The sequence below is a fragment of the Bradyrhizobium daqingense genome, assembly GCF_021044685.1.
In the GTDB taxonomy this organism is placed as follows: domain Bacteria; phylum Pseudomonadota; class Alphaproteobacteria; order Rhizobiales; family Xanthobacteraceae; genus Bradyrhizobium; species Bradyrhizobium daqingense.
In genome coordinates this window covers 1644655-1757132 of the sequence record NZ_CP088014.1, presented here as the reverse complement: position 1 = coordinate 1757132, position 112478 = coordinate 1644655, and the positions used below count along the sequence as shown (strand labels likewise).

Annotated in this window: 103 protein-coding genes, 1 tRNA gene, 1 other RNA gene and 9 pseudogenes (2 of these 114 only partly in view); 65 read left to right on the top strand and 49 right to left on the bottom strand. The window is 64.0% G+C overall.

Annotated elements, in window-relative coordinates; genetic code table 11:
- Window positions 1-142: the 5' portion of a hypothetical protein gene (locus LPJ38_RS08230; RefSeq protein WP_145640462.1), read on the bottom strand. The gene continues 77 nt to the left of window position 1, outside the view; 142 of the gene's 219 nt are visible here — the first part of the coding sequence; it begins with the start codon at window positions 140-142; its stop codon lies beyond the left edge, outside the window.
- A 104-nt stretch (window positions 143-246) separates the two neighbouring features.
- Window positions 247-402, bottom strand: coding sequence for a hypothetical protein (locus LPJ38_RS08225; protein WP_231088591.1), 156 nt, complete (start codon window positions 400-402; stop codon window positions 247-249).
- Window positions 403-616: 214 nt separating this feature from the next.
- Here LPJ38_RS08225 and LPJ38_RS08220 point away from each other — a divergent pair, with 214 nt between their 5' ends.
- From LPJ38_RS08220 to LPJ38_RS08195, 6 genes are all read left to right on the top strand, one after another.
- Window positions 617-943: a hypothetical protein gene (locus LPJ38_RS08220; RefSeq protein ID WP_145640464.1), complete on the top strand. Its 327-nt coding sequence runs from the start codon at window positions 617-619 to the stop codon at window positions 941-943.
- 232 nt (window positions 944-1175) lie between these two features.
- Entirely contained in the window at window positions 1176-1658 is a 483-nt protein-coding gene (locus tag LPJ38_RS08215; RefSeq protein ID WP_145640467.1) for a GreA/GreB family elongation factor, read from the top strand.
- Between the two features lie 10 nt (window positions 1659-1668).
- Window positions 1669-2082, top strand: a complete 414-nt coding sequence (rnk, locus tag LPJ38_RS08210) for a nucleoside diphosphate kinase regulator (protein WP_167520700.1) — start codon at window positions 1669-1671, stop codon at window positions 2080-2082.
- Window positions 2083-2232: 150 nt separating this feature from the next.
- The gene (locus LPJ38_RS08205; RefSeq protein WP_145640469.1) at window positions 2233-2496 is read left to right on the top strand and encodes a hypothetical protein; all 264 of its coding nucleotides are present in this window, start codon (window positions 2233-2235) and stop codon (window positions 2494-2496) included.
- A gap of 173 nt (window positions 2497-2669) precedes the next feature.
- Window positions 2670-3047 (top strand): BA14K family protein, encoded by a 378-nt coding sequence (locus LPJ38_RS08200; RefSeq protein WP_374991535.1) that lies wholly within the window; start codon window positions 2670-2672, stop codon window positions 3045-3047.
- Between the two features lie 239 nt (window positions 3048-3286).
- On the top strand, window positions 3287-4078 hold the full coding sequence (locus tag LPJ38_RS08195) for a phytanoyl-CoA dioxygenase family protein (RefSeq protein WP_145640471.1): 792 nt from the start codon (window positions 3287-3289) through the stop codon (window positions 4076-4078).
- 48 nt (window positions 4079-4126) lie between these two features.
- On the opposite strand, the gene LPJ38_RS08190 is transcribed toward LPJ38_RS08195, so the two are convergent.
- From LPJ38_RS08190 to LPJ38_RS08180, 3 genes are all read right to left on the bottom strand, one after another.
- Window positions 4127-5161, bottom strand: a complete 1035-nt coding sequence (locus LPJ38_RS08190; protein ID WP_145640473.1) for a tripartite tricarboxylate transporter substrate binding protein — start codon at window positions 5159-5161, stop codon at window positions 4127-4129.
- Window positions 5162-5250: 89 nt separating this feature from the next.
- On the bottom strand, window positions 5251-7344 hold the full coding sequence (locus tag LPJ38_RS08185; RefSeq protein WP_145640475.1) for an acetate--CoA ligase family protein: 2094 nt from the start codon (window positions 7342-7344) through the stop codon (window positions 5251-5253).
- A 3-nt stretch (window positions 7345-7347) separates the two neighbouring features.
- Complete coding sequence (locus LPJ38_RS08180; protein WP_145640477.1) at window positions 7348-8139, bottom strand: enoyl-CoA hydratase/isomerase family protein; 792 nt, start codon at window positions 8137-8139, stop codon at window positions 7348-7350.
- A 198-nt stretch (window positions 8140-8337) separates the two neighbouring features.
- Here LPJ38_RS08180 and LPJ38_RS08175 point away from each other — a divergent pair, with 198 nt between their 5' ends.
- Window positions 8338-9114: an IclR family transcriptional regulator gene (locus LPJ38_RS08175; RefSeq protein ID WP_145640479.1), complete on the top strand. Its 777-nt coding sequence runs from the start codon at window positions 8338-8340 to the stop codon at window positions 9112-9114.
- A gap of 52 nt (window positions 9115-9166) precedes the next feature.
- Here LPJ38_RS08175 and LPJ38_RS08170 read toward each other — a convergent pair whose 3' ends face one another.
- Window positions 9167-10069: a hypothetical protein gene (locus LPJ38_RS08170; RefSeq protein ID WP_145640483.1), complete on the bottom strand. Its 903-nt coding sequence runs from the start codon at window positions 10067-10069 to the stop codon at window positions 9167-9169.
- Between the two features lie 255 nt (window positions 10070-10324).
- On the opposite strand from LPJ38_RS08170, the gene LPJ38_RS08165 reads away from it, so the two are divergent.
- Together LPJ38_RS08165 and LPJ38_RS08160 are read left to right on the top strand one after the other, a co-directional pair.
- Entirely contained in the window at window positions 10325-10531 is a 207-nt protein-coding gene (locus tag LPJ38_RS08165) for a YgaP family membrane protein (protein ID WP_145640486.1), read from the top strand.
- 5 nt (window positions 10532-10536) lie between these two features.
- Window positions 10537-11082 (top strand): RNA polymerase sigma factor, encoded by a 546-nt coding sequence (locus LPJ38_RS08160; protein WP_145640490.1) that lies wholly within the window; start codon window positions 10537-10539, stop codon window positions 11080-11082.
- 201 nt (window positions 11083-11283) lie between these two features.
- Here the strand turns inward: LPJ38_RS08160 and LPJ38_RS08155 are convergent.
- A protein-coding gene (locus LPJ38_RS08155; protein WP_110115998.1) for an IS5 family transposase occupies window positions 11284-12044 on the bottom strand; the annotation gives its coding sequence in 2 pieces (ribosomal slippage) (window positions 11284-11705 and window positions 11705-12044; 762 coding nt in all).
- A gap of 183 nt (window positions 12045-12227) precedes the next feature.
- Here LPJ38_RS08155 and LPJ38_RS08150 point away from each other — a divergent pair.
- Window positions 12228-12749 (top strand): methyltransferase family protein, encoded by a 522-nt coding sequence (locus LPJ38_RS08150; protein ID WP_145641867.1) that lies wholly within the window; start codon window positions 12228-12230, stop codon window positions 12747-12749.
- 48 nt (window positions 12750-12797) lie between these two features.
- On the opposite strand, the gene LPJ38_RS08145 is transcribed toward LPJ38_RS08150, so the two are convergent.
- A tRNA-Arg gene (locus LPJ38_RS08145) sits at window positions 12798-12874 on the bottom strand.
- 291 nt (window positions 12875-13165) lie between these two features.
- The gene (locus LPJ38_RS08140) at window positions 13166-14668 is read right to left on the bottom strand and encodes a sensor histidine kinase (protein WP_145641869.1); all 1503 of its coding nucleotides are present in this window, start codon (window positions 14666-14668) and stop codon (window positions 13166-13168) included.
- Between the two features lie 348 nt (window positions 14669-15016).
- Here LPJ38_RS08140 and rpmH point away from each other — a divergent pair, with 348 nt between their 5' ends.
- From rpmH to dapE, 11 genes and pseudogenes are all read left to right on the top strand, one after another.
- On the top strand, window positions 15017-15151 hold the full coding sequence (gene rpmH, locus LPJ38_RS08135) for a 50S ribosomal protein L34 (protein ID WP_008542748.1): 135 nt from the start codon (window positions 15017-15019) through the stop codon (window positions 15149-15151).
- A gap of 28 nt (window positions 15152-15179) precedes the next feature.
- Window positions 15180-15587, top strand: coding sequence for a ribonuclease P protein component (gene rnpA, locus LPJ38_RS08130; RefSeq protein WP_145641871.1), 408 nt, complete (start codon window positions 15180-15182; stop codon window positions 15585-15587).
- A gap of 16 nt (window positions 15588-15603) precedes the next feature.
- Window positions 15604-17454 (top strand): membrane protein insertase YidC, encoded by a 1851-nt coding sequence (gene yidC / locus LPJ38_RS08125; RefSeq protein ID WP_145641873.1) that lies wholly within the window; start codon window positions 15604-15606, stop codon window positions 17452-17454.
- A 125-nt stretch (window positions 17455-17579) separates the two neighbouring features.
- Window positions 17580-18233, top strand: a complete 654-nt coding sequence (gene yihA / locus LPJ38_RS08120; protein WP_145641875.1) for a ribosome biogenesis GTP-binding protein YihA/YsxC — start codon at window positions 17580-17582, stop codon at window positions 18231-18233.
- Window positions 18233-18598 (top strand): DUF423 domain-containing protein, encoded by a 366-nt coding sequence (locus LPJ38_RS08115; RefSeq protein WP_167520756.1) that lies wholly within the window; start codon window positions 18233-18235, stop codon window positions 18596-18598. The genes yihA and LPJ38_RS08115 overlap by 1 nt, the downstream gene beginning before the upstream one ends.
- Window positions 18599-18737: 139 nt before the next feature.
- Window positions 18738-19625, top strand: a complete 888-nt coding sequence (gene argB / locus LPJ38_RS08110) for an acetylglutamate kinase (RefSeq protein WP_092292759.1) — start codon at window positions 18738-18740, stop codon at window positions 19623-19625.
- A 194-nt stretch (window positions 19626-19819) separates the two neighbouring features.
- Window positions 19820-20806 carry a DUF1036 domain-containing protein gene (locus LPJ38_RS08105; protein ID WP_145641976.1) on the top strand — a complete coding sequence of 329 codons (987 nt, stop codon included), beginning with the start codon at window positions 19820-19822 and terminating at the stop codon, window positions 20804-20806.
- Between the two features lie 193 nt (window positions 20807-20999).
- Window positions 21000-21691 (top strand): annotated as a pseudogene (locus LPJ38_RS08100) (pyrimidine 5'-nucleotidase).
- A gap of 220 nt (window positions 21692-21911) precedes the next feature.
- On the top strand, window positions 21912-22757 hold the full coding sequence (dapD, locus tag LPJ38_RS08095; RefSeq protein WP_145641879.1) for a 2,3,4,5-tetrahydropyridine-2,6-dicarboxylate N-succinyltransferase: 846 nt from the start codon (window positions 21912-21914) through the stop codon (window positions 22755-22757).
- 17 nt (window positions 22758-22774) lie between these two features.
- Window positions 22775-23551 (top strand): DUF805 domain-containing protein, encoded by a 777-nt coding sequence (locus LPJ38_RS08090; protein ID WP_347339045.1) that lies wholly within the window; start codon window positions 22775-22777, stop codon window positions 23549-23551.
- Window positions 23548-24714, top strand: a complete 1167-nt coding sequence (gene dapE, locus LPJ38_RS08085; RefSeq protein WP_145641881.1) for a succinyl-diaminopimelate desuccinylase — start codon at window positions 23548-23550, stop codon at window positions 24712-24714. Before LPJ38_RS08090 ends, dapE begins: the two co-directional genes overlap by 4 nt.
- A gap of 134 nt (window positions 24715-24848) precedes the next feature.
- Here dapE and truA read toward each other — a convergent pair whose 3' ends face one another.
- The 3 genes from truA to def all read right to left on the bottom strand — a co-directional run bounded on the left by truA (window position 24849) and on the right by def (window position 27304).
- Window positions 24849-25586 (bottom strand): tRNA pseudouridine(38-40) synthase TruA, encoded by a 738-nt coding sequence (gene truA, locus LPJ38_RS08080; RefSeq protein WP_145641883.1) that lies wholly within the window; start codon window positions 25584-25586, stop codon window positions 24849-24851.
- Window positions 25587-25705: 119 nt separating this feature from the next.
- Window positions 25706-26641 (bottom strand): methionyl-tRNA formyltransferase, encoded by a 936-nt coding sequence (gene fmt, locus LPJ38_RS08075; RefSeq protein WP_145641885.1) that lies wholly within the window; start codon window positions 26639-26641, stop codon window positions 25706-25708.
- Between the two features lie 138 nt (window positions 26642-26779).
- On the bottom strand, window positions 26780-27304 hold the full coding sequence (gene def, locus LPJ38_RS08070; protein ID WP_145641889.1) for a peptide deformylase: 525 nt from the start codon (window positions 27302-27304) through the stop codon (window positions 26780-26782).
- Window positions 27305-27475: 171 nt separating this feature from the next.
- Here def and LPJ38_RS08065 point away from each other — a divergent pair, with 171 nt between their 5' ends.
- Both LPJ38_RS08065 and LPJ38_RS08060 read left to right on the top strand, forming a co-directional pair.
- Window positions 27476-28684, top strand: coding sequence for a DNA recombination protein RmuC (locus LPJ38_RS08065; protein ID WP_145641890.1), 1209 nt, complete (start codon window positions 27476-27478; stop codon window positions 28682-28684).
- Window positions 28685-28825: 141 nt separating this feature from the next.
- Complete coding sequence (locus LPJ38_RS08060; RefSeq protein WP_145641892.1) at window positions 28826-30187, top strand: AmpG family muropeptide MFS transporter; 1362 nt, start codon at window positions 28826-28828, stop codon at window positions 30185-30187.
- Between the two features lie 49 nt (window positions 30188-30236).
- Here the strand turns inward: LPJ38_RS08060 and LPJ38_RS08055 are convergent, their stop codons facing one another.
- From LPJ38_RS08055 to ffs, 5 genes are all read right to left on the bottom strand, one after another.
- A complete protein-coding gene (locus tag LPJ38_RS08055) occupies window positions 30237-30668 on the bottom strand; it encodes a hypothetical protein (protein ID WP_008542698.1) in 432 nt (143 codons plus the stop codon).
- 88 nt (window positions 30669-30756) lie between these two features.
- A complete protein-coding gene (recR, locus tag LPJ38_RS08050) occupies window positions 30757-31359 on the bottom strand; it encodes a recombination mediator RecR (RefSeq protein WP_061850086.1) in 603 nt (200 codons plus the stop codon).
- 1 nt (window position 31360) lies between these two features.
- On the bottom strand, window positions 31361-31681 hold the full coding sequence (locus LPJ38_RS08045; RefSeq protein WP_145641894.1) for a YbaB/EbfC family nucleoid-associated protein: 321 nt from the start codon (window positions 31679-31681) through the stop codon (window positions 31361-31363).
- 23 nt (window positions 31682-31704) lie between these two features.
- On the bottom strand, window positions 31705-33540 hold the full coding sequence (locus tag LPJ38_RS08040; protein ID WP_145641896.1) for a DNA polymerase III subunit gamma/tau: 1836 nt from the start codon (window positions 33538-33540) through the stop codon (window positions 31705-31707).
- A 95-nt stretch (window positions 33541-33635) separates the two neighbouring features.
- Window positions 33636-33732: signal recognition particle sRNA small type (gene ffs / locus LPJ38_RS08035), an RNA gene on the bottom strand.
- A 184-nt stretch (window positions 33733-33916) separates the two neighbouring features.
- Here ffs and LPJ38_RS08030 point away from each other — a divergent pair.
- From LPJ38_RS08030 to LPJ38_RS07990, 9 genes are all read left to right on the top strand, one after another.
- Window positions 33917-34771 carry a transporter substrate-binding domain-containing protein gene (locus tag LPJ38_RS08030; protein WP_145641898.1) on the top strand — a complete coding sequence of 285 codons (855 nt, stop codon included), beginning with the start codon at window positions 33917-33919 and terminating at the stop codon, window positions 34769-34771.
- 153 nt (window positions 34772-34924) lie between these two features.
- Window positions 34925-35587, top strand: coding sequence for an amino acid ABC transporter permease (locus tag LPJ38_RS08025; protein ID WP_145641899.1), 663 nt, complete (start codon window positions 34925-34927; stop codon window positions 35585-35587).
- Window positions 35584-36378 (top strand): amino acid ABC transporter ATP-binding protein, encoded by a 795-nt coding sequence (locus LPJ38_RS08020; RefSeq protein ID WP_145641901.1) that lies wholly within the window; start codon window positions 35584-35586, stop codon window positions 36376-36378. Before LPJ38_RS08025 ends, LPJ38_RS08020 begins: the two co-directional genes overlap by 4 nt.
- A complete protein-coding gene (locus LPJ38_RS08015; protein WP_145641905.1) occupies window positions 36378-37133 on the top strand; it encodes an SDR family NAD(P)-dependent oxidoreductase in 756 nt (251 codons plus the stop codon). The genes LPJ38_RS08020 and LPJ38_RS08015 overlap by 1 nt, the downstream gene beginning before the upstream one ends.
- Window positions 37130-38257 carry a muconate cycloisomerase family protein gene (locus tag LPJ38_RS08010; RefSeq protein WP_145641907.1) on the top strand — a complete coding sequence of 376 codons (1128 nt, stop codon included), beginning with the start codon at window positions 37130-37132 and terminating at the stop codon, window positions 38255-38257. The genes LPJ38_RS08015 and LPJ38_RS08010 overlap by 4 nt, the downstream gene beginning before the upstream one ends.
- 254 nt (window positions 38258-38511) lie before the next feature.
- Complete coding sequence (locus LPJ38_RS08005; RefSeq protein WP_145641909.1) at window positions 38512-38931, top strand: HIT domain-containing protein; 420 nt, start codon at window positions 38512-38514, stop codon at window positions 38929-38931.
- A gap of 10 nt (window positions 38932-38941) precedes the next feature.
- Complete coding sequence (gene nudC, locus LPJ38_RS08000; protein WP_145641912.1) at window positions 38942-39880, top strand: NAD(+) diphosphatase; 939 nt, start codon at window positions 38942-38944, stop codon at window positions 39878-39880.
- Between the two features lie 6 nt (window positions 39881-39886).
- Window positions 39887-40810: a sugar kinase gene (locus LPJ38_RS07995; protein WP_167520757.1), complete on the top strand. Its 924-nt coding sequence runs from the start codon at window positions 39887-39889 to the stop codon at window positions 40808-40810.
- Window positions 40811-40907: 97 nt separating this feature from the next.
- On the top strand, window positions 40908-41417 hold the full coding sequence (locus tag LPJ38_RS07990) for an Lrp/AsnC family transcriptional regulator (protein ID WP_008542650.1): 510 nt from the start codon (window positions 40908-40910) through the stop codon (window positions 41415-41417).
- A gap of 154 nt (window positions 41418-41571) precedes the next feature.
- Here LPJ38_RS07990 and LPJ38_RS07985 read toward each other — a convergent pair whose 3' ends face one another.
- The 4 genes from LPJ38_RS07985 to LPJ38_RS07970 form a co-directional block, all read right to left on the bottom strand.
- Complete coding sequence (locus LPJ38_RS07985) at window positions 41572-43071, bottom strand: phosphomannomutase/phosphoglucomutase (protein ID WP_145641914.1); 1500 nt, start codon at window positions 43069-43071, stop codon at window positions 41572-41574.
- Window positions 43072-43265: 194 nt separating this feature from the next.
- Window positions 43266-43778, bottom strand: a complete 513-nt coding sequence (locus LPJ38_RS07980) for a TIGR02281 family clan AA aspartic protease (protein WP_167520758.1) — start codon at window positions 43776-43778, stop codon at window positions 43266-43268.
- 126 nt (window positions 43779-43904) lie between these two features.
- Window positions 43905-46370 (bottom strand): ATP-dependent helicase HrpB, encoded by a 2466-nt coding sequence (hrpB, locus tag LPJ38_RS07975; protein ID WP_167520765.1) that lies wholly within the window; start codon window positions 46368-46370, stop codon window positions 43905-43907.
- Between the two features lie 130 nt (window positions 46371-46500).
- Entirely contained in the window at window positions 46501-47817 is a 1317-nt protein-coding gene (locus LPJ38_RS07970; protein WP_145641918.1) for a UDP-glucose dehydrogenase family protein, read from the bottom strand.
- Window positions 47818-48020: 203 nt separating this feature from the next.
- On the opposite strand from LPJ38_RS07970, the gene LPJ38_RS07965 reads away from it, so the two are divergent.
- The 3 genes from LPJ38_RS07965 (at window position 48021) to LPJ38_RS07955 (ending at window position 53113) form a co-directional block, all read left to right on the top strand.
- Window positions 48021-49085: an acyltransferase family protein gene (locus tag LPJ38_RS07965; protein WP_145641920.1), complete on the top strand. Its 1065-nt coding sequence runs from the start codon at window positions 48021-48023 to the stop codon at window positions 49083-49085.
- 187 nt (window positions 49086-49272) lie between these two features.
- Entirely contained in the window at window positions 49273-52362 is a 3090-nt protein-coding gene (polA, locus tag LPJ38_RS07960; protein ID WP_145641921.1) for a DNA polymerase I, read from the top strand.
- Between the two features lie 115 nt (window positions 52363-52477).
- Window positions 52478-53113: a LysE family translocator gene (locus LPJ38_RS07955; RefSeq protein WP_145641923.1), complete on the top strand. Its 636-nt coding sequence runs from the start codon at window positions 52478-52480 to the stop codon at window positions 53111-53113.
- 171 nt (window positions 53114-53284) lie between these two features.
- Here the strand turns inward: LPJ38_RS07955 and LPJ38_RS07950 are convergent, their stop codons facing one another.
- On the bottom strand, window positions 53285-53911 hold the full coding sequence (locus tag LPJ38_RS07950; RefSeq protein WP_145641925.1) for a glutathione S-transferase family protein: 627 nt from the start codon (window positions 53909-53911) through the stop codon (window positions 53285-53287).
- A 175-nt stretch (window positions 53912-54086) separates the two neighbouring features.
- Between LPJ38_RS07950 and pyrE the strand changes: the two genes are divergently transcribed.
- Both pyrE and LPJ38_RS07940 read left to right on the top strand, forming a co-directional pair.
- On the top strand, window positions 54087-54650 hold the full coding sequence (gene pyrE, locus LPJ38_RS07945; protein WP_018647906.1) for an orotate phosphoribosyltransferase: 564 nt from the start codon (window positions 54087-54089) through the stop codon (window positions 54648-54650).
- A gap of 213 nt (window positions 54651-54863) precedes the next feature.
- Window positions 54864-55673, top strand: coding sequence for a DUF2865 domain-containing protein (locus LPJ38_RS07940; protein ID WP_145641984.1), 810 nt, complete (start codon window positions 54864-54866; stop codon window positions 55671-55673).
- A gap of 131 nt (window positions 55674-55804) precedes the next feature.
- Here the strand turns inward: LPJ38_RS07940 and LPJ38_RS07935 are convergent, their stop codons facing one another.
- Together LPJ38_RS07935 and LPJ38_RS07930 are read right to left on the bottom strand one after the other, a co-directional pair.
- Complete coding sequence (locus LPJ38_RS07935) at window positions 55805-56236, bottom strand: hypothetical protein (protein ID WP_145641927.1); 432 nt, start codon at window positions 56234-56236, stop codon at window positions 55805-55807.
- 155 nt (window positions 56237-56391) lie between these two features.
- Window positions 56392-56637: a hypothetical protein gene (locus LPJ38_RS07930; protein ID WP_167520759.1), complete on the bottom strand. Its 246-nt coding sequence runs from the start codon at window positions 56635-56637 to the stop codon at window positions 56392-56394.
- 197 nt (window positions 56638-56834) lie between these two features.
- Between LPJ38_RS07930 and LPJ38_RS07925 the strand changes: the two genes are divergently transcribed.
- Both LPJ38_RS07925 and LPJ38_RS07920 read left to right on the top strand, forming a co-directional pair.
- Window positions 56835-59351, top strand: coding sequence for a glycogen/starch/alpha-glucan phosphorylase (locus LPJ38_RS07925; RefSeq protein ID WP_167520760.1), 2517 nt, complete (start codon window positions 56835-56837; stop codon window positions 59349-59351).
- A 233-nt stretch (window positions 59352-59584) separates the two neighbouring features.
- Window positions 59585-60400, top strand: coding sequence for an acyl-CoA thioesterase (locus LPJ38_RS07920; RefSeq protein ID WP_145641933.1), 816 nt, complete (start codon window positions 59585-59587; stop codon window positions 60398-60400).
- A 174-nt stretch (window positions 60401-60574) separates the two neighbouring features.
- Here the strand turns inward: LPJ38_RS07920 and LPJ38_RS07915 are convergent, their stop codons facing one another.
- The 3 genes from LPJ38_RS07915 to LPJ38_RS07905 all read right to left on the bottom strand — a co-directional run bounded on the left by LPJ38_RS07915 (window position 60575) and on the right by LPJ38_RS07905 (window position 65888).
- On the bottom strand, window positions 60575-62191 hold the full coding sequence (locus tag LPJ38_RS07915; protein ID WP_145641935.1) for a phosphoenolpyruvate carboxykinase: 1617 nt from the start codon (window positions 62189-62191) through the stop codon (window positions 60575-60577).
- A gap of 288 nt (window positions 62192-62479) precedes the next feature.
- Window positions 62480-65074 (bottom strand): CHAT domain-containing tetratricopeptide repeat protein, encoded by a 2595-nt coding sequence (locus LPJ38_RS07910; RefSeq protein ID WP_145641937.1) that lies wholly within the window; start codon window positions 65072-65074, stop codon window positions 62480-62482.
- A gap of 64 nt (window positions 65075-65138) precedes the next feature.
- On the bottom strand, window positions 65139-65888 hold the full coding sequence (locus LPJ38_RS07905) for a HugZ family pyridoxamine 5'-phosphate oxidase (protein ID WP_145641939.1): 750 nt from the start codon (window positions 65886-65888) through the stop codon (window positions 65139-65141).
- A 241-nt stretch (window positions 65889-66129) separates the two neighbouring features.
- Here LPJ38_RS07905 and LPJ38_RS07900 point away from each other — a divergent pair, with 241 nt between their 5' ends.
- The 5 genes from LPJ38_RS07900 to LPJ38_RS07880 all read left to right on the top strand — a co-directional run bounded on the left by LPJ38_RS07900 (window position 66130) and on the right by LPJ38_RS07880 (window position 70114).
- Window positions 66130-66831 (top strand): response regulator transcription factor, encoded by a 702-nt coding sequence (locus LPJ38_RS07900; protein ID WP_008542552.1) that lies wholly within the window; start codon window positions 66130-66132, stop codon window positions 66829-66831.
- 116 nt (window positions 66832-66947) lie between these two features.
- Entirely contained in the window at window positions 66948-68744 is a 1797-nt protein-coding gene (locus LPJ38_RS07895) for a sensor histidine kinase (RefSeq protein ID WP_167520761.1), read from the top strand.
- Between the two features lie 53 nt (window positions 68745-68797).
- On the top strand, window positions 68798-69190 hold the full coding sequence (locus tag LPJ38_RS07890) for an HPr kinase/phosphorylase (protein ID WP_231088590.1): 393 nt from the start codon (window positions 68798-68800) through the stop codon (window positions 69188-69190).
- 208 nt (window positions 69191-69398) lie between these two features.
- Window positions 69399-69800 (top strand): PTS sugar transporter subunit IIA, encoded by a 402-nt coding sequence (locus LPJ38_RS07885; protein ID WP_007597752.1) that lies wholly within the window; start codon window positions 69399-69401, stop codon window positions 69798-69800.
- Window positions 69797-70114, top strand: coding sequence for an HPr family phosphocarrier protein (locus LPJ38_RS07880; RefSeq protein ID WP_008542539.1), 318 nt, complete (start codon window positions 69797-69799; stop codon window positions 70112-70114). The genes LPJ38_RS07885 and LPJ38_RS07880 overlap by 4 nt, the downstream gene beginning before the upstream one ends.
- Window positions 70115-70241: 127 nt before the next feature.
- On the opposite strand, the gene LPJ38_RS07875 is transcribed toward LPJ38_RS07880, so the two are convergent.
- Window positions 70242-71867 (bottom strand): glycosyltransferase family 39 protein, encoded by a 1626-nt coding sequence (locus LPJ38_RS07875; RefSeq protein WP_145641943.1) that lies wholly within the window; start codon window positions 71865-71867, stop codon window positions 70242-70244.
- A 114-nt stretch (window positions 71868-71981) separates the two neighbouring features.
- Between LPJ38_RS07875 and lepA the strand changes: the two genes are divergently transcribed.
- Window positions 71982-73793 carry a translation elongation factor 4 gene (lepA, locus tag LPJ38_RS07870; protein ID WP_145641945.1) on the top strand — a complete coding sequence of 604 codons (1812 nt, stop codon included), beginning with the start codon at window positions 71982-71984 and terminating at the stop codon, window positions 73791-73793.
- A gap of 291 nt (window positions 73794-74084) precedes the next feature.
- On the opposite strand, the gene LPJ38_RS07865 is transcribed toward lepA, so the two are convergent.
- Complete coding sequence (locus tag LPJ38_RS07865) at window positions 74085-75047, bottom strand: tetratricopeptide repeat protein (RefSeq protein ID WP_145641948.1); 963 nt, start codon at window positions 75045-75047, stop codon at window positions 74085-74087.
- Window positions 75048-75315: 268 nt separating this feature from the next.
- Between LPJ38_RS07865 and LPJ38_RS07860 the strand changes: the two genes are divergently transcribed.
- The gene (locus LPJ38_RS07860; RefSeq protein ID WP_145641950.1) at window positions 75316-76284 is read left to right on the top strand and encodes an ABC transporter substrate-binding protein; all 969 of its coding nucleotides are present in this window, start codon (window positions 75316-75318) and stop codon (window positions 76282-76284) included.
- A 145-nt stretch (window positions 76285-76429) separates the two neighbouring features.
- Here LPJ38_RS07860 and LPJ38_RS07855 read toward each other — a convergent pair whose 3' ends face one another.
- The gene (locus tag LPJ38_RS07855; protein WP_145641952.1) at window positions 76430-76843 is read right to left on the bottom strand and encodes an SRPBCC family protein; all 414 of its coding nucleotides are present in this window, start codon (window positions 76841-76843) and stop codon (window positions 76430-76432) included.
- A 161-nt stretch (window positions 76844-77004) separates the two neighbouring features.
- Complete coding sequence (locus tag LPJ38_RS07850; protein ID WP_167520762.1) at window positions 77005-78306, bottom strand: serine hydrolase domain-containing protein; 1302 nt, start codon at window positions 78304-78306, stop codon at window positions 77005-77007.
- A gap of 192 nt (window positions 78307-78498) precedes the next feature.
- Between LPJ38_RS07850 and LPJ38_RS07845 the strand changes: the two genes are divergently transcribed.
- On the top strand, window positions 78499-79719 hold the full coding sequence (locus LPJ38_RS07845) for an MFS transporter (RefSeq protein ID WP_145641954.1): 1221 nt from the start codon (window positions 78499-78501) through the stop codon (window positions 79717-79719).
- A gap of 51 nt (window positions 79720-79770) precedes the next feature.
- On the opposite strand, the gene LPJ38_RS07840 is transcribed toward LPJ38_RS07845, so the two are convergent.
- Together LPJ38_RS07840 and LPJ38_RS07835 are read right to left on the bottom strand one after the other, a co-directional pair.
- Window positions 79771-81933 (bottom strand): putative bifunctional diguanylate cyclase/phosphodiesterase, encoded by a 2163-nt coding sequence (locus LPJ38_RS07840; protein WP_145641956.1) that lies wholly within the window; start codon window positions 81931-81933, stop codon window positions 79771-79773.
- 379 nt (window positions 81934-82312) lie between these two features.
- Window positions 82313-82756, bottom strand: a complete 444-nt coding sequence (locus tag LPJ38_RS07835) for a L,D-transpeptidase (RefSeq protein ID WP_145641958.1) — start codon at window positions 82754-82756, stop codon at window positions 82313-82315.
- Window positions 82757-82887: 131 nt separating this feature from the next.
- On the opposite strand from LPJ38_RS07835, the gene mepA reads away from it, so the two are divergent.
- The 5 genes from mepA to modC all read left to right on the top strand — a co-directional run bounded on the left by mepA (window position 82888) and on the right by modC (window position 86859).
- Window positions 82888-83832, top strand: a complete 945-nt coding sequence (mepA, locus tag LPJ38_RS07830; RefSeq protein ID WP_145641960.1) for a penicillin-insensitive murein endopeptidase — start codon at window positions 82888-82890, stop codon at window positions 83830-83832.
- 180 nt (window positions 83833-84012) lie between these two features.
- A complete protein-coding gene (locus LPJ38_RS07825) occupies window positions 84013-84516 on the top strand; it encodes a hypothetical protein (RefSeq protein WP_167520763.1) in 504 nt (167 codons plus the stop codon).
- A 183-nt stretch (window positions 84517-84699) separates the two neighbouring features.
- The gene (modA, locus tag LPJ38_RS07820) at window positions 84700-85485 is read left to right on the top strand and encodes a molybdate ABC transporter substrate-binding protein (RefSeq protein WP_145641964.1); all 786 of its coding nucleotides are present in this window, start codon (window positions 84700-84702) and stop codon (window positions 85483-85485) included.
- 13 nt (window positions 85486-85498) lie between these two features.
- Window positions 85499-86194: a molybdate ABC transporter permease subunit gene (gene modB, locus LPJ38_RS07815; RefSeq protein WP_145641990.1), complete on the top strand. Its 696-nt coding sequence runs from the start codon at window positions 85499-85501 to the stop codon at window positions 86192-86194.
- Window positions 86195-86196: 2 nt separating this feature from the next.
- A complete protein-coding gene (gene modC / locus LPJ38_RS07810; protein ID WP_145641966.1) occupies window positions 86197-86859 on the top strand; it encodes a molybdenum ABC transporter ATP-binding protein in 663 nt (220 codons plus the stop codon).
- Window positions 86860-86975: 116 nt separating this feature from the next.
- Here the strand turns inward: modC and LPJ38_RS07805 are convergent, their stop codons facing one another.
- Entirely contained in the window at window positions 86976-88769 is a 1794-nt protein-coding gene (locus tag LPJ38_RS07805; RefSeq protein WP_145641968.1) for a potassium/proton antiporter, read from the bottom strand.
- Between the two features lie 211 nt (window positions 88770-88980).
- Between LPJ38_RS07805 and LPJ38_RS07800 the strand changes: the two genes are divergently transcribed.
- The 7 genes from LPJ38_RS07800 to LPJ38_RS07770 all read left to right on the top strand — a co-directional run bounded on the left by LPJ38_RS07800 (window position 88981) and on the right by LPJ38_RS07770 (window position 96842).
- Window positions 88981-90297, top strand: coding sequence for a mechanosensitive ion channel family protein (locus LPJ38_RS07800; RefSeq protein ID WP_061850122.1), 1317 nt, complete (start codon window positions 88981-88983; stop codon window positions 90295-90297).
- 125 nt (window positions 90298-90422) lie between these two features.
- Window positions 90423-91241 (top strand): type I methionyl aminopeptidase, encoded by an 819-nt coding sequence (map, locus tag LPJ38_RS07795; RefSeq protein WP_145641972.1) that lies wholly within the window; start codon window positions 90423-90425, stop codon window positions 91239-91241.
- An 89-nt stretch (window positions 91242-91330) separates the two neighbouring features.
- Window positions 91331-91942 carry a JAB domain-containing protein gene (locus LPJ38_RS07790; protein ID WP_145641974.1) on the top strand — a complete coding sequence of 204 codons (612 nt, stop codon included), beginning with the start codon at window positions 91331-91333 and terminating at the stop codon, window positions 91940-91942.
- Window positions 91943-92099: 157 nt separating this feature from the next.
- Window positions 92100-93341: a tyrosine-type recombinase/integrase gene (locus LPJ38_RS07785; protein ID WP_011090895.1), complete on the top strand. Its 1242-nt coding sequence runs from the start codon at window positions 92100-92102 to the stop codon at window positions 93339-93341.
- Complete coding sequence (locus LPJ38_RS07780) at window positions 93284-93679, top strand: DUF1016 N-terminal domain-containing protein (protein WP_347342121.1); 396 nt, start codon at window positions 93284-93286, stop codon at window positions 93677-93679. Before LPJ38_RS07785 ends, LPJ38_RS07780 begins: the two co-directional genes overlap by 58 nt.
- A 225-nt stretch (window positions 93680-93904) precedes the next feature.
- Window positions 93905-95692, top strand: a complete 1788-nt coding sequence (locus LPJ38_RS07775) for an ATP-binding protein (protein ID WP_014498597.1) — start codon at window positions 93905-93907, stop codon at window positions 95690-95692.
- 40 nt (window positions 95693-95732) lie between these two features.
- The gene (locus LPJ38_RS07770) at window positions 95733-96842 is read left to right on the top strand and encodes an IS630-like element ISBj5 family transposase (RefSeq protein ID WP_011085265.1); all 1110 of its coding nucleotides are present in this window, start codon (window positions 95733-95735) and stop codon (window positions 96840-96842) included.
- Window positions 96843-96852: 10 nt separating this feature from the next.
- Here LPJ38_RS07770 and LPJ38_RS07765 read toward each other — a convergent pair whose 3' ends face one another.
- Window positions 96853-97617: an IS5 family transposase gene (locus LPJ38_RS07765; protein ID WP_014498598.1), complete on the bottom strand. Its 765-nt coding sequence runs from the start codon at window positions 97615-97617 to the stop codon at window positions 96853-96855.
- Between the two features lie 558 nt (window positions 97618-98175).
- Window positions 98176-99078: pseudogene (locus LPJ38_RS07760) on the bottom strand (IS110-like element ISBj4 family transposase); the annotation flags it as partial.
- Here LPJ38_RS07760 and LPJ38_RS07755 point away from each other — a divergent pair.
- Both LPJ38_RS07755 and tnpC read left to right on the top strand, forming a co-directional pair.
- Window positions 99071-99430: pseudogene (locus LPJ38_RS07755) on the top strand (tyrosine-type recombinase/integrase); the annotation flags it as partial. The pseudogenes LPJ38_RS07760 and LPJ38_RS07755 sit on opposite strands and share 8 nt — an antisense overlap.
- Before the next feature lie 103 nt (window positions 99431-99533).
- Window positions 99534-100305: pseudogene (tnpC, locus tag LPJ38_RS07750) on the top strand (IS66 family transposase); the annotation flags it as partial.
- Window positions 100306-100471: 166 nt separating this feature from the next.
- Here tnpC and LPJ38_RS07745 read toward each other — a convergent pair.
- Window positions 100472-100774: a group II intron maturase-specific domain-containing protein gene (locus LPJ38_RS07745; protein ID WP_231088588.1), complete on the bottom strand. Its 303-nt coding sequence runs from the start codon at window positions 100772-100774 to the stop codon at window positions 100472-100474.
- Between the two features lie 296 nt (window positions 100775-101070).
- Window positions 101071-101907, bottom strand: coding sequence for an outer membrane protein (locus LPJ38_RS07740; RefSeq protein WP_011090915.1), 837 nt, complete (start codon window positions 101905-101907; stop codon window positions 101071-101073).
- Between the two features lie 443 nt (window positions 101908-102350).
- Here LPJ38_RS07740 and LPJ38_RS07735 point away from each other — a divergent pair, with 443 nt between their 5' ends.
- Both LPJ38_RS07735 and LPJ38_RS07730 read left to right on the top strand, forming a co-directional pair.
- Entirely contained in the window at window positions 102351-103019 is a 669-nt protein-coding gene (locus tag LPJ38_RS07735; protein ID WP_011090916.1) for a nucleotide-binding protein, read from the top strand.
- A complete protein-coding gene (locus LPJ38_RS07730) occupies window positions 102982-104019 on the top strand; it encodes a hypothetical protein (RefSeq protein WP_011090917.1) in 1038 nt (345 codons plus the stop codon). Before LPJ38_RS07735 ends, LPJ38_RS07730 begins: the two co-directional genes overlap by 38 nt.
- 176 nt (window positions 104020-104195) lie before the next feature.
- Here the strand turns inward: LPJ38_RS07730 and LPJ38_RS07725 are convergent.
- The 6 genes and pseudogenes from LPJ38_RS07725 to LPJ38_RS07700 form a co-directional block, all read right to left on the bottom strand.
- Window positions 104196-104495, bottom strand: a pseudogene (locus LPJ38_RS07725) (ATP-binding protein); the annotation flags it as partial.
- Window positions 104392-105994: pseudogene (gene istA / locus LPJ38_RS07720) on the bottom strand (IS21 family transposase). The pseudogenes LPJ38_RS07725 and istA, both read right to left, overlap by 104 nt.
- A 299-nt stretch (window positions 105995-106293) precedes the next feature.
- Window positions 106294-106833, bottom strand: coding sequence for a GNAT family N-acetyltransferase (locus LPJ38_RS07715; RefSeq protein ID WP_014498653.1), 540 nt, complete (start codon window positions 106831-106833; stop codon window positions 106294-106296).
- 600 nt (window positions 106834-107433) lie between these two features.
- Window positions 107434-107673 (bottom strand): hypothetical protein, encoded by a 240-nt coding sequence (locus LPJ38_RS07710; protein ID WP_018269532.1) that lies wholly within the window; start codon window positions 107671-107673, stop codon window positions 107434-107436.
- Between the two features lie 132 nt (window positions 107674-107805).
- Window positions 107806-108072, bottom strand: coding sequence for a hypothetical protein (locus tag LPJ38_RS07705; protein WP_014498652.1), 267 nt, complete (start codon window positions 108070-108072; stop codon window positions 107806-107808).
- A gap of 235 nt (window positions 108073-108307) precedes the next feature.
- Window positions 108308-108712, bottom strand: a complete 405-nt coding sequence (locus tag LPJ38_RS07700) for a hypothetical protein (protein ID WP_011090921.1) — start codon at window positions 108710-108712, stop codon at window positions 108308-108310.
- Between the two features lie 172 nt (window positions 108713-108884).
- Here LPJ38_RS07700 and LPJ38_RS07695 point away from each other — a divergent pair.
- A pseudogene (locus LPJ38_RS07695) lies at window positions 108885-109094 on the top strand (transposase); the annotation flags it as partial.
- Window positions 109092-109340, top strand: a pseudogene (locus tag LPJ38_RS07690) (IS701 family transposase); the annotation flags it as partial. The pseudogenes LPJ38_RS07695 and LPJ38_RS07690, both read left to right, overlap by 3 nt.
- Window positions 109341-109438: 98 nt before the next feature.
- Here the strand turns inward: LPJ38_RS07690 and LPJ38_RS38110 are convergent.
- The 5 genes and pseudogenes from LPJ38_RS38110 to LPJ38_RS07670 all read right to left on the bottom strand — a co-directional run.
- On the bottom strand, window positions 109439-110197 hold the full coding sequence (locus LPJ38_RS38110) for a reverse transcriptase domain-containing protein (RefSeq protein WP_011090923.1): 759 nt from the start codon (window positions 110195-110197) through the stop codon (window positions 109439-109441).
- Window positions 110158-110430 (bottom strand): RNA-dependent RNA polymerase family protein, encoded by a 273-nt coding sequence (locus tag LPJ38_RS38105; protein ID WP_014498649.1) that lies wholly within the window; start codon window positions 110428-110430, stop codon window positions 110158-110160. The genes LPJ38_RS38110 and LPJ38_RS38105 overlap by 40 nt, the downstream gene beginning before the upstream one ends.
- A gap of 823 nt (window positions 110431-111253) precedes the next feature.
- Window positions 111254-111409 carry an NAD(P)-binding domain-containing protein gene (locus LPJ38_RS38100; protein ID WP_018269530.1) on the bottom strand — a complete coding sequence of 52 codons (156 nt, stop codon included), beginning with the start codon at window positions 111407-111409 and terminating at the stop codon, window positions 111254-111256.
- A gap of 15 nt (window positions 111410-111424) precedes the next feature.
- A pseudogene (locus tag LPJ38_RS07675) lies at window positions 111425-112163 on the bottom strand (IS6 family transposase).
- Window positions 112164-112390: 227 nt separating this feature from the next.
- Window positions 112391-112478, bottom strand: the 3' portion of a protein-coding gene (locus LPJ38_RS07670; protein WP_011090930.1) for an FAD-dependent oxidoreductase. 1046 nt of this gene lie beyond the right edge of the window; only the last 88 of its 1134 coding nucleotides appear in the window; its start codon lies beyond the right edge, outside the window; it ends in the stop codon at window positions 112391-112393.

Genomic DNA, 112478 nt, shown 5'->3' with positions numbered 1-112478 from the left:
CGGTGCGCAGGATGGATTCGGCGAGCGCATTGACATGCGAGGAATGCACCGGCTCCGGCAGCGTGGCGACCGCAGATTCCAGCGCGGCGGTCATCAGCTCGATCACCTCGGGGGAAAACTCGGCGTTGGAAAAGTTCTTCATCGTGCGGACCGGCCGCTTGTGGGGGCCGATGTTCAACGCCGGGAAAAAATGGAAGTTCCTTTGACGCGGCGACGCTTCATGCGGGGCCCGACGCACCCATCCTGTCACAGCAAAGCGGCTTTCAGGGCCTGTCGGTAGATCATCGCGGCCGCGAAGGAGAGCAGCGCGGCCGCTCCCGCGAAGACCATGAGAATCTTCAGGGTTTCGGCGTCGATGTCGGTTCTCGTCGCGCGGGATATTGCCCTTGCCAATGCGGCCATCATCGCCAGCTCCGAACCACCCGCGCGGAGCGCGCGGTCTGATTCGTGTAGCGTCGTTGAGCGCGTTTGCGTGTGAAGCAGATTACAGGTGATCTTGCGTGCTGCGCCTGGAATGGGCGAACCATATCCTGGCGCCTGAAACGGCAAAGCGAAGCACCGCGTTATTGAGGCAGGCGAGTCTGGCCGTGTTCCAGACGCCGCAAGGGAGCTCATCATGCCGACCAAACCGACCATCGCCCGCATCTGGCGCGGCTGCACCCGCCGCGATCTCGCCGACGCCTACCAGGCCTATCTGCAGGCCGAGGGCATTCCACCGCTGCGAAAGACCGCGCTTGGCGTGCAGCAATTGCGCGAGGACCGAGACGATGAGACGTGGTTCACCACCATCTCCTATTGGGCGGACATCGCGGCCATGACGGCCTTCACCAAGGGCGAGCCGACCAAGGTCCATCATCTCGCGCGCGATGCGGAGTTCCTGATCGAGCTGCCCGAGCGCATCGAGATCCACCGCATCCTGATCGACGAGCAGGGCCTGCGGTGACCAGGAAGCGCACTTGCATGACACTCTGCGCGTGGCTGTGCGGTTTCGCCGCAATGTTTCCAGCGGGCTAAATCACTATAGTCAGTGCGTCATGGCATATGTCGTCGACATAGACGCGCGCACCGCGCGTTTTGCTCTTCACGCCGGCCGCCTCCAAGCAGGCGGTTAGCCGGACGGCTGCGCGCCGTCCGGGCTCTTTTCCAGCTTTCGTTACCTCCACCGAGAGGTCGAATTGAAGCAGAAGGAGTGCGCCGTGCTGCCTCTTCCAAAAATCATGCTCACCGCAGCGGATTATCCGCGGCTCGAACAGCTTGCCCGTCTTGCCGCACAAAAAGGCGATCTGGACGGGATCTTCCTTACAGGTGAAATCAACCGCGCCGAGATCGTGCCGGATGCGTCCGACGATCTAAGCTCAGTCGTCACCATGGGATCATGGGTCACGTATTGCACGAATTGGGGCGTTCCGCGTCGCACCGTGCAATTGGTCTGGCCCGAGGCGTGCTGGAATCCGGAAAGCATTTCGGTCCTGACACCTTTGGGGGCGGCATTGATCGGACTGCGGGTCGGCGATCAGATGCCATATTTCGTGGCGGGCTGTCTGAACGTCGTCAGGGTTCAAAGCATCACCCAATCTCGCTCGAACGTCGTGCCGTTCTTCCGGCGGCCGCATCAAAGCAAGCCGTTCGATGACGATCCCGGACCAACTGCCGCGTAGGAGACATCACATGCGCAAGCTCGAAGCAGAGAGTCAGCAAGGGCAGACGATCTTGCCTCCGATCAAAATCACAGAGGATGAATCGCGGCGTCTCAGCTCGCTGGCGAATTCGACCATGGACCTGTTTCCTCGCGTCGCCCAGTTTCTGGCTCGGGAAGTGGAACGCGCAACCATCGCGCAAGCGGACGATTTGCGCGGCGTGGTCAGGATGGGTTCCAAAGTGAGCTACCGCGATGACGGGTCCGGCGCGAGCCGGGAGATCGTGCTCGTCTATCCGCACGAAGCAAACATCGAGCTCAACCGGATCTCGATCCTGACGCCCGTCGGAGCGGCCCTGATCGGCCTTTCGGAGGGACAGCGCATCGAATTCGAGACGCCCGACAAGCGAACAAGAGGGCTGACCGTTCTCGCCGTCTCCGAGTGAGGCTGTACGCCAATCAACTGAGGACAGGAGCGCGCCGGTCAGGCGCGTTCCGCCTGCCGCTCAAACGAGCCACGAAGCTCAGCCTCGTAACAGGAACGCCTCCGCGCTCTCCACGATTGAGTCTCGTCAGGCACAACAACGGGAACCGCCATGAAGAACATCGGTGCCGGTCAGATTGCCCTGTTGGTCGCTCTCGGAGCCATGTTGATCCTCACGGGCGTTTGGGGATTCTCGGTCTGGGGAGCCAGCAGCGGGGTTGAGATGGGCAAGCATGGCTGGATCGCGCTTGGCCTCGGAGCCTTCTTCTCCCTGCTCATCGGCTGCGGGCTGATGGCCCTGATGTTCTTCAGCAGCCGCAGCGGTCACGATGATGTCGCCGATCCCTTCCGCCAGCGGGACGGCGAAGACACATAGCCGCGAGGCGTGCTTGCGTGCTGCATCTCTCCGGCCGCGCACGCCCGTCCTCCTCGGGCCGCATCCTTACGAACAATTCATTTTCTGCGACCCTCTGACGCTCGCCTCGTCATGGAGGAACGGAGCGGGCTACCTGCCGTTGCTCCGGCATCCTCACCAACATGGAGCCCGACATGATAATGCATAGAACTTTCGTCGTCCTCGCGGCCGCCGGAGCAATGCTCTCGACGGCTGCCTCGCCGGTGCTCGCGGCACCGCTGCCGATCGGCAATCCCGGGCCGGACTCAGGCGTGCAGCAGGTGCAGTACCGGCATTGGCACGGACACGGACATCGGCATGGCTATTACGGTCACAGGCATCACCACGGCCATTACGGCACCGGCGCAGCCGTCCTCGGCGGCCTCGCGGCGGGCGCGATCATCGGCGGCGCCATCGCCAACAGCCAGGCTCAAAGCAACGCCGCCTCCTACTGCGCGCAGCGCTTCCGCTCCTACGATCCCGGCTCGGGCACCTATCTCGGCCGCGACGGTCTCCGTCACCCTTGCCCGTGAGGCACGTGTAAAGCTGCGGCAGCCTTCTCGTTCCGCTAGAGGCTGCCGCCACGGGCCTGCGCTCGCGAAGCGGTGAGCGTGTCTTGATTCCGCGCTCCGCCGCGCTATACGTTCCCGCCATGATGTTCACCTCCACATTTTTTCCGCTGATCTGAACGGCAGAACGTCGTTCCGGCGCTCCGGCGCCAACCAGATCAAACGGCTGCGCGCGATGCGCTAGCCGAACGGAGAGATGTGAAATGCCCAAGACCGAACAAACCGGCCTGACGCCTTGTCAGGTTCAGAGCTTCATCGACGACGGCTTCGTCAAACTCGGGAATGCCTTCAGCGCCGACCTTGCAAGGCGATGCAGGGACGAGCTGTGGGCGGATATCGGCCTGTCGCCGGACCAGCCCGAAGATTGGACCCAGCCCGTGATCCGCGTTGGCGCCAAAGCTTCGCCTCCATTCGTTGAAGCGGCGAATACCCGGCTTTTGCACAAGGCGTACGATCAGCTCGTCGGCGAAGGGCGCTGGCTTGCGCCGGCGGGCCTCGGAACCTTTCCGATCCGCTTCCCGTCATCGCAATCGCCAGGCGACGATGGCTGGCATGTCGACATGAGCTTTGGCACGTCCAATGCCGATTTCATGGAGTGGCGCGCCAATGTGACGAGCAGCGGACGTGCGCTGCTGATGCTGTTCCTGCTCTCGGATGTCTGCGACGACGATGCGCCCACGCGGATCCGCAAAGGCTCGCATGCGACCATCGCGCGCGAGCTGCTGCCCTATGGCGAGGCAGGCGCGACGCTGCGGCAACTCGCGGCCGGAGACTGGGCGTCGACGCAGGATTGCGACGTCGAACTTGCAACCGGCGCGGCGGGCAGCGTCTATCTGTGTCACCCGTTCCTGGTTCACGCCGCGCAACCGCATCGGGGAAAGCGGCCCCGCTTCATGGCACAGCCTCCGCTGCTGCCCAAGGGCGAGTTCGATCGGGCGCTGCCGCCCTCGCCGGTCCAGATCGCGATCCGGCGGGCTTGCGGGCTGACGGTGTAGTCGGACGACATCCGGGGACCGCCAAGCGGCCCCGGATGTCAAGCCGGACTATTGCACCTCGATGTTCGCGTCCTTGACCAGCTTGCGCCAGCGTTCCTCTTCCTGGGCGACATAGCGATCGAGCTCCTGGGGAGCGCTACCCACCATGATCAGGCCTTCGTTGGTCGCCAGTTGCTTGAAACCACCGGACTGCACGGCCTTCGCGACCGCCTGATTGAGACGCGCAATCACGGCAGCAGGCGTCTTGGCTGGAGCGTACAATCCGTACCAGGACTCGGCGGCGTAGCCGGGCACTCCAGCCTCGGCGACCGTCGGCAATTGCGGGAACGCGGCCGAACGCTCGGCGGATGTGACAGCCAGCGCACGGAGCTGACCCGCCGCCACCAGCGACGCCGCGCTGGCCACGGTGGTGAACATCACGTCGATCTGCCCGCCCAGGAGATCGCTGATTGCAGGCGCCGCGCCCTTGTAGGGGATCGCCGTCATCTTGACGTTCGCCATGGCGTTGAACAGCTCGCCGGCGAGATGGGCCGAGGTGCCGATGCCGAACGTGCCGAAATTGAGCTTGCCCGGCTTGGCCTTTGCTTCAGCGATCAGATCGGGAATCGAGTTGATCTTGGATGCGGGGTTGACGACGACGACATTGAAGGATCGTGCAATCAGCGAGACCGCCGCGAAATCCTTGTGCGGATCGAACGGCAGCTTGTTGTACAGGCTGGGATTGACCGCGTGCGCGAAGGTCGCCATCAGCAGCGAATAGCCGTCAGGCTCGCTCGTCGCCACCGTCTGGGTTCCGATGATGGTGCCTGCGCCCGGCTTGTTCTCGATGATCACGGGCTTGCCGAGGTCGGTCTGGATTTCCTGGGCGGTCGTTCGCGCGACGATGTCGGTACCGCCACCAGCCGCGAACGGCACCACGATCTTGATGATCTTCTCTGGGTATTCGGCCCGCGCCGGCGCGACGCCCGATCCGACCGCGACCAGCAAAGCTGTCGAGGCGAGGACGGCCCGGCGCGACCAGCGCCACACAGCGACTGCCTTGCCGGGACCGCCGTCTCGCCTGATGATGTTACCGATTGCCATGTGGACCTCCCATTCGGTCTTGGTTCAGATTTTTCAAACAAGGCTCGTCATGTCACGAACGCAGCTTGGCGCGCGTCCGCGATGGGGCGTCATGTGCTGGCGTCGAGAACGACCAACCCGTCGGCCGCCTTCACGCCTTGGCCTGCCGGGAGCACGAAGACCGGATTGATCTCAGCTTCACTGAGGCGCTCGCCCAGCTGCGCAACCATGCGCGAGAAAGCGACGATCGCTGCGGCGAGCGCTTCGACATCGCACCTCGGCCGGCCGCGAAAGCCATCCAGCAACGGCCATGTGACGAGCTCCCGCGCCATCGCGCCAGCTTCGGTCAGCGTCAGGCCGCCTTCCGGCGGAAGCAGACGCAGCGTGGTGTCCTGGAACAGCTCGGCGGCGATGCCGCCCATTCCGAGAAGGATGGCTGTCCCCAGCGAATCGCGATGCATCCCGAGAATGATCTCGACGCCACCTGAAATCATCTCCTGCACCAGAAATCGTTCCGGCCGCTTCCCGGCCTTGGGCGCGACTTCTTCTGCCATCACCGCCAGGCGCTCGCCGATCGTCTCTGCGGTCAGATTGACCGCGACGCCCCCGACGTCGCTCTTGTGCGCAATCTCGCGCGAGAGAATTTTGAGCACGACCTTGCTGCCCAAGTCTCGCGCCGCCTGCTCCGCCTCGCCTGCCGTAGCGACGATCTTCTCCGTCACAACCGGAACGCCAAAGCGAGCGAACAAGGCCTTGGCCTGCGCCTCGTCCAGCGTTCCCACCGGAAAATCGCTGATATCGACCAGTGTCTCCATCGATCCGGATATCTCGACCTGTCCCGGCATTCCCGCCTTGAGAAGTCCATCGAGCGCACGGGCGCAGCTCTCGGCGGAGGTGTAGGCCGGGACGCCGCGCTGCGTGAGAACGGAGACCACGTCGGGCGCGTAGGGGCTCACATAGGCGATCACGGGCTTGTCGCTCAGCGGCAGACAGTCGTGGATGGCGTCCGCCAGCAGCGCCGGCGATCCCACGGCTGAGGAGCCTGCAATGACGGCCAGCGCATCGTAGGAAGGGCTAGCAAGCAGGATATGAATGGCGGCGCGAAGCAGATCCGGCTGCAGGCCGGCCAGGGTCACGTCGATCGGATTGCGATCGAGCATGGCGTGCGATCCCGATTGCAAGGCGCGCAATTGCGCAGCCGAGTCCGCGTCGGGCGCGGGCGTCGCGAAGCCGGCGATCCCCAAACTGTCGGACAGGATCGTGCCGGCGCCGCCGGTCGAGGTGAGGATCGCCACGCGCCTGCCGGACAGCTTCCGTCCCGCGGAAAGAGCTGCGGGAATGTCGAGCAGGTCTTCGAATGTCCGCGCGCGGATCACGCCGAGCTGTCTGAAGAAGGCGTCGTACATGCGATCGGAGCCGGCAAGCGCTCCCGTGTGCGAGACGGCCGCCTTTGCGCCCGCCTCCGACCTCCCGATCTTGAAGGCGACGATGGGTTTGCCGGCGCGCCGCGCCTTGAGCACCGCCGCGCGGAAGCGGGCCGGATTGCGGATCGCCTCGATATAGAGCGCGATGACCCTGGTGGCGCTGTCGTCGGCAAGAAAGTCGATGATATCTGCGAGTTCGAGATCGGCTTCGTTGCTGGTCGACACCAGCTTGGACAGTCCGACCCCGCGCGCCGCAGCGCGCGACAGGACGGCGCCGAGAATGCCCCCGCTTTGCGAGACCAGGCCGATCGAGCCGGCCGGAAAATGGTCCATCGCCAGCGCGCCGGATGCCGACAGCACGATGTTGTCCGTGAGATTGACGAGCCCGATCGTGTTCGGCCCGAGAAGGCGCATGGATCCGGCGGCCTGCATGAGCTGCGTCTGACGTGCGGCGCCTTCCGCCCCCGTCTCGGTGTAGCCGCTGGCGAGAACGATCGCCGCCGCAGTGCCGCGCTCGGACAACTCGCGCACGGCGACATGGGCGCGTTCCGCGCCGAGCAGGACTAGGCCGACGTCCGGCACATCCGGCAGCGAAGCGACGTCGGCATAGCAGCGCAGGCCGCCGATCTCTCCGACCTTGGGATTGACGGGATAGATCGCACCCCCAAAGCCATGCTTCTTGAGATACGCAACAGGCCGCCCCGAGGTCTTGCCCGGGTCGGCGGAGGCGCCGATGACGGCGATGCTGCGCGGGCGGATCAGGCGCTCGATCGCGTTCATCGCTCAACCCTTCGACGAGGATTGCGCGAGGAAAGCCGTCACGGCCTCGCGATGCTCCGCGCTGGTGTAGCAGATGGCCTGCGCCTGGCTGCCGAGATTGAAGATGTCGTGCGCGGAATGCTCGAACGTCTCGTTCAGGATCGTCTTGCTCAGAGCGAGCGCGGTCGGAGAGCCCTGCGCCAGTTCGGCCGCCCAGGCCTGCGCGGCCGACATCAGCTCGGCCGCCGCCACCTTGCGATCCACGATCCCGAGCGCGAGCGCTTCGTCGGCTTCGACGACGCGTCCGGTGAAGATCAGCTCCTTCGCTCTCGCAAGGCCCACTCGGCGCGGCAGGAAATACAGGCCGCCGCCGTCGGGTATCAAGCCGCGCTTGATGTAGGACCAGGTGAATTTCGATCGCTCCGTCGCCATGACGAAGTCGCAGGCCAGCGCGGTGTCGGCACCGAGGCCCGCCGCGGCGCCGTTGACTGCGGCAACGGTCGGCTTCGGCAAGCCCAGCAGCAGCGTCTGCACGTGATGGACGCCCTGCTGACGGCTCCATCCGTTGAATGCGACGTCCCCCTGCGGCGCCTCGAGCCGGCGCCTCATGCCGCTGATGTCGCCGCCGGCGCAGAAGGCATTGCCTCGTCCCGTCAGTACCAGGGCCTTGATCGCCTTGTCGCGGGACACGGTTTCGAGAGCGCCGGTGAACTCGGAACGCATCTCGTCGCTCATGGCGTTGCGCCGATCCGGCCGGTTGAACGCGATGGTCGCAACACCGGCTTCGACGGAAAATTCGATGAGCTGATAGGACATGGCAGACTTTCCGGGTTTGAGTCGGATCGATCAGCGCGGCGCAGATGATGCGCGGGCATCCGAATGCCGTTCAGGCGGAGCCGTTTCCTCGTCGAGCCCTGCACAGCCCAGGCATTCTTCTTGCCTTCGCCTATAGCGGCTTGCACCTTTGCAAACATCCCCTTAATTCCACTAAGTGGAAATGCCGGGAGGCTGGATATGGCGCAGATGCGCAGATATGCGGGCGGCGTCGATGGCAACCGCTCGCTCGAACGGGGTATCGAAATCCTCCGGGCTTTCCGACCCGGCATCGACACGCTCGGCAATGGCGAGATCGCCGAGCGGACCGGCTTGCCGCGCTCGACGGTCAGCCGGCTGACGCGAACGCTGGTCAATTCCGGGATGCTCGATGAGGTCCGCGCCGAGCGGGCCTACCGTCTTGCCGCGTCCGTCATCAGCGTCGGCCACGCGATGCGGACGGGATCACCCGTGCTCAACGCGATCGGCCCGATGATGCGGGCGGAATCGGCCAAGCGCCGGCTGAACGTCGGGCTCGCGACGGCAGATCGCACCATGATGGTCTATCTCGAATCGATCCGCTACAGTCCGCGCGCGGCGCTGCGCAACGTGGTCGCAGGCCAGCAGGTGCCGATGGAGTTGACGTCGCTGGGTCGCGCCTACCTGGCCGGCGTCGCAGAGACCGAGCGCGAGCGATTGCTGAAACTGTTCAAGCGGCGCAGCACTGCGGCCACCAAGGCGCTGCTCGCAGACGTCAGGAGATCGATCAGCGCCGTCGGACGCGAAGGCTATTGTGCGGTGTCGTGGCAGCCCGCCGTTCTCGCCGTCGCAACGCCCATCGTGCTGGCGGGACTTCCCGTCTACGCCCTCAACATGAGCTTGCAGAATGTCGATCGGTCCGACGCGCTGGCGCACCAGATCGGCGCGCACCTCAACGCCTTCGCGGCCAAGTGCAAGGAGGTGCTGGCGGGCGGATGACGGGGGTGGCTCGCGCTGAGCCAATCGGAGCGGAGGCGGTCACACCCCGCCGTTACAATTTCCCATAGACCCGCCCTGCGACCGCCTTCAGGCGCTCGACGGAGCCGGACTGCGGATGCGGTTTGACCGGAGCGAACACGATCGAGGCCTGCTTGCCATTCTTCCAGACATAGATGGTGACGGCGTTGCCGTTACCCTTTGTGCAGGAATGCTCGCCGAAGGCTTCGCTGCCGAGCTCAGGGATCGTCACATGCTTGCACGGGCCTGCGCGCTTCATCATCTGGACGGCGGTGTCGCGCGAGGTCGTGATCACCGCGGTGATCATCGTGTTGGCCTCGCGATCGAACATCATGCAGCTGCCCGCGCCGGTGCGTTGGACCGTCAGCGTTTTCGTGTCGAGAAAACCGTCGGCATCCGCGGCCGTGAGCCACTCGCAATTGCCGAACCGCTCGCTGCTCTTGTCCACATTGCCAACGGCAATGCGCGCAGCCTCGGTGAGCGGTCCGAGCAGCGCATCGTCGGCACGCCGGCCGGTCGGATGGACGGTGATCTGCAGAATGTAGTCGCCGGACAGCGCGACGACCGAGGCCTCCTGGCGCTCGGCGCCGGCCGCGGTCGCTCCGCCCTGGCCTTCCTCGCCGATCCCCGCCACTGCGCTCAGCTTCATGCGTTCACCGAGCGTCTTGACGAAGGTCGCGTACAATTCCCTGGCGCGGTCCTTGTCGGGATTGCGGAACACGGTCAGCATCATCGTGCCGCCGCGCCCGGCCTGGTAGATGCAGCCGCGGCCATCCTGATTGGAAATCAGTGACCATTTGAGCGCCGGCATCGCGCGGGCGAGCTCCTGGGCGCTGATGAATGGGCAGGTTTCGGCCGCGCGCGCGGGAAGCGCAGTGACGGCGGCCATTGCAAGGAACAGGGCGAGACAGGAGAGCAGGCGATCGAGGGTACGCATGGGACGTACTTACTACGCAATGGCGCTCCGCGGCCGATGAAGATGGGCAACTATCGTTTCGCCGTGACGCTATGGTTGATGACCCGTTTCGACAGGCCAGTTTGCGATGGCGGCGCGCCCCGCCGCCCACGCCAGCCTGCGGAAGCTGCGACCCCCGCAAATTTTTTTTCGTGCCGCGACCCCGGCGCCGGGTTTGCGCCCTCCTGTCCAGATGAATGCGCCATACCGGCGTGTCACGAACCGGAGCACAGAACCATGTGGTACAGGAAGAACGTTGGCGGGTGGGAGCGCGCGGCCAGACTGATCGGCGGGGGCTTGATGGTCATCTGCGGCGTGGTTGCGCTGCACGCTTCGCCGCTCGGGCTTTTGCTCAGCGGTGCGGGTGTGGTGACGCTGGCCACTGGCGTGTTCGGCTATTGTCCTGCTTGCGCCGTCGCCGGGCGCGAGCCACTGAAGGGGTGACCGCCTTGGCGCGCGTATCAGACGATCTCGTGCTCGCGGCACAGTCGGGCGACCGGCACGCGCTCACACAGCTCTTGGTGGCGCTGCAGCCGGACATTCGGCGCTACGCTCGGCGCCTTTGCTACCGTGCCTCGGTCATCGAAGATGTGGTGCAAGAAGCGCTCATCGTCGTGTACCGGCGCGTGGGCACGATCCGCAGTCCAGCCGCACTCGCTGGCTGGCTGCTAACGGTCATCGCGCGCCTTTGCATGCTGCCGGCGCTGATGCTGATGCGGGGAGTCGAGGAACTCGCCACCCTGGAAGAGTCACGCGAGCTCGCGAAGGTCCCGCCGGACGAGTTACGCATGGACCTGGTCAATGCGATCGAGTCGCTTTCGCCGTCGCATCGCGAAGTGCTGCTCCTGCGAGATCTCGAAGATCTGACGATTGGGGAAATTGCCGGGCGGCTCGGCGTGACGCGCGAAGCGGTCAAAAGCCGCCTGCGCCGCGCCCGCGCATTGGTGCGCGAATACCTGCTCGGCACAAAGGACAGCGGACGAGAAAGCACATGAGTTACTTTCGTGGAGTCGGCATGTTCGGAAGCGCCTTCCTGGGCGCACACCTGATGCGCGGCGCGGCTGCGGCGGCGCTACTCACTTGGGCCATCGTCCACCAGGCCGCGCACCCCTGGCCATCCCTAGGCGCGGGAATTGCCGCCCTCGTCGCGCTACGCGGATGCCCGATGTGCTGGACTGTGGGCTTAGGGTCCAGACTCAATTGAGCCAATATGCGACGAGAGCGGCGAGATGAACAGCGGCCAAAAAATTACGGGCGAGCTTGTCATATCGCGTGGCGATGCGCCGGAAGTCCTTGAGCCTGCAAAAGCAGCGTTCGATGACATTTCGTCCTTTGTAGGCGCGTTTGTTGAAGCGATGGATGACGACACGGTTAGATTTATTGGGGATTACGGGCTTGGCGCCACGACGAATGATTTCGCCGCGAAGCTTGTCGCCATCATACCCTTTGTCGGCGAGGAGCACGCTCATGGGTGGCGCGAGCGCCAGGACATCGGGAGCCGCAGCGATATCGGCATCCTGGCCTGGAGTCAGATGCAGGACGACCGGCCGGCAGAGCGGATCGCTCAGCGCATGGATTTTTGTCGTGCGGCCTCCGCGCGAGCGGCCGATTGCTTGATTGTGCTCCCCCCTTTTCCGCCGGAGGCACACCGGTGAGCTTTAATCGAGGTCGAGTCGAGCGACAGTACGACGCCGTCTTCGCCAGGCTTGGCCAGCGCTTCGAAGATTGCGCACCATCGTCCTCGCTTGGCCCAGCGATTGAAGCGATTGTAGATCGTCGTGTAAGGGCCGTATTCACGTGGACAATCACGCCATCGTGCACCCGATTGCAGCATGTGAATGATGCCGCTGACGATGCGTCGGTCGTCGTCCCGATCCGGCCCCGTCAGTCCCCTCGGCAGATGCGGTTCGATACGCGCCCATTGCCTGTCGTTCAGCCAAAACAAACCAGCGCGCATTCTCTCGCCCCCGAATCAACACGTAGGCAAGAGAATCACGTGGCGCTATTTAGGTACAGACCCTAGTCGAGACGCTTTCGCAGGGCCGTCGGGATTCATCGATGAGATAGTTGTTTGCGTGCGTGAGCCGGCGCCTCGATGTCGGGGCTGGCGCGCCTCGCGACAGGACGGGAAGGAGGTGCCATGCCGAAAACGATCGCGGTATTGGGCTCTGCCCTCTTCTTCGTCGTCGCGCCCTTGGTGCTGGCGGGGTTCATCCCATGGTGGACCACACATTGGGAATTCCAGCCGGCTTTTTTCGACCTTGAGCTGACCCGCGCCATCGGACTTATGTTGATCATTGCCGGAGTGCCCGGAGTCGTGGATTCGTTTGCGCGATTTGCACTGCAGGGGCTGGGAACGCCAGCCCCGATCGCGCCAACACAGAAGCTGGTGGTCACGGGTCTTTATCGCTACGTGCGAAATCCGATCTACGTCGGGGTCACTGCTGTCATTTCTGGTCAGGCACTTTTATTTGGCGACCAGCGCCTCCTCTGGTATGCCGCGCTGCTCTGGCTGTTTTTCCACGTCTGGGTCCTGTTGTTCGAAGAACCAACGCTCAAGGAGACATTTGGCGCGCAGTACGAGGATTTCCGGGCCAATGTCCCGCGCTGGATTCCGCGGCTCACGCCCTGGCGAGCCGCGGGGCGCCGGAGTCATTCATGATGCGGGCGCCACCACTTGAAGGGCGTGGTCGCGTGCCCTGCCGTAAAATGGCGCGCCCGGAACGATTCGAACGTCCGACCCTCAGATTCGTAGTCTGATGCTCTATCCAGCTGAGCTACGGGCGCGTTTTTCGCAAACAGCGCGGGCTTGGGCCCGCATGCAGCCGCCGGCGGGGCCGGAGGGGTGCGAAAGAGCGCTCTGACTAACCGCTCTTGCCCCTGTTGGCAAGGTCCGGGATGGGGAGATTTTGCAGGGAGATGACGGTTTCCGATGTCATTCCGGGATGCCCCGAAGGGGCAGGCCCGGAATCCATAATCCCGGCTGGTGGTTATGGATTCCGGGCTCGCGCTACGCGCGCCCCGGAATGACGGAGAAGGGTTTTTGGAAAGGAATACCGCCCACTCGCCCGCTGCCGACTACGCCCGCTGCCGCTCGTTGCGGATGGAGAGCAGTTCCACGGGACGGTCCGGGATGACGATGCGGAAGGTGGCGCCGATGGTGCCTTCGACGAGGTGGATGTCGCCGCCATGGGCGCGGACCAGCTCGGCGGCGATGGCAAGGCCAAGGCCGCTGCCGCCGGGGCGGCCGGAGGTCTGGAACGCCTCGAACAGGTGCTCCCGGGTCTTCTGGGGGACGCCGGGACCGGTGTCGGAGACCTCGAGGATCGCGACCGCGCCCTCGCGTTTTCCGGTGATCCGGATCTGCTGCACGCCGCCATCGCCGGACGAGGCATGGGTTTCCAGGGCCTGGGCGGCGTTGCGGACGAGGTTGAGCAGCACGCGGAACAGCTGGTCGGGATCGGCATCGACGGCGAGCCCGCGCTCGATCGCGGCAACCCAGGCGATCGAGGCGTCGGATGCAAGGCCCGCGGTCTCGCGCACCTCCAGGACGACCGGCTCGATCAGGATCATGCGGCGGTCCGGCGCGGCCTCCTGGGCGCGGCCGTAGGACAGTGTCGACTGGCAGAAGGCGATGGCGCGTTCGAGCGAGCGCACCAGCTTCGGCGCGAAGCGCTGCACCCGCGGATCCGGCACGCTGGCGAGCTGGTCCGACAGAAGCTGGGCCGAGGCGAGCAGATTGCGCAGATCGTGGTTGATCTTGGAGACCGCCAGCCCCAGGGCGGCGAGGCGGCTCTTCTGATTCAGCATCGACATCAGGTCGCGCTGCATGTCCGACAATTCGCGTTCGGCAACCCCGATCTCATCGCTGCGCTGGCTCGGCACGATGATGCCGGCCGAGCTTTCGGGATTCTCGTGGAAGCCGACCAGGCTCGCGGTCAGCCGCCGCATCGGGCGCACGAAGAGATAATGGAGCGCGAGATAGACGAGGCCTGCGGTCAGCACCGCGATGATCAGCGCGACCACGACGAGGTTGCGGGAGAAGCGGTACATCTGCTTCCGCAGCGGCAATTCGTCGGTGACGATCTCGATGAACTGGGCATTGCCGACGCCGGGGCCGACGATGCGGATGGCCTGGTTGCCGGTCTCCAGCATCATCCGGAACGAGCCGGTGATCGCCTCCCAGGCCGTCATATCGCGCAGGTCGATGTCGTGCTCGATCGCGGCCGGAATGTTGTCGCTGGCGAGCAGCCGGCGCTGCTGGCCCATCTTGATGGCGACCGCACGGGCGTTGATGCTCTTCAGTATCTGCCGCGACAGCGAATCGGGGACCATGCCGAGCGGCGCCGCATCCAGCACCAGCGCCGCGGTGTTGGCCGCCGCTACGCGATCATTCAGCCGGTTGACCCAGAAATTCGCGATGGCCGGCACATAGAGCAGCACCGCGGCGATCATCACCAAGGGAATGGTGAGCAGCAGCAGCTTGCCGGACAACCCAAGCCCGCGCGATCCACGCGGCCGTATCGCCGGCTGGTCCGGCTGATCCGTATCCTGGATCGGCTGGCGATCGGTGGCTGCCACGAGATTCGCCCCTGTTGGCTTGGCGGATGCAAGATGCGACCCGCCCGGGATGCGGTCAAATTACGGATCGCTAATCTGCCGAGGTGGGATGTAGGCGCTGATAGCGCGAGTCGCCACCTCAAGGGTTAAAAACCCCACGCAAACAGCGATATTCACGAAAATCGAGCGCTTGTGCGGCGTTGACGAAAACAAGGCGCTCCCTTATAAGCCGCGCGAATTGTCCGCGATGACCCGGTGTGACGCCGGGAGCGGCTCTCTTGGGGCCGAAAAGGGCCCGTTTTGGGCCGCATCTTCCGGACTTTACCATCAATTCTACAGGCAAATTGCCCGGTCAGCGGAGAAAAACCCGTGAAGCGGACTTATCAACCCAGCAAACTGGTGCGCAAGCGCCGTCACGGCTTCCGTGCCCGTCTCGCCACTGCCGGCGGCCGCAAGGTTCTCGCCGCCCGCCGCGCCCGCGGCCGCAAGCGTCTGAGCGCCTGAGCCGGACCCCCTTTTCCGGGATTTCATCATGGATCGGCTGAGGCAGCGGGCGGATTTCCTCGCCGTTGCCAATGGCGCGCGGGCGAATAGTCCCGCGTTCGTCCTGCAAAGCCTTGACCGAAAAAGCCTTGGCCGGGACGATTCCGGCCCGATCCGAATCGGCTTCACCGTCACCAAGAAGAACGGCAACGCCCCCGAGCGCAATCGTATCCGGCGCCGGCTTCGCGAACTGGTGAAGCGGCTCGATCCGGTGTCGATGCAACCCCATCATGATTACGTGCTGGTCGGCCGAAGGGACGCGCTCTCGCGCGACTTCGCGACCATGCTCGACGATCTGCGCATGGCATTCACGAAGCCCGCGCGGCATACGCCCAAGGGACCGGCGACGGGACGCGGCGAGAAGCCGGGCCCAGCGACACGCCGCAAACCGGATTGATGACGAGACAATATCGATGACCGACAACCGCAATACGATCCTCGCCATCATTCTGTCCGGCCTCGTGCTGATCGCCTGGCAGTATTTCTACAATGTGCCGCAGATGGAGAAGCAGCGCGCCCAGCAGCAGGCGCAGGCCGAGCTCCAGAAGGGCAGCACGCCGCAGCCCAGCGCGTCCGCGACGCCGGGCAGCGCGCCGCAACCCGGCGCGGCTCAGCCGTCAACGCCGGCAACGAGCCAGGTCCAGCCGGTCGTGTCCCGCGACGCTGCGATTGCAGCCAGCCCGCGCGTGAAGATCGAGACGCCGCGGATCGTCGGCAGCATCTCGCTGAAGGGCGGTCGCATCGACGACATCGCGCTGGTGCAATACCGCGAGACGGTCGATCCGAAATCGCCGCCGATCGTCCTTTATTCGCCCTCGGGCACGGCGGAGCCCTATTACGCCGAGTTCGGCTGGGTGGCGGCGACCGGCGTGACGGCGAAGATGCCGGACGCCCAGACCGTCTGGCAGCAGGAGGGCAGCGGCAGCCTGACGCCGTCGACGCCCGTGGTGCTGAAATGGGACAATGGCGACGGCCTGACCTTCCGCCGCACCATCGCCGTCGACGACCATTATCTCTTCACCGTCAAGGACGAGGTGAGCAATGTCGGCAACGCGCCCGTTACGCTCTATCCGTTCGCGCTGATCTCGCGCCATGGCGCGCCGCATGTCTCGGGCTATTACATCCTGCATGAGGGCCTGATCGGCTATCTCGGTGAACACAGGCTGCAAGAATATGCCTACAGCAAGATCGACGAAGCCAAGCAGGTGAACTTCAAGGCCACCAATGGCTGGCTCGGCATCACCGACAAATACTGGGCTTCCGCGCTGCTGCCGGACACCAATGCCCAGCTCCAGGCGCGTTTCTCGTCGAACCCGGTCGGCAAGGTCCATACCTACCAGACCGACTACCTGCTCGATCCTGTCACCGTCGCGATCGGCGGCACCGCGACGGCGCACGCGCGGCTGTTTGCAGGCGCCAAGGAAGCCGGCGTGGTCGGCATCAATTTCCCGCTCGCAGGCCTCGGCGGCTACAACAAGGCGCTCGGCCTCAACCAGTTCGACCTGTTGATCGACTGGGGCTGGTTCTACTTCCTCACCAAGCCGATGTTCCTCGGCCTCGACTTCTTCTTCCGCTTCTTCGGCAATTTCGGCATCTCGATCCTGCTGGTGACGGTGATCGTGAAGCTGCTGTTCTTCCCACTGGCGAACAAGTCCTACGCCTCGATGGCGAAGATGAAGTCGATCCAGCCGCAGCTGCTGGCGCTGAAGGAGCGTTATCCCGACGACAAGGTGAAGCAGCAGCAGGAGATGATGGAGATCTACCGCAAGGAGAAGATCAACCCGGTCGCCGGCTGTCTTCCCGTGCTGATCCAGATCCCGGTATTCTTCGCGCTATACAAGGTGCTTTTCGTCACCATCGAGATGCGGCACGCGCCGTTCTACGGCTGGATCAAGGACCTCTCGGCGCCGGACCCGACCAATCTGTTCAACCTGTTCGGGCTGCTCCCGTTCGATCCGACCACGATTCCGGTGTTCGGCCATTACCTCGCGCTCGGCATCTGGCCGATCATCATGGGCATCACGATGTGGTTCCAGATGAAGCTGAACCCGACGCCGCCGGATCCGACGCAGCAGCTCATCTTCAACTGGATGCCGCTGATCTTCACCTTCATGCTGGCCGGCTTCCCGGCGGGTCTCGTGATCTACTGGGCCTGGAACAATTTGCTCTCGGTGATCCAGCAGAGCTACATCATGCGCCGCAACGGCGTGAAGGTGGAGCTGTTCGACAATCTCAAGGCGACGTTCGCGCGGAAGGCGACGTAAGCGCCGTCACTACGGGCCGTCATTGCGAGGAGCCAAGCGACGAAGCAATCCAGAATCCCTCCGCGGATGCATTTCTGGATTGCTTCGCTTCGCTCGCAATGACGCGGGGAAACAGCGAGCTTCGCATGACCGACGACAAAGATGCGAGGCTGATCGAAGCCGGACGAAAGCTGTTTGCCAGGGACTGGCAGTTCATCTGGGCCTCGCCGTCGATCGCGACGCTGCCGCCGATGGCGGGGCTGGAGATCGCCTTTGCCGGCCGCTCCAATGTCGGCAAGTCGAGCCTCATCAACGCGCTCACGGGGCGCAACGCGCTGGCCCGCACCTCGCATACGCCGGGCCGCACCCAGGAGCTGATCTTCTTCGAGGTCCCCGGCAAAGGTGACCTGCGCCTCGTCGACATGCCCGGCTACGGATATGCCAAGGCGCCCAAGAGCCAGGTGGCGTCCTGGACCGAGCTGATCCACAAATTCCTGCTGGGACGCGCCTCGCTCGCGCGCGTCTATGTGCTGATCGACGCGCGACACGGGATCAAGGAGGTCGATCTCGAAGTCCTCAAGACGCTCGACCGCTCCGCCGTCAGCTATCAGATCGTGCTGACCAAGGCCGATCAGGTGAAGGCCGCCGAGCTGCAGGCGCGCATCGCCGAGACCGAGGCTGCGCTCGCCAAGCATCCCGCCGCGTTCCCGAACGTGCTCGCAACCTCGTCGCGGAGCTCCACCGGCATGGAGAGCTTGCGCGCCGCGATGGCGAAGCTTCTGGAAGAGCGGGGCTCGTGATGGCGATGCAACGCCTGCTGATCGGGCTCGCCGGCCTGATGGGTGCTGCCGGCGTCGCGCTGGCGGCGGCCTCCGCACATGGCGCCGACGCGAGCCGGCTGGCATCGGCCAGCGCCATGCTGCTGTTTCATGCAACCGCCATACTCGCGACCGTCGCGCTGCTTGCGCGCGGCCTTCTGCACGGCGGAATTGGCCTTGCGGCCGCGTGCGGCCTCGCAGTCGGCGCCCTGCTGTTCGCGGGCGACCTCACCTTGCGGCAATATGCCGGGCACGCGCTGTTTCCGATGGCGGCGCCGACGGGCGGCATGGTGATGATCGCGGGCTGGATCGCCGTGACGCTGGCGGCGGTGGCGGCAAGGAAGTAGGTCTCGTGCCCCGGACGCAGCGCAGCGCGTCAGCGGTGCGCTGCGTCCGGGGCACGAGACCGCATGCCAACCACACTTTGCGCCACGCCCGCCGATCGGATAGAACGCGCACCGACCGACCCGCCAGCGAGACCGTGACATGACCGACATCTCCCCGCTCGACCAGGCCCGCATCCTGTCCGAAGCGCTGCCGCACATGCAGCAATATGACGAGGAAACCATCGTCATCAAGTATGGCGGCCATGCCATGGGCGACGAGGAGACCGCCAAGAACTTCGCCCGCGACATCGTGCTGCTCGAGCAGACCGCAATCAATCCCGTCGTCGTGCACGGCGGCGGCCCGCAGATCGCGACCATGCTCAAGCGGCTCGGCATCGTCTCGGAATTCGCCGCCGGCCTGCGCATCACCGACGCCGCGACCATCGAGATCGTCGAGATGGTGCTGGCCGGCTCCGTCAACAAGCAGATCGTCGGCTACATCAACGAGGCCGGCGGCAAGGCCGTGGGCCTGTCGGGTAAGGACGGCAACATGGTGAAGGCGTCGAAGACGACGCGCACCATCATCGATCCGGATTCGCATATCGAGAAGGCGGTCGATCTCGGCTTCGTCGGCGACCCCGAGAAGGTCGACCTCACCTTGCTCAACCAGTTGATCGGCTACGAGCTGATCCCGGTGCTGGCGCCGCTCGCGACCTCCAAAGAGGGCCAGACGCTGAACATCAACGCGGACACCTTTGCCGGTGCAGTGGCCGGCGCGCTCAAGGCCAAGCGCCTCTTGCTGCTCACCGACGTGCCCGGCGTGCTCGACAAGTCGAAGAAGCTGATCCCGCAATTGTCCGTTAAGGACGCGCGAAAGCTGATCGCCGACGGCACCATTTCCGGCGGCATGATCCCGAAGGTCGAGACCTGCATCTACGCGCTCGAGCAGGGCGTCGAGGGCGTCGTCATCATCGACGGCAAGATGCAGCACGCGGTGCTGCTGGAGCTCTTCACCAACCAGGGCACGGGCACGCTGATCCACAAGTGATGAGCTGGGCGCCTCGACGAAAGAACGTCATGGCCGGGCCTGTCCCGCCTGCGCGGCCGAAGCCGCTTCGGCGCGGCGAAGGCCCGGCCATCCACGATCTTTCTCGCGGCCCAGACGTGGATGGCCGGGTCAAGCCCGGCCATGACGAGCGGAGAGTTCAGCGCCCCCGCCGCTCCCCCCTCGCCCGCTTCCTGATGACGCTGCCCGCCGCAGCCGTCTCGTTCTTCTTCTCCTCCGCGCCTGCGATCGCCGATCTCAAGATCTGCAACCGCATGTCCTATGTCGTCGAGGCCGCGATCGGCATCGACGACAAGGCGGCGACCGCGACGCGCGGCTGGTTCAGGATCGATCCTGCGACCTGCCGCGTGGTGGTGCAGGGCACGCTGACGGCCGACCGCATCCTGCTCAACGCCCGCGCCCTCGGCGTCTATGGCGCCTCCCCGATCCCGCAGAACGGCCGCGACATGCTGTGCGTGGCGCAGGACAATTTCGTCATCGCGGCGGCACGGCAGTGCCGCAGCGGCCAGGTCCAGGCCGCCTTCACGCAGGTGACGCCGACGCAAGCCGCGGACGGCAACCTCATTGCCTATCTCGCCGAGGATTCCGAATATGACGACGAGCAGGCGCGCCTCGCCGGAATCCAGCGGCTGCTGGTGATCGCGGGCTACGACGTCGGCGCGATCGACGGTGTCGACGGGCCGAAAACGCAAGCCGCGCTCACCGCCTTTCTGAAGAGCCGTGGCCTCGCGTCCGACACCGTGTCGTCGCAAACCTTCTTCAAGACCATGGTCGACGCGGTGCAGACGCCGTCGGCGAGCGGCCTCACCTGGTGCAACGACACGCCGCACAAGGTGATGGCGGCGGTCGCGACCGACGACGGCAAGTCGGTGACGAGCCGCGGCTGGTATCGCATCGATCCCAAGACGTGCCTGCACCCTGATGTGTCAGGCCAGCCCAAACAGATCTTCAGCTTCGCCGAAGCGGTCGATGCCGACAACCGCGTCGTCAAGCTGAAGGACCGGCCGCTGAACTGGGGCGGCGACAAGCAGCTCTGCACGCGCGAGACCAAGTTCGAGACCAGCGAGCAGACCGATTGCGGCGCCCGCGGCTTCGCCGCGACGGGATTCGGCGCGGTGGATATGTCGAGCGGCGGCAAGACGCTGCGCTTTGCGGTGCCGTGAGGGGTGGTCATGATCAGCACGCAAGCGTCTACAAACTCCCCTGTCGTCCCCGCGAAGGCGGGGACCCATGACCCCAGGGAGTGGTTGTGGCGCGAAGCTGGTCATCCCGAATCTTCGCCAAATTCCTTCCTGGGGTTATTGGTCCCGGGCTCGCGCTTCGCGCGCCCCGGGACGACGAGCTGAGAATGTCGATATGAAATCTCCCCGCAGCTTCACTCACGTCGACACCTGGGTGTTCGATCTCGACAACACGCTCTATCCGCATCACGTCAATCTGTGGCAACAGGTGGATGCGCGGATCGGGGAGTTCGTCTGCAACTGGCTGAACGTCACGCCGGAGGAAGCGCGCAAGATCCAGAAGGATTATTACCAGCGCTTCGGCACCACCATGCGCGGCATGATGACCCTGCACGGCGTCTCTGCCGACGACTACCTCGCCTATGTGCACAAGATCGACCATTCGCCGCTGGAGCCGAACCCGCAGCTCGGCAAGCCATCGCAAAGCTGCCGGGGCGAAAGCTGATCCTGACCAACGGCTCGGTCGATCATGTCGATGCCGTGCTGGCGCGGCTCGGCTTCGCCTCACACTTCGACGGCGTGTTCGACATCATCGCCGCCGGGTTCGAGCCCAAGCCGGCGGAGCAGACCTACCGGAAATTCCTGAGCGACCATGCGGTCGATCCGACCCGCGCCGCCATGTTCGAGGATCTCGCCCGCAACCTCACCGTCCCGCACGCACTCGGCATGACCACGGTGCTGGTGGTGCCCGACGGCACCAAGGAGGTGGTGCGCGAGGATTGGGAACTGGAGGGCCGGGATGCCGCTCATGTCGACCACGTCACGGATGATCTGACAGGGTTTTTGGGTCAGTTGTCGCCGAAGTAACCGTCGTCGTCCCGGGGCGCGAAGCGAGCCCGGGACCCATAACCACAGGGAGTGGTCGTGGCGCGAGATCGATAACCCCGAGTCCTCACCAAACGGCTGTCTGTGGCTATGGGTCCCGCGCCCGGGACGACGACCGAGTATGCCTTGACTCCGTCCGCCCAAATCCCGAAAAAGCGCTCCAATTCACCACAAATTCCTGTCTGTCCCTGAGGAAATCCCGATGTCCCTTGCAGCCCTCGAATCCACCATCAACAGCGCCTTCGACGCGCGTGACGGCATCTCGATTTCGACCAAGGGCGAGGTGCGCGAGGCCGTGGACCAAGCGCTGGAGACCTTGGACAAGGGCGAGGCGCGCGTGGCCGAACGCGGGGCCGACGGCAAGTGGAAGGTCAATCAATGGCTGAAGAAGGCCGTGCTGCTGTCGTTCCGCCTCAACGACATGGACGTCATTCCCGGCGGTCCGGGCAAGGCGAATTGGTGGGACAAGGTGCCCTCGAAGTTCGAAGGCTGGGGCGAGAACCGCTTTCGCGACGCCGGCTTTCGCGCCGTGCCGGGCGCGGTCGTCCGCCGTTCGGCCTTCATCGCCAAGAACGTCGTGCTGATGCCGTCCTTCGTCAATCTCGGCGCCTATGTCGATGAGAGCACCATGGTCGACACCTGGGCCACCGTCGGTTCCTGCGCCCAGATCGGCAAGCGCGTGCACATCTCCGGCGGCGCCGGCATCGGCGGCGTGCTCGAGCCGCTGCAGGCCGAGCCCGTGATCATCGAGGACGATTGCTTCATCGGCGCGCGCAGCGAGGTCGCCGAGGGCGTGATCGTGCGCAAGGGCGCGGTGCTGGCGATGGGCGTGTTCCTGGGCGCCTCGACCAAGATCGTCGACCGCGAGACCGGCGAGGTCTTCATGGGCGAAGTCCCCGAATATTCGGTGGTGGTGCCGGGCGCGCTGCCCGGCAAGCCGATGAAGAACGGGCAGATCGGCCCGAGCACGGCCTGCGCTGTCATCGTCAAGCGCGTCGACGAGCGCACGCGCTCCAAGACCAGCATCAACGAGCTGCTGCGGGATTGATGTCAGGCGAATAGCGAATGGCCAGTGGCGAATGGGGCCTGGGCCCTACTCGCCATTCGCTATTCACCATTCGCCTCATCGAACCCACCCTCGCTCCATCGCGACCAATTTTCGGGCGGCGCCGCCTGCCCGGAGCCTCTCGCATGGACTGGACCTGGTACCTCTTCCGCTTCGACGGCCGCATGGGCCGCGCCTTGCTGTGGCAGGCGCTGCTGATCGTTGCGCTGCTCACGACCTTGCTGGACGTGATCGGTCAGATCATCCATCTGTCCAATGCCGACGGATCGTTGCAGCTCTCGCTCAAGCTCGATTTCGATTTCGGCCTCGGCGACCTATTCAAGCTGCTGGACCACCGGGTCTACCCCGCGTTGACGTCTGCCGACCGCGGACCCCTGATCCTGAGGACATTCGGCACGGCGCTGTTCCTCTGGATCTTTCTCGCGACAGCGATCAAGCGGCTGCACGATCGCGACAAGAGTGGATGGTGGCTCGTCCCGTTCTTCCTCGTGCCAGGTCTGTTCAATCAGTTTTCGGACTTGGTGCCTGACTCGCACTGGATGCTTCCGGTCCACCTCGGCGCTGGGATGCTTTGGCTGTGGGGTCTCGTCGAGATGTTCTGCGTACCGGGCAGCGTCGGCGACAACCGGTTCGGCCCCGCCCCCCTGGCTCGGATCGAGGATACCGCCGCGCCCAGCGCGACCTCCGCAAAAGTCTGGGACCAGAGCCGCGAGATCGAATTTGTTCCGCCCCGTGCTAGCCCACCCGGCGGCATGCATGTTAAGCGGAGCGCATGACCGATGCTCTCTCCATTGCCCGTGACCTGATCCGCTGCCCCTCGGTGACCCCGGCCGATGCCGGTGCGCTCGGGGTGCTTGAAGAACTCCTCAACGCCGCCGGCTTCACTTGCCACCGCGTGACGTTCAGCGAGGAAGGCACCGCCGACGTCGACAATCTCTATGCGCGGATCGGCAGCGAGGGCCCGCACATCACCTTTGCCGGACACACCGACGTTGTGCCGCCGGGTGACGAGAGCGCCTGGAGCGTTGGTGCGTTCTCCGGTGAGGTGAAGGACGGCGTGCTGCATGGCCGCGGCGCGGTCGACATGAAGGGCGGCATCGCCTGCTCGGTCGCAGCTGTCCTGCAGCATCTCGCCGCCAATGGCGGCAAGCCGCGCAGCGATGGGAAGGGCTCGATCTCTTTCCTGATCACCGGCGACGAGGAAGACGTCTCCATCAACGGCACCATCAAGCTGCTGAAATGGGCCGCCGGGCGCGGCGAGAAGTTCGACCATTGCGTGCTGGGCGAGCCTTCCAATGTCGAGACACTCGGCGACACCATCAAGGTCGGCCGCCGCGGCTCGCAATCGGGCACGCTCTATGTCGAGGGCGTGCAGGGCCACGTCGCCTATCCGCATCGCGCCTCCAATCCGGTGCCGGATATTTCGCGGCTGATCGTGGCGATCTCGGACGAGCCGCTCGATCACGGCAGCGCGCAATTCCAGGCCTCCAACCTCGAATTCACCTCGGTCGACGTCGGCAACAAGGCGAGCAACGTCATTCCCGGCGAGGCCCGCGCGAAATTCAACATCCGCTACAACGACAACCACACGCAAGCGAGCTTGCGTGAGCTGGTCGAGACGCGCCTGGCAAAAGCCTGCGGCAACCGCATCAAGGCCCGCATCGTCTGGGAGCCCTCCAACTCCAACGTGTTCGTGACCAAGCCGGGCCCGTTCACCGATCTCGCAGTGGCCGCGATCGAGGAGATGACCGGCCGCAAGCCGGAGCTGTCGACCTCGGGCGGCACCTCGGACGCGCGCTTCATCTCCAGCTACTGCCCGGTGATCGAGTTCGGCCTGGTCGGCCAGACCATGCACCAGATCGACGAGCGCGTGCCGGTGGCTGATCTGGAAAAGCTGACCAAGGTGTATCGGGGGATTTTGGCACGGTATTTTGCTTAGCCTCGTCATCGCCAAACATTCCGCCGTCATGCCCGGGCTTGTCCCGGGCATCCACGTTCTTTGCCCCGGCTGGTAAGAAAGATCGTGGATGGCCGGGACGAGCCCGGCCATGACGAGGGAGGCGGCATCAGGCTCTAATAATCCACCTTCACCAGATACAGTCCCTCCGGCGGGGCGACGATGCCGCAGGCGGCGCGGTTGCGGGCGGCGAGAGCGGCGGAGAGATCGTCGGGTGTCCAGCGGCCCTCGCCGACCCAGACCAGCGAGCCCACCATCGAGCGCACCTGGCTGTGCAGGAACGAGCGCGCGGAGGTGATGATCGTGATCTCGCGGCCGTCGCGCACAACATCGAGCTGGTCGAGCGTCTTCTCCGGCGATTTGGCCTGGCACTCGGTGTCGCGGAACGTGGTGAAATCGTGCTTGCCGAGCAGACGCTGCGCGGCCGCATGCATCGCGTCGCTGTCGAGCCGTCGCGGCACGCGCCAGGCGTGGCCGACGTCGAGGGCGAGATTGGCGCGGGTGTTGACGATGCGGTAGCGGTAATGGCGCTTGATGGCCGAGAAGCGCGCCTCGAAAGTGTCGGGAACGATCTCGGCCTCGAGCACCGCGACCGGATGCGGGCGCAGATGCGCGTTGAGTCCGTCGCGAAACCGACCCGGCGGAAACGGTTTTGCGATATCGACATGCGCGACCTGGCCGAGCGCATGGACGCCGGCGTCGGTGCGGCCGGCGCCGTGCACGCGCAGATCGGCGCCGGTCATCGCCTTGACCGCGGTTTCCAGTGCACCCTGCACCGAGGGCAGCGTGTCCTGGATCTGCCAGCCGAAGAACGGCGCGCCGTCATATTCGATGGTGAGCTTGTAGCGGGGCATCTCAATCCGGGTGGTGTCATCGCCCGGCTTGACCGGGCGATCCAGTACGCCGAGGCTTATCCGTTAGACCGAGAAGCCTCGGCGTACTGGATACCCCGCCTTCGCGGGGTATGACAGTGTCACGTGAACTTCGCTCCCGCCTTCAGCGGCACGCCGTGCAGGAAGTCCGCGACCTGCATGCGGGCTTTGCCTTCGCGCTGCAGCTCGATGATGCGGATGGCGCCCTCGCCGCAGGCGATGGTAAGGTGGTCGTCGAGCACTTCGCCCGGTGCGCCCGCACCTTTCGCCAGCTCGCAGCGCAGGATTTTCACACGCGCATTCTCGCTGACGCCTGCAAGCTCCGCCCAGGCGCCGGGGAACGGCGACAGGCCGTGGATGTGGCGCAGCACCGCGCGCGCAGGCTTGGTCCAGTCGATCCGCGCCTCGGCCTTGTCGATCTTGGCAGCGTAGGTGACACCCTCCTCGCTCTGCTTCTTGAGCTGGAGCCCGCCGCGATCCAGCGCGGCCATCGCACGCACCATGAGATCGGCGCCCAACCGGGAGAGACGGTCGTGCAGGTCAGCTGCGGTCATATTATCCGTGATCGCAAGACGCTCGGCCATGGCGACGTCGCCGGTATCCAAGCCGACATCCATCTTCATCACCATCACGCCGCTCTCGGCGTCGCCCGCCATGATGGCGCGGTTGATGGGCGCGGCGCCACGCCAGCGCGGCAAGAGCGAAGCGTGCAGATTGTAGCAGCCGAGCCGAGGCGTATCGAGGATCGCCTGCGGCAGGATCATGCCATAGGCGACGACGACGGCCGCATCGGCATCGAACGCACGAAACTCATCCAGCGCTTCCGGCGTCTTCAACGTCTTCGGCGTCAGCACGGGAACGCCGAGCTTTCGCGCGGCGTCCTCGACCGGGGTCGGCTGCAATTGCAGGCCGCGCCGCCCGCCCGGCTTCGGCGCGCGGGTGTAGACGGCTACGATCTCGTGGCCATGCGCGACCAGCTCGAGCAGCGTCGGCACGGAGAAATCGGGCGTGCCCATGAAGATCAGGCGGAGGGGCATGGGGCGAGACAATCCTCGGACGCGAGCAAGGTTACTCGTCATGGCCGGGCTTGTCCCGGCCATCCACGTTCTCCTGCCCGCGGCGCTAGAGAACGTGGATGCCCGGGACAAGCCCGGGCATGACGGCGGAGGATTTGATTACCCCGCGCGCTTGGCGGCCTTCTCGAACTTCTTCATCACCCGGTCGCGCTTGAGCTTCGACAGATAGTCGACGAACAGGACGCCGTTGAGATGGTCGATCTCGTGCTGGATGCAGGTGGCGTAGAGGCCCTCGGCGTCCTCCTCGTGCACCTTGCCGTCGAGGTCGAGGAAACGCACGCGCACCTTCGCGGGACGCTCGACCTCCTCGTAATATTCGGGGATCGACAGGCAGCCTTCCTCGTAAACCGACAGCTCCTCGGAGGAGGCGATGATCTCCGGGTTGATGAAGACGCGCGGCTGGTGCCTGGTCTCGCCGTCCTCGTCGCGCTTGGCGAGGTCCATGGTGATAAGCCGCAGCGGCTGCGCGACCTGGATCGCTGCAAGGCCGATGCCGGGCGCGTCGTACATGGTCTCGAACATGTCGTCGGCAAGCTTGCGGATCTCCGGCGTGACCTTCTCGATCGGCTTGGAGACCAGACGCAGCTGCTTGTCGGGCAGGATGATGATTTCTCTGAGGGCCATGGCCGCGATTTAAGCTGCGCGCCGGATGCGGTCAATCCAGCGAGGAACTCCGTTAACCCTTCGCTAACCATAAATCTTCAGCTTTCATTAACCATAAAAATTAGTGGCTCGTTAACGGTCGCCGTTCCCTCTTCGTTCGCGTTCGCGTGCGAATCGGCTAGAAGGGCACGCATGAACGAGATCATTTTCATGGCTGGCGACTGGCCGGTACGCACGATCGACGCGCTAATCGGCTTCGGCGCGCTCGTTCTCATCCTCCTGGTGGTGATCGCGGTGGTGATCGCGGTGGTGATCGCACGCTCCGGCCGGCGTGGCGCGGAACTCGCGATGGCGCATGCGATCCGGGCTGACGAGCTCGAGGAGCGCCTCAGCGAGGTGCTGCGGGCCCAGAGCGAGTCCTCGGGCCGGGTCGATGCCATGACCCAGGCGTTGGCGGGACGTCAGGCCGAGATGGCGCGCGCGGTCAACGAGCGGCTGGACTCGGTGACGCACCGCGTCGGCCAGTCCATGGAACACTCCACCCGCAACACCATGGAGAGCCTGCGCGCGTTGCATGAGCGGCTCGGCATCATCGACAGCGCGCACAAGAACCTCACCGACCTCACCACGCAGGTGACGACCTTGCGCGACGTGCTCGCCAACAAGCAGTCGCGCGGCGCCTTCGGCCAGGCGCGGATGGAGGCGATCGTCCAGGACGGCCTGCCGAAAGGCTCCTACGAGTTCCAGTTCACGCTCTCGACCGGCAAGCGGCCCGACTGCGTCGTGTTCCTACCGGACCAGCGCCCGCTCTGCATCGACGCGAAGTTTCCGCTGGAAGCGATGACGGCGCTGCACGACGCCCGCACCGACGAGGAGAAGCGCATCGCCACGCAGCGCCTGCGCGGCGACGTGATGAAGCATGTCAGCGACATCGCCGAGAAATATCTCGTCGCCGGCGAGACCCAGGAGATGGCGCTGATGTTCGTGCCGTCGGAATCGGTCTACGCGGAGATCCATGACGGCTTCGACGACGTGATCCAGAAGGCCTATCGCGCCCGCGTCGTGCTGGTGTCGCCCTCGCTCCTGATGCTCGCGATCCAGGTGATGCAGCAGATCATGAAGGACGCGCGCATGCGCGATGCCGCCGACCAGATCCAGACTGAAGTGATCAAGCTCGGCGACGACCTCGGCCGCCTGCGCGACCGCGTATTGAAATTGCAGAAGCACTTTGCCGACGCGAACGAGGACGTCCGCCAGATCCTGATCTCCGCCGACAAGATCGAGAAGCGCGCCGGACGGATAGAAGAACTCGATTTCAGCAAGAGCGATGCGGAAGGCCCGCGCCTGGTGGCGACGGGGGCAGCGGAGCTGTTTCCGCGGAAGCTCCAGGCGGGGGAGTGATTCGGCGCCGTCATGGCCGGGCTCGTCCCGGCCATCCACGTATTGCCACATTGCATCAAGAACGTGGATGCCCGGGACAAGCCCGGGCATGACGAGCTTTGTGGCAGAGGCATCGCGGCCAGAATCTGCTAACACCGCCCCATGACCGCACCCGACGCGACCTCCTCCGCCGTGGCTTCCGCGCCTGCGCCCTCCTGGCGCGATAGCCTTGCCGTGTACCTGCAGCCGCGGGTGCTGATCGTGCTGTTCCTCGGCTTTTCCTCGGGGCTGCCGCTGGCGCTGTCGGGATCGACGCTGCTGGTGTGGATGGCCGAGGCCGGGGTCGATCTCGGAACGATCGGGCTGTTCGCGCTGGTTGGAACGCCGTACACGCTCAAGTTCCTGTGGGCGCCGCTGGTCGACGCGCTGCATGTCCCGTTCTTCACGCATGCCTTCGGACGCCGCCGCGGCTGGCTGGTGTTTTCGCAGCTGCTGCTGATCGGCGCGATTCTGCTGCTGGCGCTGACCGATCCGGCGCGCTCGCCGCTGCTCGTCGCGCTGGGCGCGCTCCTGGTCGCGACGATGTCCTCGACCCAGGACATCGTCGTCGACGCCTTCCGCGTCGAGAGCCTGCCCGAAAGCGAGCAGGCCGCCGGCATGGCCGCCTATGTCGCGGCTTACCGCATCGGCATGTTGGTATCGACTGCGGGCGCCTTGTTCATCGTCACCGGTTTCGAGGCGGTCGTCCCGCGTGGCGCCGCCTGGATGTGGGGCTATGTGGTGATGGCGGCCATGGTGCTGATCGGCACGGTGACTGCACTGGCCGCCACCGAGCCGGCACAATCCGCGCGTGCCGAGGCGGTCACGCGGGACGATGGCGCCCTCACGCGGGTGTTCCATGCCGCGCTGGGCGCGTTCTCAGAGTTCTTGCAGCGAAAGGAAGCATGGACCGCGCTTGCCTTCGTCGTGCTGTTCAAATTCACCGACGCGTTTTCCGGCAACATGACCGTGCCGTTCGTCATCGACATCGGCTTCACGCGCAACGACTACGCCGTGATCGTCAAGGGAGTCGGTATCATCGCGACATTGGCGGGCGGTTTTGCCGGCGGCTTCGTGGCCCGGCGTTATTCGCTGGCCACCAGCCTGTGGATCGGCGGCATCGTGCAGGCGATGTCCAATTTGTCGTTCTCGTGGCTGGCGCTGGTCGGCGTCAACGAATGGGCGCTGACCCTCGCCATCACCTCCGACAATTTCTGCAACGCCATCGGCACCGTGATCTTCGTCGCCTATCTCTCGGCGCTGTGCCAGAACCCGCTGCATACCGCGACTCAGTATGCGCTGCTAACGGCGCTCGCCGCCGTGGGACGGACCTATTTATCGTCGGGCGCGGGGTACCTCGCGAAAGAGACGGGTTGGCCGATGTTCTTCGCGATCTCCGTCCTCGCCGCCATCCCGAGCTTGATGCTGCTGGCGTATTTGCAGAAGCGCGGGCATTTCGAAGCGCTCGGGCCGGTGCGGGTGTGACGCTGCCCTCGTCATTGCCGTGACGGCGAGGCAGCGGAGCGTCGCGCCCCTACTGCTTCTTGATCAGGCTCCACTTCGTGATCACGGCCTCGCTCATCTGGCCGGCGTCGCTGGCGCAGGCGATCTCGTCGACCTTGACCGAGATCTCCTTGCCGACGAAGGATTTCAGCTGCGTGGCCTGCGCGTCGCTGGAGGTGACGAGCTGGAAGGTCTCGGGACCGGTCTCGAGATTGCACAGCCCGTTCGGCGGCGGCAGCCGGCGCGGCTCGGACGTGATCTGATAGGTGGCGACGCGCTTGCCGTTCTTGACGTCGCGCACCTTCATCGCGTTCAGCTCGCCCGACAGGACGTCGCCGGTGTTGATCGGCTTGCCGGGCTTGGACGGCGGGGTCTCGTCGCCCTGCTGCGCGGAAATGGCCGGGGTCACCAGAATCATCATCGTCGCGACCAAAGCCGAGCGTGTGGCGAAAAGTTTCGTCATGTCGTCCGTTCCGTAAAGTCTGGATGGGAATTCTTGTTTTGACGCGTTTTCTTCACGCGAACCGGTATCCACTTCGCTCGAAAACGCTCTAGAACAGGGTGCGCTGCCGCATCGCAGCCGATAGCGTACCTTCATCGAGATAATCAAGCTCGCCGCCGACGGGAACTCCGTGGGCGAGGCGCGTCACCTTCACATTGGCGTCCTGAAGCAGGTCGGTGATGTAGTGCGCCGTGGTCTGGCCGTCCACCGTCGCATTGAGCGCCAGGATGATCTCATGCACCTGCTGGTCATGCGCGCGCGCCACCAGCGCGTCGATGGTGAGGTCCTGCGGGCCGACGCCGTCGAGCGGCGACAATGTCGCGCCCAGCACATGATAGCGCCCCTGGGTGGCATTGGCGCGCTCCAGCGCCCAGAGGTCGGCGACGTCGGCGACGACGACGATGATGGATGGATCGCGCTTCGGATCCGTGCAGACGGTGCAGGGGTTTTGCGTGTCGATGTTGCCGCAGGTCTTGCAGACCTCGACCTTGTCGAGCGCAACCTGGAGCGCCGACGATAGCGGCATCATCAGCGCTTCGCGCTTCTTGATCAGGTGCAGCGCCGCGCGCCGCGCTGAGCGCGGGCCGAGGCCCGGCAGCCGTGCGAGCAGCTGGACCAGCCGCTCGATCTCAGGACCTGCAACCGCGCCCATCTTACTGGCCGAACAACCCCGGCGGCAGGCCGAGCCCGCCCGTGAGCGACTGCATCTTCTCCTGCACCGCCGTTTCCGCCTTGCGGCGGGCATCGGCGAGCGCGGTGACGAGCAGGTCTTCCAGCACCTCGCGCTCTTCAGCCTTCATCAGCAAGGGATCGATATTGATGCTCTTGACGTCCATCTTGGCGGTCATGCGCACGGCGACGAGGCCGCCGCCGGAAATGCCCTCGACCTCGACGCTCGAGAGCTGGTCCTGCATCTCCTGCATCTTGGATTGCAGCTGCGCCGCCTGCTTCATCATGCCGAGAAAATCAGCCATAGCTCGATGTCCTTGAAAGAGGCTCAGAGATCGTCGTCGCCGTCGAAACCGGCCGGCGGATCGTCACTGCCATAGTCGGCGTTAATATTGGTTTCCGGCGTCTCGGGGGCAAGCCTGCGGACCTCGACGACTTTCGCGCCGGGGAAACGCGACAGCACCTCCTGCACGCGCGGATCGGCCTCGGCGGTGCGGGCATGCTCCTGCTTCGCCGCCTGGTTCACCGAGCGCAACGTCGGCTGGCCCTGCTCGTTGGAGACGACCACGGTCCAGCGGCGGCCGGTCCACAGCTCGAATTTCCTCGCAAGCTCCGAGATCATGGTCTTGGAGGCGTTGGGCTCGAGCGCGACTTCCAGCCGCCCCTCCTCGAAACGAACCAGGCGCATGTCGCCTTCGAGCGCGCTCTTGGTCATGATGTCGCGCTTCTGGCCGGCGAGCGCGACGAGCTGGGTGAAGCTCGTGATGCGCAGCTGGGGCGCAGTGCCTTGCGGGGCCGGCGCGGGGGCAGCCATCTGCGGCCGTGCACCACCACCGAACGAAGACGGCGATGACGTCGGCATACGCACGGGCGCAGACGTGACCGGGACCGCCGAAGCCATCGGCGCACCCGGCGCGCTGCGCGCAGCTCCCCCGCCGTTCACGACCGGCGAGCCGCCACCGTTCTGCTCCAGCATCCTGATGGCTTCGTCCGGCGTCGGCAGGTCGGCCACATAGGCGATACGCACCAAAACCATCTCGGCCGCGGCGGCGGGGCGCGTTGCGGCCTGTACCTCGGTGATGCCCTTGAGCAGCATCTGCCACATCCGCGACAGCACCCGCATCGAGATCTTCGAGGCGAAGTCCCGCGCGCGAACCCGCTCGGTCTCGCCATAGGCGACATTGTCGGCCACCGCCGGAATCACCTTCACCCGGGTGACGAAATTGACGAATTCGGCGAGGTCCGAGAGCACCACGACCGGATCGGCGCCCACATCGTACTGGTCGCGGAACTCCTTGAAGGCGGCCGCGATGTCGCCGCGCGCCAGCGACTCGAAAAGGTCGATGACGCGGGTGCGGTCGGCAAGGCCCAGCATCTGCCTGACCGCGTCGGCTTTCACCTGGCCCGCCGCATGCGCGATCGTCTGGTCGAGCAGCGACAGCGAATCGCGCACCGAGCCTTCGGCGGCGCGCGCGATGATGCCGAGCGCCTCCGGTTCGATCTCGACGCTTTCCTTCGCCGCGATGTTGGCGAGGTGCTTCATCAGCACATCGGCCTCGACGCGGCGCAGGTCGAAGCGCTGGCAGCGCGACAGCACGGTGACCGGAACCTTGCGGATCTCGGTCGTGGCGAACACGAATTTGGCGTGCTCCGGCGGCTCCTCCAGCGTCTTCAGGAAGGCGTTGAACGCCGCCGTCGACAGCATGTGGACTTCGTCGATGATGTAGACCTTGTAGCGGGCGCTGGCGGGGGCATAACGCACGCTGTCATTGATCTGGCGGACGTCGTCGACGCCGGTGTGTGAGGCCGCGTCCATCTCCAGCACGTCCATGTGCCGGCTTTCCATGATCGCCTGGCAGTGCACGCCCAGCGAGGGCATGTGGATGGTCGGCCCCTTCACCGAACCATCAGGCATCTCATAGTTGAGTGCACGGGCAAGAATGCGCGCGGTGGTGGTCTTGCCAACACCGCGGACGCCGGTGAGGATCCAGGCCTGCGGGATGCGCCCGGTCTCGAACGCGTTGGAGACGGTGCGGACCACGGCCTCCTGGCCGATCAGATCGTCGAATGAGGAAGGGCGGTATTTGCGCGCCAGAACCCGGTAGGGCGTGTTGCCGGCTTGGCCGGCGCTGTCAGGATTGGGAGGGGCGCCAGCGTCGGTCATCGGTCGATCCGCAATGAAATCTCTCTCGGCCGGCTTTTGCGGAAAGGAGCGCGCTGGCGGGGAGCCCGCCGGCGCTGGTTCGCTCGGAAAAACAGGTAGGAGACTGACGAGCGACCCGATCCGGACCTCGTTAGGGCTGCTTCCTTCCGGACCTGACCCGGTTGGCGAGTGGCTCGTCCACCGCCAATCTCCCGGTGCCTATTTGGGGCCAAAGGAAGCGGAAAGCAAGCGGCTATGCGCGCGAACGACTGGATACTGCCCATCATCCGGGCAATTATCGGTCTGCCCAGCCGATAGGCTGTGCTTTCGCCGCTGGGAGCACCTTGCTAAGAACGCCTGGCGGAACTCCATCCAAGCAGAAGAGCGATTGATCCCAATGCTTACACGTCGTGATGTTGCATCGATTGTCGGATTAGGTGCCCTTGGCGCGGCGGCCGCGGGCACACTGGCCGCCCCGGCGGTGGCGCAGACGGCCGATCCGAACGAATCGACCTTCGCCCGCATCCGCCGGACCAAGAAGATGCGGATCGGCGCCGTCGGCGGCGGCGCGCCGTATTACATGAAGGACCTCTCCTCCGGACAGTGGAAGGGCTTCTACATCGACATCGCCAAGGGGCTCGCCGACGACATGGAGGCCGAGCTCGAGATCACCGAGACCACCTGGGGCAATTCGGTGCTCGATCTGCAGGCCAACAAGATCGACATCTTCTTCGGCCTCAACCCGACCCCGAAGCGTGCGCTGGTGGTCGACTTCTCGGTGCCGGTCTTCAACAACGCCTTCGCGATCCTCTGCAAGAAGGACTTCAAGCCGAAGAGCTGGGCCGAGCTGAACTCGCCCGACATCAAGATCGCGGTCGACCAGGGCTCCTCGCACGACCAGGTCGTCAGCCGCCTGACACCGAAGGCGCAAATCACGCGGCTGAAGACCGCCGACGAGGCCACCGCCGCGCTGCAGACCGGCCGTGTCGACGCGCAATGCCTGATCACCATGCTGTCGCTGACCGTGCTGAAGAAGAACCCATCGCTCGGCCAGCTCGTGCTGCCGACGCCGATCTTCGCCACCACGTCGAATGCCGGCTTCCGCCGCGAGGCCGACAAGACCTGGCGCGACTATGTCAACACCTGGATCGACTTCAACAAGGGCCTCGGCTTCATCCGCAACGCGATCATCACCAACATGGAGCTGGTGGGCGTGACGGAGGCGGACATTCCGCCGGGCGTGTCGTTGTAAGATGTATTGAGCGCCTGAAGCATCCGCACCGTCATGGCCGGGCTTGTCCCGGCCATCCACGTCTTCCCCGCGGCACAGAGAACGTGGATGCCCGGGACAAGCCCGGGCATGACGGCGAGTTTCCGAGCTGACATCGGGTACGAGTTAATACGCATGTATCAGTGGGACTTCGGCATCCTCTGGAGCTATCGCTGGCTCTTTCTCAACGGGCTCGGCGTCACCGTCGGCTTCACTGTGGTCATCGTGGTGTGCGGGCTGCTGTTCGGCCTGCTGGGTGCGTTCGGCAGCCTGTCGCGCTTTCGGGCATTGCGCCTTGCCGCGCTCGCCTTCATCGAGGCGTTCCGCTGCACGCCGATTCTGGTGCAGCTGATCTGGTTCTATTACGCGCTGCCGATCCTCGCCGGTGTCGAGATGACGCCGATCACAGCCTCGGCGCTGGCGCTCTCGCTCTATGGCGGCTCGTTCTATTCCGAGATCATCCGTGGCGGCATCATCTCGATCGACCGCGGCCAGTCCGAAGCCGGCGCCGCGCTCGGCATGACGCCGATCCAGACCATGCGGCGCATCGTGCTGCCGCAGGCGATCAAGCGCATGATCCCGGCGCTGATGAACCAGTCGATCATCCAGTTCAAGAACACCTCGCTGGTCTCTGTGCTGGCGGTGCCCGACCTCGTCTATCAGAGCCAGGTCGCCGCCCATGACAGCTACCGGCCGCTGGAAACCTACACCGCGGTCGCGGTAGCCTATGCGGCGATCCTGATCCCACTCACCATCCTCGTCCGGCGCGGCGAGAAGCGACTGGCGGTGAGCGAATGAGTGAGACGCCGAAAATCGAGATTCGCAGCCTTCGCAAGAGTTTTGGCAGCAACGAGGTCCTGAAGAACATCAATCTCGACGTCGCCAAGGGTGGCGTCGTCGCGCTGATCGGCCCGTCAGGCTCGGGCAAGTCCACCCTGCTCCGCTGCATCAACCTGCTGGTCGTCCCCGACGGCGGCAGCGTCCGCGTCGGCGACACCCGCTTTGCTTTCGGCGATGGCACAAAGCTTCCGGATGTGAAGACGCTGGCAAAATTCCGCGCCACCACCGGCATGGTATTCCAGCACTTCAACCTGTTCCCGCACATGACGACGCTGCAGAACGTCATGGAAGGGCCGGTCACGGTACGGCGCATGGCCAAAGCGGATGCCGAGAAGCTCGCGCGCGCGCAACTCGCCAAGGTCGGCCTTGCTGAGAAGGCCGACCAATATCCGGCGACGCTCTCCGGCGGCCAGAAGCAGCGGGTCGCGATCGCGCGGGCGCTCGCGATGGAGCCTGACGTCATGCTGTTCGACGAGGCGACGTCCGCGCTCGATCCTGAATTGGTCGGCGAGGTCCTGAACGTGATCCAGCAACTGGCCTCCGAAGGCATGACCATGGTGATCGTGACCCATGAGATCGCCTTCGCCCGCGAGGTCGCCGACCGCCTCATCTTCATGCGCGACGGTGTCGTGGTCGAGGAAGGCCCGGCGCGGCAAGTGATCGATAATCCCAAGGAAGCGGCGACGCGCACTTTCCTCAGCCATTTCCATCGCACCGGCGCGCTGTCGCCGGCCACCACGGCATCGTGATGCCTGATCTCGAACGCGTCTATCTCGTCACCGGCGCGGCCAGCGGCATCGGCCGGGCCACTGCAAAACTTCTCGCCGCGCCCGGTATTGGCCTCGTTCTGCATACGCGCTCGAACGAGGACGGACTTAGGGCGACCGCGGCCGACGCCAAAGCGCGCGGTGCGGCCGTTGCAACGTGTCTCGGCGATCTCGCAAATGAAGTAGCTGTGACGCTCGCATGCGCGACCGCGCATCTCGAGTTTAACCGGCTTGACGGATTGATCCTGGTTGGAGGCCACGCCCGCCGAGGTAGTGCGATCGGCACGCCCGGGGATCAATTCGTGCAGGCCATGGACGAGTCCGCTCTCGCCTTCACACGTTTCGTCAAGGTTGCGCTTCCGCAACTGCGCGCCGGCCATGATGCCCGGATCGTCGCGGTGTCGTCTTTCGTCGCGCACGCCATCCGGCCCGAATTCGCGCCCTTCGCGGCGACGGCTGCCAGCCGCTCCGCGCTGGAAGCGCTGGTGCGCCTCACCGCGGTCGAACTCGCGAAAGACGGCATCACCGTCAATGCGGTGTCGCCGGGCCTCATCGTCAAGGACAAGCCGAGCGAGAGCCGGCTCTCGCCCGAGCAGATCGCCGCGACCGAAGCGCTGATCCCGATGCGCCGCCGCGGGCAGCCGGAGGAAGTCGCCGAAATCATCGCCTTCCTGGCATCCCCGAAAGCATCCTACGTCACCGGCCAGGTCTGGCACGTCAATGGAGGCCTGACATGAGCGAAGCGAGCATCGAACGTCTCAGGCTGTTCCTGATCGAGAGCCCGATCAAGATGGCGCGTCTGCAAGGCGTCGGCAACGTCAAGGGCACGGTGAAACGCGTGCTGATCGAGCTCACGTCCAGCGACGGCGTGATCGGCTGGGGCGAGGCCGCGCCGTGGGAAGTGTTCACGGGAACGCCGGAGGCGGCGTTCTCGGCACTCGACATCTACTTGCGTCCCATCGTGCTCGGCAAGCCGGTGCGCCGCATTCGCGCGTTGATGGCCGAGCTCGACCGCGCGCTGGTCGGCCACGCCGAAGCGAAAGTCGCGGTCGAGATGGCGCTGCTCGACATCGTCGGCAAATCGTCGGGGCTCTCGGTCGCCGATCTCCTCGGCGGCCGCGTGCGCGACACCATCCCCCTCTCCTTCTCGATCGCCGATCCGGATTTTGCCGCCGATCTCGAGCGCATGCGGAAAATGGTTTCTGAAGGCAACGTCATCTACAAGGTGAAGACCGGCGTGAAGCCGCATCGCGAGGACCTCGATCATCTCGAAGCAATCCGGAAAGAGTTCGGCGACACGGTGGATCTGCGCATCGACTACAACCAGGCGCTGGCGCCGTTCGGCGCCATCAAGATCCTGCGCGATGTCGAAGAGTTTTCACCGACTTTCATCGAGCAGCCGGTGCCGCGCAAATATCTCGACGTGATGGCGCAGCTCACCGCGGCACTGGAGACGCCCCTGCTCGCCGACGAGAGCTGCTTCGACCGCCGCGACATGATGGAGGTGGTGCGCCGCGAGGCGGCAGACGCGGTCTCGATCAAGCTGATGAAGGCCGGCGGCCTGTTCGAGGCGCAGGCCATCATGGCGATTGCCGACATCGCCGGCCTGCCCGGCTATGGCGGCACCCTATGGGAGGGCGGCATCGGCCTTGCCGCCGGCACGCAGCTGATTGCGGCCACGCCCGGCATCTCGCTCGGCTGCGAATTCTACATGCCGCATCATGTGCTGACCGAGGACGTGCTGGAAGAGCGAATCGCCAATCGCGGAGGTCATGTCGTGGTGCCGGATGGACCCGGCCTCGGCATCCGCGTCAGCGAAGCCTCGATCCGCGCCAATGCAAGGGTGATTGTGGAGGGGTAGTTTCCGTCAGGCCGGGGCGCGCGCAGTGCGAGCCCGGAATCCATAGCCACCGACAGAGGTTGTTGCGCGAGCTGGCAACCACGAGTCTTCGCCACACTTCTCCCTGTGGTTATGGGTCCCGGATCGGCGCTCCGCTTGTCCGGGACGACGACCGTATATGCGGTGACAGCGGGGCCCAATCCTTCCCCTATCGGAATCGGTATCGTATGGTCGGGCCCAACACGCCCGTCCCATCGGGCCATCCGGAAACACCTATGTCTGATCCCGCCTGGTCGCTGCATTCCCGCCTGAAAGAGGACACCATCGACATCGGCGATCTGCCGCTGTCGAAGGTGCTGGTCATCAAGGACGCGCATTATCCCTGGCTGCTGCTGGTGCCGCGGCGGCCCGATGCGGTCGAGATCATCGATCTCGACGAGGTGCAGCAGGCGCAGCTGATGACCGAGATCTCCCGCGTCTCGCGCGCGCTGAAGGAGATCACCAAATGCGACAAGCTCAATGTCGCAGCCCTCGGCAACCTCGTGCCGCAGCTTCACGTTCACATCATCGCGCGCCGCACCAGCGACGCGGCCTGGCCGCGGCCGGTGTGGGGCGTGATGCCGCCGCTGGCCCATGACGCCAACGAAGTGCAGAATTTCATCAGCGCGCTCCGCCGCAAGATCTGGTTGGGTTGAAAGAATCACAATGTCCGCATTCGACGCGTTTCCGCTGGGGCAGCCGGCCTTCGTCACCAACGTCCTCGACCGCGCCGCGCATCTGCGCCGCGATGACGAGAAGCTGTTCGCGATGGAGCAGAAGCCGTCGTCGCGCGCCTATGTGGTCTATCGCGACTCGCTGCTGGTGAAGCACGAGGGCGAGACGGTGCGCGCGCTGCTTTCGATCGACGAAGCGCTGAAATGCGGCGCCAATCCCGGCACGGTGTTCCTCGGGCTTCGCGACGGCGCGGCCGTGTTCGGCATGGGCCTATCGCAGGCCGCCGCCGAGAAGCTGGTCGGCGGCGCCGACTACACCGTGACCGAGCTGCGCGGCATGGCGATGCAGGGCGCGATCCCGCCTGAGGAGCTCTCGGCCGTGGCGATGGCGAAGTCGATGGTGAGCTGGCATCAGCGCCACGGCTATTGCGCCAATTGCGGCACCCGCACCGCAATGAAGGAAGGCGGCTGGAAGCGCGACTGCCCGAGCTGCAAGGCCGAGCATTTTCCGCGCACCGATCCGGTCGTGATCATGCTGGTCGCCTCCGGCGACAAATGCCTGCTCGGGCGCCAGAAGCATTTTCCGCCGGGCATGTATTCCTGCCTCGCCGGCTTCGTCGAGGCCGCCGAGACCATCGAGGATGCGGTCCGCCGCGAGATCTTCGAGGAGTCCGGCATCCGCTGCACCGACGTGCAATATTACATGACCCAGCCCTGGCCCTATCCGTCGTCGCTAATGATCGGTTGCAGCGCGCGGGCCGTGAGCGAGGACGTCGTGGTCGACCATTCCGAGCTGGAGGATGCGCGCTGGTTCACGCGCGAGGAGGCAGCAAAGATGCTGACGCGGACGCATCCGGACGGACTCGCCGGCCCGCATCCCTTCGCCATCGCCCATCATCTGCTCGGCCGCTGGGTGCACGACAAGAGCTGACCGCCGATGGTGCCATCTGGGATCGCGCCGCGCATCCTCTGCATCGGCATTCCCGTGCGCGACCTCACCTTTCGGGTCGAGGCCGTACCCGCGCGTGGCCGCAAGGCGAACGCGAGCCATCTCGCGGAAATCTGCGGCGGCAACGCGCTCAACGCCGCCATCTCCATCGCGCGGCTCGGCGGCCGCGTCGCGTTCGCGGGGCCGATGGGCGACGCGCGGGAGACGTCGAGCGGCTTCATCCTCGAGCGGATGGCGGCTGAAGGCATCGACACCGCGCACATCGTGCGCATGCCTGATGTGACCACGCCGGTCTCGGCGATCATGATCGAGCCCTCCGGCGAACGGACGCTGACGATCTATCGCGATCCCGCCTTGTGGTCCGTGAAGCTTTCTGAATCCGGCGAACTGCTCGCCGATTGCCAAGGGGTGCTCGTCGAAAGCCGCTGCGGCGTGTTCGCGACGTCGCTCTGCACCGAGGCGCGCCGGCGCGGCATTCCCGTCATCGTCGGGGTCGATCGCGCCATGGCATTGCAGGACAGCCTGCTCACGGCCGCCTCGCATCTGCTGTTCGCCAGCGAGCAGGTGCAGGAGACCGTCGGCATCACCGACGACGGCGAAGCCTTGAAGTGCCTGGCCGGTCTGACGCCGGCCTTCCTCGCCGCCACCCGCGGCCCACGTGGCACGATCTGGCTGAACGCCGCGGGCGAACTGGAAGAGACGGCGGCTTTCCCGGTTCAGGCGGTCGACACGCTCGGCGCCGGCGACGTTTTCCACGGCGCCTTCGCCCTTGGTCTCGCCGAGGGTAAGGGGGTGCGGGAGGCGCTGCGATTCGCCGCGGCCGCGGCAGCGCTGAAATGCAGCCGCCATGGCGGCGGCCTGGCTGCGCCGCAACGCGTTGAAGTTGAAGAGCTTTTGCAAGGCAAGCTCTAGAGGGATTCCACTGTTACGCCGAGATTATGGGCTTGCTGTGGAATGATTTTCTCTATATCAGGGAAATCAGCCCTTGAAATGGAACAAAGTTCTTCAAATGACTGACCTTGCCGTTCAGATTCCCGAGACCAGCCGCCGCCTCGATGCCATCGACCGCAAGATCCTGATGGTTCTCCAAGAGGATGCCTCCCTCTCCGTCGCCGAGATCGGCGACCGCGTCGGCCTGTCATCGACCCCCTGCTGGAAGCGCATCCAGCGGCTGGAGGCCGATGGCGTGATCATCAAGCGCGTCGCGCTCGTCGACCAGAACAAGATCGGGCTCGGCATCTCCGTGTTCGTGTCGGTGGAGAGCTCCGACCATTCCGACGCCTGGCTGAAGCGGTTCGCCGAAGCCGTCAGCGCCATGCCGGAGGTGATGGAGTTCTATCGCATGGCCGGCGACGTCGACTACATGCTGCGCGTCGTGGTCGCGGACATGCAGGCCTATGACGTGTTCTACAAGAAGCTGATCAGCGCCGTGCCGCTGAAGAACGTCACCTCGCGCTTTGCGATGGAGAAGATCAAGTCGGTCACCGCGCTGCCGATCCCGGCGGTGGTGGCGGCTTAGGCTCTTCGGCGGAGGGCGACGCTCCTTCGGCAAGCGTCATGGCCGGGCTTGTCCCGGCCATCCACGTCCTTGCGTTCGCGCGTGAGGAGAGGATGCCCGGGACGAGCCCGGGCATGACGTCGGAGATAGCGGCGTCCGGTATCTCTGACACTCCTCAAATCTTCTGATTGTACTCGCCGACTTCGGGATGCGTGCGCAGCACGCTGTTCACCATCTCGAACATGTCGTGCATGCGCTGCTCGGAGACCGGGCTCTCGACCACGACGACGAGTTCGGGCTTGTTGGAGGAGGCGCGCACCAGCCCCCAGCTGCCGTCTTCCACCGTGACGCGCACGCCGTTGACGGTGACGAGATCGCGGATCGCCTGGTCCCCGATCTTGGCACCCTTCGCCTGCAAACCTTCGAAGTGCTTCACTACCTTGTCGATGACGCCGTATTTGGTCTCGTCGGCGCAGTGCGGCGACATGGTCGGCGACGACCAGGTCTTCGGCAGCGCGTTCTTCAGGTCGGCCATCGACTTGCCGGGCGCACGGTCGAGCATGTCACAGATCGCGAGCGCCGAGACCAGGCCGTCGTCATAGCCGCGGCCATAGGGCTTGTTGAAGAAGAAATGGCCGGACTTCTCGAAGCCCGCGAGCGCACCCGTCTCGTTGGTGCGGCGCTTCATGTAGGAGTGGCCGGTCTTCCAATAGGCGGTCTTTGCGCCCTGCTTCTGCAACACGGGATCGGTGACGAACAGACCGGTCGACTTCACGTCGACGATGAACTGCGCGTCCTTGTGGATCGCCGACATGTCGCGCGCCAGCATCACGCCGACCTTGTCGGCAAAGATCTCCTCGCCGGTGTTGTCGACGACGCCGCAGCGGTCGCCGTCGCCGTCGAAGCCGAGGCCGACATCGGCCTTGTGATGCAGCACCGCATCGCGGATCGCGTGCAGCATCTCCATGTCCTCGGGGTTCGGATTGTATTTCGGGAAGGTGTGGTCGAGCTCGGTGTCGAGCGGGATCACCTCGCAGCCGATCGCCTCCAGCACCTGCGGCGCGAACGCGCCGGCGGTGCCGTTGCCGCAGGCCGCCACCACCTTGAGCTTGCGCGTCAGCTTCGGACGAGAGGTGAGATCGGCGATGTAGCGCGCCGGATAGTTCTCGTGGAACTGGTAAGAGCCGCCCGCCTTGTTCTTGAACTCCGCGTTCAGGACGATCTGCTTCAGCCGCGTCATCTCGTCGGGACCGAAGGTCAGCGGACGGTTGGCGCCCATCTTCACGCCGGTCCAGCCATTGTCGTTGTGCGAGGCCGTGACCATGGCAACGCAGGGCACGTCGAGGTCGAACTGCGCGAAATAGGCCATCGGCGTCACCGCAAGGCCGATGTCGTGCACCTTGCATCCCGCCGCCATCAGGCCGGAGATCAGCGCATATTTGATCGAGGCCGAATAGCCGCGGAAATCGTGGCCGGTGACGATCTCCTGGCCGACGCCGAGCTCGGCGATCAGCGCGCCCAGCCCCATGCCGAGCGCCTGCACACCCATCAGGTTGATTTCCTTCTGGAACAACCAGCGCGCGTCATACTCGCGAAAGCCCGTCGGCTTCACCATCGGCTCGGATTCGAAGGCGTAGGTGTTGGGCAACAGTACGGATTTCGGCTTCGGGAACATTGAGGCGGTCTCGTGAAAAGGGGGGCAGGATTTGTTGCAGCCTTAGCGAAAGCCGGGCCGCAACGAAAGGCGGGAATGAAGGCTTATGGCCGATAATTGCGGCAGTTTGGTAACGAAGAAACGTTGCCGCGGAGGCGGTCAGAGCGAAGAGATTATCTTTGAAAATGACAGTCGGACGAACGTGCGGGCCGCGCCTACTGCTCCAGCACCATCTGGCCGTTGGCGTATTCGAAGCGCTTCAGGCGCGACAGGAAGGACAGGCCGAGCAGGTTCTCCGACAGCGCTGCGTCCGGCAGCACCATGGCATCGACGTCGCGCACGATGAGACCGCCGACATCGAGCATGGCGATCCGGGTGCGCGCGGCCTTGATGGTCCCGTTGGCGGTGGAGACGGTGGCGGTGTACTCGCTGCGCGAAGGTCGCAAACCAAAGCGTGCGGCCGAGGTCTCGTTCAGTGCAACGACGGATGCGCCGGTATCGACCATGAAGCCGATGCGCTGGCCGTCGATGCGGCCCTCGGCCTGGAAATGCCCGCGGACGTCGCGAGAGAGAAGCAGGTTGCGGCCGCCGGCCGGCGCGGTGGAGGCGACGGCCACCGTCGTGCGCGACACCGAGGTGGCGGAGGCCGAGCTCATCTTGTCCGCCATCTGGGCCATGAAAGTGCCGAGGCCGATCATGACGGCTGCGAAGATCACAATGTTACGCATCACACCACATCCGAGCCGAAAGCTCGATTTCACCACGCAGCCCGCCCGGCGGCGAGCGCAGCCGCGACTGGGCCGATGCCATTTTGACGAAAAGGATGAGCGGACGGTTAATGCGGTCGCCGCAACTCACGTCCCGCGCGGCTTTGCCCGCCGGGTCGGCAGCGCGCTGGCCGGTTCGTCCGGCCAGGGATGGCGCGGATAGCGGCCGCGCAGGTCGGAGCGCACGGCGGCGTAACTGCCGCGCCAAAAACCCGGGAGATCGCGCGTCACTTGCACCGGGCGCTGGGCCGGCGACAGCAATTCCAGCACCAGCGGCACCTTGCCGGCAGCGATCGCGGGATGGGTGTCGAGGCCGAACAGTTCCTGCAGCCGCACCGTGATGGTCGGGCCCTGCTCGGCCTCGTAGTCGATCGCGAGCATGCTTCCGGTCGGCGCCTCGAAATGCGTCGGCGCCTCGCGGTCGAGCCGCGCGCGCATGTCCCACGGCAACAGCGCCATCAGGGCGTCGGAGAGATCGCCGGCGGAGACGTCCTTGAGCGCGACCTTGTCGTAGAGCGCCGGCATCAGCCAGTCGTCGCGGCGTGCGATCAATCCGTCGTCCGACAGATCGGGCCAGCTGTCGCCCTCGGCCTTGCGCAGGAACATCACGCGATCGCGCCACTGCTTGGCCGCCTTCGACCAGGGCAGCCGGTCGAGGCCGGCAGCGATCAGCCCATCGGCGAAGATGCGCGCGGTGTCCTCAGAGGGCGACACGGCAAGTGTCGCCTCGGACAGCGTGATGGCATGCAGCACACGCTTGCGCCGCGCCCGCAGCGCCATCGCGCCGCGATCGAACGAGACTTCTTCTGTGCTCTCGATATGCTCGGCGAAATGCTGCTCGATCTCCTCCTGGGTGATCTGTGCCGCGAGCAGGATGCGCCCGCTCGCTGCCGTCCCCGTCATCTCGCCGATCGCGATGTAAGGCGCGCGGGCAAGCGAGGAGGTCTGCTCGACGGACGCGCCACGGCCGTTGGCCAGCACGAAGCTGCCATTGCCGCGATTGCGCGCGACGCGGTCCGGAAAGGCATAAGCGAGCATCAAACCGGTCGAGAGCTGCCCCGCCTTCTCGGACGCCGCGACCTGCGCGGCCCAGCGCCGCGCCAGATCGCGCGCGCTGGCCGCGCGCGGTGAGCGGTCGCGGCGAAACTGGTCGCGCCGGTGCTCGAGATCGACGCTGTCGCCACCGAGCCCGCGCTCGGTGATGATAGCTGCGATCTCCGCCGCGGCTTCGCCGCTACCGGCGCGATGCGAATCCACGATCATGCGCGCCAGCCGCGGCGGCAGCGCCAGTGCGCGCAGGCTCTTGCCTTCGGCGGTGATGCGGCCGTCGCCATCGAGCGCGTTGAGCTCCGCGAGCAGGCTTTTCGCCTCCTTCCAGGCCGGCTGCGGCGGCGGATCGAGGAACGACAGCGCCGCGGGATCGACAACGCCCCATTGCGCGAGATCGAGCACCAGGGAGGACAGATCGGCGCTGAGGATTTCCGGCTGGGTGTAGGGCGCGAGCGAGGCGGTCTGGGGCTCATCCCAGAGCCGGTAGCAGACCCCGGGTTCGGTTCGGCCGGCGCGGCCGCGGCGCTGGTCCACTGCCGCGCGCGAGGCGCGCACGGTCTCGAGCCGGGTCAGGCCGATGTCGGGTTCATAGCGCGGCACGCGCGCGAGACCGCAATCGACGACGATGCGCACGCCTTCGATGGTGAGCGAGGTCTCCGCGATCGACGTCGCCAGCACCACCTTGCGCGTCCCCTTCGGCGCCGGCGCAATGGCGCGGTCCTGCACCGCGGCATCGAGCGCCCCGAACAGCGGCACGATCTCGACGGAAGCGTCCTGCACGCGTTCGCCGAGGAAATTCTGGGTGCGGCGGATTTCGGCAGCGCCCGGCAGGAACGCCAGCACTGAGCCGCTGTCGGCGCGCAGCGCGGACGCAATGGCATCCGCCATCTGCCGCTCGATCGGAGCGTCCGCCTTGCGGCCGAGATAGCGCGTCTCGACCGGAAAAGCGCGGCCTTCGCTCTCGACGACGGGGGCATCGCCGAGCAGTTTTGCCACGCGCGCGCCGTCGAGCGTCGCCGACATCACGAGGATGCGCAGGTCCTCACGCAAGCCGGTTTGCGCGTCGCGTGCCAGTGCGAGGCCCATGTCGGCATCGAGCGAGCGCTCGTGGAATTCGTCGAACAGGATGGCAGCGACGCCGGAGAGCTCAGGATCGTCGAGGATCTGGCGGGTGAAGATACCTTCGGTCACGACCTCGATGCGCGTTGCGCGCGATATTTTCGAACCGAAGCGGACGCGGTAGCCGACGGTCTCGCCGGCGCGTTCGCCGAGCGATTTGGCCATGCGGTCGGCGCTGGCGCGCGCGGCGATGCGGCGGGGCTCCAGCACGATGATCTTCTTGCCCTTGGCCCAGGGAGCGTCCAGCAGCGCCAGCGGCACCCGCGTGGTCTTGCCAGCGCCGGGAGGGGCCACCAGCACAGCGGCGTTGCTGGCCTCCAGCGTGCGCGACAAATCGTCGAGCACGACATCGATCGGGAGGGGCGTATCGAAACTGCGGGGCAAGGAATCATCCGTCGTCATGCCCGGCCTCGTGCCGGGCATCCACGTTCTTTCATCCAGCAGTGAACAAGACGTGGATGGCCGGGACAAGCCCGGCCATGACGGCTTGAGGGTTGCCGAAGATGTCTCGCTATCAGCCCTGCCCCGTAGGCCGGCCGACGCTCTCATAGACGAAGCCGGCGGCTTCCATGTCCTCGGGACGGTAGATGTTGCGGAGATCCACGACGACAGGCTTTGCCATGGCCGTCTTCAGCCGATCGAGATCGAGCCCGCGGAACTGCACCCATTCGGTGACGATGACGAGCGCATCGGCATCTTGCGCGCAACTATAGGCGTCCTCGCAATAGGTGATGCTGGGCAACTCGCTTTTCGCCTGCTCCATGCCGACGGGATCGAACGCCTTCACGGTTGCACCCATGTCGATCAGGCCCGTCACCAGCGGGATCGATGGCGCATCACGCATGTCGTCGGTGTCGGGCTTGAAGGTGAGGCCGAGCACCGCGATGGTCTTGCCGCGCAGCGAACCGCCGAGCGCCTGGCTCACCTTGCGCGCCATCGCACGCTTGCGGTTCTCGTTGACCGCCAGCACGGCTTCGACGATGCGCAAGTTCACGTCGTAATCCTGCGCGATCTTGATCAGCGCCTTGGTGTCCTTTGGGAAGCACGAGCCGCCAAAGCCGGGACCGGCATGCAGGAACTTGGTGCCAATGCGGTTGTCCAGGCCAATGCCGCGCGCGACTTCCTGGACGTTGGCGCCGGCCTTTTCGGAGAGATCGGCGATCTCGTTGATGAAGGTGATCTTGGTCGCGAGGAACGCGTTGGCGGCGTATTTGATCATCTCGGCGGTGCGGCGCGCCGTGAACATCAGCGGCGCCTGGTTCAGCGACAGGGGGCGGTAAATATCGCCCATCACCTTGCGGCCGCGCTCGTCGGAGGTGCCGACCACGACGCGATCGGGGAACTTGAAGTCGCGGATCGCGGCGCCCTCGCGCAGGAATTCGGGGTTGGAGGCGACGACAACGTCCGCCTTGGGATTGGCCTCGCGGATGATGCGTTCGACCTCGTCGCCGGTGCCGACCGGCACGGTCGACTTCGTCACGACGACGGTGAAGCCTTGAAGCGATTGCGCGATCTCTTTCGCCGCAGCGTAGACATAGGACAGATCGGCGTGGCCATCGCCGCGGCGCGAGGGCGTCCCGACCGCGATGAACACGGCATCGGCATCCGCCACCGGCTTGGAGAGGTCGGTGGTGAAAGCGAGCCGCTTGGCTTTGACGTTGGTCGCGACCAGCTCTTCCAGCCCGGGCTCGTAGATCGGGATCTCGCCGCGATGGAGCGCCGCGATCTTCTTCTCGTCCTTGTCGACGCAGATGACGTCGTGACCGAAATCCGCAAAGCAGGCCCCGGACACCAGTCCCACATAGCCTGTGCCAATCATCGCAATGCGCATGAAAAATCCCGTTCCAGCATGGTTAACGAAAGCCCAATTCAGCTCAATTCGGTGCGGTGTAGCATTTTCCCGCGGTCATGGAACAGTCCGCATGCAAAAACCGGCCCGCGACTTGTACCGGTAAAGAAGTCGAAACCCCCTCGGCTCCAAACTGCCCCACGGCCACACAGGGAGGGGCGGAAGGCGCCTCGAAAAGGAACACCATGGCACGATCGGGCACAAAGGCCGGCGGCGGGCTCAAGGCCCCTTCTGCCGCGCGTATCGACTGGGTCGATTACGCCAAAGGCATCTGTATCGTCATGGTCGTGATGATGCATTCGGTGCTGGGGGTCGAGCTCGCCGCCGGTCAGACCGGTTTCATGCATGTCGCGGTGGCCTTTGCAAAGCCGTTCCGGATGCCGGACTTCTTCCTGATCTCGGGCCTGTTCCTGTCGCTGGTGATCGATCGGGACTGGCGCACCTATCTTGACCGCAAGGTGGTCCATTTCGCCTATTTCTATGTCGTCTGGGTGACAATCCAATTCGGCTTCAAGGCGCCGGCCTTCGCGGCGGAGACGGGCTGGCCTCGCGTTGGCTTGCTGTATCTGGAATCCTTCATCGAGCCGTTCGGCACGCTGTGGTTCATCTATCTGTTGCCGATCTTCTTTGTCGTCACAAAACTGACACGCAGAGTTCCGCCGCTCGCGATCTGGCTCCTCGCCGCCGCGCTGGAGACCGCGCGCATCACCACCGGCTGGACTGCCATCGACGAGTTCTGCTCGCGCTTCGTCTATTTTTATTCGGGCTATCTGTTCGCGCCTTACGTGTTCGCGCTGTCGGATCGCGCGCGCAACCACCCGGCGCTTGCGCTTGCAGCGCTTGCCACGTGGGCGCTGGTCAATGCCGGCCTCGTCGCCTGGGGCGCCAGCGAATGGGGAATCGTTTCCCTCGTGCTCGGCTTCGCTGGGGCCTGCGCCATCATCACCACGGGCACGCTGCTCGCGCGCGCGCAATGGCTCAACTTCCTCCGCTTCTGCGGTGAGCACTCGATCGTGATCTATCTCGCCTTCTTCCTGCCGATGGCGGCGACGCGCACGTTGCTGCTGCGCACCGGCATCATTGCCGACATCGGCACAGTGTCGCTGATGGTCACCATCGCCGGCGTGCTGGGCGCGCTCGCGATCTGGCAGGTGGCGCTGCGCCTCAACGCACGCTTCCTGTTCGAGCGGCCCGACGCGTTCTGGATCGCGCCGCGGAAGAGCGGGCCGATGTTGCAGGCAGCGGAGTAGTTCGCTGTCGTCGCCCGGCTTGACCGGGCGACCCAGTACGCCGAGACGTCAGTGATTGAGCCGGGAAGCCGCGGTGTACTGGATCCCCCGCTTTCGCGGGGAATGACAGTGGGGATAGTCGCGTAACCAGCCCAAAATTCGCGCCTCGAAGGCTGTCAAAGCCCGCAAAAATTCATACATTGCGGCCATGCCCAAAACCTCCCCGAAGACCACCGCCAAAGCCGACACCAAGGCCGCGCCCAAGGCAGCCGCCGACACCAAGTCTGTTGCCAAAGCCGCGACGACAGCTGCTGCCAAACCGGTTGCAGCGAAGGCGGCCGGCAAGGGCGATCATGTGTTCCTGGTCGACGGTTCCTCCTACATCTTCCGCGCCTATCACGCGCTGCCGCCGCTGAACCGCAAGTCCGACGGCCTCCAGGTCAATGCGGTGCTCGGTTTCTGCAACATGCTGTGGAAGCTGCTCCGCGACATGCCCGAGGACAACCGTCCGACGCATCTCGCCATCATCTTCGACAAGTCGGAGATCACCTTCCGCAACAAGATCTATCCCGACTACAAGGCGCACCGGCCGCCGGCGCCCGATGACCTCATCCCGCAATTCGCGCTGATCCGCGAGGCGGTCCGCGCCTTCGACCTGCCCTGCCTGGAACAGGTGGGATTCGAGGCCGACGATTTGATTGCGACCTATGTGCGGCAGGCTTGCGAGCGTGGCGCCAGCGCGACCATCGTGTCTTCCGACAAGGATTTGATGCAGCTCGTCACCGACTGCGTCACGATGTACGACACTATGAAGGACCGCCGCATCGGCATCCCCGAGGTGATCGAGAAATTCGGCGTGCCGCCGGAGAAGGTGGTCGAGGTGCAGGCGCTCGCGGGCGACTCCACCGACAACGTACCTGGCGTACCCGGCATCGGCATCAAGACCGCGGCGCAGCTGATCACCGAATATGGCGACCTCGATCAGTTGCTATTCCGCGCCGGCGAGATCAAGCAGCCCAAGCGACGCGAGGCGCTGCTGGAGAACGCCGAGAAGGCGCGGATCTCGCGGCAGCTCGTGCTGCTCGACGACAAGGTCGACCTCGAGGTGCCGCTGGACGACCTCGCGGTGCACGAGCCCGACGCGCGCAAGCTGGTCGCCTTCCTCAAGGCGATGGAGTTCACAACGTTGACGCGGCGCGTCGCCGACTATGCGCAGATCGATCCTGCCAATGTCGATGCCGACCCCGGCTATGCCAGCGGCGCCAGCGTGTTCTCGCCGCTGCCGCCCTCGGACGTCGTGCCCACGCCGGGCGACGCCACGCCGGCATCAGCCCGGCCGAACCAGCCCAGCACATCGGCGAGCAAGGAGGACAAGGCCGCAAGCCCGAAAGGCGCGCCGATCTCGCTCGCCGCCGCGCGCGAAGAGGCCTTGCGCAAGCTTCCCGTCGACCGAACCAAGTACCAGGCGATCAATACGCTGAAGGAGCTCGACGCCTTCATCGCGCGCATCCATGATGCCGGCCATGTCGCGATCGAGACGCGAGCGAACTCGATCGATCCGATGCAGGCCGATCTTTGCGGCATCGCGCTGGCGCTGGCGCCGAACGAGGCCTGCTATGTGCCGCTGGCGCACAAGCAGTCTGGCGGCGGCGCCGGCCTGTTCGATACGGGCCTCGTGCCCGATCAGGTCAAGCATGCGGATGCGATCGAAGCGCTGCGGCCGGTGCTGGAATCGACAGGCATTCTCAAGATCGGCTTCGACGTCAAGTTCACCGCCGTGATGCTGGCGCAGCACGGCATCACCCTGCGCAACACCGATGATGCGTTGCTGATCTCCTACGTGCTCGATGCGGGCCGCGGCTCCCACGCGATCGAATCGCTGTCCGAGCGCTGGTTCGGCCATGCCATGCTGAAGGAGAGCGAGCTGCTCGGCAGCGGCAAAGGCAAGATCACCTTCGACCAGCTGCCGATCGACAAGGCCGCGCCGCTGTCGGCGGAAGGCGCCGACATGGCCTTGCGCGTCTGGCGCGTGCTGAAGCCGCGCCTCGTCGCCGAGCACATGACCACGGTGTACGAGACGCTGGAGCGGCCGCTGGTGTCGGTGCTTGCCCGCATGGAGCGGCGCGGCATCTCGATCGACCGCCAGGTGCTGTCGCGCCTCTCCGGCGATTTCGCCCAGACCGCAGCGCGCGTCGAGGCCGAGATCCAGCAGATTGCCGGCGAGCCGGTCAATGTCGGCAGCCCCAAGCAGATCGGCGACATCCTGTTCGGCAAGATGGGACTGCCGGGCGGCACCAAGACGAAGACGGGCGCATGGTCGACCACCGCCCAGGTGCTCGATGAGCTCGCCGAGCAGGGCCACGACTTCCCGAAGAAGATCTTGGAGTGGCGCCAGGTCTCGAAGCTGAAATCGACCTACACCGACGCGCTGCCGACCTACGTCAATCCGCAGACCCATCGCGTCCACACGACTTACGCGCTGGCCGCGACCACTACGGGGCGGCTGTCGTCGAACGAGCCGAACTTGCAGAACATCCCGGTGCGCACCGAGGACGGCCGCAAGATCCGCCGCGCCTTCATCGCGACGCCGGGACACAAGCTGGTGTCGGCCGACTATTCTCAGATCGAGCTGCGGCTGCTCGCGGAGATCGCGGACATCCCCGTGCTGAAGCAGGCGTTCCGCGACGGGCTCGACATTCACGCCATGACGGCGTCGGAAATGTTCGGCGTGCCGATCAAGGGCATGCCGAGCGAGATCCGCCGCCGCGCCAAGGCGATCAATTTCGGCATCATCTACGGCATCTCCGCGTTTGGCCTCGCCAACCAGCTCGGCATCGCGCGCGAGGAGGCCTCGGCGTACATCAAGAAATATTTCGAGCGCTTCCCCGGCATCCGCGCCTATATGGACGAGACGCGCGATTTCTGCCGCAGCCACGGCTACGTCACCACGCTGTTCGGCCGGAAGATGCACTACCCCGACATCAAGGCCTCCAACGCCTCGGTGCGCGCCTTCAACGAGCGCGCTGCGATCAACGCCCGGCTCCAGGGCACCGCCGCCGACATCATCCGCCGTGCCATGACGCGCGTCGAGGACGCACTCGCCGAGAAGAAGCTGTCGGCGCAGATGCTGCTGCAAGTGCATGACGAATTGATCTTCGAGGTGCCGGACGCCGAGGTCGAGGCGACGCTGCCCGTCGTGCAACGCGTCATGCAGGACGCGCCATTCCCCGCCGTGCTGCTGTCGGTGCCGCTGCATGTCGACGCGCGCGCGGCGACGAACTGGGACGAGGCGCATTAGCCGCAAACACAGTGTCGTCCCGGCGCTTGGCCGCAATTGTCCTCCGAGCAATTGCGCGATGGCCCCGCAGCACCGCCCAGATTAGAACCAGTGCATCTTCCGCACCGGTTCGCCCATGCCCCATACCCCCACCCTGCTCGGCTTCGCCCTCGTCTGCCTCGGCCTCGTGCTCACGCCCGGGCCGAACATGATCTACCTGATCTCGCGCTCGATCACGCAGGGGCCGATAGCCGGCATCATCTCGCTCGGCGGCGTGGCGCTGGGCTTCGTGTTCTACATGCTGTGCGCGGCGTTCGGCATCACGGCGCTGCTGCTCGCCATTCCCTTTGCCGATGACGTGTTGCGCTTTGCCGGTGCGTTCTATCTGCTCTGGCTCGCCTGGCAGGCGGTGAAGCCGGGCGGGCGCTCGCCGTTCCAGGTGAGAAAGCTCGCGGTCGACAGTCCGCGCAAATTGTTCGCGATGGGCTTCGTCACCAACCTGCTCAACCCGAAGATCGCGATGTTGTATCTGGCACTGCTGCCGCAGTTCATCGATCCCACAGCCGGCAGCGTGCTGATGCAGTCGGTGGTGCTCGGGGCGATCCAGATCGCGATCAGCGTCAGCGTCAATGCCATGATCGCGCTCGCAGCCGGATCGATCGCGCTGTTCCTGGCGAGGCGGCCGAGCTGGATGCTGGTACAGCGCTGGCTGATGGGCACGGTGCTGGCCGGCCTCGCCGTGCGGATGGCAGTGGAAGCGAAGAAGGTGTAGCGGACGTCGCAAGCCGTGCGGCTCGTGTCCCGGACGCGCTGCAGCGCTCTTGCGCTGCTGCGCAGAGCCGGGACCCAGAGAGCTAAGGGCGATGTCGCAGAGGCATGGGCCCCGGCTCTGCAGCGCACCGCTTGCGCGCTGCGCTGCGTCCGGGGCACGAGAGCTCGATAACTAGTCCAGTTTCGCCTCCATGCCCCGCTTCACCGCCGGGCGGGCCATCAGCGCCTCATACCAGCGCTTGACGTTGGGGAAATCGGCGAGGTCCACCTTGTGGCGGGGGTGGCGCCAGGCCCAGCCGACGATGGCGAAATCGGCGACCGAGAGCTCGCCGGCGACGAAGTCGCGGCCCTCCAGCCGGCGGTCGAGCACGCCATAGAGTCGGCGCGTCTCGGCCATGTAGCGCTTCAGGCCATAGGCGCGGTCCTGCTCGTTCTCCAGCGCGATGAAATGGTGCACCTGGCCCGGCATCGGGCCGAAGCCGCCCATCTGCCACATCAGCCATTCGTAGACGGGAATGCGCTCCGACAGCGATTTCGGCAGGAACTTGCCGGTCTTTTCGCCGAGATAGAGCAGGATCGCGCCGGATTCGAAGATGCTGACCGGCTTACCGTCGGGCCCGTCGGGGTCGAGGATGGCGGGGATCTTGTTGTTGGGGGAGAGCTTGAGGAAATCAGGGGCCATCTGCTCGCCCTTGGTGATGTTCACCGGGATCACCTTGTAGGGCAGCCCCATCTCCTCCAGCGCGACCGAGATCTTGCGGCCGTTCGGCGTGTTCCAGGTGTGCAGTTCGATGGTCATGCCTTGTTTCCTTCCCCCTGACAGGTTCGGCCTTCACCTACTCCAGAAAGTTGCAGCCCCACAACCGCCGGCCCGGGATGGCCGATCCCTGTTGACGGGAGTTGCCCCCTCTGGAATGTCGCGTCCGTCGCGGATAAATTCCGCCTCCTCCAAAAACGCTGTTCGAGGGACCGCCGTGTCGAAATCAGCCTCCCGCGCCCGCCTGTTCGAAATCATCCGCCGGCGCTCCTTCGGCCGCGGCGAGGTGACGCTCGCGTCCGGCCGCAAGAGCGATTTCTACTTCAACCTCAAGCCGACCATGCTCGACCCCGAGGGTGCGACCCTGCTCGCCGAGCTGACCTATGAAGCGCTGAAGGACGACCAGCTCGATTTCATCGGCGGGCTCGAGATGGGCGCGGTGCCGCTGGCCGGCGCGCTGGCGCAGATCTCCTGGATCAAGGGCCATCCGATCGCGGCCTTCTTCGTGCGCAAGAAACCGAAGGAGCACGGCGCCAAGCTCGCGATCGAGGGCCTGCCCAAGGGCGAGACGCTGGCCGGCAAGCGCGTCGTGATCGTCGAGGACGTCACCACCACCGGCGGCTCGGCGATGAAGGCGGTGGAATCCGTGCGCGAGACCGGCGCCGAAGTCGTGCTGGTGCTGACCATGGTCGACCGCGAGGAAGGCGCCACCGACACGTTCGGTGCGGCCGGCCTGCCGTTCCGCTCGCTGTACAAGGCATCGGAATTCTTGAAGGCCTGAGGTAGCAAAACTCCTCCGCCGCCTCGCCCGGGTGTAGCCCGGAAGCAACCATCCGTCGAAAGCTGCGCCGGCCTTAAAGAGGTCACCGCCTCGACTTGAAACCGCCTCCGCGCAACGGCTCATTTACCATCCCACTTTATCGTGAATCATGTGCTGAGACCCGGGTGGTCCCAGCCGGTTCAGTAGCGTCGGGTGGAGTGAGCATTGCGTAACATGTGGTCCCATGCGCGGCGTCGCGCGAAACTTGTGGCCGCCATCCTTGCAGCTCCGCTGCTTGCGGCGCCGGCCCCAGTTTCGGCTGAAGGCTTGTTCGACTTCCTCTTCGGCGGGATGCAGCAGCAGCGTCCCCAGCGCGAGGTGCCGCAGCAGTCGAACTCCTATGTCGATCCCTTCACCGGGCAGCAGAATGCCGCAACGCCGCAATATGTGCCGCCGACCCGGGCGGCGGCAGCGGGCGGCTCCGGCCCGGCCTTCTGCGTGCGCAGCTGCGACGGCAAGTATTTTCCATTGATGCGCGGCCTCGTCTCGCCGGCGCAGATGTGCCAGGCCTTCTGTCCTGCCAGCACGACCAAGGTCTATTTCGGTTCCTCGATCGAGGGCGCCTATTCGCAGACCGGCGAGCGCTATACTGACAGCGAGAACGCCTTCGCCTATCGCAAGGCGTTGCGCGCGGACTGCACCTGCAACGGCCGCGAGCCGGTCGGCCTCGCCCCGGTCGACCTCGCGCTGGATGCCTCGCTGAAGGCCGGCGATGTGATTGCCACCAGCGACGGCCTCGTCGCCTACACCGGCATTCGCGTCGGCAACGACCAGGCTGCGGATTTCACTCCAGTTGCCTCCTATCCAGGCCTCACCGCACAGGTCCGTGCGCGGCTCGGCGAGATGAAGGTGGCGCCGGTGCGCGCCGAGACGGTCTCGGCGGATGCCCCCGCCGCGGCCGAGATCGTGCGCGAGCCGCTGCCCGACGTGACGGTGCCGAAGACCAATGCGCAGAAGCCGGCGAAGCGGGCGGGGTTGGAATGATCTGATGCCCCGGACGCGCTGCAGCGTGCAACGCTGCTGCGCAGAGCCGGGACCCTGTATGCCGCGAGATAGGCCCCGGTTCAGCAGCGCATCACTGACGTGCTGCGCAGCGCCCGGGGCACACAGCGCGACTACCTCCCGATGATCACACCAATCACGTTCGGTGCCGCCAGATATTTCTCCTCGATCGCCGCGCGCGCCGCGGCGCGGTTCTCCGGCGTCAACAGGCCGCGCTTCTCTGCCAGGATCATCCAGCAGAAGCCCCACCAATCTGTCAGCATGCCAGTCTCGTCGACGAGGTCATAGCCCTGCTCGGCCGCGAAGATGCGCGCATGCGCCTCGTCCAGCGTGTCGAGAAACAGATGGTCGTCGGTCAAGAACAGCTCGTCGCTGACGTCGTCGATGGTGTAGCCCCAGATCGACTGGCACACCGCGTTGAACTCGCGGTCGAATTGGTCGTCGTCGATCCGCTGCCGCCGCGCGGCCCGATGCAGACGCGACAGCGACCGGGCGAAATCGGCGATCCGGGTGAGGGCAAACTGATCGAAGGCAATGGTGGACATGTAGTCCTCGCGAAGTCTGACGGACGCTAGATGTTGTGTCGGCGCAATACCGAATCACAATGATATATCAAAGACTTGCTAAAGTGTTCTTAATTTGTTCTGAGGCGACAACGCCCTGAGCAAGGCCGAGCGCCGGTGATGGAGGCTTGCCGCCCTCACCTCGCTGCCGACATCAGCTTGTCTCCGCACGCGCTCGCATAGAACTTGCCGCCGCATTGGCGCTTGATGGCCGCGCAGCGGGCTGTGGGCGATGCGTTCGGCGGGACGGTGAAGCCGCAGCTGAGACCGTCGGCGCTGCGACCGGGCTTGCCGGCGGCAAGAGCTGCGCTGGAGGCGCCGATGCAGACGACGAGCAGGGTCGCAGTGGCGATTTCGAGCAGCAGTCTCATCAGAGGTCTCATGGCGGTTCCTCCACAGTGATGGCTGAATTGTCCGCCATTCTAGCAGCAAATCAGCGTTTCTCCGTGCTCACCCGGGTTCCCAAACCGGCCCGGTCCTTGCATAAATTTGCGCCAGTGCCGGGCCGCGCCCGTGACGGCTCCGGTGCAGGAGCAAGGCGCGTAGGGTTCAGTGTTCAGTCGACCAGGAAGTGAAGGCCTTGCAAGATCAATCTTTCCAGCCAAATTTTCCCGCCCCCGGCCAGCCCGTCGACGAGCTCGCGCTGACCGAGATCAAGGGCGCGATCCTGGCGAAGCTGCGCCTTGCCATCGGCAAGGACGCGGGCATGGCGACCAAGCACGACTGGTACCAGGCCGCGGCGCTCGCGCTGCGCGACCGCATCGTGCATCGCTGGCTCACCGCCGAGAAGCACAGCTACGACGCGGGTCGCAAGCGCGTCTATTATCTCTCACTCGAATTTTTGATCGGCCGCCTCTTCACCGACGCGCTCAACAACATGGGCCTGCTCAAGATCTTCGAGGTCGCGCTCGGCGATCTCGGCGTGTCGCTGCCCGAACTGCGAAAATGCGAGCCCGACGCAGCCCTCGGCAATGGCGGCCTCGGCCGCCTCGCGGCCTGCTTCATGGAGAGCATGGCAACGCTGTCGATCCCCGCGATCGGCTACGGCATCCGCTACGATTACGGCCTGTTTCGCCAGATCATCAATCAGGGCTGGCAGCAGGAATATCCCGACGAATGGCTGAGCTTCGGCAACCCCTGGGAATTGCAGCGGCCGGAGGTGATCTATCACGTCCATTTCGGCGGCAGCGTCGAGCATGTCGACGACAAGGGCCGCGACCGCGCGATCTGGCATCCCGACGAGACCGTGCAGGCGATCGCCTATGACACGCCGATCGTCGGCTGGCGCGGCCAGCACGTCAACGCGCTCCGCCTGTGGTCGGCGCGCTCGCCCGATCCGTTGAAGCTCGACGCCTTCAACAAGGGCGATTATGTCAGCGCCAGCGCGGAGCAGTCACGCGCGGAAGCGATCTGCAAATTCCTCTATCCGAACGACGAGAGCCCGGCGGGCCGCGAGCTGCGGCTGCGCCAGGAATACTTCTTCGTCTCCGCCTCGCTCCAGGACCTCGTCAATCGCCACCTGAGCTCCGACGGCCAGCTCCGCAGCCTCGCGATGAAGGTCGCGGTGCAGCTCAACGACACCCATCCGAGCCTCGCCGTCACCGAGCTGATGCGGATCCTCGTCGACCTCCACAATTTCCGCTGGGACGAGGCCTGGAAGATCACGGTCGCCACGCTCTCCTACACCAACCACACGCTGCTGCCCGAAGCGCTGGAGACCTGGCCGGTCGAGCTGTTCGAGCGGCTGCTGCCGCGGCACCTCGAGATCATCTACCGCATCAACGTGCAGCATCTGGCGCTCGCGGAGGCGCGCTGCCCCGGCGACATCGACTTCCGTGCCTCGGTCTCGTTGATCGACGAGAAGAGCGGCCGCCGCGTGCGCATGGGCCAGCTCGCCTTCGTCGGCTCGCACCGCATCAACGGCGTCTCGGCGATGCATTCCGACCTGATGCGCGAGACCGTGTTCCACGACCTCAACCATCTCTATCCCGGACGCATCACCAACAAGACCAACGGCATCACCTTCCGCCGCTGGCTGATGCTGGCGAACCCGAAGCTGACCGACCTCTTGCGCGAGACCTGCGGCGAGGCCGTGCTCGACGATCCCACCCAGCTCAGCCTGATCGAGGCGCGCGCCAGCGACGTCGAATTCCAGAAGAATTTCCGTGCCGTCAAGCACGCCAACAAGGCGGCGCTGGCGCGGCTGATCGGCGAGCGGCTCGGCATCAAGGTCGACCCGAACGCGCTGTTCGACGTGCAGATCAAGCGCATCCACGAATACAAGCGCCAGCTGCTCAACGTCATCGAGACGGTCGCGCTGTATCAGGCGATCAAGGACGATCCCAACGGCAATTGGGTGCCGCGGGTGAAGATCTTCGCCGGCAAGGCGGCGGCGAGCTATCGCTATGCCAAGCTGATCATCAAGCTGATCAACGACGTCGCCGACATCGTCAACAACGACCCCGCGATCGACGGCAAGCTGAAGGTCGCCTTCCTGCCCGACTACAATGTCAGCCTCGCCGAAGTGATCATTCCCGCGGCCGATCTGTCCGAGCAGATCTCGACAGCCGGCATGGAAGCCTCCGGCACCGGCAACATGAAGCTGGCCCTGAACGGCGCCATCACCATCGGCACGCTCGACGGCGCCAATATCGAGATCCGCGACCATGTCGGGCCCGAGAACATCGCGATCTTCGGCCTAGAGGCCGGCGACGTCATGATCCGGCGCAAGCAGGGGCTGGATGCCTCCGACATCATCCGGAATTCGCCGAAGCTCCAGCGCGCCATCAATGCGATCGGGACCGGCGAGTTCTCGCCCGGCGACCCCGGTCGTTTCGAGTCCATCGCGCACGCGCTGCGCTATCTCGACCATTACATGGTCAGCGCCGATTTCGATTCCTATTACGAGGCGCAGCGCGCGGTCGACGCGCGCTGGCTGGTGTCGCCGGCCTGGACGCGCGCCTCCATCCTCAACGTCGCGCGCATGGCGTGGTTCTGCTCGGACCGCACCATCCGCGAATACGCCGAGGAGATCTGGAACGTGCCGGTCAATCCGACGACCCCGCTGCTGCCGAATTTGCGCGACGTCGCGGGCTGATTTTCCGCGGCGTGGAAGCGTCGTTACCTGCAAGGTTATTGCGTGACGTAAGGCGGATGATGATATGATTATCATCATCCCCAAAGTGGCGGCGGTGACGCGACGCCGCAACCTCAACCACCGTCATTGCGAGCGCAGCGAAGCAATCCAGAATCTTTCCGTCGAGACAGCCTGGATTGCTTCGGCGCAAGGGCTCCTCGCAATGACGGCCGGGGAGGCATCGAGGACCACCAATGCACGCCAAGCTCCCCCACCCCTTCGACGATGCCACCCGCATCACCGCCGGTGACTCCAGCTGGCAGGGGCACACCAGCGACGATTACTGGGCCTTCGTCGGTCCGTTCGGCGGCGCCACCGCCGCGACGATTCTGCGCGCGCTGATCGACCATCCCGAACGCGCCGGCGATCCGCTCGCGCTCACCGTCAATTACTGCGCGCCGATCGCCAAGGGTCCGTTCGATCTCGACCTGCGCCTGGTGAAGGCCAACCGCTCCAGCCAGCATTGGAGCGTCGAGCTCAGCCAGGGCGGCGGCGAAGTCGCAACGCTCGCCACCGCCGTGTTCGCCGAGCGCCGGCCGTCCTGGGAGCACAGGGTGGCGAAATGCCCGGACGCCAAGCCGTTCGAGCAGACGCTGCCGTTCCCGAAGATCTCGGCGTCCTGGGCCAATCAGTACGAATTCCGCTTCGTCGAGGGCGAGATGCGCATCGGCCCGCCGCAGGCCGAGTCCGCCAGCACCTATTCCAAGATCTGGATCTGCGACCGCACACCGCGCAAGCTCGACATGCTGTCGCTGATGTCGATGTCGGATGCCTTCTTCGGCCGCATCTTCCATGCGCGCCGCGAGCTGGTGCCTTTCGGCACGGTGTCGCTGACGACCTATTTCCACACGACCGGCGAGGATCTCGCGGCTGAAGACATCACGCGCGTGCTGGCGACGGCGGACGCGAAGATCTTCCACAGGAGCTATGGCGACCAGAACGGCGAGCTGTGGTCCCCGAACGGGCGACTGCTCGCGACCACGACGCAAATCGCTTACTTCAAGGCGTAGCTGCTTCCACAAAAATCGTCATTGCGAGGAGCGCAGCGACGAAGCAATCCAGAGTCCATCCCCAGAGGCAGTCTGGATTGCTTCGCTGCGCTCGCAATGACGAGCGGAGAGATCTCGCCGCAAACAAAAAGGGCGGCTTCTCGGCCGCCCTCTCGTATTTCAACCGCTGCGACCTTATTCCGCCGCGAGCTTCACGTCCGGCGCAGCCGCGCGAACCTCTGCATCCACTTGCGCTTCGAACTTGGCGAAGTTCTTCTGGAACATGCCGACCAGCGCACGGGCGGTCTTGTCGAACTCGTCCTTGTCCTTCCAGGTGTTGACCGGGTTGAGGATCTCGTGAGGCACGCCCGGCAGCGCGGTCGGGACCGCGAAGCCGAAATATTTGTCGGTGCGGAATTCGACGTTGCGGAGCGAGCCGTCGAGCGCGGCGGTGAGCAGCGCGCGCGTCACCTTGATCGGCATGCGGTTGCCTGTGCCGTACTTGCCGCCGGTCCAGCCGGTGTTGACCAGCCAGCAATCGACATTGTGCTGAGCGATGAGGTCGCGCAGCATGTTGCCGTAAACGCTGGGATCGAGCGGCAGGAAGGGCGAGCCGAAGCAGGTCGAGAATTCCGGCTGCGGCTCGTTGCCGAGACCGCGCTCGGTGCCCGCGACCTTGGCGGTGTAGCCGGAGAGGAAGTGATACATCGCCTGCGCCGGCGTGAGCTTGGCGATCGGCGGCAGCACGCCGAAGGCGTCGGCCGCGAGCATCACCACGTTCTTCGGCTGCGGCGCGCGGCCGGTGCGCGATGCGTTCGGGATGAAGTCGAGCGGATAGGCCGAGCGCGTATTCTCGGTCTTGGAGCCGTCGTCGAAATCGACCACGCGGGTGTCGTCGTCGAGCACGCAGTTCTCGAGCACCGCGCCGAAGCGGGTCGAGGCCGCATAGATCTCGGGCTCGGCTTCCTGCGACAGCTTGATGCACTTGGCATAGCAGCCGCCTTCGAAATTGAAGACGCCGTTCGGACCCCAGCCGTGCTCGTCGTCACCGATCAGCGTGCGGTTGGGATCGGCCGACAGCGTGGTCTTGCCGGTGCCCGACAGCCCGAAGAAGATCGCGGTATCGCCCTTGGCGCCGACATTGGCCGAGCAGTGCATCGGCATCACGCCGCGCTCGGGCAGATAGTAGTTCAGCGTGGTGAAGACCGACTTCTTCATCTCCCCGGCATAATAAGACCCGCCGATCAGGACAATCTTGCGGGCGAAATCGATCGCGACGACGTTCTCCGAACGGCAGCCGTGACGTTTAGGATCGGCGCGGAAGCTCGGCATGTCGATGATGGTGAGCTCCGGCACGAAGGTCGACAGCTCGATCGCTTCGGGACGGATCAACAGCGTGCGGATGAACAGCGAGTGCCAGGCGAGTTCGGTGAAGACGCGCGTCTTGATCCGGTAGGCCGGATCGGCGCCGCCATAGAGATCCTGCGCAAACAGGCGCTTGCCTTCGGCATGCTTGAGGAAATCCTGGTAGAGCGTCTCGAACTGCTCTGCGGTGATCGACTGGTTACCGGCCCACCACATCTTCTTGTCGGTGGTGGCGTCGCGCACCGTGAACTTGTCCTTCGGGCTGCGACCGGTGAACTCGCCGGTGTCGGCGCAGAGCGCGCCGTCGGCGGACAGCACCGCCTCACCCGCCGAGAGCGAGTATTGATAGAGTTGCGGCGCACCGAGGTTCCAGTGAACCTGCTTGAGGTTCTTTAAGCCGAATTTGTCGGCGCCGAAGGCACCGTTGCGCACGCCCGTCTCTTGCACGAAAAAATCCTCCTAGAACCCGCGACACCCAGCGCGACCAAGTTTGGACGCCATCGCGGTCACCGTGAATAATAGGCCGTTCCGGCCTCGGCTGGAACGACCTAATACTGATGAACGCTGGCGTTGCCAAGCTGATCCCGTAGGATTTGGTTTATTCAAAGACCGCGCCAAACGTCGCGCATGTCAGCTCTGAGCGGAGGCATCAAAAAAGCGCGAATGATCGCGCAACCAAAGGCGCATTGGCGCGTTACTTCCGGTTATTGCGACGCACAATTCCCGCTCGGCTTCTTATCTTACCTCACCTTCACCAACGAGTGCGAACGGTCCCCACATCGCGGGATAGGCGTTGCGCGGTGACGAGGCGTCGTCGAGATAGGTCAACATCGCGCGGCGCAAGGCTTCGGCGCGACCGATCTTCGGCTCGTTCTTGAGCAGATCGAATGTCGACGTGGTCAGGCGCGTGGCAGCTTCCGAATCCACCGCCCAATGCGAGACCAGCAATGCACGGGCACCGGCATAGAAGAATGAGCGCGCCAATCCGGACAGGGCTTCGGCGCCGGGCTTGTCGCCCGCGATGGTGTTGCAGGCCGACAGCACCACCCAATCCGCATTGAGCTTGAGCTGGGCGACTTCGCTCGCGGTGAGAAGGCCGTCGTCGAGGTCCGATGGCCGGTCGGGAATGGAGAGCGCAAGCGATGGCTCGCCCAGTCCCTTGATGTCTCCGGCGACGAGGCCGTGGGTGGCAAAGTAGATGATGCCGTATTGAGCAAGCGCTGCACGCTTGAGCGTCGTTTCGCTGGCATCGCGGCCGAGATGGATGTCGGCCTCGGAAGCGCCGACATCCCTTGCCACCGCGGTCAGCTCGTCCGCAGTATCCGGCAGTTGCGGCAGCGCCTGCGCCAACCTTGCGCGATCGACACCGGCGCCGCGCCAGAAATCGGTATAGGCGGCGGTGGCTATGCTGCGCGCCGCGACCTTGCCGCTTGCCGCGCGACGCTCGGCCGGCCCTTCTGCAGGGTTGAACACGGGATCGCCGAAACCCGTCATCGGCTTGACGCCGTGATCCCTGCGCGCAAAGGCACGCAGCGATTTCAGGCTGATCACCGAGGGCAGCACCGAGACGGCCTGACGCCGCAACAGCCAGGCGGCACTTCGATAACCTTCGAGCCTGTCCGGAATCGCAGCCTGTGGCTTCTCCGTGACCAACAGATGAAACGGCAACGCGGTCAGCGCCGCCGACGGCACGACCAGCAGATTGCGCTTGTCCTTCGTCAGCGCCTCGACCGGGCCGAGCAGCGCGGCATAGAGCTCGTTCGCGAGTCCGAGGTCGAACAACCCGGCCTTGCCGGACGCATCGCGCGCCTTGCCGACATCGAGCCCCTTGCGGAATGCTGCAACCTTCTGTGTCAGCGCATCCGCTCCGAGCGGAATCTCCTTCCAATCGACGCCCTCGCGCGCGATCGCGATGACGTAACTCTGCTTGTCGACGACGGCATAGACCACCATCGCCTCGTCGGCCGACAGCAAGGACTGAATGTCCCTGGCCGCCAGCGGCAGCGGGTTGGAGAGCGAGGCATAGTCGGGAAACTCGACGGCGAGCGTCTTCTGCAATCCGCGGCGCTCGTTCGCGATCGCGGCGATCCGCGCGCGGCTGCGCTGCTCGGCGCTCAAATCGCGCTGGGCAGACGGTTTGGACACTGCGGCGATGATCGCCTTGTCGAGCGCTTCGGACTCGAATGCGAGATCCTGATCCCTGCGCACGAGCTCGGCGAGCCGGTCGCTGCCGGCGGCGAGCCGCACCGCGAGCTTGTTCACGGCGGAGGCGGCGGAGGACTTCGTGCCGCGCTGGATCGCCGCGAGCGCCTCGTCCAGCGCCTTGTCGTCAGGCAGAAGATGCTGCTGCCGCGCGGAAAACAGGATCGGCAGCACGACGCGCAACTGCGCCCGATTATTGGCGAGTGTCTTCTCTGCTAGCGGCAAGGCGTCGGCAGTCCGTCCGGTGACCTGGAGGAAGGAGGCAAAATTGCTGGTCGAGATCGCAACGTCGGGGTGATCGGCGCCGAAGGCGCGCTCGCGGATCGCGAGCGCGCGCCGATACAGCGGCTCGGCCTCGGCATGGCGCTGCTGGTGCTGATAGAGGCCCGCAAGATTGTTGAGCGAGCGGGCGACATCGGGATGATCCGGCCCCAACACTTTCTCGCGGATCGCGAGCGAGCGCCTGATCGGCGCTTCAGCCTCGGCATGGCGATTGAGGTCGCGGTCGACCTGGCCGATGTTGTTGAGGACCGTCGCGACCGCGGGATGCTCGGGACCTGCAACCTTCTGGTAGATCGCAAGCGCCCGCCGGAACAGCGGTTCGGCCTCGGCAAAATGCTCTTGCTTGACGTAGAGCGTGGCCAGATTGTTCAGGGCCTGACCGACGTCGGGATGTTCACGCGACAGGCTCTTTTCGCGCACGGCGAGCGCGCGCTTGAACAGCGGCTCGGCCTCGGCGAAACGGCCCTGCCGCTGATACAGCGCGGCGAGATTGGTCAGCTCGGTCGCAACCAAAGGCGTGTCGAGGCCGACCGACCTCTCCATCAAGGCAATCGCGCGCTTGTAGATCGGCTCGGCCAGATCGTCGCGGCCCAGGCCGGCATGAACCTGTCCGAGATTATTGAGCGCGGCGGCGAGATCGCGGCCGTTGTCGCTCTTCTCCAGGCTCGCCACCATCGCCTGGGCGAGCGGCAGTGCTTCCGAATATCGGCCGGCCTTGCTGAGCTCGTTGATCCGCGCGCCCTGCGCCGCAAGGCTGCCCTGCTGGGCAAGAGCGGCCGTCGGCATGCAGGCACTCGCGGCGAGAGCGAGCGCTGCGATCACCGCCAGTCGATTCCATCTTGCCATGAACACTCGCGCTGCCGCCGCCGGATCGATCACGGAGTTGGGTCGCCCCGACCGGCGGCAGCGTTCAAAGCCTTGCGCCCTGGTCCATCTTCTTGCGCGCCTCGCCAGCAAGGCGGACCAGCATCTTGCGCAGCGACGTGCCGTCCGTCACTCGCTCCGGGAAGTCCAGCCGCAACGCGGCCTGATCCAGCTGCATGTCGAGGCCTTCCGGATCGCAGCCGGTGCACCGCCAGTCGCCCGCGGCCGCGCCAAGAAGCTGCGTCGCATAGAGGCTCATGGCGTCGCGGTGGTCGGCATTCATGTGCTCCACGGCCCCCTCCTCTGCCGCCAGCAGGTCCTCTGCGCCGGTGAGGTCCGTGAGGAACTGCTCGGGCTTGAGATCGACGATGCGGCCGAAGCCGGCGACCAGATGGGTTCCCGTGGGCTGGATCCGGAAAAAGGAGAAATCCTTAAATGACACAAAGCCTTCCGCCGACGGATGGGCATTGAGATACCGTCGCTTGAGCAGATCCTTATCGGCCTCGGCCTGCTCCGCCCGGCCGGACAGCATGATCCGCGCCCCTTCCAGGGGATCGCCGGCGGCCCGCTCGTCCAGCATCAGGGAGACCCGGCTGTCCGCCAGGATGTTCCTGGTGTGCACGGCAAGGCCCGAGATCAGCAGGATCGGCGAGCCGTCAGGATGGCTGGCCAGATTGACCAGGGAACAATAGGGATCACCGCTGCCGGCCATCAGGGTGGCCAAGGCCCCCTGCCGCGAGCGCCTCAGCAGCGATTTGGCGAGCTTTCCGGGGTCGAAATCGGCGGTCGGTTGCATCGGCTTTCTCAGGTCAGGTGGTTGCAAGGGGGGCCTTTTTTCGGGTAAACGGGGACCAGATTATGGGTCGAGACGCGGCGAATCTGCCGTGTTTCGTGGAACTTGGTCACACTTCAGCCCAGCTTGCATTGCTCGGTAACCAAGTTTGAACGCCACTTCGGCACCCATTGTATGCGGCGCATCACTGGATTGCTCGCCGTTTCAAGCCACGACCCAAACGGAAAGCAGAAAGCAGAGGCTCATGCCCACAATCGCTTTGGTCGACGACGACCGCAACATTCTCACATCCGTCTCGATCGCGCTGGAAGCCGAAGGCTACCGCATCATGACCTACACCGACGGCGCCTCCGCGCTTGACGGTTTCCGCACCACCCAACCCGACCTCGCCATCCTCGACATCAAGATGCCGCGCATGGACGGCATGGAAACGCTGCGCCGCCTCCGGCAGAAGTCCGACCTGCCGGTGATCTTCCTGACCTCCAAGGATGAGGAGATCGACGAGCTGTTCGGCCTCAAGATGGGCGCCGACGACTTCATTCGCAAACCGTTCTCGCAACGCCTGCTGGTCGAGCGCGTCAAGGCCGTGCTGCGCCGCTCGGCACCGAAGGACCCGACGGTCGCACCGAAGGAGAACGACGCCAAGGCGCTCGACCGCGGCCTTCTGCGTATGGATCCGGAACGGCATACCTGCACCTGGAAGAACGAGCCGGTGACGCTCACCGTCACCGAATTCCTGATCCTGCAGGCGCTGGCGACCCGGCCCGGCGTGGTGAAGAGCCGCAACGCGCTGATGGACGCCGCCTATGACGACCAGGTCTATGTCGACGACCGCACCATCGACAGCCACATCAAGCGGCTGCGCAAGAAGTTCAAGGTGGTCGACAACGAGTTCGAGATGATCGAGACGCTCTACGGCGTCGGCTACCGTTTCAAGGAAGCCTGAGGCGGCAGGCAGCTTCACGAACGACTGAGTGCATCGCCGGTTCTGATTCCATCGGGACCGGGGGCGCTCTAGGATGTGGGGACCTTCTCAACGCCGTCCTAACGCGGGCGTAAGCATTGCTCGACCGAACGCAGCCCGATCCGAACCAGAGCGCCGGGGATTTCGCATCCGACGGCGTTCAGGAGCAAATTGCCGAAGGCAAGCCGCAAGGCTTCCGGCCGCTGAACTGGCTGACGCGCGCCGGGCAGTTCTTCTTCGCGCTGTCCTTCTCGAGCCTGACCCGCCGCATCGTCTCGCTCAACCTCGCCGGCCTCGTCGCGCTGGTCGCGAGCATCCTGTATCTGTCACAATTCCGCGCCGGCCTGATCGACGCGCGGGCGCAGAGCCTTTTGGTGCAGGCCGAGATCATCGCCGGCGCGATCGCGGCCTCTGCCACCGTGCAGACCAACGCCATCACCATCGATCCCGACCGGCTGCTCGACCTCAAGCCGGGCGAGACTTATGGCGGCTCGGACGAATATTCACCGCTCGACTTTCCGATCAATCCGGAGCGCGTGGCGCCGGTATTGCGCACGCTGATCTCGCCGACCAAGACCCGCGCCCGCATCTACGATCCGAACGGCAGCTTGCTGGTCGACAGCCGCAATCTCGAGAACGTGCTGCGCTACAATTTGCCGCCGCCGGCCGAGAAGCCCGGCATCGTCGAGCGCGGCATGGTCGCGGTGCGCACCTGGCTGAACCGCGGCGACCTGCCGCTCTATCGCGAGCTCGGCCCCGAAAACGGCAATGGCTATGCGGAGGTGGGCGACGCGCTGCAGGGCCAGAAGCGCTCGATGGTGCGGGTCAATGCGCGCGGCGAGGTGATCGTCTCGGTGGCGGTCCCCGTGCTGCGCTCGCGCGCCATCCACGGCGCCCTGATGCTGTCGACGCAGGGCGACGACATCGACCAGATGGTCACCGCCGAGCGCCTCGCCATCCTCAAGGTCGGCGGCGTCGCTGCCGCCGTGATGATCATGCTGTCGCTGCTGCTTGCGAGCACGATCGCAGGTCCCGTGCGCCGGCTCGCCGACAGCGCCGAACGCGTCCGCCGCCGCATCAAGGCCCGCATCGAGATCCCCGATTTCACCCGCCGTCGCGACGAGATCGGCCATCTCTCGGGCGCGCTGCGCGACATGACCAGCGCGCTCTACAGCCGCATCGAGGCGATCGAGATGTTCGCCGCCGACGTCGCCCATGAACTGAAGAATCCGCTGACCTCGCTGCGCTCCGCGGTCGAGACGTTGCCGCTGGCGCGCAACGAGACCAGCCGCGCACGCCTGCTCGAGGTGATCGAGCACGACGTCAAGCGGCTCGACCGTCTCATCTCCGACATCTCCGATGCCAGCCGCCTCGATGCCGAATTGCAGCGTCAGGATGCGATCCCGGTCGACGTGCGCCGCCTGCTGACGACGCTGGTGTCCGTCGCCAACGAGACCAAGCTCGGCCATGACGTCGCGGTCGAGACCCGCTTCGAGGGCCGCGGCCCGGCCGACACCTTCGCCGTGAGCGGCCACGATTCTCGGCTCGGACAGATCGTCTCCAACCTGCTCTCCAACGCGCAATCGTTTTCCGAACGCGGCAGCAAGGTGCGCCTCACCTGCCGCCGCGTGCGCGGCGAGATCGAGATCGTGGTCGATGACGACGGTCCCGGCATTCGCGACGACGCGCTGGAGCGCATCTTCGAGCGCTTCTACACCGACCGTCCGCATCAGGGCTTCGGTCAGAACTCCGGCCTCGGCCTGTCGATCTCCAAGCAGATCGTCGATGCGCATGGCGGACGCATCTGGGCCGAGAACCGCGCCGGCCCGCCGGACGACGAGGGCGCGCCGACGGTGGCGGGCGCACGCTTCGTGGTGAGGCTGCCGGCGCTATGAGTGACGGCGGCCCCAGCGTGCACGCCTCCGCGGTCAGGGTCGGACAAAGAGCGGTGCTGATCCGCGGCCCCTCGGGCTCCGGCAAGTCACGCCTTGCCTTCGATCTGATCATGGCAGGGCGATCAGGCGTGATCGAAACGGCCGTTCTGATCGGCGACGACCGTGTCCATCTGGCGACACTCGGCGAGGAAATTGAGGTGCGTCCCGCGCCGACCCTGGCCGGCTTGATCGAGATCCGGGGCCTCGGAATCCGCCGCTGCGACTTCGTGGAGCATGCGACCGTCGGCCTCGTGGTCGATCTGGACGCAAGGGATGCGGAACGGCTGCCGCTGGCCGAATCCCTAAAAACAAGCATTTTAGGTGTCGAATTACCGCGTATTCCAATCAGCCGCGACTATTCGCCCCTCCCGCTGGTTGTCGCGGCCTTGACCACTACCAAGAGTTAACCTTCTGCTAAGCCCTCAGGCGATTGTTTGAAGGGAAATGGTAACCATATGAACCCCACTATCGCGACCGAATAGACCGGCGCAGCTCCCCTTATCCTTCCGTCTAGATTCAGGGAGATACGCAACATCCCCCCTTGCGCGGGGGCTCTGGATGGTCAAAGTGGCGCGTTCGTGCGGTGCACCAAAAGCGCCCGCGAGGAGTTTTCCGATGATTGGTCTAGTACTTGTGACCCACGGGCGCCTTGCCGACGAATTCAAGGCAGCGCTTGAGCATGTCATGGGCCCACAAAAGCAAATCGAAGCGATCACGATCGGCGCCGAGGATGATTCCGATCTCTGCCGTAGCGACATCATCGAGGCGGTTAACCGCGTCGATTCCGGCGACGGCGTTGCGATCCTCACCGACATGTTCGGCGGCACACCGTCGAACCTCGCAATATCCTGCATGAGCCGGCCCAAGGTCGAAGTGCTCGCGGGCATCAACCTGCCCATGCTGGTGAAGCTCGCCAAGGTGCGCGAGGAGCGTCCGCTGCCCGACGCGATCGCGATGGCGCAGGAAGCCGGCCGCAAATACGTCACCATCGCCAGCCGCGTGCTCGCCGGCAAATGAGCGACGACGCGCCACAAGCGGGGACAGGCGTGCCCGCGGGCGCGATCTCCAAGGAGCTTCTGATCATCAACAAGCGCGGCCTGCATGCGCGCGCCTCGGCGAAATTCGTCCAGGCGGTCGAGCGCTTCAACGCGCAGGTGTGGGTGACGCGCGGCGGCGAGACCGTCGGCGGCACCTCGATCATGGGCCTGATGATGCTCGCAGCCGGTCCCGGCACCACGATCACGGTCGCGGCGGCCGGCGAAGAAGCGGAAGCCGCGCTCGCGGCGATCACCGAACTCGTTGAAAGCAAGTTCAACGAGGAAGGGGTTTAGGTTTTCTCCCGCCAAGCGCTCAGTGCCGTAGGGTGGGCAAAGGCGCTTAGCGCCGTGCCCAATGTCTCCCGACAATCACAACCAAAGTCTTGGGCACGCTTCGCTTTGCCCACCCTACGGCACTTTCTTACTTCGCCGGCCCTGCGATGTAGACATTCCAGGTCATCGCCGGACCGGCTTTGCCGTGGGTGAAACGGCGCGTGGTCATCACGATGCGCTCGGCATTCGGCGCGGTGTCCGACACCCATTTCTCGAAGGCGGGCAGGCGGCCGTCGGTCGGATCGAACACGCCGATGAAGCCGTATTTCTTGACGTCATCGAGTGACGTCAGCCCGGAATTCCAGGGCTCGAGCGGCAAGAACGCGGCGGGATGATCCGGGCTGTAGAACACCATCGGCTGGATCGATTCCATGGTGCCGGCGACGATGGCCCAGCGCGACGCAAAGCGGGTGTGCCAGGCCTGCGTCAACTCGCGCGCCAGCTCCGAGCGCGCGCCGTAGGTCGCGGTGTTGCCGGTATTGGCCGCCATCTCGCGCGCGGCGATCCAGGGCGAGGCGGCGAGCGTCGCGGCGCTGATCACGAGCCAGATCGCGGCGATGTTGAACAGCGCAGCGCTCTGCACCCGCAGGGTGGGGATTGCGACCAGTGCCAGGGGCACCAGGAAGAACAGCGAGATGCCCCAATCGGTCTTCATGTAGATGCTGAACACCAGCGCGCCGAGCGGCGGACCGACCGCGACGATGATCTGGATGATCCAGACGTTCAGCGCCTGCGAGAGGTTGACCCCCGGATTGACGCCGCGCGCCCAGGCGCGGGTGACGATGCGCAGCGGCGCCCGCCGCAGCAGCGTGAACCAATGCGGCACCAGCGCCATCGCGAGCGCGGCGAGCGCCACCGGCAGCGCCAGCAGCGCGACATTGTGCAGGACATAACCGGCGACGAGCCGGTGCATCAGGCCCGCGTCCTGCAGGCTGTAGGTGTCGCCGGCATAGGTCAGCGGCACGAAATGCGCGTCCGCCAGCCAGACGATGTGCGGGATCATCGCGACCACCATCGTCGCGATCGCGACCCATGGCGCCGGCGACGACAGGAAGCGCAAGCGCTCCGGATGGATCAGCGCGGCAAGGCCGACGGCGCCGATCATGGTCAGCACCCAATATTTCGTCATCAGCGCCAGCGCGCCGGCGAGGCCAAGCAGGACTCCGGATTGCCAGCTCCGCTTCTCGAACGCGTTGAGATATGCGAGCACGAGTAGCGGCAAGGTGACGAGCTGGAGCAGATCCGGATTGTACTTGAAGCCCTTGAAATTGAAGATCGGGTAGAGCGCGATCATCACCACGACGAGGAACGCGCGCCGCGCATCGACCACGCGCAAGGCAACCAGCCAGCAGATCACCATGCCCAGACTCACCGTGGTCATCGCAAGCGCATAGGTGGCCCAATCCGCCGCCGGGAACATCTTGAACCAGACGCCGGCGACCCAGCCGGAGAGCGGCGGGTGCTTGCCATAGCCCCAGAGGAATTGCTGCCCCCAGCCATAGGCTTCTGCGACGTCCATATGAACGTCCTGCGCTGCCTTGAGATTGATCAGGATGAAGGTCCAGAGCACGCCATGCAGGATGGCGAGCTGGATCACCAGCCACAATCTCGCCTCGGGCCGGGTCGCACAGGCGACCAGCCAGGCCCGGAAGCGGGCATAGCTGAGACGGGTCTTTGCGCGCGTTCTGGTGGTGGGAAGAGAGGTCGTCGACATGGGCCGTTGCCTAGCGCGTTTTGGCCCGTCATGGAATCAGCTTGGCGTGAACAAAGACCCTGAAAATACAGCAATATGGTTGCCGCACGGGGATGTGAGTGGTATCCCGCGCCCATGACGACCGTCCCCATTTCCAACATCCGCAATTTCTCCATCGTCGCCCATATCGACCATGGCAAATCGACGCTGGCCGACCGCCTGATCCAGATGACCGGCGGCCTCTCCGACCGCGAGATGGCGGGCAAGGAGCAGGTGCTCGATTCCATGGACATCGAGCGCGAGCGCGGCATCACCATCAAGGCGCAGACGGTGCGTCTTTCGTACCGCGCCAAGGACGGCAAGGACTACGTCTTCAACCTGATGGACACGCCCGGCCATGTCGACTTCGCCTACGAGGTCTCGCGGTCGCTGGCGGCGTGCGAGGGTTCCCTCTTGGTGGTCGACGCCAGCCAGGGCGTCGAAGCGCAGACGCTCGCCAACGTCTATCAGGCGCTCGACAACAATCACGAGATCGTCCCGGTCCTGAACAAGGTCGACCTTCCCGCCGCCGAGCCCGAGAAGATCAAGCAGCAGATCGAGGACGTCATCGGCATCGACGCCTCGGACGCGGTCATGATCTCGGCCAAGACCGGCCTCGGCGTGCCCGACGTGCTGGAAGCCATCGTCACCCGCCTGCCGCCGCCGAAGGGCGATCGCGAGGCGACGCTGAAGGCGTTGCTGGTCGACAGCTGGTACGACGTCTATCTCGGCGTCGTCGTCCTCATTCGCGTCGTCGACGGCGTCATGAAGAAGGGCAGCCGCGTACGCATGATGGGCACGGGCGCCGCCTACGACGTCGAGCGCGTCGGCTTCTTCACGCCGAAGATGCAGCAGGTCGACGAGCTCGGCCCCGGCGAGATCGGCTTCATCACCGCCGCGATCAAGGAAGTCGCCGACACTCGCGTCGGCGACACCATCACCGACGACAGGAAGCCGGTCGCGGACATGCTGCCGGGCTTCAAGCCGGCGATCCCCGTGGTGTTCTGCGGCCTGTTCCCGGTCGACGCCGACGATTTCGAGACGCTGCGCGCCGCGATGGGCAAGCTGCGCCTGAACGACGCCAGCTTCTCCTTCGAGATGGAAACCTCCGCCGCGCTCGGCTTCGGCTTCCGCTGCGGCTTCCTCGGCCTGCTCCACCTCGAGATCATCCAGGAGCGGCTGTCGCGCGAATTCGACCTCAACCTGATCGCGACTGCGCCGAGCGTCATCTACAAGATGAAGCTCACCGACGGCACCGAGCTCGAGATCCACAATCCCGTCGACATGCCCGACGTGGTCAAGATCGCCGAGATCGACGAGCCCTGGATCGAGGCCACGATCCTCACGCCCGACGAATATCTCGGCAGCGTGCTCAAGCTGTGCCAGGACCGCCGCGGCGCGCAGAAGGAGCTCACCTACGTCGGCTCCCGCGCGATGGTGAAATACGACCTGCCGCTCAACGAAGTGGTGTTCGACTTCTACGACCGCCTGAAATCGGTCTCCAAGGGTTACGCCTCGTTCGATTATCATCTCACCGACTACAAGCCGGCCGACCTCGTCAAGATGCAGATCCTGGTCAATGCCGAGCCGGTCGACGCGCTCTCCATGCTGGTGCATCGCACCCGCGCGGAAGGGCGCGGCCGCGCCATGGTTGAGAAGATGAAGGAGCTGATTCCGCCGCACATGTTCCAGATCCCGATCCAGGCGGCGATCGGCGGCAAGGTGATCGCGCGCGAGACGGTGCGCGCCCTGCGCAAGGACGTCACCGCAAAATGCTACGGCGGCGACATCACGCGTAAGCGCAAACTTCTGGAGAAGCAGAAGGAAGGCAAGAAGAAGATGCGGCAATTCGGCAAGGTCGACATCCCGCAGGAAGCCTTCATCGCCGCGCTGAAGGTGGATAGCTGAGGCCCGATCAGAGCCGCTACCGAATATCTCGTCCCTCCTGCGCGGCCGAAGCCGCCGCTTCGGCGAGGCGAAGGCCCGAGCATTCGCATTCCTGCTGCCGCCACAAAAACGGTCGGACGACCAACGTCTCGAAACAACCCCATGCACAGTAGCCATGGTCTTGGTTGCATTCGATATTTTTGATTTACCGAAATTGGCTTGACCACCGGGCAAAACAGTGGCATGATGCCACCCTCGCATCCCTCGGGAATCTCTGATTGAAACGCGCGATTTTGCGCGCCCGCATGCAGATTAGATCCGACTGGTCTTCCCCCGAATGGCCATCGACCGTTTCAGGACCTGCTCGGCATCGGCATAGCGGCCTTGATACTTGTAGAGACCGGCGAGGTTTTCCAGAACGCCGGCGAGATCCGGATGGTTGGGGCCGAGGGTTTTCTCGAAAGTGGCCGCCGACCGCTTGAACAGCCGCTCGGCCTCCGCGTTACGGCCCTGACGCCCGTAGAGCGCAGCCAGATTGTTCTGTGCCTGCGCGATGTCGGGATGATCCGGGCCGAACGCCTTCTCGGTCACCGCTATCGACCGCCTCAGCAGGCGCTCGGCATCGGCATAGCGATGGCGATTGATATAGGCGTCGGCCAAATTGTTCATCAACACCGTGGCTTCGGGATCGTCGGGACCGAGCGCCTTCTGCAGCACGGCGAGGCCTCGCTTGAATAGCGGTATGGCCTGATCGTACCGGCCCTGATGGCTGTAGACCGCGCCGAGGTTGCTCAACGCCATCACGATCGACGCATCATTGGGGCCGACCGTCTTCTCGCTGATGGCGATCGAGCGCTTGAGGAGCGGCTCCGCTTCTGCGTAACGCTCTTCCGCGCGATAGAGATCGCCCAGATTGTTCAGCACCATGGCGACTTCGGCATGATTCGGACCGAGTGTCCTCTCCCGGATCGCCAGCGCGCGCTTGTACAGCGGTTCGGCAACAGCGTATTGGCCGAGATTGTAATGGATCGTGCCAAGGTCGTTCAGCGGCATCGCGACGTGGGCATCATCAGGGCCGAACTCCTTCTCGCGAAGGGCCAGCGACTTCTGGGCCAGAGGCAGCGCTTCCATGTACTTCCCGGCCCGATAAAGCTGCTTCATCTGCAGCGCAAGCGCACCCGCCTCGTCTTGTTCGGCATGGGATGGCGCGCCGAATGACAAGCTCAAGGCGAGCGCGGCGACTGCGACGTAAATCGATGCTTTCAGGGGCTTCATCACGCGTTCCTTGGTCGCGGGTCTCACCGACATACGCGACGTTGGTGCAGCCGGAAGGCGGAATGGTTCAAAGCCCTCGCCTGGGCGGCTGCCCCCGGCCTGGGGCACAAGAAACATCGAGGTGTTGCCCCGGACGAGTCTTCTGATCCAGGCAAGCTGCCGGCGACGCCCCGCCCGGTATCTGGCCCCTGATCCGAGTGAGACGGCTTACGAGCATTTGGGGCGTGCTATAGTCTGGCTATCGCACGGCAGTTTCGAGCGAGGTCAGATGAGACGGCGCGCATTCATCGGGCTCGTGGCGGGCGCAATCGGCTGGCCGCTCATCGCACGCGCCCAGCAGTCCTCCGCAACGCCGCGCGTCGTCCAGTTGGGACCGGTCGAAATCCCCGCGCAGATCGCTGGAACCAAGAGGCTGCTTGCAGAGCTTGGTTACGTCGAGGGGCGGATTCGACTCGAGTTTCGTCACGCGGCCGGAGATGCCGACGCGCTGCCGGCGCTCGCGCAGGAGATCGTGCGGGATGGACCGGTGGACGTGATCATCGCCATCAGCACTCCTGCCGCTCTTGCGGCCTACAAGGCAACGCGAACAATTCCGATCGTGACCCTTGCTGCCGTCGACCCTGTCGCGTCCGGACTGGCCGACAGCCTCGCCCGCCCGGGCCGCAACGTGACCGGCATCGCGGTTTTCTCGGAGGAAACCACTGTAAAGCGGGTCGAGCTCATGCGGGAGATCCTGCCCCAGGCCGTCCGCCTCGGGACTGTCACGACAAAGGTGTCGAGCGGTGCACAGAGTCTCACGCCGGTTCTGGAAGCCGGCCGCAAGCTCGGCTTCGAGGTCGAAGCAATCAACATCGATGATCCCGCCAGCATCGGGACAATCCTGAGCCCGGACAACCTCGCCCGATTTGACGGTCTAGTTTTCGTTCCTGATGTCGTGCTCAGCGCCCACCTGGGCGAAGTCGTCAGGCTGGTGAACCTGAGCAAGAAGCCTGCAATCTTTGCTTCACCGGACTGGGTCGCGAACGGCGCTTTCATGTCGTTCGGCCCCGACTTTGCAGACGCAGGGCGCCGCTTGATTGCGCAGGTTGATCGCGTTCTACGGGGCGCAAAGCCGGGCGACCTGCCTTTCGAACGACCCACCAAGTTCGACCTCAGGATCAATCTCCGCATCGCCAAGGCCCTGGGTCTCGACCTGCCTGCAACCGTCGTCGCCCGCGCCGACGAGGTGATTGAATAGCGCGCAGAATTTGATCACGCTCTACCGCCTTTGCCGTCGTCCAGTAAGCCACCATCCCTGCTGCGCACCATCGACAAAACAAAAAGCGCGAAGAAACGCATGGAAGGGGATCGGGAGTACGCCAGCACGCCCGATCCCTGATCGATCAGGACCTCTGCTTCGCCTCGACGTAGCGCGCGAAATTGTCGAGGATCGCCTGCCAGCCGGCTTGCTGCTGCTCCACCGAGTGCGTCGTTTCGCCATCGAAGGCGACGCGGACGACGACCCCATTCGCGCCGGGCACGAACTCCACCTCGGCTGTTCGATCGCCGAACGCGTATTCGATCCGCTTGTGTTCGATGATCTTGGTGTAGGTGCCGGCGAAGTCGAAGCCCATGCTGCCGTCCTTGGCTTCCATCCGCGACGAGAACGCGCCGCCTTCTCGCAGGTCGACCGTCGCCTTGGTCGTATGCCAGTCGTCGGACGCCGCATTCCACTTCACGATGTCGGCAGGCGTCGTATAGGCCTGCCAGACCCGATCGATGGGGGCTGCGACGCTGGTTTCGACGGTGATCCTCATGGGCATTGCTCCAGTTCAATTCTTGCATTTGAGATGACGAAATCACTTCCTGTGTGCCGGCCATCCGCGGCACTTCCGGAATTGTAAACCAAGGACGATCGAACCTCGTCGGCGCCGACACCGTCGTCGTGAAATATCGTGATCAAGCCGCCGTCAGGTCGTCATTGCCCGAGCTGTTGAATCACGGCGGACCACAATGCGAGCGGCTCCCGCAGGCTTCCCGGCTCGAACGGCTTTTGGCGAACGGCCGTGTGCACCATGACGAGCTTGGAGGCCGGATCGACCAGGATGACTTGGCCGCGAATGCCGAGCAGGGCAAATCTGCGCTGCTCGCCCGGAAGGATCCACACCTGATAGCCGTAACCGAAATAGGGTGTAGCGACGCGCGGGGCGAGATGACCATCGGCCGGCCTGACGGTGGTGGCATCCAACAGCCACTGCCGGGGGATCAATTGGCGACCTTCCCAGACGCCGTCGTTTGCGAGCAAGCGGGCCAGGCGCGCATAGTCGCGCAAGGTTGCATTGAAGCAGCAAAAGGCAATCTCCTGCCCGCTGCCGTCGATCGCCCACGACGCGTCCGCTTCGGTGCCGATGACGCCCCAGATCCGGTCGTGGAGATAGTCGGCAAGTGGAATGGCTGTGGCCGAGCGCAGCACCAGGCCGAGTATCTCGGTTTCGACGCTTGCATAGTGCCATCTGGTCCCCGCTGGTGCGGTTCTGTTGTTGAATTGCGCGACGATGGCCGCGGGATCTTTTGCCTCACCACCGAACAGCGCCCGCCCCAGCCGGGCGATGTCGTCCTTCCCGTCATAAACTTCCGAGAATTCGACGCCCGAGGACATGTTCAGCAAGGCGCGGATGGACGTGTTTCCATATTCCGTTCCTGCAAGGCCGGGGACGTAGGTCGAGACGACATCGTCGATCGACTTGATCTGCCCTTCCGAGACCGCGATCCCGACCAGCATGGCCACCAGCGTCTTCGCCATGGATTGCGAGAGAAAGCGATCGTGATCGGTCCGCGCATATTGATAGTGCTCGTACAGGATGGTGTCGTCCCTGGCGATCAGGAGCCCTGTCGCCGGGTTGCGCTTGAGGTAGTCCGCGATGCTCAGCCGTTCGTTGTTGAAGCTGTAGGCGATCGACGGCTCCGGTGAGCGCTTGAAGTGCCACGGTGCCGCCGCGCGACGAACCGTGCGCGAGGGGTAGATGTCGCCGAAATGGCTGTAGACCCCGACGAGCTTGTCGAGCTGCGTGGCCGTGCCCCGGGTGCCGACCGGATAGCCGTCAGCCGCGCCGTAGAGTTCGGCATCGGGGCCGCTCTCCGAAAAGACCGGGCCCGGCTCGCGCGGTGGGCTTTGGCCGTCCTGTGCGCATGCCAGGGATGCCAAGACCGCGGCGGCGAAAATGACGGGAAGGAAAAGGCTGCGGCGATTGAGCGGCCTGCAGAGCACGTCCCACTTCATTGAACTTGCCTCTTCACACATTGCTGTGTGTGCGCGCATGAGAACAACCTCGCAGGCCGGGGACCGAAGGCATGCTATCACCGCGGGCAGGCAATGTCAGCGTGCCGTTGCAGCCCGCCTTGCCCTCTCGCAGAAGTTAGGCCACCATCTCTGCTGCGCAGCACCCACAAAAGCAAGAGCGCGAGGAAACGCATGAGCAAGCCGTCAGGCTTCGACTATGGCTGGGTCGTTGTGGCCGCGGGCGCGCTGATGACCTGTGTCGGGTTCGGCACGATGCTGTCCCTTGCGGTGTTCCTGCAGCCGATCTCGGAAGCGATGGGCTGGTCGCGCGCCGGCGTGTCCGCCGCGGCGACGCTGGATTTTCTCTGCATGGGCGTCGCCGCATTCCTCTGGGGCGCACTGTCGGACCGGTTCGGCACGCGCATCGTGGTGCTCGCGGGAAGCCTGCTGCTGGGGCTCGGTCTCGTCACTGCGAGCCAGGCGGCAAGCCTGTGGCAATTCCAGCTTTGCTTCGGCGTACTGATTGGCATTGCTGCCGGCAGCTTCTACGCGCCGATGATGGCGCTCGCGAGCGCTTGGATAGAGAAGAACCGCAGCCTTGCGGTGGCGCTGGTCTCCGCCGGGATGGGCGTCTCGCCGGTGACGGTGGCGCCGACCGCAAGCTGGCTGATCACGGCCTATGACTGGCGCACCGCGATGCTGGTGATCGGCATCGCTTCGTGGGCCTTGCTGATCCCCGCCTGTTTCCTGGTGCGTCCGGCACCGGCAGCCGCCGGCCCGTCAACCGCGGACGCCTCGCCCGAGGTCGAGCTGACCGCGGCGCAGGCACTGCGCACGCCGCAATTCATCGCGCTCGCCGCGGCGCATTTCGCCTGCTGCGCCGCGCATTCCGGCCCGATCTTCCACATGGTGTCCTATGCGATGATCTGCGGCATCGCCCCGCTGACGGCGGTGACTGTCTACAGCGTCGCCGGCGTCTCGGGCCTCGGCGGCCGACTGCTGCTGGGCGCGCTCGCCGATCGCATCGGCGCAAAGCCCGTGTTGGTCGGCGGCCTCCTCGTGCAGGCGATGTGCATCGCGACCTATCTCGCGGTCGCGCAGCTCGGCGAGTTCTATGCGCTCTCGGTGGTGTTCGGCCTCGCCTATGGCGGGGTGATGCCGCTCTATGCGGTGCTAGTCCGCGAATTCTTCGGCGCGCGCATCATGGGCACCGTGTTCGGTGCGGTCTCAGCTTTTGCCAGCCTCGGCATGGCGCTCGGGCCGTGGGCCGGCGGGCTCGTGTTCGACAGCTTCCAGCAATACACATGGCTGCATGTCGGCTCCTTCGCGATCGGGCTTGCGGCGGTCGCGGTGGCGCTGAGCTTTCCGACGAAGCGCAGGCAACCGCTCGATCTCGGTCGCGCTGCGGCGTGACGGGGCGGCGCATACGGTTAACGGAGAGAGCGGCGCCCAAGAGGTGAACGCTCACGCCACCAGCGCAGTGTCTTCGCCGTCGATGCCGCGCTGCGCCGCCAACAGCGCGACGATCTCCGCATTCGGCCGGGCCTTGCTGAACAGGAAGCCCTGGCCTTCGTCGCAGCCTTCGGTGCGGAGGCAGCTGAGCTCGGCTTCGGTCTCGACGCCTTCGGCCGTGATGGTGACGCCGAGACCCTTGCCGAGGCTGACGATGGAGCGGATGATCGCCTGCGCCTCGCGGTTGGCACCGAGATCGCGCACGAAGGACTGGTCGATCTTGATCTTGTCGAACGGGAAGCTGCGCAAATAGCTGAGGCTGGAATAGCCGGTGCCGAAATCGTCCATGGAGATACGCACGCCGAGCGCGCGCAGCGCATGCAGCGTGGCCAGCACCTGGGCGCTCTTCTCGAGCAGCAGCGTCTCGGTGATCTCGAGTTCGAGGCGCCGCGGCGGCAGGCCGGAATGTTTCAGCGCGTCTGTGACCATCGAGAGCAGATTGCCGCTGCGGAACTGGAGCGGCGAGAGATTGACGGCGACGCGGACGTCGTCCGGCCAGGCGGCAGCGTCCATGCACGCCCGCCGCAGCATCAGCCCGCCGAGCGGATTGATCAGGCCGGTGTCCTCGGCGACCGGAATGAATTCGGCCGGCGAGACCATGCCGCGCTCGGCATGCGGCCAGCGTACCAGCGCCTCGAAGCCGGTGATGCGGCCGCTCTGGAGGTCGATCAGCGGCTGGTAATAGGGCCGCAGCACGTCGTTCTGGATCGCATCGCGCAGCTCGACCTCGATCTTGCGGCGGCTCTGCGCTTTCGCATCCAGCGCCGCCTCGAAGAAGGCGAAGCTGCCGCGCGCGTCCGCTTTGGCGCGCGACAGCGCCATGCCGGCGCTCTTGAGCAGCTTCTCGGACTCGTCGCCATCGCCCGGCGCCATGGCGATGCCGATCGAAGCGCCGATCACCACGGAATGGCCGTCGAGCAGATAGGGATCGGCGATGGCTTCGAGCAGCCGCTTGGCCAGCATCACCGCGTCCTCGGGGCGCGTCAGCCCGTTCTGCAGAACCGCGAACTCGTCGGAATTGAGCCGCGCCAGCGCGTCTTCCTCGCGCAAGGTCGAGCGCAGCCGCTTGGCGACGCCGCGCAGCAGCTTGTCGCCGACGGCGTGTCCCAGCGTGTCGTTGACCGACTTGAAATTGTCGAGACCGAGGATCAGCAACGCGACCTTGTCGGTGCTGCGCCGCGTATGCAGCAGCATCTCGTCCATCTGCTGGCGCAGCAGATTGCGGTTGGGCAGGCCGGTCAGGGCATCGTGCTGGGCCATGAAGGCCAGCCGCGCCTCGGCGCGCTTGCGCTCGGTGATGTCCATCAGCGCGAGCAGCACCGCGGGCTGCTCGGCATAGGTCAATTCGCGCGAATAGATCGCAAGGTCGATCAGCACGCCGTCGGCCTTCACGTGCTTCCAGGTGCGTCCCGCCTGCTCCTCGCCGGCGGAGCCGGCGGCCCAGGGCGGCTCGCTGTCGAAGGCCTGGAGGCTGCGGATCGTCAGCTTCTCGAACTCGGCGCGGCCATAGCCGTAATGCGCGATCGCGGCATCGTTGACACCGAGGATGCGCTGGTCGTCCAGCGCGCAGACGATCATGGGAACGGGATTGCCGTCGAACAGCAGGCGGAACGAGGCCTCGCGCTGCTTCAGCTCGGTGATGTCGACGCGCAGGCCGACGACGCCGCCATCCTCGGTCAGCCGCTCGTCGATCAGGATGACGCGGCCGTCGGCCAGCTTCTGCTCGTGACGGGCGCCGGGCTGGTAGAGCTTTTGCAGCCGCTCGGCGATCCATTCGTCCTCGTTGCCGATGGCTTCGGGATAATCACCGCGGGCGACGCCGATGCGGAGCGTGTCTTCGAGGCGTGCGCCCTCCTCGAACAGATCGGCGGTCTTGCTGTAGATCTCGGCGTATTCCTTGTTCCAGAGAACATAGCGGCCGTCGGCATCGAGAAACACGATGCCCTGCGGCAGGATGTCGATGGCCTGGCGCAGGCGCTCATGGGATTTGCGCGCTTCGGCAATCGCGGCCTCCGCCTCGGCGCGGCTGCGCAGAAGTTCATCGCGGTCGCCTGGCGGATGCGGCGCGCGTGCGAACCGCGGCTTGCGCGGCTGTCGGCCGGCGCGGGCAAGCACGTTACGCTTTCGCTTTCCTGTCTTTCGAGACCCCAAACTCAAATTCACTCGTCCCAGTCGCGCCCGGCGGCCGCAAGCTTTGGGGCAAGTGTCTGAAAAAACAGTAATCCTGCTTGGCTGCAGCCCGCGCCAGGTCGCCCCCTTGCTGCCCGTTTGCGAGGCGCGGGTACGTGGACGAAGGCCACCGGCTCATTCCGACGCCGCGGTGGAGCATCGATCTGGCGCAGAATTGCGCGCAGGCTTGATTCCTTTCCGCGCAGCGCGCGCGATTGCATGCGGAGCGCTTCCATTCCCCATGTCGCGCACCAATTTTGGGCAATGCGGCACAGGGTTATCGCGGCGTTAAGAATCGGCCGGCAGGATGCGATTTCCGAATGACTCAATTGGAAATGCGGATCGTGGTGTTGCGCACACCCTCGCGCTGGACCAGCGCGAACAGGGTCGCCGCATGCGCGGGATGCAGCCTGACACAGCCATGGGAAGCCGGCCCGCCGAGGCGGGAGATGTCCGTGGTGCCGTGGATGGCAAAGCCGTGGTGGAAGAAGATCGCGTGCGGCATCGGCGAATTGTAGTATTTTCGCGAGAAATGACGCCGCATCATCGCCTGCGGATGGAAGGTGCCGCTCGGCGTGCCGTAACCGCGGCGGCCGGTCGACACCGGCCAGTTGAAGCGCGGCGCGCCGTCGACGCGCACCGACATGCGCTGCGATGATTTGTCGATGTCGACCCGGAGGTCGGCACGCGCCGGCGACATGCAAAGTCCCGCCAGCACACATGCAGCCAGAGCGACCCGCCGCGCGGCCTGCGTCGGAAAAAATGTCATACTCAAAAAGCCTCTGCATCCACGGCATGATGTCGCCGGCGCCTCGCGACTGTAAAGCCGCGGTGAGGCAGCACCCGCACGGCAAGCCTAATTCTTAACCCTGAGGCGGTGTTGGGCTATAAGATTCGGGCATGAGTCCCCACCGCTTCGCCCCTCTCCTGCTTTTAGCGACATTCCTGGCTGCCGGCAGCGCGCTGGCCCAGGACAAAGGCAGCGTCACCCCGAAGGCTCTGCCCCCGCTCGCCAATCCCAACGATCCCGGTCTCGGCGCCAAAGAATTGTTCGCGCGCAAACTGCTGCCGTCGAAGGGCCCGGCGCATGTGGTCGGCTCCTACACCAGGGGATGCCTCGGCGGCGCCGCGCAGATGCCCGTGAACGGCGACAATTGGCAGGTGATGCGGCTGTCGCGCAACCGCAGCTACGGCCATCCCGACATGATCGCGCTGATCAAGCGGCTCGCGGCCAAGGCGCACAGGGATGCCGGCTGGCCCGGCATCCTGGTCGGCGACATCGCCCAGCCGCGCGGCGGGCCGGCGCTGTCGGGCCATGCCAGCCACCAGATCGGCCTCGATGCCGACATCTGGCTGACGCCGATGCCGGACCACCGGCTCTCACGCGAGGAGCGCGAGGAGATGAGCGCGGTGATGATGGTGCGACCCGACCGGCTCGACGTCGATCCGAAGGTGTTCACGCCGGGCCATGTGCTGGTGCTGCGCGATGCGGCGCGTGAGCCCGCCGTGCAGCGCATCTTCGTCAACGCGGCGATCAAGAAAGCGCTGTGCCGCGAGGCCAAGGGCGACCGCGCCTGGCTGTCGAAGATCCGCCCGTGGTGGGGCCACGATTATCACTTCCACATCCGCATGCATTGCCCGGCGGGCGCCGGGGAATGCGAGGGCCAGCCGTCGCAATCCGAGGACGAAGGCTGCAAGCCGTCCGATCTCGCCTATTGGTTCTCGGACGCCGTGCTGCACCCGAAGCCCCCGCCGGAGCCGCCGAAGCCGAAGCCACCGATGACGCTGGCCGAGATGCCGGCGGCCTGCAAGGCGGTGCTGCATGCGGCCGATGTGAAGCCATAAGCATCCCCAGGCGCGAAGCGCCCGGGATGACGAGCTCGTTGGTTGGCTCGCGCCGCTGAAATACGCTAGGATGGTGCCGCCGCCGTGCCGTAAGCCCGCGGCCTTCCGGGACGCGCATCCCGTTCTTCAACAACCCCACCGCAAGCCTGCATCCCCGCGTGGCCGACGATGAGATTTGACATGCGCGTCCTCACTTTCCTTGCCGCACTTTCGCTTGGCGCTACCTCCGCCTTGGCTGCCGACGAACCCAGCGGCTGCGACAAGTTCAAATGGTCCATCGAGCGCGAGCGCGCAGCGCTCACGGCGTCGGATCGCCCCAAGCTCGCATCGGGAAGCGAGCAGGCAGCCCTGCCGTCATCCGCCATCACGCTTGGGCTGGTCGTCCCAGGTGAAGCCAGGCTGCCGACGCCGCCGGAGCGGGCGCCGAAGGACGGCACCTTTGCCGGCTTCACCAGCATCAAGGCGCCGAAGGCCGGGCTGTACACGGTCAGCCTGTCGGCCGGCGCCTGGGTCGACGTGGTGCAGGACGGGCATTTCCTCAAACCGGTGGCCTTCAGCGGCGCGACCGATTGCGCCGGCATCCGCAAGACCATCAAATACGAGCTGTCGGGACAGCCCTTCGTGCTGCAGGTCAGCGGCGCCAAGGAGAACTCGCTCTCGATTGAGATCCTGCCGGCGCAATAGGCCAAACAGCCGCCTTTGACCTGGCGGCCCAGCCTGCTATCTTCGCAGGTGCGATATCCCCGCCGGCCGTAAGCCGTTGCCGGGACACGCGGACAGCGCTTCCGCCCGTCGCAACCTGACTTGAATCCAACGCCAGATTTGCGCGTGCATTTGCACGCGCGGGCTCGCACGGAGCGCTATCCCATGATTCGTATTGCCGGACTTTTCGCCGCCTTCCTCATCCTCGCCGGCGCGAGTTTTTCGCCTGCCAGCGCGCAAGACAAGACCATCACCGTGTTCGCCGCCGCCTCGATGAAGAACGCGCTCGACGAGATCGATGCCGCCTACACCGCCAGGACCGGAGTCAAGATCACCGCGAGCTACGCCGCGAGCTCGGCGCTGGCCAAGCAGATCGAGCAGGGCGCACCGGCCGATGTGTTCGTCTCCGCCGACACCGACTGGATGGACTACGCAGTCTCCAAGAAAACCATCAACGAGCCTTCCAGAGTCAATTTGCTCGGCAACAGCATCGTGCTGATCGCGCCGAAGGATTCCAGGATCGACAACGTCAGAATCGCGCAGGGCTTCGACCTCGCCAAGCTCGCCGGCGACGGCAGGATCGCGACTGGTGACGTCAAGTCCGTTCCAGTCGGCAAATATGCCAAGGCGGCGCTGGAGAAGCTCGGTGCATGGCAGGCGGCCGAGCCGAAATTCGCCATGGCCGAGAGCGTGCGCGCCGCGCTGACGCTGGTCGCCCGCGGCGAGGCGGCGCTCGGCATCGTCTATGCGACCGACGCCAAGGTCGAGCCCGGCGTGAAGATCGTCGGCAGCTTCCCGGCGGATTCGCATCCCTCGATCATCTATCCGGTCGCGGCGACCACGACCGCGAAGAGCGAGACCAGCGATTATCTCGCCTTCCTGCGCTCGTCGGCCGCCAAGACCATTCTGGAAAAATACGGCTTCAAATTCCTGGTGAGCCCCAGCACCTGATCCTCGTCGCTTGATGCTCGACATCTCTCCCGCCGAATGGACGGCGATTCTGCTCTCGCTCAGGGTCGCCATCATCGCAACGCTGGTGGCAACGCCGTTCGGCATTGCGCTGGCCTGGTTGCTCGCGCGGCGTGATTTCTGGGGCAAGTCGCTGCTCGATGCGCTGGTGCATCTGCCGCTGGTGTTGCCGCCCGTCGTCACCGGCTATCTCCTGCTTCTGACCTTCGGCCGCAAAGGCCTCGTTGGCGGATTTCTCGCCGACTATCTCGGCATCGTCTTCTCGTTCCGCTGGACCGGCGCGGCACTCGCCTGTGGCGTGATGGCGTTTCCGCTGCTGGTGCGGCCGATGCGGCTGTCGATCGAGGCGATCGACCGCCGGCTCGAGCAGGCCGCCGAGACGCTCGGCGCAGCGCCATGGAAGGTGTTCTTCACGGTGACGCTGCCCTTAGCACTGCCCGGCGTGCTCGCCGGCATGGTGCTCGGCTTTGCCAAGGCGATCGGCGAGTTCGGCGCCACCATTACCTTCGTCTCCAACATTCCCGGCGAGACCCAGACGATCTCGTCCGCGATCTATTCGCTGATCCAGACGCCTGACGGCGATGCCGCCGCCGGCCGGCTCGTCATCGTCTCGGTCGTGCTCGCGCTCGGCGCGCTGATCGCGGCCGAATGGTTCGCCCGCCGCGCCACCGCGCGGCTGCACGGGAATTGACCATGCTGCGCGTCGATGTCGAGAAACGGCTGGGTGAGTTTTCGCTCTCCGCGTCCTTCACCAGCGACGGCCGCGTCATCGGCCTGTTCGGCGCATCGGGCGCCGGCAAGACCTCGCTGGTCAACATGATCGCAGGGCTGCTGCGGCCCGATCGCGGCACCATCGTGATCGATGGCGAAACCGTCGACGACACCGCCGCCGGCCTCCACGTGCCGACTTATCGCCGTCGCATCGGCTATGTCTTCCAGGATGCCCGACTGTTTCCGCATCTGAGCGTCGCGCAGAACCTCGATTACGGACGGCGGATGAACGGCCTTGACCCGGATCACGCGCAGCACAGGCGCATCATCGACCTGCTCGACATCGGCGCCCTGCAGGATCGCCGCCCCGGAAAACTCTCGGGCGGCGAGCGCCAGCGCGTCGCGCTCGGCCGCGCGCTGTTGTCGCGGCCGCGCCTGCTGCTGCTCGACGAGCCGCTCGGCGCGCTCGACGAGGGCCGCAAGCTCGAGATCCTGCCGTATCTGACGCGGCTGCGCGATGAAGCCAACGTGCCGATGGTTTATGTCAGCCACGACGTCGCCGAGTTGCGCCAGCTCGCGACGCAGATCGTGATGCTGAAGCAGGGCCGGGTGACAAGTCTCGGCGGGGTGAAGGTGCTGGCGTAACGGGGGAGTTTCGTAGCCCGGATGGAGCGAAGCGCAATCCGGGACGGTGCCACGGGAGAAGCATCCCGGATTACGCTTCGATCCATCCGGGATACCCGTCCGGCTGCGAGGCGCGCCTAAACTCCCGCCACCGACGCCCACAAATCCGCAAGCTTGCGCCGCAGCGTTTGCGCCCGCGTCAGCGGCGCGGGCGTTTCGTCTTCTTCGGGCAGGCGCAGGCCGACGACGTTGACGCGGCCGCCGGAGATGCTGCGTGCGACCAGCACGATCTCGTCCAGCGGCAGCTCGGCGCCCTCTTTCGGCGCGTGGTCGAGATGGACGTCGAAATAATCGGCCAGGGTCAGCTTGCCGTCGTCCTCGCCGACCTTCACGCCGTAGATCTCGGCGAGTTCGGCGAGCGTGTGCTCGCCGGAGACCATGAAGTCGCCGAGCAGATGCGGATCGGGCGCCGAGCTCGGCTGCATGTCGACGAAGAAGCGGTCGAGCGCCTCGGCCTTCTCCGGCGGCGCCAGCAGGTAGATGTAGTCGCCGGGCGCGATCGGATCGGCCTCCATCGGCGTCAGGATGTTCTCGTTGCGGATCACCAGCGTCGGCTTCGACCACGACGGGATCAGGCCACGGCGGAAATACAGGCTCTTCGGCCGCACCGGATAGCCGACCAGCTGCTGCTCGAGCTGGCCGGGCAGATCGAGCTCGACGCGGCGCGGGCCGCGCTCGGCGCGCGGCAGCGCCACGTGGAGCTTGCGCGCAGCAGGCGCCAGCGTCCATCCCTGCAGCAGCAGCGAGATGATGACGACGACGAAGGCGACGTCGAAATAGAGATAGGCCTTGGGCAGGCCGACCAGCATCGGGATCGAGGCCAGGAAGATCGCGACCGCGCCACGCAGGCCGGTCCAGGCGATGAAGATCTTTTCGCGCCAGTTGAAGCGGAACGGGCCCAGGCACGCTAAGACGGCGATTGGCCGCGCAATCAGCATTAGCACCAGCGCGACGGCGATCGCCGGCAAGATGCTGGCACCGAGCCGATTTGGTGAGACCAGGAGGCCGAGCAGCACGAACATCACGATCTGCGCCAGCCAGGTCGCCGCGTCCAGGAAGGCCACCACGGAATTATGCGCGCGCGTCGGCCGGTTACCGATGATGATGCCGGCGAGATAGACCGCGAGGAAGCCGGAGGCGTGCATGATCTGCGAGCCGCCGAAGATCACGAGCGCAGCCGTGGTCACGAACGGCGCATGCAGACCCTGGGGCAGCGCCACCTGGTTGAGCGCGATGACGACGAGGCGTCCGCCGATGACGCCGACGACGGCGCCCAGCACCGCTTCCTGGATGAACTCCACCAGCACATGGCCGGGTGAGCTCGTTCCCAGCGAGATGTATTCCACCAGCATAAGCGTGAGGAAGATCGCGAAGGGGTCGTTGGTGCCGGATTCCGCCTCGAGCGTCGCGCCGACACGCGGGCGCAGGCGCAAGCCCTGGGTGTGCACCAGCAGGAACACCGCGGCGGCGTCGGTCGAGGCCACCACGGCGCCGACCAGCAGCGATTCCGACCAGTTGAGATCGAGCGCGTATTTCGCGAACGGCGCCGTGATCAAGGCGGTCAGGAGCACGCCGATCGTCGCCAGCACCACGGAAGGCGCGAGCACGGTGCGGATGCTGGCAAAGCGTGTCCTGAGGCCGCCGTCGAACAGGATTAAGGCGAGTGCGACCGATCCGACCAGATAGGTGGTGCGGACGTCGTCGAACTGGAGCTGGCCGGGACCGGAATCGCCGGCGAGCATGCCGATGACAAGGAAGACGAGCAGCAGCGGCGCGCCGAAGCGCAGCGCCAGCAGGCTGGAGAGAATGCCGGCCATGACGAGGACGGCGCCGAGCAATATGGCGAGACTGACGGAATCGAGAGAGGCCATCCACCTTCCGGGTACAAATCGCTGGAATATCCATCCTTATCGTCGGCACTCTCCTGCGCCAACCCATTTTCTCCCGCTCGCGGCAATGTGCCCGCATTTTGCGGCCTTAACGCGCTTCACTTCACGGTGTATCGATGGCTCGGCCGCACCCTTTGTGGGATTCTGCGGCTCCCTCGAATCATTTGCGCCCGCCTGCTTCCCGACGAGACCGATGGACATGGACCTCAAAGACTTCATGGAGTTCGTGCAGACTACTGCACGCAGCGTCGGGGCGGAAATCTCGTCACCCTGGTTCTACCTGCAATTCGGCCTCATCCTGGCCGCGGCCGGCATCGCCTATGCCGCTGAGGCCGGCATTCGCAGCCGGGTCGACATGACGTCACTGGCGATGCGCTGGCCGCTGCCGCTCCGGCACTTCGCCCGGGTGATGGTCGCGAGCGCCTCGACGGCGGTGTTCACGCTGCTCGTGATCGTCTCGCGCGTGGTGATGTACCACGCGACCTGGCCGAGCCGCAGCTATCTCCTGATGGTCGCTGCCAAGATGGGGCTGGCCTGGCTCGTGATCCGGCTGGTGACGTCGGTCCTGCGCAACGCGTTCATCGTCAAGCTGGTGTCGATCACGGCCTGGTTCGTCGCCGCGCTTTCCATCATCGGGCAGCTGGAAACGACGGTGGAGCTGCTCGATTCCTTCGCCATCGTGCTCGGCGGCCTCAGGCTGACCCCGCTGTTGGCGATCAAGGCCGGCGCGCTGCTGCTGATCGCGCTCTGGCTGACCAATATCGCGAGCAATTTCGCCGAGAGCCGGATCAACGCGACCACAGACCTGACGCCGTCGGTGCAGGTGCTGCTGGTGAAGATCATCCGCATCGGGCTTCTTGCCGTCGCAATCGTCATTGCGCTCGGCGCCGTGGGTATCGATCTGTCGGCGCTCGCGGTGTTCTCCGGCGCGGTCGGCGTCGGCATCGGTATCGGCCTGCAGAAGATCGTCGCCAACTTCATCTCCGGCATCATTCTGCTCGCAGACAAATCGGTGAAGCCCGGCGACCTCGTCACCATCGGCGACAACACCGGACGCATCAGCGCGATGAAGACGCGCTATATTTCCGTCGCAGCCGGCGACGGGCGCGAATTCCTGGTACCGAACGAGGATCTGGTGACGCAGAAGGTCGTCAACTGGACCTATACCGACAAGAACACGCTGGTGAAGATCGCCTTCGGCACCAATTACGACGCCGACCCCAGGCTGGTCTGCAAGCTCGCCGCCGAGACCGCCGCCGCCCACCCCCGCGCCCAGAAGGGCAAGCCGCCGAACTGCATTCTGACCGAGTTTGCGGAGGCAGGGATGAAGTTCTCGTTGACCCTGTGGCTCGCCGACCCCGACGGCATGGACACCGTCAAAAGCGACGTGATGCTGGCGCTGTGGGACGCCTTCAAGCAGGAGGGCATCCGGGTTCCCTACCCGGTCCGCGAAATCCGCATCCGCGGCGGCGCCCTGCCGGTCGAAACCACCGTAGAAGTCCCGAATTAGGCCGGCTTTCGGGCGCACAGAGTACGCTCGGCTTGCATGAAGGCCCGCAATCATTAGATTAGAGCCTGAAATCAAGCCTTTCCGCCGATATTGCCACTAGACCGAGCCCGGAAGACAGTTCCCGCATGAGCTACGTCGAAGCCACCGATACCTCCCTGCGCAAGACCGGACAGATCAAGCTGCATGGGCCGGCCGCCTTTGCCGGCATGCGCAAGGCCGGCGCGCTGGTGGCGAAGTGCCTCGACGAGCTCACCGACATCGTCGCGCCAGGCGTGCCGACCTCGACGATCGACGAATTCGTCCGCGACTTCGCCTTCAGCAACGGCGCCTATCCGGCGACGTTGATGTATCGCGGCTACCGCTACTCGACCTGCACCTCGCTCAACCACGTGGTCTGCCACGGCATGCCCGGCGACCGTCCGCTGAAGGAAGGCGACATCGTCAACATCGACGTCACCCTCATCGTCGACGGCTGGTATGGCGATTCCAGCCGGATGTATGCGGTCGGCCCGATCGCGCGCAAGGCCGAGCGGCTGATCGAAGTCACCTATGAAGCGATGATGCGCGGCATCGCCGCCGTGAAGCCCGGCGCCACCACCGGCGACATCGGCCACGCCATCCAGAGCTTCGTCGAGCCGCAGGGCATGAGCGTCGTGCGCGATTTCTGCGGCCATGGCCTCGGGCGCATGTTCCACGACGAGCCGAACATTATCCATATCGGCCGTCCCGGCGAGGGCGTGCAGCTCAAGCCCGGCATGTTCTTCACCATCGAGCCGATGATCAATCTCGGCAAGCCGCACGTGAAGATCCTCTCCGACGGCTGGACCGCGGTGACCCGCGACCGCTCGCTGTCGGCGCAGTTCGAGCATTCGGTCGGTGTGACCGCGACCGGTGTCGAGATTTTTACGCTGTCGGAGCGGCACGGCGAGAAGCAGATCGGGTGATGTTGCGGCAAGCCGATCCTGCATGACCCGAATTTGCTGGCGCAATTGACGGTTGCAAAATCGCGGTTCCCCGGCAATGCTGGCGACCGATGCCCGCCAAACCAGACCACGACAAGAGCAGCCTTGAGAACACGCCGCACTATCACGGCCATCGCGAGCGGCTGCGCGAGCGCTTCTACAGCGCGGGCGCGGATGCGCTGAGCGATTACGAGCTGTTGGAGATGGCGCTGTTTCCGGCGCTGCCGCGGCGCGACACCAAGCCGCTGGCGAAGACGCTGATCAAGACCTTCGGCTCGTTCGCGGAGGTCGTGCATGCGCCGATGGCGCGGCTGCGCGAGGTCGACGGGGTCGGCGAGGCTGCAATCAACCAGCTCAAGCTGATCGCGGCGGCAGCGCACCGCGTCGCCAAGGGCGAGGTCAACAGCCGCAACGCACTGTCGTCCTGGAACGAGGTAATCGCCTATTGCCGCACCAGCATGGCCTTCGCGGACAAGGAACAGTTTCGCCTGCTCTTCCTCGACAAGCGCAACCAGCTCATCGCCGACGAGGTGCAGCAGACCGGCACCGTCGACCACACCCCGGTCTATCCGCGCGAGGTGATCAAGCGCGCGCTGGAGCTGTCCGCGACCGCGCTGATCCTGGTGCACAACCACCCCACTACCCACCCTATGATCACGTTGGATCACGTTCAATACCGATGAATCATCAACGATATATCCGATTTTTTCTTCATTGCACACAGGGGGCGGCTATGGCAAATTGGGAGCGGTAAGAGGGGTTGAAAGCGGCTTTCCGATCCCAGCAAACGATCCCCGTTTCTCCTCGACCGATCCCAGTTGCGGCACAGGAGGAAACGCCATGCCAAGCCTGACCGACACCGCGATCCGACATGCGTTGAAGCGGGTGGAGCTAAGTCAGAAACAGGAAAATCTCGCCGACGGTGAAGGGCGCGGCACCGGCCGCCTCGTGCTTGTCCTCAAGCCCATGCCGAAGCGCGTCACCGCCGACTGGATGGCGCAGCAATGGCGCGATGGGAAGCGGACCAAGAAGAAGCTCGGGGCTTATCCCTCCATATCGCTCGCCCAGGCACGCGAAATATTCAAACGCGACTTCGCCGACGTCATCCAGAAGGGTCGCAGCATCAAGATCGCTACCGACACGCGCCCCGGCACCGTCGCTGATCTGTTCGAAGGCTATGTCGCCGCGCTCAAGGATGCGAGCAAGCCGTCCTGGAAGGAAACGGAAAAAGGCCTTAACAAGATCGCCGACACGCTCGGACGCAACCGCCTCGCTCGCGAGATCGAGGCCGAGGAAATCATCGAGCTGATCCGCCCGATCTACGAGCGCGGTGCCAAATCAATGGCCGACCATGTGCGCTCCTATCTCCATGCCGCCTTTAGCTGGGGCATGAAGTCTGACAACGACTATCGGCAGCAGTCTTCCAGACGCTTTCGACTCCCTTTCAATCCGGCAACCGGCATTCCTACCGAGCCTAAGATCCAGGGCACGCGCTGGCTTGACGAAGACGAGTTTGTGCAACTCTATCGCTGGCTGGAGAGCCCCGACACGCCGGTCCACCCCTCCTATCCCCGCGCGGTGCAACTCATCATGCTGACAGGGCAGCGCGTCGAGGAGATCGCGCGGTTTCATGTCAATCAATGGGACGCCAGTGAGCGAATCATCGACTGGTCGAAGACCAAGAACCTCCAGCCGCACGCTGTCCCAGTGCCATTGCTTGCCGCCGAGCTGATCGAAAAGATCAAGCCGAACGAGTATGGCTGGTTCTTCCCCTCCGCCAAGGACCCCTCGAAGCCTGTCAGCCACGGCACTCTTTATAGCTTTGTTTGGCGGCAGCGAGATCGCGGCGTGATTCCATATGCGACAAACCGCGATCTCCGGCGCACGTTCAAGACGCTCGCCGGCAAGGCAGGCGTGTCGAAGGAAATCCGCGATCGCCTCCAGAACCACGCGCTACAGGATGTCAGCTCCAAGCACTACGACCGCTGGCACTATATGATCGAGAAACGCGCTGGCATGGCGAAATGGGACAAATTCGTGCGCGCCATGCTGGCGAAGAAGCGACTGAAAGAGGCCGCATGAGCTCGCGGCCGCGAAAGCCCCCTCGCCGCAGCGATGCGCTCGGTTCCGCTGGCGAAGTGGACGCGCAAAGCTACACGGCGTTCGTCGGGGATCTGAAGCAGAAGATCGCGGCGGCACGCCACCGAGCCAGCTTGTCGATCAACCGCGAGCTAGTGACGCTCTACTGGACGATCGGGCGCGACATCCTGGAACGGCAGGAGCGCGAAGGTTGGGGTGCCCGGGTGCCTTCCGCAATACCAAAGACCCGCGCGACGTCGTCATCACCGACCGTCGGCAGAACGCGCCTCTGCCGAAAGACGCTCGCTGGACCTTCTACGCAACCTTTGCCAGCCCCTTGAAGGCGGCGGTTGCGTTCGGCGTCAATGACACCCCCAAACTTCGCCGACAAGTGCAGACCCACGGTTTTCACCGTGTCCACATCCCGCGAATGCTGCGACGCGCCTAATCCAGGAGAAATTGAAGGCATGATGCAGTTCAACGACAGGTGCGACAGAGCGGATACCCATCGCCGAACGCGAGCGGCCATCGCACGCTTTTATTGAGCCATAACGAGACCGCCAGATATGGAAACGTTCAACCTTGATCCCCGTCAACTTGCCCGGATCGAAGCCGTTCATCGCGGGTTCCTCTATCAGCACCTCTATGCCGCCGCGTGTCTGTTTGATGCTGCCCGGGCCGGTGTGACCCATGTCATCGTCGAGAATGATGAAGACGTCGAACTCGTCCAGCCTGACAGACGAATCTACCTACAAGTCAAAACTCGGGCATCTAACCTTATTCTAAGCGACATTGATGGCGCACTCTCAAGGTTCGCGGCTATTAGACAGGAGCACGAGGAAGGTCGACGGAGCGGTTCATGCCAGTTCGTCATAGTATCGAATAGTGCGCCTGGGCCGGAATTTGCCAAGCTTATCACAGGTAAAGAATGGCCGTCCGACACCAGGCTCCATTGGCCGCAATCACCGGCGGTAGACGAAGCCCTTCCCTTGCCGTGGAGGACCATCGCGGATGGTTTCGAGGCGTGCCGAGCGGCTGCCGAAACGCTTCCTTTTTCCGTATTGGCTCCAGAAACCCTCGTCTGGAAAATCGCTGGCCGGATGATGGCAGCAGCGGGTGGGATTGAGCCAAGCTCCAATCACACGTTCACGGTTGAGGAATTACCGGCACTCTTCGAGCAGCTTGTTGTCCAACTCCAAGATTTTCCTGCTCCGCCGCTTCGATATCGTCCGCAGGAACATGAACCAAATCTGGCAAATGGCCAACGCGTGCGGCTCGTCGTCGGCCTCTCCGGTGCAGGAAAGACGTCCTGGGTTTCTCAGACAGCTCTGCATACTTCTGACCGTCTGGCATATTACGATATTGCCGAGATATCCGGCCCTGCGCTGGCCAATGCCGTCGCACGCGAACTTGCAGCTCGCATCTTCGGATCGCGTGGCGGCAAGCTAGGCGAGATCTTGTTACCGGGCGCAAGCGGCACCGAAATCCTGTTTGCGATCGGTCGCCACCTAGCCGAGGACAAACTCACCGCGACTGTGGTGTTGGATAACGCGCATCGCATTGCAGCCGCGGATTTGGTTTCGCTGGTCGGGGCCTCCGATCAGCTGCAGTTTGTGCTTCTCGCCCAGCCCAGCGCAACGATCGCCCGAATCGAGGCAACGCTTGGCGTGAAGGCGGAGTTGCTTCTCGGCTGGTCCAATGAGACGGCCGCGGCCGAGGGAGCGTCGCTCGGATGCCGTGGGGATTTCTCAGACTATGAGCGCTTGTTGAAAATCACTGGTGGGCTGCCGCTCTACGTCCAGAATGCGCTGAAAATTGCGGCTGAAAGCTACGAGGGGGTGGTCACCCGAGTCTGCGCGGCGCTTGAGGACCGCACCCATATTGTCGAGACTGCGCAAGAACTTATTCTGTCAGATGTCTTCGACAGATTTAACGACCCTGAGCGCCGCGCTGTCGCGGCGCTCAGTCTCAGCGACGTCCCACTGACTCAATCCGAAGCCAGTGTCGTATTGAAGCGCGCCTTCGACCTCGAGCCGGAGATCGCGGCCACGGCATTCAGGCGATTGCGAACAAGCGGTACAATCCAGATTTTCGGTGTCGATCGTTTCAAGATTCACGATGCGATGAGACCGCTCGGCCGCACCTACCTGAGTGACGCCGGGGGTGAGCATCTGCAAAATGCACGCGAGGCCATTCGCGACCTCCTTATAAAGGCACTACCCAACGATCACGACCGTCAAAGAGTTTTTCTTCTCCTGAGGATGTTTGTCGCTCTTGGGAACGTGAAGCCTCTCGTTGAGATGGCCACCGACGAGATATTTCACGAACTAGTCATCTGGAACGGAAGTTCGTGACATTAGTTGATCGCTCGGATCTCTAGAGAGGAGAGCGCTCGTGGCGAATGCAGGTGTGAAAGGCCGGCCGATCGCGCCGTTGGTGCTGAGTTCGCAGGAGCGGGCGTACTTGGAGAGGCAAGTTCGTCGTCATCGTGTAGCCCGATCGCTATCTGAGCGATGCCGCGCGATCCTGCGGTGTGCAGATGGTCTGCCAAGCAAGTCTGTGGCTGCCGAACTTGGCATCCATGAACACACCGTCGGCAAGTGGCGCCGCCGATTCTTGAAGGATCGTTGTGATGGCCTGCTTGACGAAGCCCGCCCGGGCCGCCCTCGAACCATCGACGATGATCAGGTTGCCGAGGTAATCGAGCGGACATTGCGTACGACGCCGCCCGACGCAACGCACTGGTCGATCCGCTCGATGGCTGCGGATACTGGCTTTTCTCACACCACGATCCGCCGAATGTGGACGGCGTTCGGCTTGCAGCCGCACCGCAGCCAGACATTTAAACTATCGAGCGATCCGCTATTCGTCGATAAGGTGCGCGATATTGTCGGGCTTTATCTGTCGCCGCCTAACCGAGCCGTTGTCCTCAGTGTCGATGAGAAAAGCCAGATCCAGGCACTCGATCGCGAGCAGCCGGTCTTGCCGATGATGCCTGGGGTGCCGGAACGTCGCACGCATAGCTATGTGCGGCATGGTACGACCACGCTGTTTGCCGCGCTCGATGTCGCTTCCGGCTTCGTCATTGGCAAATGCTACAAGCGCCATCGGGCGCTCGAGTTCTTGAAGTTTCTCAAAGAGATCGACGCTCAAATCCCTGAGGGGCTCGCTGTCCATATCGTCATGGACAACTACGCTACCCACAAGACCCCCAAGATTAAAGCGTGGCTCGCTCGCCGGCCGCACTATCATGTCCACTTCACGCCGACTTCCGCGTCGTGGATCAATCAGATCGAGCGCTGGTTCGCTGAACTCACCAGAAAGCAGATCCGGCGAGGTGTTCACACCTCCGTCAGGCAGCTCGAAGCCGACATCCGTACCTTCATCGAATTGCACAACAACAACCCGAAGCCCTTCAAATGGACCAAGTCCGCAGACCAGATCTTGGCTTCCGTCAAACGCTTTTGCCACAAAGCCCAGCAGACTTTATGTGGCGAACTTTAGATTCATGTGACTAGGGCGCGGACTCATAACGAGCGGCGAGCCATAGCCGGATAGATGCAAGTTGGATGAAGGCAAGGTAGTTTCCAGCAAGCCTGTCGTAGCGCGTCGCCACCCGACGGCATTGTTTGATCCTGTTGAAGAACCGCTCGACGCGGTTGCGGGCGCGGTAGAGATACGGGCTGAAGCAGATCGGATCGGTCCGATTGCTTTTCGGCGGGATATTGGCCCATGCGCCCTTTTTCATGGCAAGCTCCCTGATCCAGTCAGCGTCGTAGCCGCGGTCGGCGAGCAGCATTGATCCGGATCTCAAACGAGAGAGCAGTTTACCGGCAAGTCGAACGTCGTGCGCCTCGCCAGGACTCAACGCAAGTTGTACCGGTAGACCATTGCTGTCGACCACCGCGTGGATTTTGCTCGTCAGACCGCCGCGTGACCTTCCCATCGATTGACGCCAGTTTCTTGTGATGCAGGCCCCATGTTGATGTACGCGAACAATGGAAGTGTCGATCATCTGCACGGCAGCATCATGGGCGCCGGCCAGTGCGCTCATGAGCTTGGCCCACACGCCGGCCCGTCGCCAGCGAACGAATCGATTGTAGCAAGTGGTGTACGGACCGAAGTTTTCTGGCAGGTCGCGCCATGGCGCTCCGGATCGCAAGACCCAGAAGATGCCGTTGAGGACACGACGGTCATTCACCCGCGGCACGCCGCGCGACTTATTCGGCAACATCGGCTTAATGACGGACCACTCATAGTCCGTGAGTTCGTAGCGCATGATTCGGCCCCTTCCGTTGTGTGGCTTGAATCATGGCTCGGCTGTCGGGCTCAACTGGTCGCTATGCACTCGAAAGCCGACCGATTATGCTCACCTTGAGTTTTGTCGTTCCTGACCCAATGTATGGTCCGGCCGTGCGTAGCAAGAGGTTCGTCGATCAGGTGGTGAGTGGTCTTGCATCAATGTATCCGGCCTTTGATTGGAGCATTCTCTCCGGGCCATCATGGATATCAGCGCGCGTGCGTTCTCATTAGCGGACAGGCCTCGATTGGGCCATTTGGGTCACCAGTGTTCGCATGCGCCGGGAAGACCGAACCTCCATCTCGTCTCATCCTCTCGCAGACCTTGGCTGGAACCTGTTGATGGGGTTACGTCATCGCTTGCTCCTCCTACCTCGCAGTTCCTGTGTTCGAGCCGGGGGCCGTTCCTTCGTCCCGGCCCGCAGGACGTGCGTCGCGTCGCGCGCACGGGCGGTCAAGGCCGGCCGTTGCGCTTTGCTTGCGGCTGGCTCCGGCGTTGCCAGGCCGCGCCTTGACCGCCCCGAGCACGGCGCGACGATCAAGCGGATTGGACGTCTGCATCGTTGGTCCTTGTCAGCTCGAAGGCGCGTCCTTTAGCCAGCACCGCCCAGGCGATGCGGGCAAGCTTGTTGGCGAGTGCGATCGCTAGCACGTTGTGGTGCAATCGCTTCTTGGCGGCTTCGATCCAGGATCTGAGTCCGTAACGTTCCCAGTTCTTGATCCTGACCAGCACCACCCATGCCGCCTGCACGAACAGAACGCGCAGGTAGCGATTGCCGCGCCTTGAGATTTTGCCGAGGATCGTGCGGTCTCCCGTCGAGATCTGCTTGGGCACCAGTCCGAGCCAGGCGCCGAAGTCACGGCCTTTGGAGAAGACGTCTCCAGTGCCGATCGCGGCTACCATGGCGCTCGAAATGATCGGCCCGATGCCAGGCACCGTCATCAGGCGCGAACATGCCTGATCTTGACGGGCCAGTGCTTCGATCTCGCCGGAGAGGCTATCGATGCGCTGATCCAGCCGGCGCCAGTCGCCTGCCAACTCCTCGATGACACGCAACATGCGTGGCGACAGGGCATCGGTGCGCGTGGCAAGGATGGTGGGCAGTTCTGTGCGCAGGAAGCCGATACCCTGGCGCACCGCGATCCCGCGTTCCAGCATGAAGGCGCGAATCTGGTTGATGATGCCGGTGCGTTGCGACACCAGCCGCTCGCGCACCCGATGCAGCGCCTGCAGATCCAGTTGCTCCGCGGTCTTGGTCGCCACGAACTTCATCGTCGGGCGTTGCACGGCTTCGGCAATCGCTTCGGCATCATTGAAGTCGTTCTTCGGTCCTTTGCTATAAGGGCGGACATATTTGGCCGGCATCAACCTGGCATCGTGACCTAGCGATGCGAGTTTGCGGCTCAAATGATGTGCGCCGACGCAGGCTTCCATGTCCGAAGCGACCGGCGTCAACGCGAACGACCTTCAGTTGGAGCGAGGACGCCCGCAGGTGCTGCTTCATGGCAAGGGACGCCGAGATCGCGTCGTTCCCATTCCTCAGGATTTGGTGCGATCGCTGACCAACCTATTGAGCGAACGCGGCCTCGCCCATCATGAACCGCGGCCAATCTTCGTCGGGGTCCACAACGAGCGCCTGACGCGTTTCGGCGCGACACACATCGTGCGGCGTGCCGCCTCCCAGGCCGGGTCCACGAGGCCAAGCTTGGAGGGCAAGCCGATATCGCCGCACATCTTCCGGCATTCCCTCGCCATGAAGCTTCTCCGGTCAGGCGTGGACCTCCTGACGATTCAGGCTTGGCTTGGCCATGCTCAGGTCGCCACGACCCACCGATACGCCGCTGCGGATGTCGAGATGATGCGCCGGGGACTTGAGAAGGCGGGCGTCTCAGGCGACGGAAGCGCTTCTGGCCCAGATCGCCGTCGCCAAATATGCCGATGGCCTGCCGCTCTACCGGCAGGAGGCTATCTACGCCCGCGACAAGGTCGAGCTCGACCGCCAGTTGATGGCGCAATGGATGGGCAAGCTCGGCTTCGAGCTCGAGATCATGGCCGACTACATCTTCAGCGAGGTCAAGAAGGCCGAACGGGTCTTTGCCGACGAAACCACTTTGCAGACGCTCGCTCCGGGCTCCGGATCGACAAAGACGGCCTATTTATGGGCCTATGCCAGGGATGATCGAACGTTTGGCCGCAACGGTCCCCCGATGGTGGCTTATCGCTTCGAAGACAGCCGCTCCGGTGAATGCGCGGTCCGCCATCTCAATGGTTATCGCGGAATCCTGCAGGTGGATGGCTACGCCGCCTATAACAAGCTCGCGCGATCCGATCGCGGCAATGATTGCATCACAGGCTGGCTGCTGGTCACACTGCAGACGCAAGTTCTACGAGCTGCATGTTGCAGGGAGCTCAGAAGTGGCAACGGCGACGGTCGAGCGGATGGCGAAGTTCTGGCAGGTCGAGAAAACGATGCGCGGTCAAAGCCCCGACACTCGCGTTGCCGCGCGCCAGCAAGCCTCCGCGGCGATCGTCGCAGATCTCTTCGATCTCTGGCAGCAGACCTTGCGTCGGATCTTCGGCAAATCAAAACTGGCTGAGGCGATCCGCTATGCCGTCTCGCGCCGTGCCATCTTCGAACGATTTCTGACCGATGGTCGCATCGAGCTCGGTAGAGTCGACGACTGACGCGGTGGCTACAGGTTCCGAGGAGTTGCCGTTGGCCGGCAGCTTTCGCTGAGTGCCGGTGGCTCATTTCGGACCATGGCTCCGTTTCCAGTCGCCGCTCGTCAAACCGGACGTGCGGATTTCCCGCATCCGGCTTTCTCTCAACCCATCAAGCCTTCGCTCTCGGCACGTCGGCACGCGCTCTTGGGAGGCGGTAGAGGCCAAGCGTTTCATGCAGGTATTCCTGCGAGTAACGGTTGAAGCCCCGGCCACGTGCCCCGGTGCGCTGGACCAACCAATGACGCAGACGACGGTCGACGTATTGCCGAATGAGGTTGTAAGTTTCCACCACTGGACCTTGGTCGAAGTAGCCGCACCAGCCGCGTAGGAAGCGGTTGATGACAGCGACTGTGTTCTCCGGTGAGTCCGGATACCACTGACGTGTCGTGCGGTCGTGGACCTGTCTGAGCAATCGTCGAACGGCTTTCTTGGAAGGTCTTGTGCCAAGAAAGGCTTGACCTCCCTTTCCATAGAAGCGTCCGATCGTATACCCTCAGAAGGGGCTGCGGTCGGTAGTCACCCGCCGTCAGCTCCTGTCTGACATTTTCCAGCCATCGTTCGCGTCCCTCGGTTTCGATCTGAGCAAATGTGATGCCATCCGCCCCCGGCGACCCCCGGTTTGCTCGGCAGCGCCTGTAGGCTTCCTCCAGCACATCCAGTCTGCAGATTTTGTCCCAAAGAGAGTAGAATCGATAATCTGGTTCAGCCTTAGCTTTCGCCTGCAGCGAGGTCTGAAGTTTCTGAACGGATATTCTCGGTGTTACTAGGTTCATCACCAATCGCCGTGTTCTCGACTACCGAAACCGGCAGCTTTACGTCTTGCCTGCCGAAATCGAAGTAGTCATACTCAACTTTGGCTGACCAGCCGGGCAGGAAGGCATACTCGATGCCCGCACCCAATGTGCCGCCAAATATGTTCTTGGTCGCTCGGCCATCGGCAGCACCGTTAGCAGCAAAGCCAGCCCCCAAGTTCGATGTAACGGCAAAGGACTGGTTGATGCCGATGCTGGAATCGGCCCAAGCTGCGCCGCCCTTGATGTAGACTAGGCCGCGGTCGCCCACCGTGACGCCGACCCGTCCGGTGATATCGGCAATCCATTTGGTGTCGTTCGTGCAGTTCAAGACCACAAAGCAGCCAGTGCGCCCCTTGATACCACTCCATAAAAAATCGCTTTCCACGCCGTAGACCATCACACCGGACTGGAAATTGTAACCGGCTTGTACGCCGCCGAGGAAGCCGTTCAGCTGCACCTGCGGCAATGGCACATTCAAATCGGCAGTGCCGCCGATGAGCTGGTTTACGGTCTGGTTGACGGGGGCGCCAATGAATGTATTGCCCACAGCGAGGTCGGTCTGGCTGGTACCCCAACCCGAGCCTACACTGCCGCCGATGTAACCTCCAGTCCAGCTGAAGAGAGGATAAACGGGAGCCGGCGCTTTGACGACAGGTGCCGCAGGCAAATCAGCAGCTAAACTTCCGCTCCCAAAAGCGATCGTCCCGAACGCAATGATGCTCGCGAGCGACAATTGCTTGTTGCACTTCATCCGAGAGTCCTCCTGCTGAGCACGGAAAAATATTGCGTAGCTTGTCCCCAAGTTGTGGTTAGCTCGATAGTTCGAGCTGGCAGGCAGATCACCTCTCCAATCTGGTAGGAGGCAGCATCTTGCTGCAACTGCGACAGCCGCTTCTTGCCGTGTCCATTCCAGAGAGGCGAGCAGGCTCTGCTTTCATGCTTGTACGACGGTGCTCAGCAATCCTTTCGCGAAGATCCGTGACACGGCCGAATAATGGGCTATTTTACAAAGCCACGTCGTGGTGATTCTCGCGGCCCTTGGCCGACGTATTGCGCGGTATATCGTTAATGGCTGGGCCTCGATTTGGCTGCGATTTCCACGTTCGCTCTTGATGCGACCCACCATCGGGAAGGGTAGGCTCGATGTCGACGACTCGTGCGTTTCATGTCGTTGTCGTCCGGGACGCGTAGAAGATGTATGTCCTTGCTCTGGTCACCCAAAAAGGCGGAAGCGGCAAGAGCACGCTGGCGGTCGGAATTGCAGTCGCAGCGTTGGGGAACGGGGAGCGCGTCGCAATTGTCGAGGCGGATCCACAAGGCACGATTTCAAAATGGAAAGAGCGGCGCCGCCATCCCGATCCCCGGGTCGTTCGGGTCGCTGATTCGGCCGAAATAGAACGGGCGCTCGTCAGCCTTGAAGCCGAGGGGATCTGGCTTACGGTTATCGATACCGCCGCCACGAACAATGCACTGGCCATGCGCGCCATCGCGAGGGCCGATCTTTGCCTGATCCCGGTGCGTCCGAGTCCCGCCGACATCGAAGCTGCGATACCGACGCTGATTGCTATTCGTAGGCTCAACCGCCGATTTGCTTTCGTCCTCGCTCAGACGCCACCGCGGGGCTGCCGCGTGAGTGAAGCCGCGACGTCGCTCAATTCGCTCGGGGTGCTCGCGCTTCCCTATGTCGGACAGCGCAATGACCATCAGGACGCGCTTGGGGCAGGATTAGGCGTGACGGAGTTTGCACAAGAGGGAAGAGCCTCGGAGGAAGTTCGTGAGCTGTGGCGCTGGATCTTGAAGAAGCTTGTCGAGGGGTCGTCAGATCATGAACCACACGCAAGAAACGAAAAAGCCGCGTACTAGGCAGACGCGCTGCGCGCGACGCTCGCTCGTGGAGCTTACCGCGGCGGCGAGCCGAGCCGTTGACGATGGCCTGTTTGTGCTGCCCCGCGGGATTGCTGCTTCCAATCTGCGATCGGAGCACTCAGGCCCGAATACGTCTGATCAAACAATTCTTGCAAGGCAAGCGACGGCTCCGAGTCCCGTTGCGGTGCTTGAATCTCGGAATGCGGCGGCGCCGCGCAAGGACGAACTCCTAGATTCCGACACTACCACCGAGATGATGGTGAAGGTTGCCGAAGACTCTCAAGACAGAGCTTCTGAAAACATCAAAGCCAGCCTGAATGCTGCCTTGGACCATGCAAACGGCCTCGTAGAGACGCGGGTGGGAGGCGAAGCGGCGTCGAAAACCGTCGTCGCTTCCGGACTTGAAAGCAATTTTTTGACCGTTCTCAAAGAAGCCGCAACGGGGTTTCGCGCGGATGCGGCCGAATTAATCATGCAGAAGGAACCAGCCGACAGCGCGGGACAGTCGCAACCGCGATATATGCGGCGGCTCACCGACGAGGCGGTCAGATTGCTCGACGATCTTCGGAGCGGCAAGCTGGAGAACCAGGCGAACTTCATCCTGAGCGAGTGCTTCAGGGAAGCCGCCAGCGCGTTCTCTATCATCAATCAGCAGCTCAAGCGCGACGGCTATCCCGCGAGCATTGATCCATCAATCTTCATTTGGCTTGCCAATATCACCGAACCGGAGACGCGTGACACCGGGACCAAGCGACTTGAGATCGTACCCAACCACCGAGGTCGTCCGAGCACGTACACGCGCCAGGTCGCTCAGTTCATCTGGCACCTTGTCGAGGGACAGGGCTGCGGGCGCCAGGCCGCATATCGGGCGGCGCTCACGAAGTTCTCCGTAACCGCGAGTTTCGTCGAGAACGCCTATGCGTTTTGGGAGCCGGTCTTCAAACGGGCGGGACCGCACGTGAGGATGCTGACCCGCATTTCAGATCCAGAAGTGTAAAGTGTCAATCGGCTTGCAAATTTGACCCTTCATCGGCGTCCAATTTTGACCCCTTTCCGCGGCGGGGTTTGCTGGTAGCGCTCGTCTCGTCGGAGCTGGCCGGGATAGCGGAGGCGAGACGAGCGCGGGTGGCGTGATCGTCGTCTCGGCTTTTGAACCGCCAGCTATCGTTGCCGGTCTCGACGATGGGCGACGAAGCCGCCGCCAGCAAGATCATTGACGAGCGTCTGATTGATCGGCGTGCCGTCGAACTGGAAGTCGGCAATGTCCTTGGCAAGCGGCAGCTTGGCAATGGTGAGCTGGTATTTGATAGATCTGGCTTGCTTCTCGTTGATCTCGGCGGAGAGTAGATCGCCAACGATGCGCTGGGGTTCATGCTGACGTTTGACGGCAGTTGCCATGATCTCGTCGAAGGCAGCCTTCATGCCATAGAGCTTGAGCTCGCCCATGAGGTCGAAGATTTGAGTTCGTTCCATCAGTTGGTCCTCCGAAGGTTGTCGTAGCGGGCACAATCGGCGATTGGTGCATGACGGAGCGTCAGGGCGGCTGGCGTCATGATGTTGGCCGGCGGGGCTGGCTCACGTTGACGGGCCAGGATGTTGAGCACCACATCGGCGGAATGAACGCTGTGACTGAGCGCTTCGGCACAGGCCGCTTCCACCGCAGGCAGACCGTCAGTCAGCACCGCGTTGAGGATGTCGACCATCTGCCGATTGCCATCGTCGATGCTGGCAAGCTTGCGCCGGATCCGCTCGATCGCGGCCGGCAGCACCCAGTCCTTGAAGGGAGCGCCGTTGCGTAAGGCGCCGGGGTTGCGGGCGAGCACCGGCACATAATGCCAAGGGTCGTAGACGGTATCGCCGCGGCCAAAGGATCGCTGATGCTCGGCAACGATACGTCCATCCTGGCGGATCACGATGCGATCGGCATAGGCTTGAACCTCGACCGGTCGTCCGACTGCACTGGCTGCGACCGAGTACTTGTTGTTGTCGAAGCGCACCAGGCAGGTCTTCGAGACCGACGCCGTCACCGCATGGAAGCCGTCAAATCGCCCTGCATAGGGAACGAGCCTAGGGCGTTCGACTTCGAACACGTCCCAGATCGTCTGATCGACCAGTTCCGGATGGCGATGAGCCTTGGCGTAGGTGATGCATTTGTCGAGCAGCCAGGCGTTTAACTCGTCGAGGTTTTTGAACCGCAGACGCGGCGTGAAGAAGCGTTCCCTGACCAGCCCGACCTGGTTCTCAACCTGCCCCTTCTCCCAGCCAGACGCCGGCGTGCAGGCGACTGGATCGACCAGATAGTGGCTGCACATCTGCAAAAACCGGCGATTGTAAAGACGCCCTTTACCGACGAAGATCGTCTCCACGGCGGTCTTCATGTTGTCGTAGATGCCGCGGGTGCAGGTGCCCTTGAACAGCGCGAACGCTCGGTCGTGGGCGTCGAACACCATCTCCTGCGTCTCTCGCGGATACGCCCGGGCAAATAGCATACGGCTGTGGCAGAGCCGGACGTGAGCAACCTTCACGACCACGGTGGTTCCGCTCAACAGCACCACCTCATGGCTCCAGTCGAACTGGTAGGCTTCGCCTGGCGCAAAACTCAGCGGGACATAGGCCGCCGCGGTCGATTGCCCGCGTTCCTTGCTCCACCGCCTGGCGTAACGTCGCACCGCATCGTAGCCGCCGTCATAGCCGCGACCGCGCAGCTCTTCGAAGATCCGGATCAATGTCAGCTGCTCACGAGCCGATTTAGCCGCGTTCGCCGCAAGCAGCCCGTCAAGTTCGACTGCCCATCGTCCGAGCTTTGGCCGCGGCTGCACTTGCCGCTCATACTCGAAGGAGGTCTCTCCCGACCTCAGCACCTTCCGAACCGTGTTCCGTGACACCTTCAGGTCACGGGCGATCTCCTTGATCGTCTTGCCCTTGATGAAGTGCTCGCGCCGAATCCGCGCAATCGTCTCCACGACCAGCATCCTCCACCACCTGCTTTGTTACGAAGCAGGCAGCGCAACAGACCAACCTGTAGGGGGGCAATTTTGGACGCCGATCCCCCGGCTTAGGGGGTCAATATTGCAAGCCGAATGACACCATGGAAGGCAGCTGTGACTTTCTTGGCGTGAACGGCTGGAAACGAGGATGGCAGAATCGTATCATCGGTCATGGCGGGCGTGGTTTAAGGTGATGGGGTGGCTTCGCAACCGAATCCTACGCCGCATCAGCGCTTTACACCACGCTCGCCAGCCCTCAGGCGCACTCTTACGAATAAGACGGGCTAGCGCTCCATCTCGCCCATAAGAATTTCATCTGAGACGTATCGTGGATTGGAAATGACAGTCCGCATTTCCGCATTCTTGCCCTCGTCCGCAAACCGGAATCCCTTCTTGTAGAAAAATGCTGAAGCTCCTTCATCTTGAGAGAGAAGGGATAGCTTGGAAAGGCCCGCGGACTGCCTAGTATGATCGGCGACTTCAATCATAGCCGTCCCGACCCCTTTGTACCTCGACCGGCCGAGATTTTCTATGCTGAGAATTCGCAAACTGTTGCGCCCCGGCGCCACGGTCATCGCTCCCACCTTATTGCGTTCATTGGCATCAGTAAACAAAGAAACACTTTGGGCGTTGCCAATATTGCTACTTACTCTGTGTAGGCGGACTGACACACCTGTCCTCTTGTCAAAAGCGGAAGACGCTGGTCCAGCAGCTAAAGCGGCCGTAAAAGCAGCACCATCTGCGCCAGAAGTGCCGGCCAGCGCATCGCGCTGCTGGTCCACACTTTGCCCGTCGGAGGGCCAGTTGTTGTAATTGGTTCTCATCACAACGAGCTACTATTTGGACGAGCTGACAGAAAGCTGACAAAGCCGACGCATGAGCCGGTCCTTTACGAATAAGACGGGCTAGACTGCCGCTGGGGGTCACTCCGATGGGTGAAGCCAAGCGCAGACTTGAGGAAATGAAGGTGGCACCTTGTCGTTGTCGATCGGGGCGACAATCGGCTTCCTGCTGTTTTGATGGTGTTCGATGGCACAAGCCGGCTTCAGGGCTTGACCTTCGATCCGGCTCGCCCAGTACGACACTTGAACGCTGTTACATGCAGGAGCTGGGAAATTGCGAAGCGCCAATCTCCGGCGAGCATCTGATCAGCGAGGCTGTGATCGAAATACTTCGCGGGGACGGTAATTTCACGGCCTCTGGACTGCCTTGGCTCGAAGCAGGCGAAACAAAGGCGCTGGCTCCAAAGAATCTCACCGCGAACTGCCTTTGTAGACGACACAACAGCGCGCTGTCGCCGTTGGATGCCGCTGCCAAGATATTCTTTGCCGGCCTCAGGGACTGCTTGGAATCGAGCGAAGCCGTCTTGCCGTACTTGCTGTCCGGTCATGATGTCGAACGCTGGCTGCTGAAGACGCTCAAAGCTAACGAAACGGCCGCAGCCCATATCGGCGGCAAAGCGCCAGAAAAAGGTGCCGAGACCACTGGTCGGGAAGTGAGAATTGCTGTTCGATTGGTGGATCGTGGCGAGCGAGTTCCTCGACCCGGGCCCGCACCCGCTGCAGCGCGGCTTCCGCCGCATGGCGCTCACCAGCAGTTCCGGCCCCCACGAACAACGCCTCGATCTTCCGAAGCTTCTCGCGCAGCTGCGACTCGCTGTTCATTCTGATCCCGTTGCCCGCTCCGAACCGGGATCACCCCATCACCGCGCCCCGGCGGCGTCAATCATCCCGACCGCGCTATCCAGAGCATTCCGCGCAAGTCAAGCCCGGGAACCGGTGATCCTGTCGTGACGCTCACGTACAAGCTGCGTTTGATGTAGGGCAGAAGCGACTGCCTTGGTCGTGAACGCGTCCGACCGGAATTTTCGCAACGATTTCGACAAGAGCTGGTCGATCGACGTTGCAAACAGCGAGCTTGAGTGAGCGCGCGGCCTTTTTGGCCGCCGCCGCCTGGCGCTCCGGAAACCGGCCGGCCTTCGGCTTGCCGGTCGCGTCGATCCCGTAAACGATGATTGCCGAGGCGGAGAGTGTCTTTTGGTTCGTGAGATTGGGCTTGGCCATTTTGCCCTCCTGAAAAGCCGAAGGGGCCCGATTTGGGCCCCTTTCTGAAACGGCGTTGTCGCTGGTCCTGCGGGATGCTCCCGGCAATGGCGGTCTTGTCATTGGACGACTCCTTTGCTGAAGACGAGAAGAGCGTTCAAACAATCTCGTCGTAAGTATAATAAAGCATATCATCCAAAAGCGCAATGATTGCAATAATTTAGCTGCAGAAAAATTGCGCTTAAATAGAAGATAATTACTGTAATTTCCGCGCTTTTTTGGCACAATTACTGTAAACAATACACGACGAAAGATCGCATGACTTGCGATCATCAATATTGTTGCCGTTGCAGACGTTCAAACCGTCAGCAGCGCAGTAACGCCAAAGAGCGTGCTGAACAAAGCGCGGAAAATCCGCCGGAAAATTACGATCAAACTGGCGCGCGTCGATCTGTGCCGAGACGCGCCGCAAGACCTCGGCGCAGCCGCCGTCTGCATAGCAACGGGGACCGTACGGATGAACCATGCCAAGTTGCTCCAAAATCCCGGTTCGGACCAGAAAGTTGTGAACCAGCCGATCCACGACGATCATGGCAATGCCAACTGCATACCAATCAGGACGGGCCTCGCGATCCGCCATCAAAACGGATGAAAGCGTCATCGTCAGAACCTTGTCCGAAACCCCAAAAACATGACGGGTCGGACCGACTAACCTGTCTTATTCGTAAGAGGCGCCCGAGAGGCTGGCGAGCGTGGTGTAAAGCGCTCATACGGCGTAGGATTCGGTTGTGAAGCCAACCCCATCACCTCCAACCGCGAACGCCACGCCCGCCATGACCGACGATACGATTCCGCCCTTCTCGTTTCCAGCCATTCACGCCAAGAAAGTCACAGCTGCCTTCGATGGTGGGCGCCTAACCTCGAACGGGGGCGTGATGCTTCTGGCGATGGCCGAGCGGCGTCTCGGCTTGGCCGACAATCTGGCCCGGGTGTTCCCGGATCGGCGCGATCCGACGCGGGTCGTGCACAGCCTTGTCGATATGAAGGAGGAGCTTGGACTTGATCACTTCGAAGGGCGATCATGGCAAGGTCTTCATCGCCACGCCCTTATGACAATGATTGCCTACGCCTTCCTGCAACATCGTCGCCTCGCATACGCGGGGCGGAAAAAAAAGAATCAACGGGCCTCCGCCTCAACCAACCATGCCCGCCGCACGCCATGCCATCGTCGATCTCATCCTTCGGCCGCCGCCTCAGCAATGCCCATATTGCCGAAAGCAAATCCTTGAAAAGCAGTGGCGCAAACGCATTCTGTTCGCGGTAGGGACACCCATCACTGGGCGCCCCCCGCGCAGATCCCGGCGAGCCCAATTAAGGCACCGGGCTCCTACCTCGGGTGTTTGACGGCGAAGCGCAGCTTCGGCCATGGATGAAGGATGCGAGCCTTGGGGAGCCAGTCATCGGTGATCTGCGTTATGCGATCCCAGGTCAGACAGGTCCGCTGACTGCGCCGCCGAAGCGTCCGCCTCCAGAGATCGGTCAGATAGAACCGAAACGCATTGAGCGCTCGGCCATTCGTCGGGACAGCAAAGTACGCAAAGTGGCCGGTCAAGACCTGCCTCAGCCATTTCCCTTGTGCAGGGATCGGCCAGTGCATTCGGCGCCTTAGCTCCTCCTTGATTTCGCGGAGTTTGGTTCGCAAGCGGTCGCTACGGGTCTTCCGTTGAAGCTGGAAGCGCCCTTGGCGTGATTTGCCGCAGATAAACGTGAACCCCATGAACGCAAAGGTTTCCGGCTTTCCGAGTCCGCGCTGCTTGCGTTGAGCCGCCGCATGGCGACCAAACTCAATCAGGCGGGTCTTGGCCGGATGGAGCGTCAGCTCGAACTCCTCCAGTCTCGCGCGCATCGCGTCAAGGAAACGACGTGCGTCATCCTCGCGCTCAAAGCCGACTACTACATCGTCCGCGTAACGCACGATGATCATGCCGCCGGAGACCTCGCGCTGTCGCCGGCGTTTGGCCCACAGGTCGAGAGCGTAGTGCAGGTAGATGTTGCCGAGAAGCGGTGAAATCACCGAACCTTGACCCGTTCCCCTGTCATCAGCGGCTACGACGCTGTCTTCGAGAACACCCCCGCCTTCAGCCATTTCTGAATGAGGCGGATGATGCGCTTGTCGCCGATCCTATGTTCCAAGAAGCGAACCAGCCAAGGTTGACTGACTGCGCCAAAGAAGTTTTGGATGTCGGCGTCAATGATCCAGTTCACGTTCCGCGTCTCGATCGCTGTGCAGAGCGCGTCCAACGCATCATGTGGTCCTCTGCCGGGCCGAAACCCGTAGGAAAAGCCACAGAAGTCTCCTTCGTAGATGGCGTTGAGCACGATGACGGTTGGCGCCCTGGACGATTTTGTCTTCGAGAGCCGCGATCGCTAACGGGCGCTGCTTGCCGTCTGCCTTTGGTATGTACGTCCGGCGAGACGGTTGCGGGCGATACGCTCCTCGTTGGACCCGTTTGTGCAGATCGGCGAGCCGGGGCTCGAGATCTTCCTCGTAGTCCTCCCACGTCATGCCATCCACTCCGGGAGCAGCCTTACGCCTGAGCGCAAAGAACGCCGCCCGCAGTGTATCGACATTGATGTGGTGAAAGAGCGCGGTGAACCGGTCCTTCTTCCTCAGCCTTGCGGCTGTCCGTACGCGGTCCAGCGACTGGGTCTTGCGAGCCCGGCCCTGTGTCCGGTGCATGCGCTGCTGTTCCGCGTTTCCCTTGGTCCCCGGCCTTGGCTCCGCCCACTCCGCCGCCAGTAATCCGGCTTTGTTCGTTGGCTTCTCAGCTACTATGCCAGAGTCAGACTTCTCCGTGTCGTGCATCAGCGGCTACAGCTCCTCGCCTTCCCGCTGCGGACCATCTCCTCCGAGAAGGAAGATGGCCGACCCGGAGATATCCCGGTTCCCGTACAAGGAGCTTCCATACATGCCAGGGTCTACGACCACGCCGGGTTGGACGGGTGCTCGCGTTTGCGCACTCGCCCATATTGCCTTCCGCTCTTTGGACAGCGTCGGCTCCCGAGATAACACTGTTTCGCGGCTCAATGGCTGGCCTGCATGCTCCCCTACCGACGCTTCGCCGACACCCTCGCGGACGCCTGCGCACGGCTCGGGGCCGATGTGGTTCGCTACACCTTCATCGCAATGGACTTCCACCATCTATTCCTTGCCGGTCTCCCGGCGCACCCAAAGTAGTGATAGGGCTTCAATATCGCTGCGCGTGCGATTGTAGACGATGAGATGATGGCTAGCCTTTAGCAGGTTCCGCGCCATTGGCGCACCCATGTGGCCAAGCCCGATGAAGCCGAGGTCCATCGCAGGCATCGTCAACTAATCGATCGCCGAGCTGAAGGAGGCGAGTCTCAGAGGTCGAGAGTCGGCGATAGCGCTTGTCCTGGAGATCTCGCGCCAAGTCGCAAAGGCTCGTTGGCGCGAAGCTCGACGGAAGTCGGCCGTGACGGCTCCGGGATAGGGGATGTGGAAAAGGTTCGCGACCTGATCGTGAACTGACAGAAACCGTTGAGCCTGATGGGGACGATTTTAAACGCTTCATGATCCGCTCGCGTCGCCGCGTCGGCTGATGAGAATTCTCGGCCCGATTGTTGAGAGCTTTGTGCTGGCGATGTTCGACGTGAAAGCCCATCTTCGCCCTCGCAGCGCCGTACGAACGCAGCTTATCCGTGATCATCACGCGCGGCGGCGTGCCGGCGGATTTCAAGAGCTTCTTCATGAGCCGCTGGGCAGCGCGCGAGTCTCTCTTCGGCGCTGGATCAAGACGTCGAGAACGAAGCCATTCTGGTCGACAGCGCGCCAGAGCCAATGTTGTTCGCCCGCGATCGAGATAACGACCTCGTCCAGATGCCATTTGTCACCGCGGGTGGGAGCGCGCTCGACGGATCCGATCGGAGAACAGCTTGCCGAATTTCCGTCCCCCCTGGCGCACGGTTTCATAGGTCATGCCAATGCCACGCGCCGCCAGCATTTCCTTGACCAAGCGCAAGCTTAAGGGAAACCGGAAATACAACCACCGTTCATGATGAAGGATTTCGCACAAAACCCGAATGCGCAAGTGGCAGGACTGGCGATAGCAGGACCACTCCGAACACCGTCATCCATGGGCGGAGGTCAAAATCCATCCCTGCAACGAACCTGCTTGTCTTGTCATGCATTTCCCCTGTCGTGACATGCTTGTTGTCGGCCAAAATGCTACAGAGTTTACCTTCAGTCCACGGATGTGGCCGATCCACCGCGGTAGCGACGTCCGTCAAATTCCCATGTGACTTCGCCTGCTTCTAATCAGACGGGCGCAGCCAGAAACGCGTAGCCTTCACGAAGAAGGCCCATCGAATAGTCGCGGCCATGCTCCGGTTTGCGCTCTTCCCGG

Coding starts and splice junctions, on each gene's coding strand:
- LPJ38_RS08225 (WP_231088591.1), bottom strand. CDS start 402: ATGGCCGCATTGGCAAGGGCAATATCCCGCGCGACGAGAACCGACATC.
- LPJ38_RS08220 (WP_145640464.1), top strand. CDS start 617: ATGCCGACCAAACCGACCATCGCCCGCATCTGGCGCGGCTGCACCCGC.
- rnk (WP_167520700.1), top strand. CDS start 1,669: ATGCGCAAGCTCGAAGCAGAGAGTCAGCAAGGGCAGACGATCTTGCCT.
- LPJ38_RS08205 (WP_145640469.1), top strand. CDS start 2,233: ATGAAGAACATCGGTGCCGGTCAGATTGCCCTGTTGGTCGCTCTCGGA.
- LPJ38_RS08200 (WP_374991535.1), top strand. CDS start 2,670: ATGATAATGCATAGAACTTTCGTCGTCCTCGCGGCCGCCGGAGCAATG.
- LPJ38_RS08195 (WP_145640471.1), top strand. CDS start 3,287: ATGCCCAAGACCGAACAAACCGGCCTGACGCCTTGTCAGGTTCAGAGC.
- LPJ38_RS08190 (WP_145640473.1), bottom strand. CDS start 5,161: ATGGCAATCGGTAACATCATCAGGCGAGACGGCGGTCCCGGCAAGGCA.
- LPJ38_RS08185 (WP_145640475.1), bottom strand. CDS start 7,344: ATGAACGCGATCGAGCGCCTGATCCGCCCGCGCAGCATCGCCGTCATC.
- LPJ38_RS08180 (WP_145640477.1), bottom strand. CDS start 8,139: ATGTCCTATCAGCTCATCGAATTTTCCGTCGAAGCCGGTGTTGCGACC.
- LPJ38_RS08175 (WP_145640479.1), top strand. CDS start 8,338: ATGGCGCAGATGCGCAGATATGCGGGCGGCGTCGATGGCAACCGCTCG.
- LPJ38_RS08170 (WP_145640483.1), bottom strand. CDS start 10,069: ATGCGTACCCTCGATCGCCTGCTCTCCTGTCTCGCCCTGTTCCTTGCA.
- LPJ38_RS08165 (WP_145640486.1), top strand. CDS start 10,325: ATGTGGTACAGGAAGAACGTTGGCGGGTGGGAGCGCGCGGCCAGACTG.
- LPJ38_RS08150 (WP_145641867.1), top strand. CDS start 12,228: ATGCCGAAAACGATCGCGGTATTGGGCTCTGCCCTCTTCTTCGTCGTC.
- rnpA (WP_145641871.1), top strand. CDS start 15,180: ATGGATCGGCTGAGGCAGCGGGCGGATTTCCTCGCCGTTGCCAATGGC.
- yidC (WP_145641873.1), top strand. CDS start 15,604: ATGACCGACAACCGCAATACGATCCTCGCCATCATTCTGTCCGGCCTC.
- yihA (WP_145641875.1), top strand. CDS start 17,580: ATGACCGACGACAAAGATGCGAGGCTGATCGAAGCCGGACGAAAGCTG.
- LPJ38_RS08115 (WP_167520756.1), top strand. CDS start 18,233: ATGGCGATGCAACGCCTGCTGATCGGGCTCGCCGGCCTGATGGGTGCT.
- argB (WP_092292759.1), top strand. CDS start 18,738: ATGACCGACATCTCCCCGCTCGACCAGGCCCGCATCCTGTCCGAAGCG.
- LPJ38_RS08105 (WP_145641976.1), top strand. CDS start 19,820: ATGACGCTGCCCGCCGCAGCCGTCTCGTTCTTCTTCTCCTCCGCGCCT.
- dapD (WP_145641879.1), top strand. CDS start 21,912: ATGTCCCTTGCAGCCCTCGAATCCACCATCAACAGCGCCTTCGACGCG.
- LPJ38_RS08090 (WP_347339045.1), top strand. CDS start 22,775: ATGGCCAGTGGCGAATGGGGCCTGGGCCCTACTCGCCATTCGCTATTC.
- dapE (WP_145641881.1), top strand. CDS start 23,548: ATGACCGATGCTCTCTCCATTGCCCGTGACCTGATCCGCTGCCCCTCG.
- truA (WP_145641883.1), bottom strand. CDS start 25,586: ATGCCCCGCTACAAGCTCACCATCGAATATGACGGCGCGCCGTTCTTC.
- fmt (WP_145641885.1), bottom strand. CDS start 26,641: ATGCCCCTCCGCCTGATCTTCATGGGCACGCCCGATTTCTCCGTGCCG.
- def (WP_145641889.1), bottom strand. CDS start 27,304: ATGGCCCTCAGAGAAATCATCATCCTGCCCGACAAGCAGCTGCGTCTG.
- LPJ38_RS08065 (WP_145641890.1), top strand. CDS start 27,476: ATGAACGAGATCATTTTCATGGCTGGCGACTGGCCGGTACGCACGATC.
- LPJ38_RS08060 (WP_145641892.1), top strand. CDS start 28,826: ATGACCGCACCCGACGCGACCTCCTCCGCCGTGGCTTCCGCGCCTGCG.
- LPJ38_RS08055 (WP_008542698.1), bottom strand. CDS start 30,668: ATGACGAAACTTTTCGCCACACGCTCGGCTTTGGTCGCGACGATGATG.
- recR (WP_061850086.1), bottom strand. CDS start 31,359: ATGGGCGCGGTTGCAGGTCCTGAGATCGAGCGGCTGGTCCAGCTGCTC.
- LPJ38_RS08045 (WP_145641894.1), bottom strand. CDS start 31,681: ATGGCTGATTTTCTCGGCATGATGAAGCAGGCGGCGCAGCTGCAATCC.
- LPJ38_RS08040 (WP_145641896.1), bottom strand. CDS start 33,540: ATGACCGACGCTGGCGCCCCTCCCAATCCTGACAGCGCCGGCCAAGCC.
- LPJ38_RS08030 (WP_145641898.1), top strand. CDS start 33,917: ATGCTTACACGTCGTGATGTTGCATCGATTGTCGGATTAGGTGCCCTT.
- LPJ38_RS08025 (WP_145641899.1), top strand. CDS start 34,925: ATGTATCAGTGGGACTTCGGCATCCTCTGGAGCTATCGCTGGCTCTTT.
- LPJ38_RS08020 (WP_145641901.1), top strand. CDS start 35,584: ATGAGTGAGACGCCGAAAATCGAGATTCGCAGCCTTCGCAAGAGTTTT.
- LPJ38_RS08015 (WP_145641905.1), top strand. CDS start 36,378: ATGCCTGATCTCGAACGCGTCTATCTCGTCACCGGCGCGGCCAGCGGC.
- LPJ38_RS08010 (WP_145641907.1), top strand. CDS start 37,130: ATGAGCGAAGCGAGCATCGAACGTCTCAGGCTGTTCCTGATCGAGAGC.
- LPJ38_RS08005 (WP_145641909.1), top strand. CDS start 38,512: ATGTCTGATCCCGCCTGGTCGCTGCATTCCCGCCTGAAAGAGGACACC.
- nudC (WP_145641912.1), top strand. CDS start 38,942: ATGTCCGCATTCGACGCGTTTCCGCTGGGGCAGCCGGCCTTCGTCACC.
- LPJ38_RS07995 (WP_167520757.1), top strand. CDS start 39,887: ATGGTGCCATCTGGGATCGCGCCGCGCATCCTCTGCATCGGCATTCCC.
- LPJ38_RS07990 (WP_008542650.1), top strand. CDS start 40,908: ATGACTGACCTTGCCGTTCAGATTCCCGAGACCAGCCGCCGCCTCGAT.
- LPJ38_RS07985 (WP_145641914.1), bottom strand. CDS start 43,071: ATGTTCCCGAAGCCGAAATCCGTACTGTTGCCCAACACCTACGCCTTC.
- LPJ38_RS07980 (WP_167520758.1), bottom strand. CDS start 43,778: ATGCGTAACATTGTGATCTTCGCAGCCGTCATGATCGGCCTCGGCACT.
- LPJ38_RS07970 (WP_145641918.1), bottom strand. CDS start 47,817: ATGCGCATTGCGATGATTGGCACAGGCTATGTGGGACTGGTGTCCGGG.
- LPJ38_RS07965 (WP_145641920.1), top strand. CDS start 48,021: ATGGCACGATCGGGCACAAAGGCCGGCGGCGGGCTCAAGGCCCCTTCT.
- polA (WP_145641921.1), top strand. CDS start 49,273: ATGCCCAAAACCTCCCCGAAGACCACCGCCAAAGCCGACACCAAGGCC.
- LPJ38_RS07955 (WP_145641923.1), top strand. CDS start 52,478: ATGCCCCATACCCCCACCCTGCTCGGCTTCGCCCTCGTCTGCCTCGGC.
- LPJ38_RS07950 (WP_145641925.1), bottom strand. CDS start 53,911: ATGACCATCGAACTGCACACCTGGAACACGCCGAACGGCCGCAAGATC.
- LPJ38_RS07940 (WP_145641984.1), top strand. CDS start 54,864: ATGTGGTCCCATGCGCGGCGTCGCGCGAAACTTGTGGCCGCCATCCTT.
- LPJ38_RS07935 (WP_145641927.1), bottom strand. CDS start 56,236: ATGTCCACCATTGCCTTCGATCAGTTTGCCCTCACCCGGATCGCCGAT.
- LPJ38_RS07930 (WP_167520759.1), bottom strand. CDS start 56,637: ATGAGACCTCTGATGAGACTGCTGCTCGAAATCGCCACTGCGACCCTG.
- LPJ38_RS07920 (WP_145641933.1), top strand. CDS start 59,585: ATGCACGCCAAGCTCCCCCACCCCTTCGACGATGCCACCCGCATCACC.
- LPJ38_RS07910 (WP_145641937.1), bottom strand. CDS start 65,074: ATGGCAAGATGGAATCGACTGGCGGTGATCGCAGCGCTCGCTCTCGCC.
- LPJ38_RS07905 (WP_145641939.1), bottom strand. CDS start 65,888: ATGCAACCGACCGCCGATTTCGACCCCGGAAAGCTCGCCAAATCGCTG.
- LPJ38_RS07900 (WP_008542552.1), top strand. CDS start 66,130: ATGCCCACAATCGCTTTGGTCGACGACGACCGCAACATTCTCACATCC.
- LPJ38_RS07885 (WP_007597752.1), top strand. CDS start 69,399: ATGATTGGTCTAGTACTTGTGACCCACGGGCGCCTTGCCGACGAATTC.
- LPJ38_RS07880 (WP_008542539.1), top strand. CDS start 69,797: ATGAGCGACGACGCGCCACAAGCGGGGACAGGCGTGCCCGCGGGCGCG.
- LPJ38_RS07875 (WP_145641943.1), bottom strand. CDS start 71,867: ATGTCGACGACCTCTCTTCCCACCACCAGAACGCGCGCAAAGACCCGT.
- lepA (WP_145641945.1), top strand. CDS start 71,982: ATGACGACCGTCCCCATTTCCAACATCCGCAATTTCTCCATCGTCGCC.
- LPJ38_RS07865 (WP_145641948.1), bottom strand. CDS start 75,047: ATGAAGCCCCTGAAAGCATCGATTTACGTCGCAGTCGCCGCGCTCGCC.
- LPJ38_RS07860 (WP_145641950.1), top strand. CDS start 75,316: ATGAGACGGCGCGCATTCATCGGGCTCGTGGCGGGCGCAATCGGCTGG.
- LPJ38_RS07855 (WP_145641952.1), bottom strand. CDS start 76,843: ATGAGGATCACCGTCGAAACCAGCGTCGCAGCCCCCATCGATCGGGTC.
- LPJ38_RS07850 (WP_167520762.1), bottom strand. CDS start 78,306: ATGAAGTGGGACGTGCTCTGCAGGCCGCTCAATCGCCGCAGCCTTTTC.
- LPJ38_RS07845 (WP_145641954.1), top strand. CDS start 78,499: ATGAGCAAGCCGTCAGGCTTCGACTATGGCTGGGTCGTTGTGGCCGCG.
- LPJ38_RS07835 (WP_145641958.1), bottom strand. CDS start 82,756: ATGACATTTTTTCCGACGCAGGCCGCGCGGCGGGTCGCTCTGGCTGCA.
- mepA (WP_145641960.1), top strand. CDS start 82,888: ATGAGTCCCCACCGCTTCGCCCCTCTCCTGCTTTTAGCGACATTCCTG.
- LPJ38_RS07825 (WP_167520763.1), top strand. CDS start 84,013: ATGCGCGTCCTCACTTTCCTTGCCGCACTTTCGCTTGGCGCTACCTCC.
- modA (WP_145641964.1), top strand. CDS start 84,700: ATGATTCGTATTGCCGGACTTTTCGCCGCCTTCCTCATCCTCGCCGGC.
- modB (WP_145641990.1), top strand. CDS start 85,499: ATGCTCGACATCTCTCCCGCCGAATGGACGGCGATTCTGCTCTCGCTC.
- modC (WP_145641966.1), top strand. CDS start 86,197: ATGCTGCGCGTCGATGTCGAGAAACGGCTGGGTGAGTTTTCGCTCTCC.
- LPJ38_RS07805 (WP_145641968.1), bottom strand. CDS start 88,769: ATGGCCTCTCTCGATTCCGTCAGTCTCGCCATATTGCTCGGCGCCGTC.
- LPJ38_RS07800 (WP_061850122.1), top strand. CDS start 88,981: ATGGACATGGACCTCAAAGACTTCATGGAGTTCGTGCAGACTACTGCA.
- map (WP_145641972.1), top strand. CDS start 90,423: ATGAGCTACGTCGAAGCCACCGATACCTCCCTGCGCAAGACCGGACAG.
- LPJ38_RS07790 (WP_145641974.1), top strand. CDS start 91,331: ATGCCCGCCAAACCAGACCACGACAAGAGCAGCCTTGAGAACACGCCG.
- LPJ38_RS07785 (WP_011090895.1), top strand. CDS start 92,100: ATGCCAAGCCTGACCGACACCGCGATCCGACATGCGTTGAAGCGGGTG.
- LPJ38_RS07780 (WP_347342121.1), top strand. CDS start 93,284: ATGGGACAAATTCGTGCGCGCCATGCTGGCGAAGAAGCGACTGAAAGA.
- LPJ38_RS07775 (WP_014498597.1), top strand. CDS start 93,905: ATGGAAACGTTCAACCTTGATCCCCGTCAACTTGCCCGGATCGAAGCC.
- LPJ38_RS07765 (WP_014498598.1), bottom strand. CDS start 97,617: ATGCGCTACGAACTCACGGACTATGAGTGGTCCGTCATTAAGCCGATG.
- LPJ38_RS07740 (WP_011090915.1), bottom strand. CDS start 101,907: ATGAAGTGCAACAAGCAATTGTCGCTCGCGAGCATCATTGCGTTCGGG.
- LPJ38_RS07735 (WP_011090916.1), top strand. CDS start 102,351: ATGTATGTCCTTGCTCTGGTCACCCAAAAAGGCGGAAGCGGCAAGAGC.
- LPJ38_RS07730 (WP_011090917.1), top strand. CDS start 102,982: ATGAACCACACGCAAGAAACGAAAAAGCCGCGTACTAGGCAGACGCGC.
- LPJ38_RS07715 (WP_014498653.1), bottom strand. CDS start 106,833: ATGAGAACCAATTACAACAACTGGCCCTCCGACGGGCAAAGTGTGGAC.
- LPJ38_RS07710 (WP_018269532.1), bottom strand. CDS start 107,673: ATGAACAGCGAGTCGCAGCTGCGCGAGAAGCTTCGGAAGATCGAGGCG.
- LPJ38_RS07705 (WP_014498652.1), bottom strand. CDS start 108,072: ATGGCCAAGCCCAATCTCACGAACCAAAAGACACTCTCCGCCTCGGCA.
- LPJ38_RS07700 (WP_011090921.1), bottom strand. CDS start 108,712: ATGACGCTTTCATCCGTTTTGATGGCGGATCGCGAGGCCCGTCCTGAT.
- LPJ38_RS38110 (WP_011090923.1), bottom strand. CDS start 110,197: ATGGCTGAAGGCGGGGGTGTTCTCGAAGACAGCGTCGTAGCCGCTGAT.
- LPJ38_RS38100 (WP_018269530.1), bottom strand. CDS start 111,409: ATGGACCTCGGCTTCATCGGGCTTGGCCACATGGGTGCGCCAATGGCG.